This window comes from Flavobacterium sp. F52 (assembly GCF_000278705.1).
GTDB lineage: Bacteria > Bacteroidota > Bacteroidia > Flavobacteriales > Flavobacteriaceae > Flavobacterium > Flavobacterium anhuiense.
Window position 1 is genome coordinate 230686 of record NZ_AKZQ01000037.1, and the last position, 115343, is coordinate 346028.

Genomic DNA, 115343 nt, shown 5'->3' on the forward strand with positions numbered 1-115343 from the left:
TATCTGCAATGCCCAAATAATTATTTATACTCGCAGGGTAAACTCCTTTTTTTTTAATTGATGGTATTGCTTGCAATGCTTCAGTTAGAATTTCTTTGCTTCCATAATAATCACCATTAATCTGATGAATTTCTGCAATTGCAATAAGAATATATGAGATATTCGCACTATCTTTTAAGGTTTCGTAAAGTGTTTTAGATTTGTTAAATTGGTAGTAAGCGGTGTTAAAGTTTTGTTTTTCAGTGTTTTCAATTGCTTTGTTTCTAAAAGCAAGAGCCTTTTTTCGAATAGATTCTGTCTTTGGAGCAACAAACTCTTTCTTTTCGCATGAAAAAAGAAAAAGGGTTATTATAAAATAAAAAAACGGGGATCGTAACATGTAAATTTACTTTCCCCGAAAATAGTAATTAATTAGATACTACAATTTTTTTTTTATTATGGATTTGGAGGAGGAGGAGGAGGCTTAGTTCCGCTATCACCTGGACCATCATTGTAATCAGCTGACGGTGTTCCAACTTTTTCGATTTTCTTTTTTGGTGTAGTCTCATACTCATCAGGAGTACAAGAAAATATCGTGAACAATAACGCAAAAGCGATAAATAGTATTAGTTTTTTCATTTTGTTTATTTTTAAGAAATTAGACATAGGTATTGCGGTCCGGAATGATCCAGAGGCTTTTGGGACAATACCAACATTGGTTTTGGGAAGTGAAGTGTATAGAACAGTAAGACGTTATTTATACTTCCCGAATAAACTCGGTCTTACAGTTTTTTACACTCTTAATTAGAACTGGTTTTCATTATTGTTTTAGTCTGCAGACAAAACCTGAACTAATTTCTTGATGCAAAGTAAAGGAGCTTCCAGGCCTTATCTGGCAAGGGATTCCCGGAATTCCTGCGTTTTCCTGAGATTCCCAGAAATTCCCAGAAAAAAGCTTAAAAGTCTAGTTTGAATTATTTAATTTTAATACAAATATCTATTGTAATAGATGCAATTTGTCGGTCAAAAGTTGGTTGCGAATAGCTAAAAAAAATTATATAAATAATATAGATTTGGAACAAAAATTGAATTGCTGGTAAAGATTTAATTGTAGAGATCGAAAATAAAGGCATATAAAAAGTTTTGGTTAAGAGTGAAAACAAAGAGTCAAAAGAATTTTCTAAAAAAGGCAAAATGAATAATACATTAGAAGAATATAAAAAGGCGATTAAAATTAAATACGAGATCGAAAAAGAGGGAGAGTATTTTGACTTCCTACACCATCCTTCACGCGGAAAACTACGCGATTTATGCTGGCTTATCTTTGAAGATAATCCGACTCAAGATGATTTAAAAGTTTTTAGGAATTTACTGTGCGTAGATTTTGACTATACTCAAAAGAATAAGTTTAAAAATCAAAAAGATAAGTTTAGGCCTATTGAAACTTTCTTTAAGGGCGAAACAGATCCATCAAATATTGATGCCATAAATCTTGCAGCAGTAATAGTCGATTTTCAGCCACGCCCTTTTAAAAAATTCAACGAAAAATGTAGAATTGAAGAAGCCAAACAAATTAAGAATGTCGTTGAGAATGTAACTGCTGAAATTGATGGTAGTGGCATAGAAAAAACTGTTTTGTTGAAAAATGAAAATGAAGAGTCTAAAGAAGTTCCCAAAAAGAGAAATCTTATGCTGAATTTTAAAGATCTATTTTCTATAAAAGTGGCTCAGAAAATATATCCGCGCAAAATAATTACGATTGCAGTTGGAGCAGTTGCTCTGGTATCTTCTGCATGCTTATATTTTGTGCAGAAAAAAAATTGAGAAATATAATTTCAGAATGAAATTTAAATGCATTTTGAAAAATAAAATGCTTGAAGAGATAAAAAAGAAAATTTTTTGAAGTGTAATTTTGGCGTTTAGAAAGTTTGTTTTTAGGCATATATTTACTGTTTTTTACACAATAAATATAAGAAAAAAATATGGATAAACCTAATGAAATTCAATGAAATAACAGATTTTTTTACTCTTTTTTTGCTTTTTTTTGGATATTTTTTTTCGGACTTTTTTGAGTAATTCTATATCCCCAGAAAATTATAGAATTTGTTTTTTCAGCAGATTGAAATAAAATTATTTATATTTATAAAACTCTAAAAAAACGGTTTTGATTTTTTAATAACAATCAGTTTAAAATTCCTTTATGAAAAAGCTCCTCATACTATTTATTGTTTTATGCGCTGTAAGCTGCAAAAAATACGTTGTCTCGTTTGAACAGCCAACAAATATGAAATTGGATAACTTAAAGCTTGAAGTATTTCTTGATAAAGAAAAAGTGAAAGAGATTAATTTGAAAGCAACAGAAGAACTCCCTACTTATGAAACAGTAGGATTGTCGGTATCTGGTGAAGGGAAACACTTGCTTCAGGTTAAAACAAAAGATACAACCTTTAGTTTTGATGTAAAATATCCCGAAGAGAAATTTATTAGGATTATAACTAACTTAAAAACTAATGGAAAAATCCATGTTGGAATATTAAAACAGAATTATAAATATAAGTCTTAATGCTATTTGGGTCTAGCTTTTTAATCGCAAAGGCAAAAAGATAAATGCAAAGTTCGCAAAGCAATTTATACATAGCTTTGCGAACTTTGTTTTGACTGAAAGTTATTTAAAAAACTTAGCGTACTTCACGGTAAAATCAGGATAAGAAATCCTTAAACCATAATCCAGAGTTTTTTATAGTTCGTTTTTGGGTTTCAAAATCTACATGGATTAGTCCGAATCGGGCATTGTAACCTTCAGCCCACTCAAAATTGTCGGTTAAAGTCCAAACAAAATAGCCGTCAACGTTTATACCCTCATTTTTAGCTTTTAGAATTTGTTCTAAATTATCCTGAATAAAATGAGTTCGCTTTATATCATGCACTTTTCCGTTTTGAACGGTGTCTGGAAAAGCGGCTCCGTTTTCGGTAATAATTATTTTTTTGATTCCGTTATACTCATTAAATTTTTTAAGGATATGATACATAGCAGGTGGATAAACTTCCCAGCCCATTTCTGTAGAAATCACATTTCTTTTTTCAGCACTTATCAGTTCAGCGCCAATGTAGGGAGTTAAGATAGAAGATTTTACAACTTCTCGGGTGTAACACTGTAATCCGATGAAATCAAAATCGAAATTGAGATTGTTTAAATCGTCTTCAAGTATATAATTATTCAATTTTTTAAGAACCGGAAGATCTTTCTGCGGATATCCCAATCCTAAAATTGGCTCTATAAAAGTTCTGTTTAATAAAGTATCTACACGTTTTGCGGCTTCAACATCTTTTGAGCTTTCAGTTGCAGGTTCAATATGCGTGCATGAAAATGTAGTTCCGATATTAGCATTTGGAATTCGTTCACGAATTATTTTAGCTCCAGCTGAAGTGGCCAGAGTAACATGATGCATCGCTTTAAGATAATTGGTGATTCCTTTTTTTCCAGGTGCATGAATGCCTAAAAAATAGCCTGCTCCGGTAAAGACGGAAGGTTCGTTTATCACCATCCAGTTTTTGACGCGATCGCCAAAATATTGTACGCAGACTTCGACATATTCTTTAAACCAAGAAACCGATTCGCGGTTTGTCCAGCCTCCTTTTACTTCAAGTTCGTGAGGTAAGTCCCAATGATAGAGTGTTATCCAAGGTTCTATTCCAGATGATAGCAGAGAATCTATAATTTTGTTGTAATAATCGATGCCGGCTTGATTTATAGGATGAATGCCTGTCGGCATAATTCTTGGCCAGCTGATAGAAAATCTAAAATTCGGAATGTTTAGTTCTTTGATTAAACTAATATCGTCTTCATAGCAGTTGTAAAAATCACAAGCTGTTAAGGCATGATGTCCGTTTTTGATTTTTCCTTTTTGAGAAGTAAAAACATCCCAGATAGAAGAACCTTTTCCGTCGGCATCATGTGCCCCTTCAATTTGGAAAGCGGCGGTAGAAACACCCCACAAGAAATCTTCACCAAATTGGTTTCTGTTCAAAAATGAGCTTTCAATTTTATTCATTCAATAGTGCTTTCCTTTATTTATAATGGTTTATTAATGCAGGAAAGAAGATTGCATTGCTCTTAAAAAAAGCCATTCTTTGAATGATACTAGGAATTTTAGATTAAAGAATTTCATAACGATTAGTTTTATATCAAATTAAAAAAACTAATGTGAAATTATTGTAAAGTGATTATTATCAAATAATTAAAAATGAAAATGGGAAGGTGTTTAATCTTCCCATCCACATAGTGTCAAACCTAAACCTTGAGCTTGTTTAAGCGATGTTTTAACTATTTCATGACTACAAGATCTTAAACCACGGCAATTTTCGTTATAATGATATTTTTTTGCGCCAGTAGAACCGCAAATAAACACTTTTGTTTCTGGAGGTCGAAAAGAAGTTGCAAAAACAAAAAGTAAAAGTAGAGTATATTTCATTCTATATATTTTTTATTTAACAATCAAATGGTATTCATTTCCTTGTTTATCAGTAGCTTTTAATTTTCCGTATGAGATCCATTCCGTATTTATTTCAACTTCAGCAACTGAATCGCTGGTTAAAATTCCTGCGCCGTATTTTCCCTGAACGTTAATATTCCCACAAACCGAATCGCCTCTGCTGTTTATTCCTTTTACATCATAATTGTACTCTTAATTTCCAGGGTTTCCTGTTCTGTATTCGTATTGATGCGTTTTATTTACATGATACGTTCTGGCTTCTTCTGGTGTAATTGTTTTTCGGTCATCTGGTGTAATGACTGGTTTGTAAAAAGAATTTACTTGTGGCAATGGAGGCGGAGAAGCAGCTTTCTTGCACGAATAAAACGTAGATAATAAAAGTAAGATGAGGTAGTTTTTTTGCATAGGCGATGTGGTATTTGGTTAGCTGCAATAAATCTACTTAGAATTAAATTCTTTAAAATGAGTACTTATACCGGATTTAATTCTGTTTCGTAAAGCGCTACAGTCTCTAACAATTCTTTTTCGTATTGGTAAATATCATCAATTGATGAAATTGCAATTTTAGCTTCGGTTTTATTATTGTTGAAGAGACTTAAATATTTTTTACCGCCATTTAGGTGTAGCCTGCAAAGAGGTTTTCGATTATTATCATCCAGCAGTATTCCAAAGTACGATTGTGTATCGCGATATACGATTCTGGCTACTGGGAGTTTTCGTCGTAAAATGGCAACTACTATACGATAACCGTCAAGTTCTTCTTCGGTTGTAACCACTTTGCTATCATCTTCAACTGAGACAATTTCTTCGTCTTGTTGTTTGATTGTTTCTTTACTTAAAGCCGCATTTAGACGATCATTAATTTTATCATTAATAAATTGATTTACTGATTTTTGAACTAAATCTTTGAATTCTTCCACAACTTTTTCTGTAAGTCTGCCTGTGTAAACTTTGTTGGCAAAAAGTTTTGTAAATTCATTTGATGGATTTTCTAATTCTGTACTTATCTGCTTTTTTATTTCCTTAATGTACTTTAATGAACTTGCATTACTTACAATATTATTGACATCAAAATTGGCTTTATGAAATTTGGCAATTTCGTTTATCGTATTTTCTTTTAGATTACAGATATCAAATTCTAAAAAAGGCTTTTCGTCCATTTTGTTTTGATCGTCCAAATCGGTGAAAAACTGATAATGAATTCCGTTTGTTAAAAGTGCAAATCGCGTTTTAGTGACATGGAAATAGCGGAATAATTGTGAATTATGAACAGTAAGTTTTTCTTTCCAGCTTTTGCATTCTACAATAATAATTGGTTCTCCATTCTGAAAAATAGCATAATCTACTTTTTCTCCTTTTTTTAAGCCAAGATCAGCTGTAAATTCAGGAACTACTTCTAGCGGATTAAAGGCATCGTATCCTAAAACATGTATAAAAGGCAGTACAAAAGCATGTTTTGTAGATTCTTCGGTTTCGATTTTACTTTTTAGCTGATTTATTTTATCTGCTAATGATTTTAGTTGAATATTCATTTCCATTGGGTTGTAGTTTTAAATTAATATTTCAAATGTAAAACCAATAAAGATCAGCGTATTATGGAAATCCGTAATCGAATGAAAATTTTGAAGGAAGTTTTTTGGAATGGATTTAAACGGAAAAAAGAGGACAATAAAGTTCCTCTTTAAAAAGCATAAATTTGATTTTTTATTCTTTTTCGGAAATAAAATCTTTTATAATTTTATCCATGTTTGAAGGCAAGTCAGCATTTTTAATTTCGAAATGTTTTATTTTCATTTCAGAAAGCCATTTTGTCCAATACGCCTTTATAACTTTTTCTTCAAACGGATTATTTTTGCTTGGATTTATTCCTAAAACCAAAACTTCAAGATTAGACAAATCGGTATCGACTTTAATAAAACCAAAATTTTCATCATTGAATCTTTTCTGCCAGTTATTTGTATTCAAGCCATTTTGTTTAATTAGCTGAGGTGTTAAATAACTCGATAAATTTCCATCTTTAATTTGCGTTCCTTCATAAAACATATATCCGTCTGTGAGGATAATTAAGATATTTCTAAAATCTTTGTCAATGCATTGATCCTGAACTTTGCTGTCGAAAAAGTTCCAAATATCTGAACCGATATATTTATCATCTTTAATCGCTGATTCATATATTTTTGATGTTTTTGAAGAATAAGTATCATTAATGGAATTAAGGAATTTCTTGGACGCATTATCTTTATTTACCGTAATTCTCAATTCTTTAGAAATAGAATTAATTTCAGGATTTTCAGGTTCGGGATTAAAAAACAATTGCATTTTGTCATCAATCTGTCTCATTCTTTTTGATTTCAGATGATCTGTAAAAGCTTCAGAAACCGATTTGATATATCCTAAGTCCCTTTGATAAATTTCCATTGTTGGATTTGGATTTTTTTTGAGGCTAATTCGGTCTGATAAATCCACCAAAATACTAATGTTATAATTTTCTGAAACAGAACTTTTAGTTGAGGTTTCTTTGCTTTCTGTTTTGGTTTCTTCTTTACATGAAAAGAAGAAAATCAACAACAAAGACATTGAGATTTTAAGTAAAGTATTTTTCATCTTAATTGATTTTAGAATATACTAAATGTTGGAAATCAGGATCTATTAAGTTTAGTTTACTTAAATGTTCTTCTGAATAAAGTTCACAATTTTGCAAAAGTTCTTCTTTCTCTTTGTATGGTAAAGCCAATTCAGTTCCAATTGCCTGAAACCATCCTTCTTTATATTGGTGATGATAATGCAAATACTCTTTTACAGGAAAAACAAATCCATCAATTTTGGCTTGTAATTCTGATATTTTTCCATTGACAATAACAATTTGCTGTTTGAAATCATTGATTTTATTAACATAATCAGATTTCAGTTTTTCTAGATTTAATAAATTTTCTTTTCGGCCTCTTATAAAAGCTCTGATTTTATCAATGTTTTCAAATTCTTTCATTACAAAATCAAATACCAATCCCCAGATGATATATACTACGAAACCGGCAAATATGATCATCCAGAATTCTGGCTCACCCAAAGCGATATTTAAATTGTAAGGGGAAGATTCTGTTGTTTTATTAAACTCGTATATTTTTTTCTCAATGATGTACGCCAAAAGACCATCAAATAGAAATGTAATAGTAAAAAGTGCAGCAAGTCTGAAAATATTTTTGATTCCTTTTCCTTTTTGCACCATATGAATAACATAACCCAATCCCATAAAAACAAACGGAATAGTGGTAACCAAAACGCCTTCGAGCCAACTTGCCTTGAAAGCATTTGTAAATGCATCGGCATCAAAAATGGCTGCAGTTAAACTGTCATTTGAAAATTCTTTGAAAAAAGCAGAATAAGAAGCCGAAATATAAAACACCAAAACATAAAGTGTAATTGGCAATAAAAGAATCAAACCAATATAAAATTGTGCTTTTAAACCTTTTCCTTCTTCGATTCCGTATTTGTCAGGATTTCGTTTTACTTCAATAATTTCGTTTTTTATCTGATCCATATTATCATTTATATCCTGTTCTTTTTTCTCATAAATGCCAATTGCGGCTTCAGATTTTTTAAGCTCAGTTCTGTTTTTTTCCTGTTCTTCGCGATACGGCTGTTTGAGTTTGTCTTGTTCCATTTTTTGTTTTCGGCACTGATCTTCAAAACTCATATATAAATTTTGAAGACATGCTTTTAAAACAATTGGTTTTCCAGTTGCTTTAACCGATGCGGCAAAACCGCTTTGGTAATACGTAATTCTGATTTGTTCTCTATCTTCTTCATTTTCTTCCAAAATTCTAAAAGGAGAATCTTCAGATTTTTTTAAACTAAATAATTGTGCAAGTGGTTTCATAACTTAAGCGTTTAGTTGACTAATAATTTCTTCTTTACGAATGTTTTTCTGAACACAATCAATCAGATAATCAGATAAATCATTGATGTTTTCTTCAACAAAATCAAATTTTCTGCAATACTTTCTCAGCATATTTAATTCATCGTCAGTAATTTTTCCATCCGCCCAAATAATACGGGTAAGATCATACAGGTATTCGATTTTGGTATGTAAAGCTTCCGGAACAATAAAATCAGTATTAATTGGATTCAGAAAAAGTTTGTCGAGTTCTTCTTTTGGAATCCCTCTTTCGTCTGCAAAATGATACAGCATTTGAAGTTCTAATACATCAAATTGATCATCAGATAATGCCATTTGATATAATCTTAAAAAATGGCTTTTTAGTTCTAGTGTTATCATGGTTTTTATTTAGTTATTTTAAATGTTCACAAGCTTTTCCATTTCCATCTCCATCCAAATTTTTATAGCATTTTTTGTTGCTTTCAAAAGTTTTTTGAGCATCGGCTTGACTTTTGAAATCACCACAAGTTTTTGTTGGACAATTTGAATTTGAATTTGAGGACGGACTCGAAGACGAGCCTGTATTAGTTACAGTTGATTCAATTGAATCACCAGATTCTGAACATGAAACTGCAAAAGCGAAAATTGCGAGTAATGAAAGTATAACTTGAGTAATTTTTTTATGGTTCATGATATAGATAATTTAGATTTGTTTAATTAATCTTTCCGCTATTTCTTCTCGGTCAATTATGATTTGAGAAGGAAGAATCATTTGGATTTGGTCATTAATTGGATTCTTAAAAATGGAAAAATTTCCTCTGCAGTTTTTATATCGAAATTGAAATGCTTTTAAACCTTTCATAAATCCTTCTTTTTGAGTTATTTCAAAAACATAATTTGAGCAGGATTTTTTAAAAATGCATTTCCTTCTGTTAGACTGCGGAATTAAAATCCAATACAATCGAATAATTAATAAGGTTAAATATTTCATTTTTTCTGAAAAACAACCATTTGACTATTTGTTGTGTAGCCTGGTTTTGCACCGAATCCAAAACAACCATTATCAGGATGAACAAATGTGGATACACTTTCTAAGCGCACATATTCCCAACCTCGGCTTGTGTAATTTTTGATTAAACTTTCAAGTTGTTCAGCAACATGATTAGAAGTTCCTTTTTTTGGATCGATTGAAGCCACGAATGGCACTACTTTGTATTCCATAATTTTTGATTTTAATTAATTTTTAAATTGATTTACAACCCAAAAGTAAAACCAATCAAAACCAGTATTTTACGGAAATCCATAATCCGATATTATAATTCTTGAAAATAAAAAAAGCTCCCGAAGGAGCTTAAATGGGTAATAAATAGAGATTTAAATTATCCCCATATCTTTTGTAATCGAAACCAGATGAATGGTATTGTTGGCTTTGAAAAAGTCTTTTAGTTTTGCCAATCTTTTTTCCATAGCGCTTTTGCTATTTGGTTTTATATCGCTGCTTTTAAAGATTTCTATAATTTCATCCTGAGAAGTTCCAGCAGACAAATATTTTAAGATTTTAATATCTACATCGTCTATTTCATAATTGCCTTTTTCCTGAAGCGCTGAAGCAACTTCCGGCGAAATAAATCTTTGATCAGAAGACGAAATTATGGTCAACGCTTTTTTGAGTTCTTCAATACTATTTCTGCCTTTTAGCACAAAGGCATTAATTTCAGAATCTTCAAAAAGCGATTTTATTCGAACACTTTTATCTTCAATAGAGTAGGCGATGATTTTAATATCAGGCTGGAGTTCGCGGACTTTTTGAATCAGTTCATCTCCGCTGCCGATTTTTACTTCGCGATGGTCTTTTTTAAACGAAAGATCGCTAATTAATAAATCGTATGGTTCGTTATCCTGAATCGCTTTTCTAATTTTAAGAAAAGCATCATCACAATATTTAGCGTGTTGGAAATTGACAATGTTGAAATCATTCAAAGTCTGTTTGATGGCTAAATTGAATTCTTCAAAATCCTCGGCTATTATTACTTTTTTAAACATAGGCTCTTATTTAGGCATTGTTATTTTTACTTTAAAACCTTTATTCGGTTCAGTTTCAAAAGTAATAGTTCCTTTTACAGCCAGAATACGGATTTCCATATTTTGAAGACCATTTTTTATAATTTTTGATTTTTCGCAGCCTTTTCCGTTGTCACTGTAATCAATAAGCAGAGAATTTGAGTCCGTATTGAACTTTATAGACACGACAGGAGCTTCACTATGTTTTTTCATATTGACCATTAATTCGTGTAAAACTCGCTGAATGGCAATCTTTTTTAAATCATCAACCGAATCCCAATTTATTTTTTCAACACCATTTATGATAACGTTAGTCTGACTGCTATTATAAGTAGAAAGCATTGCTTTTAAATTGTTCGGAAAATTTGAACTCGTATCTATATCATTGTTTTCTCTAGAAATTCCACGAACGCGTGAGTAAATGTCATCAAGTTTCTGGAGTAAGTTTTCTTTATTGCTTTCGTTGGTTAAAGGCTGAGTTTGCGTGTAAGTAATAGCATGAAAAACATCATTTGCCAGACCGTCATGAATGTCTTTTGCAATTCGGGTTTCTGTACTGTATGCTGTTTTTATTTTCTCAATTCGATTTCGATTCTGATAAAACTTTCTCAAATAAAGCAATAGTAGAAAAAGAGATGAAATGCCTATTATGAAAAATATCTTTTGATATTTAGCTTTCTGAAGCGCAAGCAAATTCTCAGCTTTCTCTAATTTAAGTTTCTGATTTTCGTCTTTTTCTTTTTTGGAATCGTATTTAATTTTAGCGAACTTGTTTTTAAAATTGTTTCTGATTTTGATTATGCTATCATTTAAAGACACGAATTTTTTTGCGTAATAGGAGCTTTTTAGATTTGAATCATTAGAAATCAGATAAGATAAAGCTTTTAAACGTTCATCAATACTATTAGATTCTGTTGCAGTTTTGTAGGCAGTTAGTGCAAATTGATTCGAATTTTGAGAATTAGTTTTAGCATAAAACTCAGCCAGATGTAAATTGCTCTCAATGCTTCCGTAGCGATCATTTAAATTATTTCGTATTTGAAGACTTTCTTCCATGAGTGAAAGTCCCTTTTCAGACATGCCTTTTTTAAAATAAGCAAATCCTAAATTGTCTAGAATTCTGGCTTGGGTTTTTAAAAACAACTTGTCAGTTATTTGCCCTTTGAATAAAATTGATTCTAAAATTAGAATTGCTTTATCATATTTATTTTGCAATATATATATAACAGCAATATTGTTTAAAGGAGCTTTTTTGCAAATAGAATCTTTGCATTCTTTTAAAGCTTCTTTATAGTAATAGACAGCATCTTCATAAATGGAGAGTTCTTTATCTGCTATGCCGAAATAATTATTTATTGCCGCACTATAAACATCTTTTTGGTTAATATATGGTAAGGCTTCTGTAAGAGTTTCTTTGCTTCCGTAATAGTCGCCATTAATCTGTTGAATAGCCGCCATTTGGATAAGATTGTAGACAATATTGGAGCTGTCTTTAAGATTTTCAAATGCTATTTTTGATTTATTAAAATTATAGAAAGCGCTGTTATAATCTTTATTTTGGAACTTTAAAAGAGCTTTATCGCGTATTGCTATAGCCTCATCACTTGTTACGCTATTTTTTGATAAATGATTATTTGTTTCTTTTCGGCAGGAAAGAAACAAAGTTATAAAAAGCAAATAAAAAAACGGGGAACGCAGCATAAAACTTACTTTCCCCGAAAATAGTAATTAATAACTTACTAACTAGTGATGATTATCATTTTTTTGGTGGCGGAGGAACATTGATCGGTTCATCTCCAGGACCATCTGGTTCACTTGCTTGCCCTTCAGTTGGCATTTCTTTTTTTATTTCAGTCTTTTGTTCTGAAGATTCTAGTTCATCTGCAGTACAAGAAAATAATGTAGTTGACAACAGCGCGCACGCTCCCCATAAATATAAAGTTTTCATTTTTTTAAAATTTAAAAGTTGAACATGGGTATTGCTGCCTGAAATCTTTTTTCAGGTTGGTTTTTAAATGGCAATACCAAATTTTGTTTGGGAAGTGAAGTGCGTAGAACAGTAAGATTTTCATCTATACTTCCCGGATAAAATCCATCTTACGGTTTTCCGCACTTGGTACATGAACTAGTTTTGTACATTTGCTTTTGACCTGCAGATCAAAGCGATAACTAATTTTGTTGAGGCAAAGTTATGTTGGGTTTAGGGCTGTAAGGAGCGTAAAGTCAGGAAAGTCGAATATATTTTCTTAAAGTCGGGATAAGTTCCAGAAAGTCATAAAAAGTCGAGGAAAGCACTTTAGAAAAGTTTTAAAAAGTTCAAATGCCTATGCAAACCATTACTTTTGAAGATTATAAAAATGCTATTAAAGCAAAGTATGAAGAGGAAAAAAATGGAGAATATTCAAATAACTTAAATTCTCCTACAGCAGCAAATCTTAGAAATTTGTGCGTCAAAAGATTTGATACAAATAATAATCAAGATGACTTAATTGCCTTTAAATCTTTTTTTGATTTTCCATTTGATAGGAATAAGAAAAACTTATTTGGAGAAGATGAACTGAATAAATTAGAAGCTGTTAAGAGGTTTTTCTTGGGCAAAACAGAAAATCCAGCAGAAGATACTATTCAATTGGCGGCAATATTAGTTGATCTTCAGCCAAGACCTTTTAATGAATATAGAAAGCAACTTAGTGCAGAAGAAAAGAAATTAATAGATGAGTTAAGAGATACTTCGCCTCCACCTAAGAAAGATACGTCGCTTAATACTTTTATTGATAAAATAGAAGACGACGATAATCTAAAAATCGAAGAAGTAGAGCAAACTCCATCTTCAGAATCTGAAATAGCACCAATCCCTATAGCAACTTTTGTTGCGACAGGAAAACCAACAAAATCTAGGATGATAATATATGCAGTAGTTACAGCTTTCTCTGCTGGATTGGCGATAATGATTTATTTTGCTTTCTTTCAAAAACAATGCATGCAATGGTCAAATGATCACTACGAAAAAGTAAGCTGTGATTTGGAAGTAAATGGTCTGGGAAGTTTTAATGTTGTAGAACCTTTTGACAAAACTGTTTTTGACTTAAAAAAAATAAAAGTATGCGATACAACACCATTTTTTAATACAAATGGAGAAGCAATTGTCTGGTATGGCAAAACGGCAAACGGAATAGATTTCTTCAATGGACATGGAAGACATCCCGAGAATAATAGTCCTTTAAGACCTGTAACTAGATATATTTTGAATAAATATGTGAAAAAGTAAAATCTATCGAAAATGCGATTTATGTAAAATATTCGCAGAATCATGAAATTTTTTGTAAGTATATACTTTTAATTTAGCATTATTGAATTAAATTAATAAAAAACAAACAAATCATGAAAAGCAGAAAAATATTATTCGTATTAGCCTTAAGCGCGGGAATGTTCGTAACCTCTTGTAGTAACGACGATAATGAAGGAGAAACAATAGTTCCTATCCAAGGGAAGTATAATCTAAGCAAAACAGGAACAATTGTTAACGGTCAAGAAGTTTTAGTAGATGCTCCACAAAACCAAAGTGGATGCCCTGGAGATTATTTAGAGTTAAAATTAAGTAATGCTGCAGTTATTGGAGATTATGATGGAAGTAATTGTGCTTTAACAGAAACTACTGGTACTTATGTAAGATCTCATAATGATTTGACTATTACTGTTGGAAATGTAAGTTCTACTAGCGATATCATGAATCTTACCAACAAAGAGTTAAAAATTAAAGACAAAACAACAGGTATAATTACTGTTTATACTAGATAAAATTTGTTTTGAGATAATTTCAATTTCCTTTGAAATGGAAAAACGGAAACCGCTTACTTGCAGTTTCCGTTTTTTTTTATATGAATTTGGAATTTAGAATTTAGAATTTAGAAAATCTTATTCTACAGGAATATAAATATCAAAAGAAGCTCCTTGATTTTGAATACCCGAAGCGGTAATGATTCCGTTGTGGTTTTCAATAATTTTTTTTACAATAGCTAATCCTATTCCAGTTCCGTTGTATCGGTCTCTACCATGAAGGCGCTGGAAAACTTCGAATATTTTTTTGTTGTACTGAGCTTCAAAACCAATACCGTTATCTGAAACTTCAATGTGACAATATTTTTTAGCGGGAATCAGTTTTTCATTTTCTAAATCTTTTCCTAATGCAATTTTGCTTTTAATTTTTATTACAATTGGAATATCAGGATTTGAAAATTTTAATGAATTACTGATGAGGTTATAGAGCAACTGCTTGAACTGAAACGGAATGATATTAACTTCAACGCTGTCTTCAATTTCAATTACGGCACTTTTTTGCTCTAGTTCTTCGGTTAAATCTTCCTTTACTTCATTTATAATTTGGGCAAGATCTGTTTTTATGAAAATACGTTCTTGAGCATTTGTTCTTGAATAAGCCAATAAATCATTAATTAAGGTCTGCATTCGCTGTGCTGCGTTCTGCATTCTTTTGAATTTATCTTTTCCGTTTTCTGTTAAATGTTCGGCTTCTTTTTCAATAATTTGAGAAGCAAAAGTCTGTATTTTTCTGAGCGGTTCCTGTAAATCATGACTTGAGATATAAGCAAACGACTGGAGTTCTTTGTTCATTTCTTCCAGCTCATTATTTTTCTGCTCTAGTTCAAGTGCATTCATTTTTAATTTATCATCGGCTTTTTTCTTTTCGGTTAAGTCATGCGTAACTTTTGAAAAACCGATAACGTCACCTTTTTTATTATGCACAGCTGTAATAACTACGCTTGCCCAGAATAAACTTCCGTCTTTACGCGTACGCCAGCCTTCATGAATTACTTTTCCTTTTTCGCGAGCCAACTCCAAAAGTTTCTCGGGCAATTTATTCTTCTGATCTTCATTGGTATAAAAAACAGCAAAATATTTTCCGATAATTTCCTCTGCCTTGTAGCCTTTAATCTTTTCAGCTCCAACATTCCAATTCTCCACAATGCCATTTGGATTCAAGTAGAGTATTGAATATTCTTGAACTTCTTCAACCATTAAATGGTAACGTTCTTCACTTTTTCGAAGTGACTCGTTAATTTGGATTAATTCTCTTGTTCTGGCCGTAACCTGCTGTTCAAGTTCGTGCGTAAAAGCTTTTTCGGTATGAATATCGGTAAAGGCTCCCACCCATTTTACAATTTTATTGTCAGGTCCAAAAACTGGTTCGCCAATAACAGTATGCCATCTGTACGAACCATCTTTTCTTCGCATTCTTACATCACAGCGGTACATTTCTCCTGTTGCTAGCGCATGCTGCCAAATTTTTATATTTTCATCAAAATCATCTGGATGAATCATTTTCTGCCATGACCCTTCAACTCCTGGTTCAATGCCAGTATATTCAAGCCATCTTCCCGAAGTGAAAAGGGCATTTCCATCGGCATCGGTTTCCCAGATTAATTGCGGAATACTTTCGGTAAGCAGTCGGAATCTCTTCTCGCTTTCTTCGATTTTCTTTCTCGCTTCAACTTTCTCCGTGACATCAATAAGCGTCATTCTAATTCCAGAAATCGAATTATCACTTTCGCGGAGCGGTGCAAATTCAAAATCGACATAAAATGGGTTGCCGCTTTTTTCATTTTCAAAAAATAATAATGATTCTGATTCCGAATATACATTTCCAGATTCGTAAACTTTCTTTAATAAATCAGCATATTTTTGTTTTTTCAGCTCTGGAAATATTTCTAGTATTTTTTTTCCTTGAACTTCAGTTTCTTCTTTTTTCCAGATATTATTCAAAAGTACAAAATTGGCCATTTCGATTACAAAATCATTTCCTCGCAAAATGGCTTTTGGAACGGGCGACTGCATAATAAGATTGCGAAGTTTCTTTTCGCTTTCTTCAATCTTCTGCTGGTATTTTTTTTCTTCTGTAATATCTCGAATCGTTCCAATGAGTTTTTCAGGATCATGGTTTTCATCATAAAAAACTTTTCCTTTTCCTTCAATCCAGTGTATTGATTGGTCTTTCCAAATTACACGGACTTCATAATTTAAGAAACCTGTACTTAAAGCTTCCTTAAAGCCTTTATTTCTAATGTGTAAATCATCAGGATGAAGATGAGCCAATAATTCTTCGTGGGTTAATGTCACTTCTTCCTTATAACCGCCAAGAATTTCAAGATATCTCTGAGAATAAGTTGGGATTCTAGTTTTAACATTCAATTCCCATGTACCCAATTCGCTGGCTTCAACTACAATTTTGAGGCGTTCCTCATTTAATTCAATTTTTTTTCTAGCTTCTACTTTTTCAGTGACTTCAGTAGCTGTTACTAAAATTCCAGAAATGTTTCCGTTTTCTTCTTTTAATGGGTGGTAAAGAAAATCAAAATAAGAAGTTTCTATTTTTCCATATCGGTTTAAAGGAACAGGAACTTCAATTCCATGAAAAGGAATTCCGGTATTTAAAACATTGTCCAATAAAGCGCTTACGGTTTCTTTAACTTCTGGAAGAGAATCGTACAATGGTCTGCCAACAAAAGTTTGCTCTTCTTTGTCTACCAATTTTAGATAAGCCTCGTTGGCCATTTCTACAATATATTCTGATCCTCGAAGAATCGTAATTCCAACAGGAGCTTGTCTTACTGTGTCGCGGAAACGCTTGTCGCTTTCCTCGATTTTTTGTTTGGCTAAATATAAATCAGTTATTTCAACCCCAGTATTCATTACGCCATATACATTCCCGTAGTTATCATAAAGTGGCGTAAAGCTGTAGTCAAAATAAGAGGTTTTTAGAACGTTGTCTACAATAAGATTAATTTTTGAATTTTTTGAATGAAAGGGTATTCCTGTTTTGTATACCATTTCTACTTGTTCAAAAATCGGTTCATCCTTTAATTCTGGTAGAATTTCGGTGTATGTTTTTCCAATCACATCGGGACCTTTTCCCCAAATTTTAATTATGGAATCGTTTGCCAATTCAATGCGCATTTCCTTTCCGACATAAACCGCAATCGGAAAAGGGGCATTTTCAACCAGCTGTCTTATCTTTTGTTCGCTTTCTTCTACTTTTGAACGTGCCAGAACCTGAGCGGTAACTTCTGTTGCAATTGCAGCAACGCCAGAAATAGTGCCGTCTTTTTCACGCAAAGCTTCGTAAACAAAATTGATATACGTATTTTCAGTTTGTCCGTTTCGATTTAATTGGACAAAAAACTCTTCTGTAGTAACTTTTTTTCCTGTGGTAAAAACGTTATGAAGAATTTCATCAAAGCCTTGTTTTTTTAATCCTGGCAGAACTTCAAAAATAGGCTTATTTATAACATTTTCTTCTTTTGCTTCCCAAAGCTGCAGCATTTGTTCGTTGACAATTTCAACAACGTGATTTTTCCCTCTAAAAATGCACATTGCCACCGGAGCTTGCATAATATTATTGACAAATCGTGCATTGCTTTCCTGTAAAGCATCTGCGACAATTTTCTTTTCGGTAGTTTCGATAACGGTAACCAAAATTCCGCCAATAGAACCGTCTTCTATTTTTATCGGACTATACGAAAAATCAAAATAACAATCTTCTGTATAGCCATTTCGATGAAGGGAAACTTTAAAATCAGGAAAACTTACCGCTTGTCCCTGTATAACATTGGCAAACATAGGACCAATGGTGTCCCAGATTTCGGCAAATGTATCTTTAGAGCTTCCGCCCAACGCATCCGGATGTTTTGAAGCGCCAAGAATAGGACGAAAAGCATCATTATATAATTGAGTATAATTTTTCCCCCAAGCAATGTACATTCCAAACGGATTGCCTAACATCATCGCAGTCATGGTTTTAAGACTCTGAGGCCATTTTTCGGGATTACCCAAAGGAGTTTGGCTCCAATTTGCGGAACGAATTAATTCTCCCATTTCTCCTCCTTCGGAAAGGAAATAATGTTCCTTTTTTTTATGGCTCATTTCCAAAGAGAGTTAGGGTTGCAGTATGAAATTTGCTCTTTCAGGCTGTGTGAAATTGTTTTCACATGCAATGGTAAGGGCTTTATTTATAACAGATTTCAGTTTAGAAAATTCTCCAGGTTTCCTGATATAATAAGAAGCACCTTGTTGATATAGTCTATTTACTATTTCACTATCCAGTGAAGTAGAGAAAATAATGATGGGCAGATTTTTTAGTTTTTCGTCATTTTTTATTTCATCCAAACATTCCAAGCCATTTTTTCGGGGCATATTAAGATCCAAAAAAACAACTTCTGGAAGATTTACAATATTATTTTTTAAATAATCCATTAATTGTACGCCATCGTGAACCATTAAAAGATCATTGCTGACAGCTATTTCATCGAGAGCTTCTTTAAAGAAAAGGCAGTCGTCTTCGTCATCGTCAGCCAGTAAAAGATGGTAATGCTCCTTACTCATTTTGTAGTCTCCTTAATTTAGGGTTAAGTTTGTTCGGATAAATTTAACTTTTTTCGATAAGATTTCCTGATTTTTTATGAAGAATGTTTTTCAAAGACCTAAAAAAAGCTGTTTTAGAATCTATTTTCTTTCTCTCAAACAATTTTATTTTTAAAATGGCGTTTTATTAATTCTTATTAATTTTTCGCGAGAAAAAATAGTTTTGAGATTTCGTTTCTTTCTAAATACGAATAGCAAAATCGCTGAGAAACCCTTTGAAATCTCACTTTCTGTATTCATAATTTTCCAATTTTAGTGTGTACCGTATCCAAAAAGTGTGAAATAATTATACACTCTTTTTTGAACTTCTTTTTCTAAATAGCTCTTTATCAGTTTAAAATCGTATTGGCACGTCACTTGTAAAAAGTGTTTATGTCAAAATCTTTGATGAGTTTGTTTTTTTATTGTTTCTCGAATAAGAGCCATCAATAAATGAGAAAAGAAAAGATTTTACTAAAAGCCAAATAAGGAAATTAAAAAAGGAGTATAAGCATGAAAAGCGAAACAATTATCTCAGAACAATTTTATGCGAACGGCAGTTCAGCAATCAGCGAAAAAACATTAAATGGTTCTTTTTTCAGAACCAACGAAAGAACAAAAGTGCATGTAGAACGTCCAACGAGCCCTTTTGGATTAGCGGTTCTTGTTGCAACATTTTTATTATTAATTGCTGGATTAGTTTCAGTATTTCTTTTACAAGACGATTTTGAACAATTTCATTTTGAAAGAATTGCTTCGACTTGGGGATTGCCATTTTTAGTAATCACTACCATTTTGTTTTTCTATCAGGCAGGAGTTTTCTTGTACAGCTCTTTCTTGTATTTAAGATATAAAGCAATTCCTTCTGTATCAGATGATTTATTGCCAACCTGTACGATTATCGTTCCGGCATATAACGAAGGAAAATTAGTTTGGGATACTCTATTAAGTCTTGCAGACAGCGATTATCCAGCAGAAAAACTACAGCTTTTAGCAATTGATGATGGAAGTAAAGATGATACTTGGTACTGGATGCAAGAAGCAAAAGCAAAATTGGGAGATCGCGTTACAATTTTCCAGCAGCCAAAAAATCAAGGGAAACGTCAGGCATTATACAGAGGATTTAAATTAGGAACAGGAGAAATATTTGTTACCGTAGACAGCGATTCTATTGTAAAAAAAGATACTTTAAGAAACTTGGTGAGTCCGTTTGTGGTAAACAAAAAATGCGGTGCAGTTGCAGGAAACGTTCAGGTTTTGAACAACAAAAAAGCAATTTTGCCAAAAATGCTAAATGTAAGTTTCGTAATGAGTTTTGAATTTCAGCGTTCTGCAGAAAGCGAGTTGGGATCTGTGTTATGTACGCCGGGAGCTTTGGCAGCGTATAGAAGAGATGCCGTTTTCAACTGTCTCCCAGAATGGATCAATCAGACTTTTATGGGCGAACCTTCAGATATTGGAGAAGACCGTGCTTTGACTAATATGATTTTGAAGCAAGGTTTTGAAGTTAAATTTCAAAGAAATGCCGTTGTATTGACCAATGTACCTGAAGAATACAAAGGTCTGTATAAAATGTTCATAAGATGGGCAAGAAGCAACGTTCGTGAAAACCTAATGATGGCAAAATATGTTTTTACAGATTTTAGAAAAGGATCAAAATTTGGCGCGAGAATGCTATTCTTAAACCAGTTTTTTAAAATTGCAATGACGTATCCTTTTATATTATTTATGTTTTACTTTATTGCGGTTCACCCAGTATTATTTTTAAGTTCAACATTGGTAGCCATTTTAATGTTTTCAACATTTTCTATGGTATTTTATGCAAAAAGATATACGCTTTCAGAATCATTCTGGGCATATTCATATAGTGTTTTTTACACTTTCAGTTTATTCTGGATCGGGCCTTATGCTATTGCAACAGCCAACAAAAAAGGCTGGTTGACAAGAGGCTTATAAATAAGTACACTATTCATTCTATATATAAAACTCCACCCAAGAGAATTACCCGTTGTGAGCATTTGCAGCGGGTTTTTTGATTTAAAAAAAACAACCCACGTTCCGCTAGGAACGTTTCATCGGTAGAATTAAAATGTGGATTGTGGTTACACGTTCCATAGTAACGTTTGATCGGTAAAAAAAGGTAACCAGTGAACCCCGTTCCTCTAGGAACGTCTCGTCGGTAAAAAATGCATGACAATCAAACGTTCCTAAGGAACGTAAAACAATGATGTCAATCCAATTCTAGCGATGAAATGTTCCTACGGAACAAATAATTAAACGTGAAATTGTGTCGAATTTTATATGTTTTTATTTGAATCCAAAGCAGCAATAATCTGCTTTTTCATAGTAGTATTAATATAATCTAAAGCCTCAGCATACGAAATGGCATAACGTCTTTCCATGTTTTGAAAATGTTCTGGAAAACTGTTTAAAATTTTATCATAATAAACATTCAACTGTTTTTCTGACGGCATTTCATATTTCAGACGAAGCTGAAATCTTCGCAATAAAGCACTGTCAATTATCTCATAATGATTGGTAGCGCAAATCAATAAACTATCAGAAGGGAAGTAATCAAAAAGCTGAATAATGGTATTGACCAAACGCCTCATTTCGCCTACATCCTTATCATCGCTGTCTCGGCTTTTTCCGATCTGGTCAAATTCGTCTAAAAATAAAACCGCTCTTTCTCTAATGGCTTTATCAAAAATGGCTTTAAGATTTTTAGAAGTTTCACCAATTCTAGAATCGACAACAGTGCTGAGGTTTACAATAATAATGTTTTTGCCTAACGTATTGGCAATCGCTTTTGCTGTTGTCGTTTTACCACAGCCAGAACTTCCGTGCAATAAAATTTTATTATCAACTTTAAGATTGTACTTTTTTAGTTCTTCGATATATTGATGCTCTTTGATAATCTGAAGCAAAGCAGCTTTGTTTTCATCACTAAAAAATAAATCGTCTAAAGCAATTTTTTCAGTATCAATTACAGTAAGATCATTCAGGTTCATCTGCTTATTATTTGCTACAAAATTAAGTTTTATTCTGCAATGTTTTCGTTCCAGATTTCTTTTCCTAAAAAGCGGTTTCCGAATATCGAAGTGCCAATTCGAACCATATTCGAACCTTCCGCGATAGCAAGTTCCAAATCCTGAGACATTCCCATAGAAAGTTTCAGATTTTGCAAATCGTCAATTCCTTCCGAATAAATTTCATCGCGAATAGTTCTTAAAAGTCTTAGAGACGGAATCATTTTTTCTTTTTCAACATCAAGCAAACCAATAGTCATGAGACCTTTTATATTTAATGTGTCGTAAGTTTTTATTTTTTTGATGAAAGACAAAACCTCTTCTGGAGCTAGACCAAATTTGCTTTCTTCGTAGGAAGTATTGACTTGCACAAAAACATCTAATTTTCTGTTTTGGTTTTGAAGTTGTTTGTGCAATTCATCAGCCAGATTAATTCGATCTAGAGATTGAATGCAAGTCACATACTTCAAGACATCTTTTATTTTATTGGTTTGAAGATGTCCAATAAAATGACGTTCAACTGGAAGATTTTTCAAAACATCATTTTTGTCTCTCAATTCTTGCATTTTGTTTTCTCCCATTAAAGTTTCGCCAGCTTCAATTGCAATACGTATTTTTTCTGCTGGAACCGTTTTAGTTGCCAATAAAAGCTGAACATCAGCAGTGTTTCTGCCGGCAATTTTGCAGGCATTTTCGATACGCTGGCGCACTTTAGTTAAATTAAAAATAATTTCGCTTTCCATATTGCAAAACTATGCCTAAACAGCAAAATTCTGCTGGACCAGTATATTTCAAAAAATGAAAAAACTGGATGATTTTCAACTTTTAAATGGAACGTAAATTTGCATTATAAAACTTAGTCCCTTAGCGACTTAGTAGCTTATAACCTTAAAAATAAAAAAATGAAAATAGCAGTTTGGGATACTTATGTAACCCGCAAAGACGGAAAAATTATGCACTTTGATATTTTGGTAGATGAAAATGTTAATGATGCAGAACAGGTATATGAATACGGTAAAAAATATCTAAAAAGTGTAGCGCAAGAAGGACAGACTTTATCTTCTAAAGAATGCCGTTTCTGTCACATTGATAAAGCGCCGATTGAAGTTGAAAATCAGATTCGGGCAAATGGGTTTTCTATTATTGAAATGGAGAATTGCAATTAAATTAATTTGCAAGACTGATAACTAGAAAGTCTTCGACTCCGCTCAGCCAGACAATCTTCATGTCACCCTGAGCGAAGTCAAAGGGCTTTTTATAGCAATTTTGAAAGTACGCTTATTCCTTCCTCCATTTGTTTTTCTGAGAGTGAAGCATATCCTAGACGAAAACCTTTGATAGTCTCATCAAAACTAAATCGGTTTGGGCTCATAATCTGAATGCCTTGCGATTTTAGCTTTTCAAAAACTTCAAGAACATTAATTTCTTCTTTTGGAACAATCCAAAATGCAAGTCCGCCTTCAGGTTTTGTAAAGGTGATTTTATCTTTCAGATATTGATTTAGCAGACTTTCAAAATAATCTCTTTTGTTTTTGTAAACCAAATTGGCTTTTTTGAGATGACGCTTTATTTTCCCTTCATTGATGAGGTTCAAAATCGCCTCTTCCATAATATTATCGCCCTGAACATCTATTATTTTTCTATGGTTTCCGATTTTCTGAATGTTTTCATGAGAACTCGCCAGATATCCAATACGAAGCGCAGGAGCAACAATTTTGCTGAAAGTGCCAATGTAAATATAGTTTTTCAAAACCGAATAACTGGAAATCGGAAGTATTGGGCGCTGTCCAAAATGAAATTCATTATCGTAATCGTCTTCAATAATTGTAAAATTATATTGATTAGAAAGTTCAATCAGTTTCAATCTCTTTTTTAAAGAAAGCGTTACCGTGGTCGGAAATTGATGATGAGGTGTAACGTAAATTGCTTTTATGCCTGAATGTTTTTCAAGATATTTTTCTACTTGATCGATATCCAATCCGTCTGAGTTTACATTTACGGGAAGTAATGTTGCGCCTGCATTTTCAAAAGCTTCCCAAGCAGGTTTGTACCCCGGATTTTCGACCAAAACAAAATCGCCTGATTTTAAAATGCAATGCGAGGCAAGATACATCGCCATCTGGCTTCCCCGCGTAATGCAGATTTGATCGTAAGAAATACTCATACCACGTTTAAAATTCAGCATTTGAGCAATCGATTTTCTAAATTCCAAATTTCCCAATTCGCTGCTGTAACCCATAATCTGCCAACGCGATTTTCGACTAAACAATTCGCGATATGCTCTTGCCAGATCATTCATTGGTGCAAGGCGGCTATCGGGAAGTCCGTCATCAAAAACTAAAAAACTTTTAGATTCCTCTGTTTTAATTTTCAGATCTTTTTTGTTTTCTGCATGATTGATCTGTGGAAGTGACTGTGTTACAAAAGTTCCCTTTCGGTCGATTGTCACGAGCCAGCCTTCGGCAATTAAAACATCTAAAGCTTCTACAACTGTGTTTCGGTTTACTTTCAATAATTCGGCGAGCTGTCTGCTTCCTGGTAATGCATTGCCGCTTACCAATTTTCCAGTTTTTATGGCATCTATTACAGCATCGGCAATTTGCAGGTAAATGGCTTTATCTGATTTTTTATCAAGCTGAATTTCTAATGGCCACGGTCGAAGCATCTGGACTGTTTTTGTTTGGTAAATAAATATATTTTGCTAGTCCAAAAATACAATAATTATCATTAGAGTATTTTTAATAGTATAGTGGCGAAAAAAATAAGCCTCAAATTCAGTACTTTAAATAGCTTTTGTTATTTTTAAAAATGAAAATTTAAAACCATAACAATGAACGATCTGCTTCGGAAATTTTTAGGACAATTCAATAGGTTTAAGCCTTCAGATATTGATCTAATTATTGAAAACACAACAATCGAATTTTTTAAAAAAGGCGATTTTGTAGTTACAGAAGGCCAGATTAGCGATAAATGTTATTTGGTTTTAAAAGGCTGTTTAAGACAATTCAAAATGATTGATGGAGTCGAAAAAACCTCGGGTTTTTTTATAGAAGAAATGCCTTTAGTGATTTATTCCAGCTACTTAGATGGAAAACCTTCTGAATTTAACATCCAATGTCTTGAAGACACCATTTTAGTGAGTGGCAGTCGAGAAAAAGAATTAGAAATGCAGTTAAAAAGCCCAATATTGGAGCATATAACTTCGTTGATCATGGTTTCAGATTATCGAAAAGCAGAACGTTATATTGCTTTGCTAAACAATTACAATCCAGAAGAACGTTATCTGATATTCATGAAATCGAATCCTAATTTTTTAAATCGAATACCGCTCGTTCATATTGCCAGTTACTTAAGTATTACGCCCGAATCATTGAGCAGAATTAGAAAAAGGATAGTTCAGAAATGAGTTTGTTTTTATAGCTAAAACTTATTACAAGTAGCTATCGCGAATCTGTTTTACCCGAGTTCGTTTTTATATTTAAAATAAAATCCAGTGCAAATAATTCCGATTGCAATTTCGGATATCGCCGCATTTAGAATTGTTGGACTTGGAACTCCATCAACAATTGTAGCATATAAGCGAGAAAATCCGTAAGCGAAATACAGTAAAATTGCTGTTTGCAGAGAAATTTTTGTAAATGAAGATTTGAATGCTCCCGTAACAATTACAATTCCAAATGCAATCAGCGTTCCGCCCGAAGAACGGATTTCGCTCAACAGACTAAAATCATTTTCGTTAAGATAAATACCTGCTGAAGCTTCAAAAGTTATCGGAAAAAATAAAAGCGCGATCCCAATCGAAAAACCAATAAGTCCGACAATAAAAAGTAAAATTTTAAGATAGATTGATGATTTCATAAAATGTATTTTGAGTTTTAGGTTAATAATTCTCAAAAGTAATGGCTATGAAAAAGTTAAGACCTTGACTTAAGATAAGAAAATAAGGAGAGCAATTTTTTATTTAAGAAATTTTGAGTTAAAAAAAGGAAGCCTGAAAAACTCAATTTTAGATTTAAAGAAATTGGCTACGTCTTTTTTTGAAATTTAATAAAAATACAATTTTAACGTAAAAAGAAGTTGTTTTGGAGATTTTAGAAAATTCATTTTATTTTAATTGTGAATTTTATTTATGTTTAAAAAACAAGCTGATTTTGTTGGTGAAATTAGAATTTCTTTAAACTAAATCTGCTGTTAAAATTAAGATTTATCAGAAACGCAATTCTCTGAGACTAAGAACAAATTAGGATTATTAACGGAATTTATTAAGTTTGTTGCGAATTATTCAATCTCCATAAACTTCCATCATTGCCAAATTCTATCTTAAATCAGGATCAGATTTTAATCGATCGTCTTCGCGGCGGCGATGAATCGGCATTGACAGAATTGTATAATACATTTTGGCAGGCACTTTTTATGTCAGCGTATAATGTCATTAAAGACAAAGAATTGTGCGAAGATATTATTCAGGATATTTTTATGAATATCTGGCACAATCGCGAAAAAATCGAAATTCATATTTCGCTAAAAGGATATATGTACGCCTGCGCGAGATATCAGGTTTTTAATCATCTGAGAAAAAATAAAGACAAAGTTCATGTAGAACTTTTTGATGATTTAGAAAAACGTTTCTTGTCTACAACTCCAGAAACACAGTTAATGCACGACGAATTGGTGCAACAGCTGAATTTAATAATCAAATCGCTTCCAGAAAAATGCAAGGCAGTTTATAAACTAAGCCGTGAAGAACAGCTGAGTCATAAAGAAATTGCCGAACGGCTTAATATTTCTACAAAAACAGTCGAAAACCACATTACAAAAGCATTGCATACCATTCGCACTTCGATGGGCGAAAGCATGAGTATGGCGATGATTTTGTGGCTCTCAAAAAATATCTTTTAGCGGAAATAAAAAAATGCAGTGGTTGGGGTGATGATGTGTGGTTTTTTCTTCTTTTTAATTCTTTTTCAAAAAAAAATCAAAAAAAAACAATTTGGACTAGGGGGTATATTCCTTTTTGGTTACTTATCTCATATACTCCCGAAATAATACAATAAAAAATGAAAAAAGAGGATTTCTTACTGTTATTAAATAGATATCTTTCCGGTGATACCAATCTCGAGGAGAATAATAAATTATTGAATTATTACGAAAGTTTCCAAACCGATAAGGATTGGGACGAAACTTTGGGCTCTAAGGAAGAACTCGAACTTAAAATGAGAACGCGTCTTCAAAACGCCATTCAATCTGAAGAATCTAAAATCATATCAATTCAGCCATTTTATACCAAAACATCTTTCAAATTGATTGCCATGGCGGCATCATTATTATTGCTGATTTCAATTTCATTAATAATAAATAAAACAAATCCGCTTAGGATTGAAACACCGCAAGTGGCGCACAAAGAAATTTTAATTGGAAGCGATAAAGCCACTCTAACTCTAGAAGACGGTTCTGTAATTGCATTAGAAAAAGGAAAATCATACACCAAAGGAAATGCTTCTAGTAATGGAGAAAAGTTAATTTACAATTCCAACGGAAAATCTGCCGCAATTGCCAATAACCTTTTAACGATTCCAAGAGGCGGGCAATTTTTTGTGCAGCTGGCAGACAGTACTAAAGTCTGGCTGAATTCTGAATCGCAATTAAAATACCCAGTTGCTTTTGTTGACGGCCAGACCAGACAAGTTGAATTGGTTTATGGAGAAGCATATTTTGAAGTTTCGCCAAGTACCAAACATAAGGGTTCAAGATTTAAAGTTAAAACTCAAGAACAGAATGTTGAGGTTATTGGAACTGAATTTAATATTAAGGCATACAGAGACGAACCTGCCATTTATACCACTTTGGTACAAGGAGTTGTTGCTGTGAGCAATGCCGCTAAAAAGCAAATTCTGACTCCAAGCCAGCAGTCTAAAATAACGGAGTATAACGGAAATATCAGTGTTTCTGAAGTCGATGTTTACAATGAAATTTCTTGGAGAAAAGGCTTATTTGTATTCAAGGGAATGCCTTTAAAAGATATTGCAAGAGTATTGTCAAGATGGTACGATGTTGATATTGTATTTGCAGATCCAGCGCTTGGCAATGTTAAGTTTAATGGGGTTTTAAATAAGAATCAGAAATTAGAAGACATATTAACCACGATCAAGAATATCAATTTTATTAATGCCTATGAAAAGAAAGACAATAAAATTATAATCAAATAAAAAAAGAAAAGGGATTAAAGTTTAGACCTCTCACCGTACTGCGCTTTATCCCTTTCTGTGTATCAACCAGTAAGTCAGTTTTATTAACCAACCACCAATTAACATGTAAATTTATGAAATTTAAATTAACCAGTGCCTATTTCTATTTTAGAAAGCGGCTAATTATTAACATTATGAGAACTTTTATCTTCTTGTTTTGTACTACAATTTTTGGTTTTTCTCCCGTAAATCTATTTTCACAAAACACGAAAGTTGTAATTACAGCTGATAAAACAGTATCTGTTGACGAAGTTTTTGACATTATTAAAAAACAGACCAACTATACTTTTATTTATCAGGAAGATTTATTTAAAAAATTACCTAAAGTACATTTAAAAAAGGGAAAAATTAAAGTGAATGATTTATTGGAAGCCAGTTTTTCCAATAAGGATTTTGATTTTAGTTTTTCTGCTGGAAATACAATTATTGTAAAAGAGAAAAAAGCAACCGAAAAAGTTGTAGCTCCAGAATCCAAATTTATTGAAATTAAAGGAACTGTTACCAATGATAAGGGAGAGCCTATTCCAGGAGTAAATATCAAAGTAAAAGGCACAGGTGTTGCTACCCAAACCGATTTTGATGGTAAATATACCATTACAGCTCCAGATGATGGACAAATTCTCTTTACCTATATCGGACATCGTGCGCAAGTTATTGAAGTTAATAACAGAAAAATAATCAATGTAAAACTTCAGGAAGAACGAAAAGAGCTTGAAGGAGTTGTTGTAAATACAGGGGTTACTGTTCGTAAAAAAGAATTGATAACTGGTGCTGTAACTATTTTTAAAGGTGAGGAATTAAGACAGGTGTCTACGCAAAATGCGGTTCAGGCTTTAAAATCATTAGATCCGTCTTTTATTGTTGTAAATAATAATATTGCGGGTTCAAACCCAAATATTTTGCCAACTATAGAGGTGAGAGGGCAGACGAGTTTAACAGCAAATCAGGTTGATAGTCAGTTTAGAGACGATCCGAATCAGCCTCTATTTATTTTGGACGGATTTCCAACCACATTACAGCAGGTTGTCGATTTAGATATTAATAGAATTGCGAGCATCACTTTATTAAAAGATGCGGCTTCGACTGCATTGTACGGTTCTCGTTCTGCAAATGGTGTTGTGGTTATTGAAACAAACAAACCAATACCTGGAAAATTGCAGTTTAATTATGTGTATAATTCATCTTACGAATTAGCAGATTTAAGTGTTTATCATTTAATGAATGCCGAGCAAAAACTGGAGTTTGAAAGACTTTCTGGAGCATTTATTGTTAAGGATGGAACTACTGAAACAACGCCATTAACTTGGGATAAAGAATATAACAGACGTCTTGCAGCAGTGCGTAGTGGTGTAAATACGTATTGGTTAAACGAGCCAATTCAGATGGGGATTACTTCTGGCCACAGTTTGAATTTTGGCGGAGGTTCTGATGAATTTAGATTTAATATTGCTGGAAATTACAAAACGCTTACTGGAACAATGAAAGGTTCTGAGCATGATACTTGGGGCTACAACACGACTTTAACTTACAGAAAAAACAAATTAAGTCTTAACAACCAGTTTTTTGTATCTGGAGGAACGAATCAGGAATCTCCATATGGTTCATTTGAAATTTGGGCAAAAGCAAGTCCATATTATCCAAAATATAACGAGAACGGAATCATAACACGTTATATGGACGGAAGTTCATTACCTTTAACGAGTTTGCAAACTATTGTAAACCATCCTGCAAATCCGCTTTACAATGTATTTTTAGGAAGTTTTGATAAAGGAAAAAATTTTGATTTTACCAATAACTTTGCGATCAATTACGATATAACTCCGCATATTAAAGCAACTGGAGCTTTGTCTGTTTCGAGATTAGATAGCCACAATACGGTTTTTGTTTCTCCAGACGATACGCGCTTTGTAAATAATATTTCAACAGAAAAAGGATCGTACAGCAGTTACGAAGCTATTACAGATAAGTGGAATGCAAATCTTGGCGCAACTTATTCTAATGTTTTTAAAAGTGTCCACTCTTTCAACTATACCATACGAGCTCAGGCTTTAGAAACAAAAAACAACTCGTACACAACAACTTTAAGAGGGTTTCCTCTTGGCGTTGGCGGAAATCCTTCGTTTGCTTTTGGATATGAACCAAATGGAAAACCAATTGTTTTTACCGAATTGATAAGAAGTGTCGATTTAACCAATCAGATTAACTACGCTTATGACCGCAGATTTTTATTCGATTTTACTCAGACCATTTCTGGAGCAACAAACTTCGGAACAAACAAAAAATACTCGCCCTATTGGGGGATTGGTTTTGGATGGAATTTGAACAATGAGTTTAAAATGAACCAAGATATTGTCAATATTTTTAAAATACGCGCCAATATTGGTCAGACCGGAAACCAGAATTTGGTTGGTTTTGCTTCTTATGATGTATATGCTTATAATGCAAATACAAACGTTTTTGGGGCAGGATTGGGGGTTTCTCAAATTGCAAACCCAAATTTAGAGGCGCAAAGAACCAAAGATTTGTCTTTAGGATTGGATCTGGCTATGTTTAGAAACAGATTAACGATGACTTTGGGTGCGTACAAACGTAAAACGTCTCCTCAGATTGTAGCTATTGATCTTGCCGCTTCAACAGGACTTAATGGTTATCCCTTAAATGTGGGATATTTAACTACACAAGGCTTGGAGTTAAAAATGAACTACAATTTCATCTACGATTTAAGCCGAAATTTTGTTTGGGGAATTGGATTAATGGGAACTACTGGAGACAATGAATTAGGAGGTTTTGGTAATGCATTATCTTCTCTAAACTCTGAAGCGCAAAAAACAACCAGCTTAACGAGATATTATGATGGAGCAAGCAGCAATGATCTTTGGGCTGTGCCTTCATTAGGAATTGATCCTGCAACAGGTAGAGAAGTTTTCTTAAAGAAAAATGGCCAGACCACTTTTGATTTAGATAAAAAAGATGAAGTTGTAATGGGAAATTCTAGAGAAACGGCTACAGGAGTGGTTTCAACAAACTTAAATTACAAAGGATTTAGTTTCGGATTGTTTGTACGTTACAGCTTTGGGGCAGAAAGATTTAACTCTGCCTTGTACAACAAAGTAGAAAATATATCAAGAGACAATATTTTTGATAATCAAGATGTGCGAGCTTTCACAGACCGTTGGACAACTCCGGGTCAAATGGCACAATTTAAAGCAATTGGCTTAACCAATAATACGCCAATTTCATCACGTTTTATACAAAAAGACGATTATATCTCTGGAGAATCTATTCGTTTAGGCTACCGTGTTACAGATAGAGCTTGGTTAAAAAGAGCGGGTCTGACCGCATTAGGATTTAATGCTTTGGCAAACGAATTCTTCAGAGTTTCAACAATTAAAGCAGAACGTGGTATTGATTATCCTTTCTCAAGAATATATTCTTTGAGTCTTAATTTATCATTTTAATAAAGAGATTATGAACAAGTATTTATATAAAATTACCTTCCTTTTGCTTACATCTTTTACTGTGGTAAGCTGCAGTGATTTTTTGGATGTTGCACCACAAGATAAAATTTTAGAAGATCAGGCTTACAGCTCGGAAGCAGGTGTGCAGAATGTACATAACGGACTTTATCTTCAGCTTGCGACAAACAATCTTTACGGCAGACAGTTAACTATGGATGCAGTGGAGATTTTAGGGCAGCAGTATAATATGTCTGGATCACATGTTAAAAACAAAATATCGACGTATTCGTATGAAGAAACGCTTTCTAAAAATACTTTTGCTGGAATTTGGCAAAGTGCATTTACAACCGTTTTGTCTGCAAATAAATTTTTAGAGAGTATTGATGAACATCCTGAAGTTATTTCAGCCGAAAAAGCAGCTATTTTAAAAGGAGAAGCAATCGCCATTCGTGCAATGATACATTTTGACATGTTAAGAATGTATGGGCCAATTTACAAAGTAGCGCCGGCAGATCCATCAATACCTTATTATGATGCTGCCGTAACTGTAAATAAACCGCTTTTGCCAGCTCAAGATGTTATTGCCAAAATCATAGCCGATTTAGATGCTGCAATTGTACTTTTAGCAAAAGATCCCATATTGACTACAGGAAGATATATTGGTTCTACTGAATTTGATTCTAATCCGTATTATTCTGTAAATCGCGGACAAAGAATGAATATATTGGCGGTAAAATGTTTAAAAGCAAGAGTTTTGTTATACGCTGGAGATAAAACGGGAGCTTATGCTGTAGCAACTGAAGTTATAAATTTCGTAAAAGGACAGCCTGTTATTACTTGGACTCCATTCTTAGAAGCTACTAATACTTCTAATCCAGATCGTATTTTTTCTTCAGAAAACTTCTTTGCTCTTAGCGATCAGACTTTGTATATCGAGCAAAAAGCACTTTTTGATTCTAGCTTAGATGATTTTAATATTTATGCTCCAATGTTAAGTAGAATTAATGCCGTTTTTGAATCTAATGATAATGATTACAGAAGTTTGCCAAGCTGGAAAATTCCAATTTCGGGAGGAAAAACCCAGAAGACATTTTTTAAATATGAAGACGTAACAGACAAAACGAAACTTTTCCGTTTTCAGATTCCGATGTTTAAACTTTCAGAACTGTATCTTATTGCAGCAGAAACAGCGCCAGTTCCAGCAGATGGTATTGCTTTTTTAAACACGCTTCGATTTAATAGAGGTTTGACCAATTTAGCAGCTACTGCAGTGTTAGCTACAGAAATTACAAAAGAGTATAGAAAAGAATTTATTGGCGAAGGGCAATTGTTCTTCTATTACAAAAGAATCAATTCTACTGCAATTCCAAATGGTAATGCATCTTCAGGAAATGTTACCATGAATGCGGTTAAGTACGTGGTGCCATTGCCAGACAGTGAAATTAATTTTCAAAACTAAAAAAAGTAATCATGAAAAAAATATTGATTTTAGGTATCACTTTTCTATCGCTGTTAGGATTGACATCATGTGATAAAGAAGAAATTGAAGTTTATTCAGATACAGATAACATTTATTTCTCGCGTGCTATATTTCCAGAATATAAAAACGGACCGCTTATAGACAGTACAGGCTTTAGTTTTGGTTTGGATAAGGTAGCCATTGTAGAAAGAATTTATCCTCTTGCGATACGTGTGCAAGGAAAAGTAAGCAATGTAGATCGAGCTGTTAAACTTACAGTTGACCCAACAAGTACAGCCGTTTTAGGCACTCATTTTATATTGCCAGAAAATATTGTAATGCATGCAGGGAAAGAATTAGACACTGTTTTTATCAGAGTGCTTAGAACCCCTGATATGAAAGATAAAGATTTGACAATGGTATTAAATCTGGAAGAAAATGAATTTTTTACCACCAACATGCAATCAAAGGTAACGAATGTTCTTACTGGTAAAACTAGAAGCTATATTCGTTTTAAATTGTCATTTAATGACAAATTATCAACACCAATTGGATGGCAACAAGGCATGTTTGGTGTGTTTACCGCTAAAAAATTCTTTTTAATGTGTGAGCTTATGAATCTTGAACCAGAAATGTTTAATCAGACTCCAGGTTCCACAGGACTTTCAATTCCTGAAGTGCAATATTATGCAAGTTTTATGAGACGTTATCTGGCTGATCAGAAAGCCAACGGCAATACTATTTATGAGGAAGACGGAAAAGAAATGCTATTTCCATAAAAACCATTCTCTAATTTAAAATATAAAGCGATGTTTAAAAATATAAAAATACAAGCAGCTGTAATAGCGCTTCTCTTTTTAGCTTACGGTTGTGTAAGTGATGAGGGAAATTACGATTACGAAAAGATAAATGAGCTTGAAGTAACTGGAATACAAAATGAATACACTGTTTACACTGGAGACTATTTTAAGATTGCACCACAAATAAATCCGACTTTAGATGACGGCTCAGATTCTGATCGTTATGAATATAAGTGGGTCGTAGTAAATCCATTAAAATTGGCCATTGAAGCTAGAACTACTATTGCTACAACAAAAAATCTTGACGGTATTTTAAAATTACCGCCAGCAAGATACGATCTATATTATTTCGTGAAGGATAAAGTAACAGGGGTAAACTGGCAACAGCCTATTATTACATTAAATGTGGTCTCTTCTATTTATGAAGGCTGGCTGGTTGTTGGAGATGTAGATGGAAAAGCTCGCTTGGATATGGTTTCGATAATTCCAGGTGTTGCACAGCCGCGAATTATCAATGATGTTTTAGATGCGGCTGGGTCTGCACTGAAATTAAGCGGAAAAGCTGTAGATGTAGATTGTTTTAGTACTCCTTTACCAGGAACTGTTATTTATGGAGTTTATGTTACGGCTTCAGAATCAGGAACGGCAAGATTGGAACCAGATTCTTTTGAATGGAATCAGACCATGAATTTAGCTTATGAAACAGTTGGTGGAGCTTTTCCAACAAACTTTGGAATAGATTTTATGAAGTCTCCTTCTTCAGGTGAGAATTTCATTTATAAAGATGGTAATATCTATTATTTTAATAGAACACAGCAAATTAGATACGGATTGCCACAAAATAAAGTAGATCTCGAAACTAAGAATTTCTATGCAGCGCCTTTTATTGCTGAATACGGCTCAACAGGAACTCCAGTATTTTTTGATGTTGAGAAACATCGTTTTCTACGCTTTAGTTATTCAAAAGGAACTTGTTCTGCGATGCCTCCAGTTACGGCTTCAGCAACAGCATTAGATTGGAACAATACAAACTGTGATCTGGTCTACATGACTGCTTCAAATTTCAATTTGAATGAAAGTTTTGCAGTATTAAAAAACCTTTCAACAGGCAAATTCTATTTGCTTCGTTTTAATAGTACTGCTGTACAAACTTATTATAAAGAAATGTTGAATGCTCCAGATTTAGACAAAGCAACAAAATTTGCCGTAAGCCCAGATGCTGGATATTTGTTTTATACGGTTGGCAACAAAGTCTATGAGTATGACAGCGGCACACAATCTGCAAAATTAATGTTAGATAAAGGCAGTGAAGAAATTACTTATCTAGGTTTCAGCAAAAGAGGGAAAAAAGAGATTATCAGTAAATTAATTGTCGGTTCGTACAGTTCAACAGGAAAATTAGAATTGTACACCGTGCCGCCTGTAAACGGAAATTTAATTTTGGAAAGCAGTTATTCTGGCCTATGCAAAATTGTTGATGTTACATATCGCGTGAGATAATTATAAAACCTAAAAACCAAACCGAATGAAGAGTAAACTTAATTCTTCATTCGGTTTCTAAAAACCACATTTTATGAAACGATTTATTAGAATCGCAAGCGCAGTTTTGCTGCTTGCCTGTCCATCTATTGCCTTAAAAGCACAAGCGCAATCCACTCAAGAAAGTTGGGAACAAGCTAAAAAACAAGCGCAAACAGAGAAAAAATTAATTTTTGTCGATTTGTATTTTACAGGCTGTATGCCATGCGCGCAAATGGATAAAGAAGTGTTTCCTGATCCAAAAGTAACAGCACTTTTAAACGCTGATTTTGTCACTTTCAAATCAGATATTTTGAAAGAAGAAATCGGTAAAAAGCTATGCATGAAATATGGCGTTACCGGATTTCCAACTTTTTTATTGATGAATGCCGACGGAAAAATAATTGACATTGCAGGCGGTTTTCATAACGTAGAGCAATTTACAGCTTTACTTCAAAACGCAAAAGAAGCGGCTAAAAAAGGGATTTTCAAAAAGTATAGTCCTGAAATCAATGAAAATGATTATCCTGATTTTTACAAACAAGCGTATTTAAACGGAAAAAGAAATGTTCCTTTCGATGTGATCGATACATATTTAAAATCTAAAGATTCTTCTGATGAAATTTCTTTTGTAATTGTTACTGGATTGCGAGTTGGAAAACAATATGATGATGCATTTCTTTTCAATAGTAAAAAACTGGCGAAAGATTACGGAACATGGAATGTGACAACACACGTATTTTCCATTTTACAGCGCAAGAAAAAAGAATTCGAAAAAAAGAACGATTTAAAAGGATTTACAGAATTAGTAAATGAATCTAAAGAACTCTATACGCCAGAAGAATTCACAAAATATTCGGGCATTTTATTAAAAGATTTTGGAGTAGAAAAAGTGGTAGTTAATCCGTCGGCTTCACACAAGTAATCGAAATGAAAAAGATAGTATTCTTTGTGATATTGATTTTTAGCTGTACGGTTTATGCTCAAAACAGCATTCAGAAATCTATTAAAACTTTCGAAAAAGCTTTTCAGAACAAAAGTTATGCTGAAATGAAAGATCTTCTGGCGCCGCAATTTACTGTTGGCGTTGGAGATTCTTCTTCAAACGAATTTTATTTGAACGGAATTTTCAAAGCATTTCCGGCTTTAGATTCAATTCAAGTTGGAAAATCTGTGGCGATTAAAAACGAAACTTTTGTCTTGGTAGATTTTTGTTTTAAAGGAAAAGAAAAAAAGCCGTCTCAAATCGTCTTCAACTTAGAAAATAAAATGCTGTACGTGACTTTTTTCGATTCTTTATACAAAGTTGACCGACACGCGCAAGTAAAAGAAGTGGCAAGTATTCCGTTTGAAATTATCGAAAACGGAATCGCCATTAAAATAAAACTGAACAAAGCCGATCGCGAATTTTTAATGCTTTTTGACACAGGAGCAGACGGAATGGCGCTCAATCCGGACAGCGCGTACAAAGCTGGCGTTGTGGTTACCAAAAGTAAATCGGCTTCTGTAGTTGGCGGAAGTCAGCAAGTGCAGTATTCGGCAGATAATACCATTTACATTGGCGATCAAGTTCTGAAAAATCAAGGTTTAGTTATTTTTCCAAAACACGGTATTTACGACGGATTGTTTGGTGCAAACTTGTTGAGAAATTTTATCACATCGGTCAACTTTGACACGATGACGATTGACTTATATAATTTCGGAAATTTTAAGTATTGGGGAAAAGCAAAGCCTTTGGTTTTTAATTATAAATCGGGACTTCCGGTAGTAAAAATGAATCTGACTTTTGAAGATAAAAAAACAGTCGAAGGCGGTTTCACTTTTGATACCGGAGCAGGTTACGATCTTATAGCTTACGGACCTTTCAATCATAAAAATAATCTCGAAGCAAGTTTAAAAACCGAATATAAGTCAGTCAATTTCAGTTTAGGAAAACAGACGGGAATTGTCGGTGGCACTATTCCAAATGTTGGTTTAAACGGAAACAATTTTCCAAACGTAACGATTGCTTTGCAGGAATATGACGAAGCCAATAAAAACTGGGCTTTCGCCGATGGTTCTCTTGGAATTGATCTCATCAAACGATTCAATTTTACAATCAATTTATTGGACAAAACCGTTTATCTAGAACCAAACAAAAATTTCAAAAAGACATCTTCTTTCTTTTTAAGCGGACTTGATTTGGATTTTGACGAAAACCAAAACCTTCTGATAAAGAGAATTATAGATCAGGAAAATGAGGATTTGAAAAAAGTCAAAATTGGAGCAAAAGTTACACAGATTAACGATTTTGAAGCTAAAGATTTATTAAGTCCTGAAAATCTTAAAAAACTAAAAGAAACTAAAGAAAGCAAAGATTTTATCATCGAGCAAGGTGATCAATCTATGAGGATTTCAATTTAAAACTATCAACCAAAAAACAAAGAAATAATGAAAAAACACATTTTTTATTTCATTTTGACCTTCATTACGGTTCAAATGAGCTTTGCTGCCAATCTTTCAGAATACGCAGTAATCAGAGGAACAATTGCGATTCCAGATTTCAAAGCAAAAGAGGTAACACTTTACAATGTCGAAGAAGGAAAGCCAGTCGTTGCTGCTACCGCAAAAGTCAATTCACTGGGGGAATTTGGCTTTATGACACCAGTTTCAGCTGCTGGCTTTTATTATGTTGACTATGGACAATTTAAAAGCAGAAACCAATTAATTCGTTTGTATTTAGAACCAAAATTAGATATTAATCTTGTGGTCAATAAAACGAATTATGTTTTAAGCGGAAAGAATATCGGACAAAATGCTTTGGTGCAAAAAGCAAACGAAATCTACAACGAATTTGCGCCATTTGCTCGTCTAGGTGAAAATGTATCGTATGTAGAATTTTATCCGTTTATTGATAAAGGTCTAGCTAAAGCTGACGAATTTTCAAAATCAATTAAAACTAAAGATGCTAATTTCAATAAACTATTAAAATTGGCCGTTGCAACAGATGTTGAAGAACTGACGTATACTTTTTTCAGAATGCCAAGATCTGTGTTTCCAGACAAAGACGATCGTCCGGCAGTGATTAAAACTTGGATGACAGACAAGAAATTTACAGATCCAGATTTGTTGAAATTAGCAAATGGAGTTTCTTTAATGACAAATTATTTTTTCTATGTAAGCATTAATGGTGGTGAGAAACCAAAACGTTTGGACTTAACAGAATCAATTACTCATATTACAGATCCAGCTTTAAAGGATGCATATCTTCGTGAAGAAGTGGCAACTTCAAGAATGAAAATTGAAGAATACGAAAAAATTGCTCCAACCATTAAACCTTTTATGGTTTCTGACGCGAGTAAAGCATTTTTATTAGAATATGAAAAAGTACTTCATAAAAATGTGGGGCAAAAAGGATTGGATTTTACTTATAAAGACATCAACGATAAACCAGTTTCGTTTTCGGATTTTAAAGGTAAATTTGTGTACATCGATTTGTGGGCAACTTGGTGCGGACCTTGTAAAGCAGAGATTCCACACATGAAAAAAATCGAGGAAGATTATCACGGAAAAAATATCGTTTTTGTAAGTCTTTCATTGGATAAACCAAAAGACGCACAAAAATGGAAAGATTTTGTTACTAAAGAACAATTAAAAGGGATTCAATTAATGGCCGATAAAGATTTTGGTTCTGATGTGGCCAAAAATTATGACGTAAATGCGATTCCTAGATTTTTATTGTTTGACACAAAAGGAAATATTATCAATGCCGATGCGCTTCGTCCGTCAAATCCAGAGTTGAGAGTGCAGCTGGATAAATTATTGAAAGGTTAATTAATAGCTTTATGAAATACAGCAAAAAAATATCAGTTTTACTTCTTTTTATCGGAAGTTTAACTTTCGCGCAAGCGCAAAACTTTAAAGCAACAGATCCAATTGCAGTAAACCAGAAAATAAAAAAAGGAATTCTGCCAAACGGAATGACGTATTATATTTACCCGACAGATGTCAATAAAAATACAGCAAGTTATTATATCATTCAGAACGTTGGTTCGATTTTAGAAAATAACCAGCAGAAAGGTCTGGCGCATTTCCTAGAACACATGGCGTTTAACGGAACGAAACATTTTGAAGGAAAAGGAATCTTGAATACGCTTCAAAAACAAGGTGCCGTTTTCGGGAAAAATATCAACGCTTACACAAGCACAGACGAAACGGTTTACAATCTAGATAATATTCCGTCAAAAGATGGCGGAGTTGTCGATACTTGTTTATTGGTTTTGCACGATTGGTCAAATTTTTTATCTCTAACAGATGAAGAAATCGATGCCGAACGTGGCGTGATTACCGAAGAATGGCGTACAAGACAAAATGCAAGAGCTAGAATTTACAATCAGCTGGCGCCGTATTATTACAACAATTCATTGTATGCAGACCGTATGCCAATTGGTGATATGGAAATCATTAAAAACTTTAAATATCAGGTTTTAAAAGATTTTTATAAAGATTGGTATCGTCCAGATTTGCAGGCAATCGCAATTGTGGGAGATATCAATGCAGATGAAATTGAAGCAAAAATCAAGAAGCTTTTTGCAGATATTCCGACACCTGTAAACCCTAAAAAACGTTTTGAAATTGCCATTCCAGAAAGAGTAGAACCAACTTTTAAACTGGCTTTAGACAAAGAAATTTCGGCTTCAAACATAAGTTTTATGATTCGCCATACAGCCGAAAAATCGACGAATGATTATGCAGAATTAGAGAAATCGACACAAAGAAGCCTTGCTTTTTCTATCTTAAATAATCGTTTGGCAGAAATGGCGCAGAAACAAGAATGCCCTTTTAAAAGTGCATCAATCGGATATCAAAACTACACGCGTTTGAATGATATGTGGATTTTGAACGTTTCTCCGAAACCAGAAAAACAAGCTGAAGCTTTTGCGATGGTAATGAACGAATGGGTTCGTGCGTATAAATTTGGTTTTTCTAAAGGAGAAATCGAAAGAGCCATTACAGAAAATATCTCGAGTTATGAAAACTATTTAGACAAACTAAATGAGATTCCGCATAAACAAGTTATCGGAATGGTAAAAGACGATTATTTGAATCACGAAGTAATTGCCGACCCAAAAGCAGAATTTGAAATGGTAAAAAGCATTTTGAAAAATGTGGACACGAAAATTCTTCAAGAGCAAATCAGTAAATTATATACAGCGCAAAATCGTGTGGTAGCGGTTACAGGTGTAGAAAACGAAAATAATTTAACGCAAGAAAAAGCTTTTGATATTATTCAGAAAGCAGAAAACGATGCATCGTTACAGCCTTATGTGGATACTTTTGAAGGAAAAACACTTTTAGGAAACCTAAAAATTAATTCTGGAAAAATTGTTTCGGAGAAAAAAGAAGCTTCAATCGATGCAACCACTTTTGTATTGAGCAATGGTGTAAAAGTGCATTACAAATTTGCCGATAAAAACAAAAAAGAAGTGGAGCTTAAAGCTGAAAGTTTTGGAGGAACTTCATTGTACGAACCGCAAGATCTTCCGTCAATTGGGCGTACTACAACTTTAGCAATGATGTCTGGAGTTGGCGAACTTTCGAATGTTGATTTAGATAAAGTTTTAAAAGGAAAAATTGCCAATTCTTCTGTAAGCATTAGTTCGCTTAAAGAAACCGTTTCAGGTTCTGCAAACGTAAAAGATATTGAAACGATGATGCAATTGGTTCATTTGCGTTTTGTACAGCCAAGATTTGATAATCAGATGTATGCACTGTTAAAGCAAAGATTACAAAATTCGCTTAAAAATAGAGCAAATGACATCAATGCAAAAATGGACGACAGTTTAACAGCTGTGGTTTATGGAAAAAACAACCCACGAGTACAGCCATTCAATCAAAAATATATCGACGATTTATCTTTTGATAAAATGAAAGCTTTCTATCTGGATCGTTTTGCAGATGTTTCAAATTTTGAATTTTATATTGTTGGAGATGTTTCGCCAGAAGTTTTAAAACCATTATTAGAAAAATATATCGCTAGTATAAATGGAATTAAACGTAAAGAAAAATTTAAGACTGAGATTCCGAAATGGACGTCGAACAAAATTGATCATGATGTTTTTATAAAAATGGAAACTGCAAAAAGCTCGGTTCGAATTGCATTCTTGAAGGACTATGCTTATACTCAGAGAAACAAAATATTAGCTTCTTTTTTAGGAGATATTTTGACTTTGCGTTATACCGAAAGTCTTCGTGAAAAAGAAGGCGGAACTTATGGTGCAGGTGTTGATTCAAATATCGATAAATTGCCAATTTCAAAAGCTAAATTGGAAATTAATTTTGATTGTGATGCTGATAAAGTAGAACATTTACTTCCAATTGTTTATCAGGAAATTGATAAAATTAAAAAAGGAGAAATTGCTTCTGAGGATTTAGAAAAAACAAAAACAAATTATTTAAAAGAAAAAGAAGACGGTAAAAACTTTAATAGGTACAGCAGTTATTTGCTTTACAGTTATTTTGTTGATGGAATAAATATGAATGATCCTGATAACTACGAAAATATTGTAAAATCAATTACAGCAAAAGACATTCAGGATTTTGCAAATTCGTTTTTAAGCAAAGCAGATTCGTATGAAGTCGTTTTCAAACCATTAAAATAATCTGACCCAATTTTTATTTACTAGAGTTTAATTTGTATTTCCCTATCAAATAGTTATTTTGAATTAGTAAGCAATTTAGTTTGTATAGCGGATTACTTAGAGGGTTGTTTTTTGCTATTCAACCCTCTTTTTAAAGATTTTTACCCATGAAAAAGAATATTTTTTTACTGGGCTTTTTCCTGCTGTTTTCCATATTCGTAAAGGCTCAGATATACAATCCCATAAAATGGAAAACCAGTGTCGAGAAAATTTCAGATACTGAATATGAATTGCAGGCAAAAGCCATTATAGAATCGGGTTGGCATTTATACAGTCAGGAAGTTTCAGACGGAGGACCGATTCCAACTCATTTTAATTTTATAAAAAGCAAAGATTTTCAATTAACTGATGCTGTAAAAGAAGAAAAAGGAAAAACGGTTAACGATCCTGTTTTCAAGATGCAGATTAAGTTTTTTGAAAAAGAAACCACTTTTAGACAACGCGTTAAAATACTTTCATCCAAACCTTTCAAAATCAAAGCCGAAGTTGAATTTATGGTTTGTAATGATGAAAACTGCCTTCCGCCAAGTTCAGATGAATTAGAATTTTCCATTAGCCCTTCCGCGAAAGCGAAGACTTTAATAGAAGCAACAGTAAAAGAAGAAATAAAAACAGAAACAATAGATTCTTCGGTTACTGAAATAAAAGAAAAATCAGAAGAAGTTGTTCCCGCAGAAATTGTAAAAACGCCTCAAAAAGAAATCAAAAAAAGTGAACCAAAAACGCAATCTAGAAGTTTGTGGACGATTTTTTTATTGTCGTTTTTCTCTGGATTTGCGGCATTGTTAACGCCTTGCGTTTTCCCAATGATTCCGATGACGGTGAGTTTTTTTACCAAACAAAGCAAAACCAAATCGCAAGGAATTAGAAAAGCCGTTTTTTACGGAATTGCCATTATTGCGATTTATATTTTTTTGGGAGCCATTGTGACTTGGGCTTTTGGAGCAGATTCGCTCAATGCGCTTTCTACAAACGTTTGGTTTAATCTGATCTTTTTTGTGCTTTTAATGATTTTTGCGTTTTCATTTTTAGGCGCATTCGAAATTATGTTGCCTAATGCATGGGCGAACAAAGTCGATTCGCAAGCTGATAGAGGCGGAATTGTCGGAATATTATTTATGGCTTTGGCTTTGGCGATTGTTTCTTTTTCTTGTACAGGACCCATTGTAGGCACTTTATTGGTAGAAGCGGCTTCACGAGGCGGAATTGCGCCTTTTGTCGGAATGTTTGGTTTTTCTTTGGCCTTAGCTTTGCCATTTACATTATTTGCTGCTTTTCCGGGCTGGCTGAATTCACTTCCAAAATCGGGCGGCTGGCTCAATTCGGTTAAAGTATTTTTAGGATTTTTGGAAATGGCTTTGGCTTTTAAATTTCTTTCCAATGCCGATTTGGTTCTGCAATTGCATTGGCTTGAAAGAGAGGTTTTCCTAGCCATTTGGATTGCTATTTTTGGGACGCTGGCTTTTTATTTGTTCGGAAAAATTCAATTGCCGCATGATAGTCCAGTTTCGAATATAAGCGTTGGAAGATTAGGATTGGGCGTTTTAGTTTTGGCTTTTACCATTTATCTAATTCCAGGCATTTGGGGCGCTCCGCTTAAAATGATCAGTGGTTTTCCTCCGCCAATGCATTACAGCGAAATTCCGAACGGATTGAATAATGCCGCTTCAAAAGAAATAACACAAAATCTTCCAGAAGGAGCAGAGCTTGGTCCGCATAATATTATGGCTTTTACCGATTATGATTTGGGTATGCAATATGCCAAAAAAATAGGGAAACCGGTTATGATAGACTTTACTGGTCATGCTTGTGTAAACTGCCGCAAGATGGAAGATAATGTTTGGTCTGACGAAAAGGTGCAGAAAATCTTAAAAGGTGATTTGGTTTTAATTTCGCTTTATGTAGATGATAAAAGAGAACTGAATCCGCAGGAACAGATTACTTCAAAACTGACAGGCAAAAAATTAAAATATATTGGTCAAAAATGGAGTGAATTCCAAACGCTGACCTACAAAACCAACGCACAGCCATTTTATGTTCTGGTAGATCATAACGGAGAGACGCTCAACGAAACTTCAGCTTATAATCCAGATATCGAAGAATATTTGAATTGGCTTAAAAAAGGCGTTTCAAATTTTGAGAAAAGTTAAAGTTCAGGGTTTGTGCTTTATTTATAATTATGTTGTTAATCAAAAAGGGAATAGTTTACGAGCTATTCCCTTTTTTGTTCTAAGAATATTAAGAAAGTACTGTGTCTGGCAGAACACTATTTTTTTGTGTAAAATTCAAAGTTAATTGATCCAAATGGCCGTAGAAAAAAGTATCTAAAACTTCCTGAAAAACAGGATGCGCATTTTCTACCTGTACAAATAAGCTCATAGAAGAATGCAGCTTTCTGGCACCAAGTTCTCCTAAAATTCCTTCAGCAGATTTCTTTTTTAAAGTCAGAAGAAGTTTAGAAATCTCAATTAAATGTTTCGATAAAATCGGATGATTTAAAAATTCAGTTGCTTCTTTAAGGTCGGCAACGGCATAATAATCAGAAAGAGCACTTTTACCGAGTCCTTTGATCTGCGGAAAAATAAACCACATCCAATGAGTTTCTTTTTTACCTTTTTTTATTTCAGATAATGCGGTCAGATAAAGTTTATTTTGCGCATCTAAAAATCGGGTCAAATCATTTTTTGCGTAAGTCATCTCTTGATTCTGTATTAAATGGTTTGTAAATCTAATTTGTTTAATCGGTAACACTTGTAATATATTTTTAAAGAATTGTATCAAATTTTCGAATACCAAAAGTAGAATGACCATAGCCATCTGAGTTATAGAATTGTAGTTTGTCTTTACATAATTCCGATAGGCCTGTAAGAATGCCTTGTTAATGTAATTATAAACTTTTGAATGATTCTAAATTCTAATGTTATTTTAATGTTCTGCAAAAAAAATGGCTCTAACTTGCGCGCTTAAAATAATTATAGCAAACGCCTTAAATCAGTGGGATTTCAGTTCAAATTGATGTGATTTCTTAAGCTTTACGCCATTTTAGAGTATGTTGAATAAGATTAAAAATAGCTTTTTATGTAAATGCCTTCAGGCGTTACTTGTCGGCTATTTTTTAATCAGCAGTTTAAACATTGCAAATGGTGTAAGCCGAATTATTACCGATAATGCAGAAACCTATACGGTAAAAGGCATTACATGCAACTTCTTAAAAAAAATCTTTAAGTGTGACGGAATTCCAGAAGAGCTGGATGACTACAAAACAAAAGATACCAAAACAGCCAAATTAGCAAAAGGAATTCCGTTAATGGAATATTTAGTTTCATCAGAATCCTTAATGCCTAATTTTTACTTTCTAGTAGAATCAGAAGGAAAAAAATACATCGATAATACAATCTTCTCGTTTAGTTTTCATGGTAAAATAGACATACCGCCTCCTCGGATGATTTCATAAATACTTGTTTTTTAAGGATTAGGTTGAAAATCTTAATCTGTTAATGCGGTTTTTGCCGTATATTTATTCTATGTAATAATCTTGTATTTATACTTTAAATTCATGACACCATTCAAACGATTTTACAACTTATTGCAGCTAGATAAGCGCGATGTGTATCAAATTATCTTCTATGCTGCGTTTGCAGGGTTAGTAAATCTTTCTCTGCCTTTGGGAATCCAAGCCATTATTAATTTTATTCAAAGCGGACAGCTAAGCGTATCATGGATCATTCTTGTGATTCTAGTTACGGTTGGAGTTGGTTTTGGAGGCATACTAACGATTTTACAGCTGCGTATTGTAGAGAACCTGCAGCAGCGAATTTTTGTGCGTTCTTCATTTGAGTTTGCGTACAGACTGCCTTTGATTAAATTTAAAGAAATGTACTCAGAGTATGCTCCAGAAAAGGCAAATCGCTTTTTTGATACTTTAATGGTGCAGAAAGGCACGGCAAAACTTTTGCTTGATTTCTGTACAGCATTTCTTCAGGTCGGACTGGGAATTATATTATTAGTTCTTTACCATTCTTTCTTTACGGTAATTGGACTTTTATTTATTGTCATTTTATATGTCATTTTTAAGTTTTCGTACAAAGACGGTCTAGAAACCAGTTTGAACGAATCAAAATTTAAATACAAAGTAGCAGCTTGGCTTCAGGAAATTGCGAGAAACAGAGAAAGTTTTCGCAGAAAAGGAGCTTTCGAATATGCTCTGGACAGAAATGACGGCTATGTAAACAACTATGTAAATTACCGTGAAAAACACTTTCAGGTAATGAAAAAACAATACATTCAGCTTACTATTTTTAAGGTAATTGTTACTGCTGCCTTATTATCAATAGGTGGTTTTCTGGTAATTCACCACCAAATGAACATAGGGCAGTTCGTAGCAGCTGAAATCGTAATTGTATTATTAATTAACTCAGTAGAAAAAATCATCTTCGGATTGGAGTCTTTTTACGACGTTTTGACTTCTGTTGAAAAAATTGGTCAAGTGACTGATATGGAGACTTCTTGCATTCCTGAGACTTCTGACAAAACAGAAAAAGGAATCAATATTGAGACAGAGAGCATTAGTTACAATTACCCAGGACACAGCAAAAAATCGCTTAAGAATATCAATTTGAAAATCTCTCAAGGAGAAAAAATTATTCTTACGGGAACAAATGGTGCAGGAAAAAGTACATTGCTGCGATTGCTTTCAGGTGTTTTAGAGCCAGAAAGCGGAGCCATGTATGTGACTGATAACTATATGAACCGCCTTAACGAAGATACATACAGAGCACAGGCGGGAACGTATTTGCAGGGTGATACGCTTTTTGCAGGAACTATTCGCGAGAATATTGTTTTTGGAAATGAAAAATTAAATAGCGATGATTTAAAATGGGCTTTAGATAATGTTGGATTAACACCGTACATTAAAACTTTTGAGAACGGACTGGAGAATCAAATTCATCCAGGAGGTCGTGAACTTTCTGCTTCTGATGTTCAAAAAATTCTTTTGGCAAGAAGTATTGTGGGTAAACCAAATATCTTATTCTTAGAAGATCCAGTTGATAAAATGGACGAAATTACTTCGAGTAAAATCGTTGATTTTTTACTTTCTGAAGAAAATGACTGGACTGTTATTGTGACTTCTAAAAGTGATATTTGGAAAAGCAAATGCAGTCGTATGATTACGATTGATGACGGAAAAATTATTAACGACATAAAGCTTTAATCATGCTCAACATATCTAAAGATAATAACGTACTTATAACGCCGGGCAAATACAAATCGATTACAAGCGTTGCCCGCAGGCCACATTATAAAATTTTAAACAGAGTCATCATCGGATTTCTGATATTTTCAGTATTATGCCTTTTTCTGCCTTGGACACAGAATATTTCTGGTACAGGTTCTGTTACTACTTTAAAACCAGATCAAAGACCGCAAACGGTTCACAATGCTATTGCGGGCCGTATTGAAAAATGGTTTGTAAAGGAAGGGGATTATGTAAAAAAAGGTGATACAATACTTTACATTTCGGAGATTAAAGAAGATTATCTAGATCCTAATCTCGTTGGCAATACCAAACAACAGGTTGATGCCAAAAAAATGGCCGTAGAATCGTATAGCGACAAAGTAAATTCTCTTGATGTGCAGGCGCAGTCGCTTAGCACAGAAAGACAATTGAAACTGCAACAGGCACAAAACAAAATCCGCCAATCACAACTGAAAATAAAAAGTGACAGTATGGATTTGGTAGCGGTAAAAACACAGCTTCGAATTGCAAAAACACAATTTGACCGTTCGACTGCATTAAACAAAGAAGGCCTAAAACCGCTTACCGATGTCGAGCAGAAAAGATTAAAACTGCAAGAAGCTGAAGCGTATGTGATTACGCAGGAAAATAAACTGTTGAGCAGCAAAAACGAATTGATAAATGCAAAAGTAGAAATCAATAGAATTACTGCTGAATATGCTGAAAAAATATCAAAATCGAGAAGTGATAAATTTACCGCTTTGAGCACGCAATACGATACAGAAGCCCAGGTAAATAAGTTAGAAAACCAATATACCAATTATAGACTTAGAAATGGTTTATATTATATTACGGCGCCACAAAGCGGTTATGTAAACCGTGCTTTATTGGCAGGTCTTGGAGAAACGATTAAAGAAGGAACTCCTGTAGTAAGCATCATGCCATCTAAATATGATATTGCGGTAGAAACGTATGTAGACCCAATCGATTTGCCGCTGGTTCACCGAGGCGCAAAAGTTCGTGTTTGGTTTGATGGATGGCCTAGAATTGTATTTTCAGGATGGCCTGGATTATCTTACGGAACTTACGGAGGGAAAGTGGTAGCGATAGAAAACTTTATCAGTCCAAACGGAAAATACCGAATACTGATTTCGCCAGATGGAGAAGACCGTCATTGGCCAAAAGAATTAAGTATTGGAGCAGGAGCACAAAGTATTGCCTTGTTAGAAACCGTCTCGGTATGGTACGAGATTTGGCGAAACCTGAATGGTTTCCCTCCAAATTATTATAACTCAGGAGAAAAAGAAGCAAAAGGAAAGGAGAAAAAGTAAAATGAGAAATCTTGTAAAATTGTTTTCTTTCTTAATACTATTTTGTTTTTCTACACTGCATAGCCAGAATTTTAATCAAGAGGAGCTTACTTTTATCGAGTATTTGGGATATGTTAAAAAATACCACCCGCTCGTAAAACAAGCTAATCTTGAAGTGACCAACGCTCAGGCAAAATTGATGCTGGCACGTGGCGGATTTGACCCAAAAATTGAAGTAGATTACAATAAGAAAGAATTTAAAGGCACAGAATATTATTCGTTATTAAACAGCAGTTTCAAAATTCCGACCTGGTACGGAATTGAAGTAAAAGCTGGTTTTGATGATACAAGCGGGGAATATTACAATCCGCAGAATAAAACTCCAGAAGCAGGTTTAACGTCGCTCGGAATTAACGTTGCTTTAGGCCAAGGAATGTTCATTAACCAAAGAATGGCAGATGTTCGCGAAGGAAAACTTCAGGTAAAACTAAGCGATGCACAGCGAAAACTGAGAGCGATTGAAATTTTGTACCAAGCAAGTGAAGCTTATTTTGAATGGCGAAAAAGCTATAACGAAGCCGAACTGTATAAAAATTATCTAGGTTTTGCCAGCACTCGTTTTGAAGGTGTTAGGAAACTAATTGCAGCAGGTGACGCGCCAGCGATTGACAGTGTTGAAGCTAAAATTACAGTAAGAAACAGAGAACTGAATGTTGAAAACGGAAATCTGAAATTAGCGAAAGCAAAATTGAAACTAGCTAATTTTTTATGGATTGAAAATGTTCCTGTTGAGTTGGGAGATTTAGTAAAACCAGAACAAAATCTAATTCAGACCATTGAGGAAACTTTAAGAACAGATGCCATGATGGTCGATGTTGAATCGTTGGACTCGCACCCAAAAATTCAGTCTTTGGAAACGAAAATGGATATTCTGGAAGTCAATCGCCAGCTGAAAGCCAATTCGTTGCTTCCAAAAATAAACGTAGGGTATAACTATATTTCAGAGCCTAATTATTGGAATAATTTCAATGCCGATGATTATAAGTTTAATATCGATTTCAGCTTCCCAATTTTCTTAAGAAAAGAACGCGGAAGTTTGAAAATGGCAAAACTGAAAATTCAAGACATGCAATTTGACATAGGTCAGCAGCGATTAGAATTAAAAAATAAAATAAAAGCACAGCAGACCGAGATAGCTTCGTTAAGAAAACAAAAAGTCGTAATTGACAATCTCGTAAAAGATTATATGACAATGCTGGACTCAGAAGAAAAACTTTTCTCATTTGGAGAAAGTTCGATTTTCTTAATCAATTCAAGAGAGAACAATTTGGTTAGTGCAAAGTTGTCACAAATTAGTTTAGAGAATCAGTTTTATCTTTCGAATGCCGAATTGTATAAAATATTGGCAAACCCAGATTGATTTTAAAAAACAGTCAGCTTTGTACCTGTCTGCATTATATTAGTTTTCAGAATTTAAATTTTAAAGAGCTTTAGATATTTTTCTAAAGCTTTTTTGTTTAGGAATTAATTCAAACTTATTTAAATTTGGAACAAAGAAATAAACAAAATGAAACAAGCGATTATAAATGCTGTCGTACACACAGGAGAAGAAATAATAGAAAATGGAGTTGTTGTTGTAGAAAACGGAACTATTATTTCCGTGCAAAAAGAGATTCCAAATGATATCAAAACTATTGATTTAAAAGGAAATCATCTTTCGGCAGGATTTATAGATATTCAAATTAATGGTGGAGAAAAATATTATTTCAGCCAGACACCCAACGAAGAAACCATTCAGGATATTTACGATGCTAGTATGAAATATGGCACGACGCATGTTTTACCTTGTCTAATTTCTTCGTCAAGAGAAACCATTTTAGAAGGAATTGAAGCCGTTCGCAATTACATGCAGAAACATAAAAATGGTGTAATTGGAATGCATCTAGAAGGGCCTTTCTTGAATCCGCAAAGACGTGGAGCACATAGCATCGATCAGGTTCGAAAACCAACTGATGAAGAACTTGAAGAAATTATCAGTAAAGGAAATGACGTTATAAAAGTCATTACCATAGCTCCAGAATGTTTTACAGAAAAACAGTTAAATATGCTGATTGAAAGTGGTATTACTATTTCAATCGGACATTCAACAATTACGCATAAAGAAGCACAGCCTTATTTCGCAAAAGGAATTAATCTTGTAACACATTTGTTTAATGCCATGACACAGTTCGGGCATCGTGAACCAGGTTTAGTGGGAGCCGTTTTTGAAAATGAAGAAGTCTTCGCTCCAATAATTCTAGATGGTGTTCACTGCGATTATGCAGCCGCAAAAATAGCGTACAAATTAAAACAGGATAAATTTTTCTTAATCAGCGATGCTACATTTTTAGGCAGAAAAGTTGCCAATTTTAAATGGGATAACTTTGACGCGCATTTAGTTGATGGTTTTTATAGAAACGAAGACGGAAATCTTGCCGGAGCATCAATTTCAATGACAGAAGCCGTGCAAAATGCTTATAAGTATTTGCATGTTTCTTCGGACGAAGCCATAAAAATGGCAACTACAAGAGTGGCAGCGGCAATCGGTATGAAAGAAAAAGTTGGAAAAATTAAGTCGGGTTTTCCAGCGAGTTTTGTTCAATTCGATTCTGATTTGGCTGTAATAAAGACATTAAATCTGGTTGAATAGCCACTTTAAAATCTAACTTTTAAGTATAGTAGGTGTTTATAAAAACTTACTTTTAGTATATTTTATATTCATATTTTTCTTGCAAACAGCTTGTATATATAAAGTATATTTATAGTTTTGCACGAAGATTTAACCCCAAACCTACTTTACTTACTGATGAGAAAAAACACTCGCTTTTTTGTATTTGCCCTATTGGCAAGTACTATTTTTGGCTGTAGTGACGATGGAGATTCGTACAAGCCAAACTATCTGCCAACTATAGATGCCACAACTTTACCAGCAGAAAATAAACCAATGACCATGTTTGAAGATGACGAAAGTCCTTCAAAAATGTATGACAAAACCGATCGATGGTTTCGAGTAAACGAACCGCTTCAGGTTATTCAAAAAGGAAAAGATTCTGTGCAGATTTCTTTATACTCTCCAGTCGGACTTACAAATGTGAAAATCTACGCGAAACTGCCAAATTATGATAAGCGATTTGTAATCTACAGTTTTTCTAAAATACCAGCTTTTCATCGTTCATTTCATAAAATTCCATTAACTGATCAGAAAAACGATTATTTGTTAGAAACAGGAAATACAGTAACGATAGATAAAATTGAAGGATTTTCCTCCGGTGCCATTCAATTCTCAGTAGAATCAGATGACCCTTTATTTCAAAAATTCAAAAAAATAAAATCCAATCATTTAGTTCAGTTTCATGATGGATACCACATTAATGAATTAGGCAAATTTCTTCCTATGAATCCTGCTTTGGCAAAAGAGGCCATTACTATGATTATCAATTATTCGTATGCTTTGAGCCATCCATTGTATTACAGCACATTCACCAATTTTGACAAATACAAACAAGAACAGGCTGCGGCAGCTGGAACAGGAATAAACGGAGCCTTAAACTGGCACGGAAATGCAGATGATGTAGATGGTGTTTATGATTATTATTCTAAAGAAGAAATCGAAAAAATATATTGGAACTACTTAGACAAAAGAACCGTTTATATGGCAATGGTTGGAGGAGATTCTGCTTGGGGCGGAGGAAATCTGGCATCGCAATGGGAATCGGGTTATGTAACCGGACATTGGGTTGGAGATATGTCGGTTTGGTCGCATGAATATTCGCATCATATTGGTTTCAGCCACAGTAGCAACTTGGCAAACAGCGGAGAAGGCGGTGGACAACAGGGAATGCTTACTGATTTTTATAAATATTTGATTTATCTAAATGATCTTCCCTTTACAGATCCAGATGTTTTAAAAACGTATACAAAAACAAAATATGTGACTGGAACTTATAAAAAACCAGTATTTGAAATTAAACCTAACAATCCATTTTTAGTAAAATATAAAGGTGAAGGAAAATGGAATTAAAATATAAACTATACATGAAACATATTCTGCCCCTGATTCTTGCGTTTTGTCTTTTTACCAATTGCAGCAAAGACGATGCGACGTCTAAAGATTATACGTACTATTATCCAACAGATGAGGCATCTATTACCAACGAAAATATTCCAGGAAGCACAGAAGCATTTGACCCAAAAGGAATTGCATTGTCTAATGAAAAGCTATACGTTGTAAACGGAAATGTTTTAGAGATTTTTAATGCTGTGACATTAGCACACATCAAAACAATAAAAGAATATACAAAAGGCACAACGACTATTCCCCTTACAAGCCTTACTTCGGTTTCTGTTGACAACGGCCGTATTTATTTAGGCACTACAGAATCTAGATTATTTGTTTTTGATGAAACTACAAATGCAGGAATTAGTACAGTTGGAAACGGCCAATGGTGGCAGACTTTCGTGCACGTTTTTGGTGTTGCGGCTAAAGACGGATTGGTATTTGTGAAAGAAAAAGAAAAAAGCATAAAAGTTTTTGAAACTTCCCAAATAACAGAAACAAGCGACTGGAATTTAAAGCCTATTGCCAAACTAAATACTCTTAACGGATATACTGAAATATATTCAATGGATGTTTTAGACGGAAACTTGGTTGTAGGTGGGAGAGATGCAAAAAGTTATCTGCAGTATAATATTGCTAAAATTAAAGCCAATGCCGCAAATTCGCTTACAACTCCTATTGAGCCAGAAAAAGTGCAATTTGTAGACATAAAACCAATTGCAGTATCTTTCAGTAAAGATTTTGCCGTTACTTCAGAAAATGTTGGAAGCGTGTCTTATTTAAAATTGTATCCAAAAGCAGATTTTATAAAGATGAACTACAAAGCTGTTCTAAGCGTTTCTGATATTTTAGGACAAAATGCTTTTGGTACTATTGTCGGTACAGCCCAGCTTGACGACCGTATCTTCTTATCTGATAATATAAATAAGAAAATCAGAGTTATAAAACTGAATAAATCTACAATCGCAGAACAAAACAACTAGTTTTAAATACCAATATTTTAAAAATCCAAATTCCAAAACTAATTGGAGTTTGGATTTTTTTTTTGAATTGAAATAAAATTTTGGGATTTGGGGTTTTCAAAATTGGAATTTAGATTTTCAAGATTAGAATTTTAAAATAACCTATTAGATTGATAGGGAAATAAAAGTTTTAACGATTTATAGGTTAAAATTGAAAATAACTATTTAAATTTGCAGTCGCTATGAAGAAAGAGAACCAGAAAATGAATAATTATTATCGTTGCAGTATGATGTACTGTGCTGCTGTAATGGTGTTTATTGATCTGGCTTAATATATAAAATGATAAAATTTATTTCGAAAGAGCCTTTCAACTAATTTATGAAAGGCTTTCTTGTTTTTAAACCGTAAAGAATGATTGAATTAAAAAATGTAACCAAAACGTTTCATCAGAAAGACAGAATTGTTGCTGCTTTATCTGATGTCTCTTTAAAGGTTCCTGAGGGAAAAATTTTTGGTGTAATTGGAACTTCCGGAGCAGGAAAAAGTACTTTGATTCGCTGCGTGAACTTGTTGGAAAGACCAACTTCTGGCGAAATTATCGTTGATGGCAAATCTTTAATGCAATTATCAAACGCTGAATTGGCGATTGAAAGAAGACAAATCGGAATGATTTTTCAGCACTTCAATCTGCTTTCTTCAAGAACAGTTTTTGATAATGTGGCTTTTCCGTTAGAACTGGCAGGAATTTCAAAAAGCGAAATTAAAACGCGTGTTTTAGAATTATTGCAATTGGTTGGATTGGCGGAAAAAGCAAACGATTATCCGGCAAGTCTTTCTGGTGGACAAAAACAAAGAGTGGCGATTGCAAGAACTTTAGCCAATAATCCGAAAGTGCTTTTATCTGATGAAGCTACAAGTGCGCTTGATCCTGCAACAACAAGATCGATTTTGAACTTATTGAAAGACATCAACAAACGTCTGAACATTACCGTTTTGCTGATTACGCACCAAATGGAAGTGGTAAAATCGATTTGTGATGAAGTTGCGGTTATCAGTCACGGAAAATTGATAGAGCAGGGAAGTGTGGGCGAAATCTTTGCAGATCCGAAACATGAACTGACAAAAGAATTTATTTCTTCTTCGCTTCATATCGAGATTCCGTCTGTTTATCAGGAAAAATTGCAAAAAGATGACAACGGTAATTTGAATCCATTATTAAAACTGGAAATGACGGGAAAATCAGTTAACGAGCCTGTTATCTCAGAGGTTTCTAGACTTTTTGATACCGATTTCAAAATTGTCAGCGCGCAAATGGATCAGGCTGGCGAGGTTAATTTTGGCGTGATGCTGATCGAACTTTCAGGAAAACGCGAAAATTACGATGCAACGATTCAATATTTTAATTCAAAACACATTAAAACAGAAATTTTAGGTTATGTCTGATTCTCTTATAGATTTATTGTTAAAAGGAACATGGGAAACCATTGTTATGACTTTTGTATCGGGCTTTTTCGGTTTTTTATTAGGCTTGCCAACAGGAATTTTATTGTTCTTGACTCGTAAAAATCAGATTCTGGATCAACCCATTTTAAACAGAACATTATCAGTTATAGTAAATGTTTTTCGTTCCATTCCATTCATTATTTTGATCGTTTGGATGATTCCGTTTACACGAGCTATTGTTGGCACTTCAATTGGCGTTAGCGCGGCTTTGGTTCCGTTGAGCATTGGTGCAGCGCCATTTATTGCCCGTTTGGTAGAAAACAGTTTGTTGAGCCTTCCGTCTGGATTAATCGAAGCAGCAAGAGCATTGGGTGCAACTCCTTTGCAAATTGTGTACAAAGTATTATTGCCAGAAGCTCTTCCTTCTTTAATCAATGCAGCTTCTATTACTTTAATTACCCTTGTCGGATATTCTGCAATGGGTGGAGCTGTTGGAGCAGGTGGTTTAGGGCAAGTTGGATATCAATACGGATATATTGGTTATGATGCCGTGACCATGAATTCGGTTTTGGCATTATTGGTCATTTTGGTATTCGCGATTCAGTTTGCTGGAGACCGATTATCAAAGAGATTTGATCACAGATAATCAATTAAAAATTTAGAATTAAAAATTAAAAAATAGAACAATCATGAAATTAAATATTTTAAAAACTGCCGGGATATTTGCTTTGTCTTTTGTTTTGGTTAATTGCGGAAAAAGTAAAAACAATGATCTTCATTTTATAAAAGTGGGTGTGGCATCGGGACCAGAATTAAAAGTGGCTGAAGCGGCTAAAAAAGTGGCAAAAGAAAAATTCGGATTGGAAGTAGAATTGGTTTCGTTTAACGACTACGTAATTCCAAATGAAGCTTTAAGCCAGGGTGATATCGATGCAAATGCTTTTCAGCACAAACCATATTTAGACGAGCAGTCTAAACAAAGAGGCTATAAATTGGCCATTATCGGAAATACATTTGTATACCCGATTGCAGCTTATTCTAAAAAAATAAAAAGTCTTTCTGAATTGAAAAACGAAAGCACGATTATTATTCCAAATGATCCAACAAACGGCGGACGTTCTTTATTGCTTCTACAGAAAAACGGATTATTGAAACTAAGAGAAGGTGTTGGTTTATTGCCAAAAGTAACAGATATCGTAAGCAATCCTAAAAATTTAAAAATTTTAGAGTTAGAAGCGCCTCAATTGCCTCGAGCTTTAGACGACCAAAATGTTTCTATCGCCATTATCAACAATACTTTTGCGTCTGCAGCTGGATTGGTTCCTTCGCGTGACGCTTTGTTTGTTGAAGATAAAGATTCACCTTATGTAAATTTGGTCGTAAGCCGTGAAGACAATAAAAACGAAGAAAAAGTAAAACAGTTTTTACAAGCTTTTCAATCTCCAGAAGTGGAAAAAGCAGCTGAACGCGAGTTTAAAGGCGGTGCTGTAAGAGGATGGTAATTTTTTTTAGTTATGAGTTATGAATTATGAGCGTGGTCGTGCTTGTAATTCATAACTCATAATTTTTTTATTCTATGTGCATAACTATTCAAACATAGCCCGTGGTTTTAACCACGTGAACACATCAGTAAAACTCATAACTCATAACTCATAATTTTATAAAGTAATTTTTTGATTTTGTAAGGCTTACGTTTTTTGGTTGAACTAAATTAGAGTTCAATTTTTAAAGCAAAAGCCATGAGATCAATTTGGACAGGTTCGGTAAGTTTTGGATTAATTAATATTCCGATAAAAATGTTTTCGGCGGTGCAGGAAAGCAGTTTGGATATGGACATGCTTGATGCAAAAGATCACGCCAATATCAAGTTTAAGCGTGTCAATGAAGACACAGGAAAAGAAGTAGATTTTGCTAATATCGTAAAAGGGTATAATCTTGAAGGCAAATATGTTATTCTGGAAGATTCCGATTTTGAAGCTGCAGATGCCATTAAAACCAAAACAATCGATATTGAAAGTTTTGCTTTCGAAAAAGAAATTGAAAGTATTTATTACGAACAGCCATATTATCTAGAACCCGATAAAGGCGCGATGAATGCGTATGGATTGCTTCGTGATGCGCTTGAAGCTTCAGGAAAAGTTGGCGTTACGAGATTTGTTTTAAGAAACAAAGAAAGTCTGGCTATTTTAAAACCGTACAAAAATGTCATTGTTTTAAACCGAATTCGTTTTGAACAGGAAATTAGAAGTACAGATGAATTAAAGCTTCCGCCAATGTCCAAAAAGTCTACAAAAGAAATGGACATGGCCGAAAAACTAATCGATCAGCTTACCGAGAAATTTGATATTTCTGGTTTTAAAGACGAATATACCGCCAAACTTTTGGATATCATTAAAAAGAAAGCCAAAGGAAAACTCAAAAAAACGGCTCCAAAACTAAAAGTCGTACACAAACAAAGCGACGACTTAATGGAAATGCTGAAAGCCAGTTTGGAAACCAAAAAGAAAAAATCTTCTTAAACGTTTTGATTTTCTTCTAGTTTGTGAATAATCTTTTTAATATCGGCTCCTTTTGATAAAACGGGAGTCCACAAATCTCCTTTTTTCTCAAAACGTTTCAAGACATTTTTGATGGTAAATTGCGACGGATGCAGTTTTTCATTCACTTCGCTCCATTCCAAAGGCGTAGAAACTGTCGCGCCAGGTTTTGGTCGAACAGAATACGGGGCCGCTAAAGTTTGCCCACGTCGGTTTTGCAAGAAATCGATGTACAGTTTATTTTTTCTCTTTTTGATGCTTCTTTCAATTGAAGTAATATCTGGAAGTCTGGATTGCACTTCTTTTGCTATTAATTCGCCAAGAATTTTTATGGAATCATAATCATATTTCGCGCCAAGCGGAATATAAATATGCAGTCCAGAAGCACCCGAAGTCTTACATAAACATTCGGTTTCTAATTCGTCTAAAACTTCTTTCACCACCAAAGCGGTTGTCACCACAGGAGCAAAATCATTTCCTGCAGGATCCAAATCAATTACCAGCCAATCTGGATTCTGAATGTGTTTGGTTGTCGAGTTCCACGGATTCATTTCTATACAGCCCAAATTTGCCATATAAAGCAATGTTTCTTTATTATTACAGATGAGATAATCGATGTCGGCATTATTAGATTCTGAGAAGACTTTTTTGGTTTTGAGCCATTTCGGAATTTTATCTACATCAACATCTTTCTGATAGAAGCTCGGCGAATCAATTCCGTTAGGAAAACGGTTCATCGATTCTGGACGGTCTTTTAAATAAGGCAGAATCAATTCTGAAACTTCATTATAGTAATGAATAATGTCGCCTTTAGTGATGCCGTCTTTTGGGAAATAGACTTTGTTTTGATTAGTAAGATGCAAAACTGTTTTTCCGACTTTTAAATCATAATCGTTTTCTGTTTTTTCCTTTTTATTTTCTGGTGTAATTGTCATTTCATCTGAATTTAGTTGAGTTGAATCGTCTTTTGGGAATGATAAAAAAACTTCTTCTGCTTTTTTATCAATTCGAATTCCGAGGTAAACGGGATGTCTTAAATGTTGATCTTGAGTCCATTCTGAAAATTTAACCTGACACACCACTTTTGGATTTACCCACTGAATTTTATCGCGTATCGGAATTTTTTCGTCAAGCGGAGATTTGGCTGTAAATAGCGGTTTTAATTTGGTATATAAATCTTTTAACGTGCTTTCTGTAAAACCAGTGCCGCATTTGCCAATATATTGCAGTTTTTTGCCATCGTATTGTCCGAGTAAAAGAGCGCCAAAATATTTTCTGGAATTTCGCGGTTCGGTAATGCCGATTATAATTGCTTCTTCTTCATTTGCTGTTTTTATTTTTAGCCAGTTGGTGCTTCTTCGATTTATAGTGTAAGTGCTGTCTGCTCTTTTGGCAATAATGCCTTCAGTTTTATTTTTAACGGCTTTTTCAAATTGTTTAATTCCGTCGCCAACGGTATGTTCAGAATAAGAAACATTAGAAAAAGGATATTTATTAAAGAGAATTTTGAGCAGTTCTTTTCTTTCCAATAAAGAGAGTTCCGTAATGAGATTTCCGTCCAAATTCAATAAATCAAAAACATAATATTTTAGATTCCCGATTCCTGTTTTCATATAGTTTTGAAGCAGCTGAAAATCGGCTCTTCCAGCATCATTTTCTACTACAATTTCACCATCCAAAACTACAGTATGGTCAATTTGTTTTAATTCTTCGGCAATGGGTTTGAAATTAGCATTAAAAGAAAGCTCGTTTCTGCTGAACAAATCAACCTGTTGCGGATTAATAACGGCAATCGTTCTGTAGCCGTCGTATTTATTTTCAAAAATCCATTCGTCATCATCAAAAGGTTTTTCGCTTACGCTGGCAAGCATGGGCTTTAAAAATTCGGCGATGTCAGCTTGTGGGTTGGACTTTTTTTTTACTACTTTTTTCTCAGTAGTTTTCTCTTCGCTTTTTGAAGTGAGCTTTTCAGATTTTTCAACCAATTGTTCTAGACTTCTTTTAGAAATAACCGATTTATTCTTCTCTAAAATATCTTCTTCAGAGGCATATTTATCATTTTTCTTAATCAGCAGCCAAGCATTTTCTTGTTTTCCATGAAGCTTGACTAAAGAAAATTCACCTTTCAATTTTTTGCCCTTTAAAATAAAACTCAAATGTCCTTTTGCCAGATCGCTCAATAATTTTTTTTCGTCAGAAGCCGTTTTTTCATCAGAAGTATAGGTTCCGTTATCCCATACAATTACATTTCCAGCACCGTAATTTCCTTCTGGGATGGTGCCTTCAAAATCTTTATAGCTGTACGGATGATCCTCGACCATCATGGCTAAACGTTTCACTTCAGGATCCATCGACGGGCCTTTTGGCACTGCCCAGCTTTTTAAAACACCGTCCATCTCTAACCTAAAATCGTAATGAAGATGTGACGCAGCATGTTTCTGCACGACAAAAATTAGCTCGCTTGCTGATTTTTCGATTTTTCCTTTCGGTTCACGCGTTTGTTTAAAATCTCTTTTCTGATTGTATTTAGACAGTGACATAAGCTTTTAGAAGGGTTAAAATAGTTAGTATAATAGAGTAGAGCGCGGTTGCTGTGACAGCAAAAATAATATGGGCAAAGAACAGCTGAATGTAATAACCTTTAAAATCAATTGGGGGTTGATGGTCGGTCATTTTAAATATAACGATCCAGCTGAGTATTCCAATTACACCACTGATAACGCCTAATATAAGCGCACTGAGTGGCGAAATTGGCAAAATATTCTTCACCCATACCATATGATATCCCATAACAAATAGAAAACCAATAATATAATGTATCAGCCATCCCCACGTTTTCCGAGATTTTTCGGAAAGGGTGATGTTTGTTTTCTTTAGAGCAAAACTCAATAAAACAGGTTCTTTATACAATTCCCTGAAATTCTCCGACATCGCATAACTAAACCAAGTCATAGCCGATGTCGCCCCAATAGCAACTAAAATTAATTGTATAATGATGAAAAAAATCATAAGCTTTTTTTTGAATTAAACTCTATTTCAAAGGTACTTTCGGAATGGCTTTTCCTGTTATAGGATTAACAAGTTGTAATTATATAATTATAAGTAAAGTGCTGATTTTCATTTTGATTGTGATTAGAATGTTATAATCCTTAAGCTTAATTGTATAAAGTTAAACCTAAAAAGCCTCCTAAATTTGTTGACCTATTTTAGAGAAATGTCTCACAAACCAAAGTAGAAATTTATAGTTCATTGAATGATAAATGTAAAATCAACAGAAAATGAAAAATTCAAAAAAAACAAACCAAGACAACTCGGATGGCAAACAGAATGATTTAGAATTTAATAAATCTAGTGCTCAGAATGAGTTTTTAACCACTAACCAAGGCGTTAAAATTAATGACGATAACAATTCTTTAAAGTCAGGAGAAAGAGGTCCGTCTCTTTTGGAAGATTTTATACTGCGAGAAAAAATTACCCATTTTGACCACGAGAGAATTCCAGAGCGCATCGTTCATGCGCGAGGTTCGGGAGCTCATGGTTATTTTGAATTGTACAAAACAATGGAAAAATATACCAAAGCGGGCTTCTTAAACGATACCAGTATTAAAACGCCTGTTTTTGTTCGTTTTTCTACCGTAGCAGGTTCTAGAGGTTCTACAGATTTAGCTCGAGATGTTCGCGGTTTTGCAGTTAAATTTTATACTCAGGAAGGCATTTTTGATTTGGTTGGAAATAATATACCGGTATTTTTTATTCAAGATGCAATGAAGTTTCCAGATTTAATTCACGCCGTTAAACCAGAACCTCATAATGAAATTCCTCAGGCGGCTTCGGCACATGATACTTTTTGGGATTTTATTTCACTAATGCCCGAATCAATGCACATGATTATGTGGGTGATGAGTGACAGAGCGATTCCGAGAAGTTTAAGAATGATGGAAGGTTTTGGTGTCCACACTTTTAGATTTGTAAATGAGAAAAATGAATCTCATTTTGTAAAATTTCATTGGAAACCCAAATTAGGCACGCATGGAGTTGCTTGGGATGAGGCGCAAAAAATATCAGGAAAAAATCCAGATTTCCATAAGCAAGATTTGTGGGAAACCATAGAGGCGGGAAATTTTCCAGAATGGGAATTAGGCGTTCAGATTATTCCGGAAAGCGACGAGCATAAATTTGATTTTGATTTGCTTGATCCAACAAAATTAGTTCCAGAAGAATTGGTTCCGGTAACCATTATCGGAAAAATGGTCTTAAATAAAAATCCAGATAACTTTTTTGCAGAAACCGAACAGATTGCGTTTCACCCAGGACATATTGTTCCTGGAATTGATTTTACAAATGATCCGCTGTTGCAAGGAAGATTATTTTCATATACTGATACTCAATTGTCAAGATTAGGAAGCCCGAACTTTCATGAAATTCCAATTAACAGAACCATTGCTCCAATGCACAACAATCAGCGCGACGGACATATGCGTCAGGAAATTGCAGTGGGAAAAGTAAGTTACCATCCAAATTCTTTAGGTGGAGGATGCCCGTTTCAAGCCAAAATGGATCAGGGCGGATTTGTGAGTTTTAATGAACGTGTTGATGCGCATAAGGTACGAGCAAGAAGCAAAAGTTTTTCAGACCATTTTAGCCAAGCAAAACTTTTTTATAATAGCCAGACTCCTGTAGAGCAAGATCATATTGCGAGTGCTTTATCTTTTGAATTAGGAAAAGTCGAAGCGATTTCGGTAAGAGAAAGAATGCTTGGGCTTTTAAATCAAGTTGATGCCAATTTAGCTGTAACCGTTGGAAAAAATTTAGGAATTCCAGTTCCAAAAGATATAGAAAAACCGATTAATCATGGAGTTGGGGCAGACGATAAAGGTACTCAAGAACCTAGTAATGTAAATCAGAATATAACTCATTCTGATGCTTTGAGCATGCTTAAAAACCCGACTGTTTCTAATACCATCGCTACTCGACAAATTGCTTTTTTATGTACAGAAGGCGTAAGTGCCGATTCGGTTAAAGCGATGAAAACAGCTCTGCAAAACGCAGGCGCAAAAGCGATTATCATAGCTCCGCATTTAGGAACAATTGTTTCTGAAGAAGGTACAGAAATTTCAGTTGATCAAACCTATAAAATTGCGGCTTCCGTGCTTTTTGATGGTGTTTTTATTCCAGCTGGAAAAGGAATTGCCGATCTTTCAAAAATTAAAGAAGTTAAAGAGTTTTTAAATGACTCATATCATCATTGTAAATTTATTGCAGCTGAAGGAGAAGGAACTCAGATTATAAAAAGCAATAGTGATATAAAAGACAAAGATCCAGGAGTTTTAATGAGTGAAAATAGAGTCGATAAAACTTTAAGTGTTTCTTTTATAAAAGCTTTAGGAAAACACCGTTTTTGGGAAAGAGAAAAAACTTTATAATAATTGCACAATTGGCTGTCGAAAAAGACAGCCATTTTTTTTAGAATAAACAGCTGTTATGCGCATTTATATTCAAATATTGGGACATTCGGAGAGGAATTTCATTGCATTCTCATGGCTGAAACCATGGGTTATATGAAAATTATTTCGCTAAAATTATTTCCAAACTTTCACTCAAAATAGAAACTGCTTTTTCCATTTCTTCTTTTTCCAAATGTCCAAATCCTAAACGTGTAGCAGTAAGATTTTTGGTTTGGTATAAAATGGTTTTCGGCAGAAACAAGCTATTATTGGCACATTCCTTTTGAAATTGTATCAGATTAAAATGATCTAGCCACTCAACCCAAATGGCCAATCCTCGAGGCGGAATCTTAAATTTGATTTTACCTTTTAGTTTTTCGTTTAAAAGTGAAACAAAATAATCTCGGCGTTCTTTATAAGTCTTTTTATTTTTTTTGGAAAGCCGATGCACTTCGCCTTCGGTAATCCATTCGGTTAAAACTTGTTCTTTTATAACATCTATTCTTGGTTCGAGAATGTTTTGATGTTTCGCTAGTTCCTTAATAAATTCTGCTGGCGCAGCCACAAAACCATAACTAAAACCTGAAGGGAGCGATTTCCCGAATGAACCGATATAAACCACTTTTTGGTTGGAATCGAAAGCGGCCAAAGGCAAAACAGGATTATTGTCGTAATGAAAATCAAAATCGTAATCGTCTTCCAAAATCACAAATCCGTATTGATTGGCCAATTCCAAAACTTCGATTCTCTTTTTAGCGCTAAGCGAAATGGTCGTTGGATAATGATAATTGGAGGTCAGATATAAAACCCTGATTTTTGATGTTTCGCAAATTTCCTTCAAACGCTTGGTGTCAATTCCATCCTCATGTACAGGAATAGAAATAATCTGCGCTCCCGTATTAGTCAGTGTCATATTGGACATATAATAACCTGGAGAAGCTACAACAACTTTATCTTTGGGTGCTATGAGCACTTTTGTAACCAGATACAAAGCAATTTCATGACTGCTTGTCGTAAGAAGATTGGAAGTAGAAATGCGGATTCCGCGGGTTAAATTCAGATAATTAGAAAAATGAGTTTTAAAGTTCAAATGCGAACGCAATTCTATCTGTTCGTAAGTTTTGGATGTTTTTCTTCTTTTTAGTTTTGAGACATATAACCTAGCTAAAACATCAGTTTGCACCAATCGTAAATCGGGCGTTCCGTCATTAAACTGATACGGCAGATTACTATTTTCTATGGGACTTTCAAGAATAGTAGAACGCTGAAAACTGAAACCGACATTATCGGACGAATTTTGTTCTTTCGAAATGGTAAATTCGGCTTTATTTTTTTGCTTTTGCTGTGATAAAATAAAAGTTCCTTTATTCGGAAGTGTTTCAATCCAACCTTGCGATTCTAAATCCTGAAAGGCTTTGATTAAAGTATTTCGGTTAACGGAAAGCACTTTACATAAAATTCTAGTGCCTGGAAGTTTGGTGCCTTCAGGAAGAAAACCCGTTTGTATGGCTTTGATAAACTCAAAAACGAGTTGCAGATAAATGGCAGTGCTCTCTTCTGGTTTTAGCTGAATAAAGCTTTTAAAAGGAATTTCAACCGGACTATCCATAATTTATAAACTAATACTTTTTATTGGTACGGCAAGATACTGCTTTTCTCAAAATTTTTAGAAAAAAGAAAAGCGATCTTACAACAAGTATCAGAGCGATGACCAAATCAAACTATTACGTCCGGCTGAAATAGTATATATATTTTAATTTTAACACATAGAGACATAGTTTTTGTTTCGAAAAAAAGATGCCAAAAGAAACAAGTTTCCACACATCGCTAAGCTATGTTTATTTGAATTGAAACGCCTTTTTAAGTTTGCAAGACTATGTTTCTATGTGTTTTAAAAAAATAGTTAAACTTTAAAAATTAGTTTCTTTTTATAGAAGATCCACAAGATAAACGACCAGAAAACGGCATAAGACAATGCATAAGCAAGAGATGCATTTAACGGATTTTCAAAACAAGGTACAATTCCATGATTATAGATGTACGCCTGAAGGCCAATTTCTTCGCCAGTTTTTTCAGGATCTGCTACTTTTATAGCGCTTAAAACTCTCGGAATTATTCCAGAAAAGAAAAACACAATCATCGGGTTTACTCCCCAAATCAGGAATAGTTTAGTCCATTTTTTATGCCCTTTAATATCGATTATGTAATACAATAATGTTAAACATAACGTTGCAATTCCAGCTGTGTACAAAACATAAGAACTTGTCCAAAGTGATTTATTGATAGGGAAGAAGATGTTCCAAATTAATCCTCCAATTACCAAAGCAGTTCCTGCAATTGCTGTCTTTTTTACGATTTCCATTTTATCAACAGATAAGTTTAACAGTTGGCCAATGTACATTCCTAAAATTCCAGTTCCAATAGCTGGTAAAGTGCTCAAAATTCCTTCTGGATCCCAAGTTTTAGACGATGCCCATAGATGGCCGTTTAAAAGCGTATCGTCTATCCAAGCCGCAAGATTGGTTCCTTTGTCGAAATTGGCAGGACCAAATCCTGGAACGGGAACAAAAGCCATTAATAGCCAATATCCAACTAAAAGTCCAGCTAAAACTAAAAGCTGTGTTTTTAAATTTGTTTTTAGATATAAAATTGAAGTAAAGAAATACACAATCGCAATTCGTTGTAAAACGCCTGGAATTCTGGTGTCTTCAAAATGTTCAAGTCCGCTAAATGATAATGAGATAAGAATTAAAAATACACCAACGGCCAAAATGGTTTTGACTTTCATCGAAAAGTTTCCTAAAAGGGCGTAAGCTACTGCAAAAGCAACAATTAATCTCAAACCTAATAACGGAATTCCTTCTAAACCAAATAAATGGATTCTGCTGAAAACGCTTAAAAATAACCCTAAACAGAAAATTCGAAGCGAACGGACTAAAATTTTATTGAATACACTTCCATCAAAATGTTTTACAGGCATTGCAAACGGAATTGCGGTTCCCATTATGAATACAAAAAACGGGAAAACTAAGTCAGTAGGCGTACAGCCATGCCATTCGGCGTGTTCTAGGGGCGGATAAATAGATGACCAGCTTCCCGGATTATTGACAATCGTCATTAAGAAGATAGTAAATCCTCTAAAGACATCGAGTGAGGTTAAACGTTCTTTTGTCATTGGTTTTGATAGTTTAGATTTTTTTTAAAGATGAAAGATGCAAGAAGCAAGACTTTTGTCTTGAATTATTTTATTATCGCATCTTGAATGATTTGTTGAATTTCTTCTCGGATTTTTCCTTTGGCTAATTTATTTTCGTCATTTACTACTTCTGGATAGGTTCTGTTGGATAAGAATACATACACGATTTCGGTTTCTGGGTCTGCCCAAGCCATGTTTCCAGTAAATCCTGTGTGGCCAAAACTTGCTTCAGAAACACAATCGCAGGTTGGTCCGCCTTTGTGAACTCTTTTATCAAACCCTAAACCTCTTAAAACGCCTTGATTTTTATAATAACAAGTATTAAAAGCATCAAAAGTTTGAGGAGAAAAGTATTGAACGCCTCCGTAATTTCCTTTTTGCAAAAACAGCTGCATCATTTTGGCAACATCCATCGCATTAGAAAAAATTCCCGCGTGACCTGCCACCCCGCCTTCCATTGCTGCGGCCATGTCGTGCACGTAACCTTGAATTACCTGATGTCTGAAATAATTATCGATTTCAGTGGGAGCTATATTGCTTTTGTCAAATTTATCAAGTGGATTGTAAAGCGTATTCGTCATCCCTAATGTGCTAAAGAAATTTTCTTTGCTCAGATCTTCTAGCTTTTTATGTGTTTTTCTCTCTAAATATTCTTTTAAAATGATAAAAGTAAAGTCGCTGTATTTATATTCCTTTTTTAGAGCTACAGGACTTTTAGCAATGATTTTCATAATCGTGTCATGGTAATCATTTCGAATATAAAGATCGTCGGCTACTTTTGTTGTAAAACCGTTTTCGGTTACTTTTCGATAATATTTTTCAGAAGGCTGATTGTTTTTGTCTAATGTCGCTTTGTAAAACGGAATCCAAGCTTGAAGTCCTGCGTAATGGTTCAACAAATCTTTGAAAGTGATGTTTTCTTTGTTTGTTTTGGCAAAAAAAGGCAACATATCTTTCAGTTTGGTATCCAGTTCTACTTTATTTTTATCGTACAATTGCATCACATTTGGCAGTGTCGAAATCATTTTTGAAATTGAAGCAACATCATATAAATCAGAATCAGTCACTTTTTTTCCGTTATCATAAGTCTGCGCTCCGTAGGATTTCTGAAAAATTACATTTCCTTTTCTAGCAACCAAAACCTGCATTCCTGGAGCCATTTTCCTGTCAATTGCTTTTTGCGCTACGGCGTCAATTTTAGATAAAATTGCCGGATTCATATGTACATTTTCTGGAGCTGTAAAGGCCAGACGATTTAGTTTTTCTGTAGTTAAACCATCATTTACGTGGAAAGCATCATTAATTGAAACAGGCAATTTTCCTTTGGCTTCTATAGCACCAAAAATTAATTCTGCAGAAACGACTTGACTAATGTCTGAGTTTTGATACGAAACCACTAATCCCTCGATATCATCAAAATTTGAAACGGATAAAAGCGAATATGGTTTTGCAAAAATGTCTAAAATTACTTTGTTATGTTTGGCAATTTCTTTCAGCCAAAGCATTTCTTGCAACGTAAATTCTTGTTTTTCCCAAGCTTTATTTACTTTATGATAACTGATAATAACCTTGTCGAATTTCTTCAATTCCTTATTCAGACTGTCAAGATTGGTGTCTTTAACTTCTGTGATTTCAGTATATTTTTTTAAGGTCGAAACAAAAGTGCTGTTCGTATCTTCACCTAATTTGATGTACGCGATTTTTTCACTTAAATCTTTTATCGGAAGGATTTCTTTTTCGTTTTTTAGAACTGTAATTGCATTTTCATACAATTTATAATGTAAAGCATCATTTTGCGTCGGATTTAAATCATTGTATAAATTGTTTAAATCAATCGGCTTGTATTTGTTTAGTCCCGCTTTGTATTTGTAATGCAATATTTTTTTTACTGAATGTGCCAATCGCTCTTCTGTAATTACTTTTTCGTTGTAAGCTGCTTCCAATTTCTGAAACGCAACGGGTACATTTTCTGGGCAAAGTAAAATATCATTTCCAGCCAAAATAACTGCAATTTCCAAATCTCCAGGACCTTTAAAATTGGCTGCGCCTTTCATCGCCAGACCATCAGTAAAAATCAATCCGTTGAAACCCAATTCTTTTTGCAGCAGATTGGTCACCACATTATAAGAAGCCGAAGATGGGCAGTTTGGCTGTGATTCTAAACTCGGAATATTAAGATGCGCCACCATTACAGAAGCCAAACCTTCGTCGAATAATTTTTTGTATGGATATAATTCAACCAATTCTAAACGATCTTTAGAAAAATTTACGGTAGGCAAGGCGTGGTGCGAATCGGTTGAGGTGTCTCCGTGCCCCGGAAAATGTTTTCCTGTACATAAAACTCCATTTCCTTGAATTCCTTTCATTAAAGCAATCGCTTTTTCGCTCACATTAACTTTATCTTCACCAAAAGAACGGTTTCCGATAATTGGATTTTTCGGATTAGTGTTAATATCCAAAACAGGAGCAAAGTTAAAATGAACGCCGATTCGCTTGTTTTCGGCTGCCATATTTCTCCCTACTTTTTCAATTAAACTTAAATCTTGAATTGCGCCCAAAGTCATATTCCACGGATAACGATATGTTGAGTCTAAACGCATGGCCAATCCCCATTCGGCATCGATTCCGATCATCAAAGGAACTTTTGCTTTTGATTGGTATAAGTTGGTTAATTTCGCCTGACGAACTGGTCCGCCTTGGAAGAAAATAACGTTTCCTATTTTATAATCTTCAATCAGTTTGCTGATTTGGTTAACGTGTACAGAATCTTTGTTAGAATAGGCAGAAACCATAAACAGTTGCCCGATTTTTTCCTGTACGGTCATTTTGTTATAAATGCTGTCAACCCAAGCCGTTTCCTGATCAGAATCTTTGAAAAAGGTCTTTTTCTCTGAAGTATTTTTTGGCACGTAAACAACAGTGTCTTTTAAAGGAATATCCTTTTTATTATCTGTTGCGCCATTATTTTTTTTGGATGCGCAATTGGTAATTAAAAATATAAAAGCGGCGTATAAACTAATTTTTATGAATGGATTTTTCATATCATTTTTTTTAAGAATCAATTTGAATTTAATGCTCTTATACTCAAATTGATTCATCAAGAGTAATAACTGAATTAGAAACTTATTTCTTTTTCACTGCGTGAACTGGTAATAAATAATCCTAAATACGTAATTAATCCGTTTAGTATAATTAATTCATTGTCAAAAACATATCCTGCAAATAAAACTTTAGAATATTCATTGATGAAATAGGTGAACAACGGTGAAAGCAAACAGATGAATGGAACCAGTTTGTCATTTACATGTCTTGATTTTTGGAACAAACCAAAAGCGTATAATCCTAATAACGGACCATAAGTGTAGGAAGCAACCTTAAAGATCATTCCTACTACCGAACTGTCATTGATGGAGTTGAAAATTAGAATGATAAAAAAGACTAAAACTGAAAAACTGATATGCACTAAATGTCTAATTTTTACGGTGTTTTTCTTATGGCTGTTTTCTGCTTTGTCCATTCCTAAAAAGTCAACACAAAAAGAAGTTGTTAAGGCTGTTAGGGCAGAATCTGTGGTTGCAAAAGTGGCAGCAATAATTCCCAGTAAAAATACAATTGCAGGAACAAGTGCTAAGTGATTTAAGGCAATTTCAGGAAAAAGTAAATCGGTTCTTGGTTTTCCTGTAACTAAATCGGTTGGAACAGCAATTCCGTTTTTGTTTGCATAGATATATAATAAGGCTCCGACACTCAAAAAGAAAATGTTGATGATAACAAAGATTCCTGTAAAAGTAAACATGTTTTTTTGTGCTTCGCCAATGTTTTTACAGCTCAAGTTCTTTTGCATTAAATCCTGATCCAGACCTGTCATGGCAATAGTTACGAACATTCCTCCCAGAATTTGTTTAACAAAATGGAATTTACTTCCCATAAAATCATCAAAGAAAAATATCTTAGAATAATTGCTGTTTTTTACTTCTTCAAATGCACTGATGGCACTCAAATCCATTCGGTCACAAATGAAATAAATGGTAAGGAAAACAGAAGTTACTAGAAAGAAAGTCTGTAAAGTATCTGTAATAATAATCGTTTTTAATCCGCCTCTATAAGTATAAGAGAAGATTAACAGCAGCGAAATTAAAACAGTAAACGCAAAAGGAACGTGATAAAAATCGAATACAAAACGCTGTAAAACGATTACAACCAAGTACAATCTGAATGCTGAACTGATAGTTCGGCTGATTAAGAAAATTGAAGCCGCTGTTTTATAGCTAAAAACACCCATTCGCTGCTCAATATAACCATAAATCGAAGTCAAATTCATTCGATAATATAGAGGCAGTAAAAGCTTTGTAATGACAATAAATCCAAGCGCATTTCCTAATACAAACTGAAAATACTTAAATTGTTCACCGCTTGGTGCTCCAACTTCTCCAGGAACAGATATAAACGTTACTCCTGACAATGCAGTTCCGATCATTCCGAAAGCCACTAAATACCATTTTGAATTTTTATTGGCTGTAAAAAAAGCTTCATTTCCGCTGTCTTTCTTGCTTACTCGATGTGAGATATAGAATAATGTTCCGAAATAAATGATAATAAGGAGAAGGATGGTACTTGGTGTCATTTTATAGTTTTGGTGATTTTTGGTTTTTATAAATTATTTAAAGCCGTTGGCTGCAATTATTTTAACACATAGAAACATAGTTTTTTTTAAATTTTAAAAAAGGCGTTTTATTAATTTAAGTAAACATAGGCTATACTATATGTGGAAACTAGTTTCTTTTATTTTCTTTTTTTGACATAATCCTGAAATCTCAGAACTATATTTCTATGTGTTAAATATAAACTAGAAGCTGTTTTTTAATTGACCTGACGAATTTTAGTCGGTCAGGTCGGTGTTAAAAACTCCAAAAAATGAATTATTCAGCTTTTGAATTTGGATAAATCTATAAAAAGATTTTGATAGTGTGGTTTTTAGTTTTCCTGATTTTTGCTGTGAGCCAATAGAACAGCCCTTACACTTTTATGTTTATGCAATAATTCTTCAGCTACTTCATATTCAATTCCTAATTCTTCCATAATCATCTTAATGCCGCGTTTTACCAATTTTTCGTTAGAAAGCTGCATATCAACCATTTTGTTGCCTTTTACTTTTCCTAACTTGATCATTACCGAAGTAGAAATCATGTTCAAGGTTAGTTTTTGAGCTGTTCCTGCTTTCATTCTCGTACTTCCTGTTAAAAATTCAGGACCCACGATCAATTCAATCGGGTAATCAGCTTCTTGAGCAATTAATCCGTTGCTGATGCAAGAAATGCTTCCCGTTTTAATGTTGTGTTCTTTTGCTTTTTTAAGTGCTCCTAAAACATATGGCGTGTTTCCAGAAGCAGCAATTCCGATAATCATATCAAGACTTGAAATTTCAAATTTGGCTAAATCTTTCCATGCTTGTTCGGTATCATCTTCGGCATTTTCAACTGCTTTTCTGATTGCAGTGTCTCCACCAGCTATAATTCCGATAATCATATCATGCGGGACACCAAAAGTAGGAGGGCATTCTGATGCATCTAAAATCCCGATTCTCCCAGAAGTTCCGGCTCCAATATAAAATAGTCTTCCGCCCAATTGCATTTTTTTCACAATGGCTTTAACCAGTTTTTCTATTTTAGGAATTTGCTCTTCAATAATATGCGGAACTTTTTTGTCTTCTGTATTAATGTTGGTAAGAAGTTCTTTCACGCTCATTTGATCCAAGTCTTTGTACAAAGATTCTTGTTCAGTTTCAGGATTTTTATTTTTCATTTTTCTTTTTTTTGATTTTTGAAACCGAGATTTTTCTAATATCAGGCTTCTCTATTGTACATTAATAGTTTGCTGTTTTTATCTAGAATAAAATTTAATTTTTAAACATAGAAACACAGGTTTTGATTTTTGTTTAAAAAGGTAACCAATCTTTAAAAAACAAACCAAAGAGAACTACATTTTTGCATAGCAATATATATGTGTGTGTTTATGCTAATGAAACGCTTTTTTGTAAGTCTATCAAAGTTCTATGTTTCTATTGTTTAAAAAATTAAGTCTAAGTGAACTGAAGTATTATTTATAAATTAGATATTTTGTTCGCATTTTTTTGAAAGTTTCTAGGTCTTTCTGCCAAGTTTTTCTTATTTCTTTTTCAGAAACGCCACTTTCTATTTGCTGCTGTAATTTTTTTGTTCCTGCGAGTTTGGTAAAAAATGCATTAAAGAATTTTGTCTTATCGCTGGTATTCTGATATGCTTTAATAAGCCATTTCAATTCTAATTGTTTCAATTTTGGATAGGCTGTCAAATCTTCACCAAAACATTCTTTTCCGTTGTATAAAGGGTCTTTTGCACCAAAATTGGGCTTTGGAGTAAAGCTGAAATTGGTTTTGCTTAAATATGGAGAGCCGTAGATTTGAAATTGTTTTTCAGTTCCGCGTCCCATGCTCACATTTGTTCCTTCAAAAAGGCATAAACTGGCGTACAGATTTATAGATTGATCGTTAGGCAAATTTGGAGACGGTTTTACCAATAAACTGTATGGCATAGTTCTGTTGTAATCTATACAAGGAATTACGGTTAGTTTACATTGAGCGCCATCTTTCAGCCATTTTTCTCCATTTACCATTTGCGCATATTCGCCAATTGTCATTCCGTGAAGAAGCGGAATAGGGTGCATACCAACAAAACTGGTAAATTCTTTTTCTAAAAGAGGTCCGTCTACAATAGAACCATTTGGATTTGGACGATCAAAAACAATAAGCGGAACGTTGTTTTCTGCACAAGCTTCCATTACATAGTGTAAAGAAGAAATGTAGGTATAGAATCGTGCTCCAACATCTTGCAAGTCAAAAATCATAACATCAATTCCAGATAACTGCGCAGGTTTTGGCTTTTTGTTGTCGCCGTAAAGTGAAATAATCGGCAAACCTGTTTTTGGGTCTTTTCCGTCAACAATATGTTCGCCTGCATCGGCAGTTCCTCTAAATCCGTGCTCTGGAGCAAAAATAGTCTGAATAGCAATTTTTTTCTCCAAAAGGAAATCGACCACATGTGTTTTATTGGATAAAATTCCAGTTTGGTTGGTTACAATTCCGACTTTTTTATCTTTTAAAAGCGGTAAGTATTTTTCGTAGTTGTCAGCTCCCGTTTTTATAACGGCATAATTGAGTTCCTCTGAATTATGGTGCTCAATTGGCAGAATCGCTGCCGAATATAAAGGCGCGCAAAACAGAAGCGCTGCAACAAAAGCACTTTTTGCTATATATTTTATCATTTTAAATACAGTTATTAGTTAAAGACGAATTGGACTAATAAAATTAATATTTTATCGGAGTATATGAATGTTTTAGGAAGATTTGGGGAATCTAAAAACTAACAAGAATAACCTGTATGAATCAGGTGTAAATTTTTATTTGGCTTTTTTATTGGTCACAACGTGTTTAAAAAGAGTATTTTAAAATACTGCCTCTAAAATTTCTCATTTCAGAGGCAGTGTATTATATGGAGGCAATTATTCGGTTTTACTATATTACCAGCCTGGATTTTGTTTTAATTCTACACCTTCTGCGGCGTATAAACTGATATCATTTGTCGGAATTGCACTTAAGTAATTTTTAGGTGATACAAATAATCTTGTCACACCTGCAGCATAAGGAATCACATATCCTTGTGAATTTACTTTTGTTTTAGAGTTAGTTCCAATCAAAGAAGTTATTCTAGCTCCTAAAATTACATCAGGATTAGAATTCGTATCAAGATAATCTCCTTTTTTCCAACGCATAAGGTCTTCTTTTCTCATGGTAGTCCAGCTCATAAATTCAATTCTGCGCTCACGACGGATTTCCCATATAATTGGGTTGACAATTCCTGAAATTTGTTCTAATGCAGTTGTTCTTTGCGGGTCATCTATCTGTACTCCGTTAGCTGCTGCATTTGTGCCATCTGTAGTCAAAATTGCAATTCCTGCACGTGTACGAACTTTGTTAATTGATAGATTAAGATCGTTATTAGTAACTGTACCTAATTCTGCGCATGCTTCAGCATAATTCAAATAAACTTCGCTTAAGGTAAAAACTGGAGCATCAATCTGATTTTGTCCAATTGTGGTAACCTCTGTTCCTGTTGTCGCAGGATTATTATACAGTTGGAATACATAACCTGTTATAGAGGTTAAACCATTGTATGGCTTGTCTGAGTATGCGTAATCTGCTGTACTGAAAGCTTTAGCAAATCTTGGATCTCTATTGGCAAAAGTGTTGGCAATAGTGTTATCTCCTAAATATTGAGTATTTCCAGCTTGTTTAATTGGCAATCCGTTAGTTGTTACATAACTTTCTGCAGCAAATTTTGTCAATCCGTTTTGAACAGTAGAGGTATTGGTATAGGCTTGTATTCCATTTCCTAAAACACCTTTAATATACCTTTTTGCTAAAATTACTTCAGTATTTCCTAATAATTCAACAGAATTGTAAAGTGATTTCCAATCGGCATTTAATTTGTAAGAATTGTTATTCATTACAGCCAATGCAGCATCTTTTGCTTTTTGAAGATAAGTGCTTCCATTCTGTCCTAAATTGTATTTTCTGTAAGTACCTTCTGTTAAGCACACACGGCTTAATAATGCATAAGCAGTATATTTATTTACAGTAACATTATTGTCATCAACATTTAATAGCATTGGAATTGCTTCTTCCAAATCCTTAATTACATTGTCAATAACTTCTGCTCTTGATAAAGCTGGTTTGTATACGTTAGCATCACTTTGAGCCAAATATTGGTCTGTATAAGGCACATCGCCAAACTGCTGTGCTAAACGAAAATAAGTATGAGCTCTAAAAAACTTGGCAACACCTATATAGTGGCTTTTCTTCACTTGATCCATAGGTACATTTGGTACTCTTTCTAACATAAGATTGCAACGACGGATCAAAGTGTAATATTCGTTCCAGTTAGAGTTAGTTGCATTAGGAGCCGTCAGAAAGTTAGTAAAAACGTTCATCGCCAAGTTGTCATCTATCAATCCTGTAGCGGTAGCATGAAAGTAAAAATCAGCTGTAGTACCAGCATTATTTCCGTATCCATTAAAGGTATTATAGTTTAGCCAAGAATATGTTTTTACGTTATTTTCTGATGTCCAAAAATTATCATCTGTAAATACATCTTCTGGTGGTGTATCCAAAAAATCTGAACAGCTAACAGCTAGACTTGCAAAAGTAAGCAAGGCAACTGAAAGTTTTATTCTGGAGTTTATTATAAATTTTCTCATTTTGATTCATTTTTAGTTTTTAAATACATTTTTTAAAACGCAATTTGTACACCAATTGACCATGTTTTAGAATAAGGGAAAGTTCTTCCCCAAGCTGCTTCAGTTTCATTGATTTCAGGGTCTACTGGCAATTTGCTGCTTTTCCAAGTAGCTAAATTTAGAGCAGAAATATACGGTCTAATTTTATCAATTCCGACTTTTTGTGTAATGGTTTTAGGGAAAGTATACCCAACAGTAACAGACTTTAAACGTAAATAAGACATGTCTAATAAATAACGTGTTTGTGCAACAAAGTTATTTGATCCAGGAGCATAAGTTCCAAAAGCATTACCTGCATGTCCTGGGTATGGATTAGGGAAATACGCATCTGTGTTTTCTGGTGTCCAGTAGTCATTCTGGTTCTCATACATAGCATCTGTTCTGTTGTAGAATGGTAATACTAAGTCTGAAGTTGCCCAGTATTCGCGTTTTCCAACTCCTTGAAAGAAAGCATCAATATCAAATCCGTATAAGGCACTTCCCAGACGTACTCCATATTGGTAACGAGGCGTAGTGTTTCCAATAACTTTTAAATCTCCAGGATTAGTAGCTGTTCCGTCTCCTCTTGAGATTACTCCATCTCCGTTTAAGTCTTTATACATTACATCTCCAGCACCATATTTGAACGCACCTGTTCTTAAATTTTTATAATCAACACCATTTATAATTAATCCAGTTGCATCAATTTGATCTGTTGATTGAATTAATCGGTCTGTTTCTAATCCCCAGATTTCACCTATTTTTTGACCTGCATAAAAAGAAGAAGTGCTTATTAATTTAGCAGAATTATTCCATTGAGTTACTTCTGTAGTATTGTCAGAAAGCGTAAGATCTGCATAAATGTTTACGTTTTTGTTTATCTGTTTATTGAAGTTAAGTGCTAACTCCCAACCAGTTGTTCTTAAATTTCCTGAGTTTGTATTGGCAGCCGCCTGACCAAATGAACCTGGAAGTGTTTTACCCGGAGCTAACATTCCTTTAGTATCACGTTGATAGTAATCAAAAGTCAAACCTAGCATATTAAATATTCTAATATCGATACCAATGTCTTGAGTCGTAACTTTTTCCCAAGTTAAATCTGGATCAACGTTTGATGGTTGATTAACAGAAGGAGGAACAGTTGCTCCACTGCCTATCCAGAAAGGGTTAGAGTTAGTCATGGTTGGTAAAAAGGCATTGTTAGCAATATTTTGATTTCCAATTGAACCTATAGATCCGCGGATTTTCAAATCATTTAACCAACCTCTTGTACCTTCCATAAAACTTTCTTCAGAAATTCTATATCCAACAGAAGCAGAAGGGAAGAATCCCCATTGCTCATCAGTAGGGAATTTTGATGAACCGTCATAACGTCCGTTTACTTCCAAAAGATATTTTCCTTTGTAGTCATAATTGACACGTGCAAAGAATCCAGCAATAGCATATCTTGATAAACCTGGATTTAAGATATCATTAGCCACAAGAGGGGAAGTAAACTGGTCGCCAATAGCTAAATTAAATTCTGGTTTGCTTTTGTCTAAAAGTGTATTTCTACGAGCATAAGTTCTTTCAAAATCATACCATTCTGTATTCAAACCTCCCAATACTTTAAAGTTGTGATTCTCTCCTAATGTTTTCGTATAATTTCCAAAGATGTTCGCTACATTTCTTATATAAGATGATTTGGCTTGTGCCACAAAATCATTTCCAACTTCCATAGAAGTAGGTTTTCCAGCAACTAAGTCAGCTGCACTAGTCCACCAGTCCCAAAGCGGTACTTGACCACCATTCATTTTTAGACTTGAAAAATTGCTATTAAAACTATATTCCCCAACTATGTTAAAGTCTTTTGTAATTTGAGCAGTAAGTCTTCCGCTTATCCTCATATCATTTGACTTGTTTTCATTCTGAGATGCATTTGCCATGTAACCTGGGGCATGTCTAAAGTAAGTGCCATTGTAAGTACCATATGGGAAATAAGACCCCCAACGCATGTAGTATCCAAAATAACCATTACCAGCAGTATCCACACCATTATTATAATAGTTAAAAGGAGAATCGTATTCTTGGAAAGTTCCTAATACTTTAAAATCTCCAGTAAGCCAGCTTGCTAACTGTGTAGTCAAACCAAGGTTAAGATTGAATCTTTTGTTAGTTTCGTTATTGATTTTCATTACACCTTCTTGATTCGCTAAACCTAACGAAACAATAAAAGAACTTTTTTCTCCCAAAGAACCTTGTGCTGATAAGTTATGAAGCGTTTGCAACGCATTCTTTTTTAACATTTCATCATGAGGATTCCAAATTCTGTAGAAATATTCTTTTCCGCCAATCACGTCGAAATCTTCTCCTAAGATCATGTTTTTGTCATTAGGATTTCTTGTTGCAGCATATTTTTCTTTCCAGTTAATGATACCAGGCAATAACGTTTTGTAGTTCATACCGAAAGATTCTGGATTAGCATTACCAGCTCTAGCTTGAGCCTCAATCATTGCTGGAAGCTCTACAGTAGGGTCATTAAATTTAACTAAAGAGATTGGGTTACTCCAGCCCGTATTGCTGCTGTAAGAGAATCTTACTTTGCCTTTTGCATTTTTACCGCTTTTAGTAGTAATTAATATAACTCCAAACGCAGCACGAGCACCATAAATAGAAGCAGAAGCGGCGTCTTTAAGTACAGACATCGATTCTACATCTTCTGCATTTAATAATGATAAATCTCCTGGAACACCATCTACCAAAATAAGCGGGGATCCTGAAACTTCGCCATTAACAATAGTTCCGGCTCCACGAATATTAACTTTTGATCCTTTGCTTATGTTTCCTGAATTGTAAGTAATGTTAAGTCCAGGAGTAGTTCCTTGAAGACCTTTTGTAATATCTGTAATAGGAATACTTCCTAAAGCTTTCTTTACATCTACTTTAGCAACTGCGCCAGTAAGATTTGCTTTTTTCTGAGAAGCGAATCCCACGACAACTACTTCATCCAATTTTGCAGCAGTCGCCGCAAGTGAAATACTAAGTTTTTGTTGCCCTTCAACTTTCACGACTTGCGTTTCAAAGCCCATGTAGCTAAAGCTAAGGCTTCGTCCTGACGCGACGCTTATGCTGAAATTTCCATCAAAATCAGTTGTAGTTCCGTTGGAAGTCCCTTGAATCATAACACTGACTCCAGGTATCGGAAATCCATCTGCTTTGTTTTTTACTGTTCCAGTAACTGTTTTTGCTTGTCCAAATGCTGTTTGAATGCACAAAACCAACACTGTAATAAAGAGTAATTTTTTCATGATTAATCTGGTTTTTTATGGTTGTTGTTGAGCAAATATATCTATTTATTGCATACAAATGCATTTTTATGTGTTTTTTTTCTAAAAATAATTTAAAAAACGCAAAATAACGCATTTTTAAATGAAAAATAAGAATTGAATTTGTTTTTAAAATCCTACTAATGCATGATTTTGCAGTTTTTGTGGCTTTTTCTAATATCGAATAAAATATTTGATATATTTGTGATGAATTTTAACTTTTATAAAAACATGCTGAAAGCCGAAAGACATAAATATATAATGACTAAACTTATTGAAGACCAAAAAGTTGTTACAACAGATTTAGCTTTGGCTCTCGATTTGTCAGAAGATACGATTAGAAGAGATTTGAACGAATTGGACAGCAAAAAGCTGTTAGAGAAAGTATACGGAGGCGCTGTTCAGGTAAAAGAAAAGTCCGATAATGTATTTGATATTGCTATTGTTGCAGAAGAACAAAAAAAGAAGATTGTAACAAAAGCATTATCTCTTCTTCATGACGATCAGGTTATTATAATGAGTGGAGGAAGTACCAATCTGGTTTTTGCAAAGTTAATTCCGGCCGATTTAAAAGCTACCATATATACTTATAGTTTACCGATCGCTATGCAGCTGTCTCAACACCCTAATATAGATTTGATTTTTATTGGCGGAAAAATGCAAAAAAATGCAATGGTGACAATAGGGATGGATGTGATTCAGGTGGTATCTAAAATTAAGGCCGATATTTGTTTCATTGGCGCCAGCAGCATTAATATCAAACAGGGACTTACAGAAGTAGGTTATGAAATATCTATTGTTAAAAAAGCTATGATAGAAGCTTCTGATAGGGTCGTGTCGATGTTTGCTTCAAATAAGTTAAATACCAAAATGCCTCACGGCGTATGTGATCTTACGCAGTTGGATACTATTGTGACAGAATTAGATCCAGAAGATGAAAGGCTGGATGAATATAGAAAATCGGGAGTCTTTATCTTATAATTTTAAACTTATGCAATATGTTTTTTGCGTTTTGTTGCGGTATTTTAATTTTATTGTGTTAAAAAACGCAAAATAATGTATTTGTATGCTTTTTGTATCTATATTTGTTAAAACTAATTTTATTAGTCAGATATATTTATAAAAATCACTCTTCGTTTACTTGCCATTTTTCTAATGCATTTAATGAAGTTCAAGTTTCCAAATAGGAACTTTAATAAATATTGAATTCTAATAAATTTAGAATGTATTGTTTTTGCGAATAGCTTTTAGCCAAATGCAGAAATAAAACATGTATTAAAGAACCAAAAAGCAACAGAACCAATTAAATGTCCGATTCTCTCCAATTACAAGAATTAGAAGCTTCCTTAGAAGGAAACCTTTTTTATGATGATCTTCATAAAAAAATATACGCCACAGACGCCTCTGCTTACAGAATTATGCCGCTTGCCGTGGCCATTCCGAAATCAGAAAATGATATTATTAACATTATTCGTTTTGCCTCAAAAAATAAGATTTCGATAACGCCAAGAACGGCAGGAACATCTTTAGCAGGCCAAACTGTTGGAAACGGAATCATTGTAGATGTCTCAAAACACTTTACTAAAATTGTTTCTTTTGATTCTGAAAAGAAGACCATAACTGTTCAGCCGGGAGTAATTCGCGATGAACTGAATTTATATCTAAAACCACACGGACTGTTTTTTGCTCCAACAACATCAACAACCAATAGATGTATGATTGGGGGAATGGTCGGAAACAATTCATCTGGAACGACTTCAATCCGATACGGTGTTACAAGAGATAAAATAGTAGAAATAAAAGCCGTTTTAAGTGATGGCTCTACAGCAGTATTTAAGGATTTAACTTCTGAAGAATTTATTGAGAAAACTAAAGGAGATTCTTTAGAAAGTAAAATTTATAGAACGATTTACGAAGAACTTTCGAATAAGGAAAATCAGGAAGAAATCTTAAAAGAATTTCCAAAACCAGAAATTCACAGACGAAATACAGGTTACGCAATTGATGTTTTACTGAAATCGAAACTTTTTTCAGGAACAGAAGATACCATCAATTTAGGAAAACTGCTTTGCGGAAGTGAGGGAACGTTGGCTTTTACAACAGAAATTACCTTAAAAGTGGATGATTTACCGCCAACCAACAATATTATGGTTGTGGCGCATTTTCATACCATTCAAGAAAGTTTAGAAGCTGTAGTGACTGCAATGAAACATCATTTGTACACTTGCGAAATGATGGATGATACGATTTTGGACTGCACCAAAACCAATAGGGAACAGGCTAAAAACCGATTTTTTATTGTGGGTGAGCCAAAAGCAGTTATTATGCTCGAAGTTGGATCTCACATTAGTATGGAAGATGCCGAATTGCAAGCAGATGCTTTGATTAATGATCTTCAAATTAATGGCTTCGGATACGCTTTGCCAAAAATCTATGGAGCAGATATTGATAAAGTAAACGAGGTGAGAAAGGCAGGTCTTGGGCTTTTAGGAAGCATTGTTGGAGACGACAAAGCAGCCGATTCTATTGAAGATACAGCGGTTGAATTGAGTGATCTTCCAAATTATATTGCCGATTTTGCCGCCATGATGGAAAGACACGGACAAAGTGCCATTTACTACGCGCATGCCGGAGCGGGAGAGCTGCATTTGCGTCCGAAGATAAATTTGAAGACAAAAGATGGATTGCACCAATTTAGAAATTTATCTACTGAAGTTGCGCATCTGGTTAAAAAATATAGAGGTTCATTGAGCGGTGAACATGGTGACGGAATTTTGCGAGGGGAGTTCCTGCCGTTTATGATTGGCGATAAAAACTACGAACTGCTGAAGCGAATCAAAAAAGCATTTGATCCCGATACTATTTTGAATGTTGGGAAAATCGTAAATGCGTCTAAAATGGATGAAAACCTTCGTTTCGAGGCGGGAAGGGTAGAACCTGAGATAAAAACCATTCAAGATTTCTCTGATAGTTTAGGCGTTTTGCGTGCTGCAGAAAAATGCAATGGTTCGGGCGATTGCAGAAAAATGCCTTCTGCCGGAGGAACTTTATGTCCAAGTTATCGCGCGACAAGAAACGAAAAAGATACAACTCGTGCACGTGCCAACGCTTTAAGAGAATATCTAACGAATTCAGAAAAAGAAAACAAATTCGATCACGAAGAATTATATAAGGTTTTTGAGTTGTGTGTGAGCTGTAAAGCCTGCGCGAGCGAATGCCCAAGCAATGTTGATGTAGCAACTTTAAAAGCAGAATTTTTATATCAATATCAAAAAGCAAACGGATTTTCTTTCCGAAATAAAATATTTGCGTTCAATTCTAAATTGAATGAATTGGGAAGTATTGCCCCATCTATGACCAATTGGGCTTCCAATCTTTCTTTCGTTAAAAAACGTATGGGAGTTGCACCTGAAAGACAAGTGCCATTATTGGCTTCAAAGACATTTAGAAAGTGGTATCAAAAGAACAAAAAGCTTTATGAAAATAATTCTTTTGAAAACGGCAGCGTTTATCTTTTCTGTGATGAATTTACCAATTATTATGATGTCTCGGTTGGAATTGATGCTTTCGAATTGCTGACTAAATTAGGTTACAACGTAATTGTAGTTGATCACGAAGAAAGCGGCAGAGCTTTTATTTCCAAAGGTTTTTTGGAAGAAGCGCAAGAAATAGCCAATAAAAATGTCAATACATTCAAAAATATAATTTCTGAAAATACGCCTTTAATCGGAATTGAACCTTCGGCAATATTGACTTTTAGAGACGAATACATCCGATTGGCTTCGGATAAGGAAAGCGCTGAGAAATTAGCCCAAAACACTTTAACGGTTGAAGAATTTTTCAAAAAAGAAATTGCCAAGGGAAAAATTCATACGGGACAATTTTCTGAAAGAGAGAAAAATATAAAGATTCATGGGCATTGCCATCAAAAATCATTAAGCTCTGTTGAAGCTTCTTTTGCGATGCTGAATGTTCCAAGGAATAATACCGTAACCATTTACAATTCGGGCTGTTGCGGAATGGCGGGTTCATTTGGTTACGAAAAAGAGCATTATGAAATCAGTATGAAGATGGGAGAAGATACCTTGTTTCCAAAAATTAGGGCAACAGAACCATCAACCGAAATTGCAGCTGCGGGAACCAGCTGTCGTCATCAGATTTTTGATGGGACGAGTAGAAAAGCGATGCATCCTGTAACCATTTTGAAAAGTTGTTTGAAATAAGTTTTCGTATTTTACCAGTACTTTTCAAAAATATTATTTTATAAAAACATCAATTATGAAAAAAATAATTTACTCAATCGTATTACTGCTTTTAATTTTTACAGCCAGAGCAGCAAAGGTTGATACATTGCAGGTTTTTAGTGCTTCGATGCAGAAGAATATTAAAACTTGCGTAGTAGTTCCGAACCATTATAAAAAGAGTAAGAAAGCATTTCCAGTAGTTTATTTGCTTCATGGTTATAGCGGAAATTATGCTTCATGGGCAAAAGATTTTAAGGAATTAGGAAAACAAGTGGATCAATATGGTTTTATAGTGGTTGGAGTAGACGGGAATTATTCAAGCTGGTATTTTGATAGTCCGATTGATCCGAGTTTTAAATATGAAACTTATGTTGTAAAAGAATTGGTTCCGTTTATTGATAAACAGTACAGAACAATTGCAGATCGTAAAGCTAGAGCGATTTCGGGTTTGAGCATGGGTGGTCACGGCGCTTTATACTTGTCATTTAAGCATCAGGATGTATTTGGAGCGGCAGGAAGTATGAGTGGTGGAGTAGATTTTCGTCCGTTTCCTGAAAATTGGGACATCAAAAAAAGGTTGGGAACCATTACGGAGCATCCTGAAAACTGGGATAAAAATACGGTTACCAATATGCTCGATTTAGTAAAAGACAACAAACTAAAACTAATTATTGACTGTGGAGTTGATGATTTTTTCATGACCGTTAATAGAGAGCTTCATGCAAAAATGCTGGCTCAAAAAATAAATCACGATTATATAGAACGCCCAGGAGAACATAATCTGAAATACTGGGAGAATTCTTTAAAATATCAGCTTTTGTTTTTTCATGATTTCTTTGATGAAAATCTAAAAACAAAGTAATCCTAAAGTGTATTTCGGGTTCCACACATACCGGAATACATAAATTTTGGTTGGTTATCCTAACAGGTTTTTTTAACCTGTTAGGTATTTTTTTGCCAAAGAATTGTAACTAAGATACCATAAACGCCATTAGATTCTAAATAAATTACAGTTTAATTAAATAAAATTACCAATGAAAAATCTATTTTCCAGAATACTCTTAATTTTTGTAATCACAACGAGTTTTGCTCAAAATATAGAAAAATCAGAACAGATCAAATTTGTGCAGCTCACAGATTTACACGTTTCGGTAGGAAATGAAAATGATTTTTTATTGCAGGATATTGTAAAAGAGATCAATAATTCCGATTTTGAATTTGCGGTTGTAACTGGCGATTTGACCAATAGAGGTGCCGATGACGAGTTAAAACAAGTTCATTCAATTCTATCTAAATTGAAAATTCCGTATTACGTCATTTCAGGAAATCATGAAACCAACTGGAGCGAAAGCGCCGGCTTGACTTATAAAAAAATATTTGGTGAGGACCGTTTTGTATTTTCAAAAGGAGATTATCTTTTCATCGGTTTTCCTTGCGGACCTTACATGAAAATGGGGGATGGTTTTGTAAAACACGAAGATGTGCTTTGGCTTGATAAGACTCTAAAAGACCATCTTAAAAACAATAATAAAAAAGTGCTGAATTTTGCTCATTATCCGTTAGATAACAGCGTGAGCAATTACAAAGAAGTGCTTTCTGTTTTAGAAAAATACCCAACAGTCGCTACTTTTTGCGGTCACGGACACACCTTACGAAAATATGATTTCTCTGGTTTGAGCGGTATAATGGGAACATCAATAACTTCTCTGGACGGAAAAACAAAAAGTTATAATCAAGTAATTATCAGCAAAGACAGTATCAGTATCTATCAAAAAGAAATAGATAAACCTGGAGTTTTTAAATTTTCGGTTCCGTCAAAACCTTCCAAAATTGTAATTCCTAAAGATAGTTTGGCAATGCAATCTCCTTATATAAAAGATATTGCCTCAATTTACAGCCTTCCTGCATTTGACAAAAAGAGTGTTTATTTTACGAATTCTATAGGCGAAATAAAATCTGTAAACCTTAAAAACAAAGCTTTAAATTGGAAAACTGAGACAGGAAATTCAATTTATTTTTCGCCAATCATCGTAAAAAATAATTTAGTTATCGGTACAATAGAAGGAAACCTAGTAGGATTTGACACACAATCTGGCAAACAAAAATGGACAATTCCTGTTGGCGGTGTTTTGGTAGGCTCGCCAATTGCAGAAAACAATAAAATTTACACAGCCAGTTCTACAGCATTTATTTGTGCAGATGCTGTGACTGGAAAAGTAATATGGCAGAATAATTTGCCAGCGTCCTATTCGCAGGGAACGCCTTTAATTCAAGGCGATAAAATAATTTTTGGAGTTTGGGATTCGTATGTGTATTGCCTTAATAAAAACACAGGAAAATTGATCTGGAAATGGAACAATGGCAATGATAAACAAATTTTATATTCGGCTGGAAATGTAAATATGGTTTCGACAAAAAACCGACTTTATTTTGTGACTCCACAACGTTTTTTGACCATTTTGGATATTGAAACAGGAAAAACACTTTTAAGAACTCAGAAATGGAAAATTAGAGAATCGATGGGAAAAAGTCAAGATGGGAAATGGTTTTACGGTAAAACAATGGACGGTTTACTCTTAAGATTGCCTCTTAGCGATGATCTTGAACTTACAGAAGAAAATCTGGTGAACCAAAGCAAAGTGCTAGATTTAAAACTTGGATATGAACACAATCCGGCAGCAATATTAGAAAACAAAAACAAAATATATGTAGGAAGCAGAAAAGGAGAAGTTTTGATTGTAGATGCTTCTAAATTTGAGATTATAAAGCAAATTAACCTAGGAAGTTCAAGCGTAAATGGTTTTACAATTGATGATAAAGGGCAAGTCTGGGCATCACTTATTGAAGGAGGGATATTTTTGCTGGAATAATTTTTAAGTTTTTTTCCCAACGTAAATTTAAAGTCGCGAAATCCGCAAAGTATTATTAAAAGCTTTAAAAAAAAACTTTGCGACTTCGCGTCTTTGCGAGATTAAAAAAAACTTTGCGAACCTTGCGTGAATCTTAGCGAACTTAGCGGTTAAATTATTCAACAACAATTAGCTAACCAAAAAACACAACCCTATGAAAAGTCTAAAATTACTAATCCTAATATTGCTGATTCATTCCCAAATTTTCAGTCAGCAGTCTCCAAAAAGAGAAATGCGAGCAGCTTGGATTTCTACCGTAGAAAATATTGACTGGCCGTCGAAACCTGGTTTGTCAGACAAAGAAATGAAGAACGAAATGATTGCCATTTTGGATAATTTACGTTCTTATAATCTGAATACGGTCATTTTTCAAATCCGTCCAACTGCCGATGCGTATTACAAATCGACAAAAGAACCAGCATCGCATTGGATAACAGGAACTCAAGGCGTTGCTCCGGGTTTTGACCCGCTACAGATGATGATTGATGAAGCAGGAAAACGCGGCATGAATGTGCACGTTTGGCTGAATCCGTATCGTGTTCAGAAAGATACCGTTAGAGACGTACTTTCAAAAAATCATTTATATTTTAAAAGACCAGACCTTTTCCTGACGTACGGGAAAACCAGATATTTTAATCCAGGATTGCAGGAAACAAGAAATTTTGTTGCTTCTGTAGTAGGCGAAATTGTTCGTAAATATGATATTCAGGCCGTTCACATGGACGATTATTTTTATCCATATAAAATTGAAGGTCAAGAGTTTCCTGATGAAAAAGCTTTCGCTAAAGAACCACGTCAGTTTAAAGATAAAGAGGATTGGAGAAGAGACAATGTTGATTTGATTATCAAACAAATAAGAGATACCATTATTGCCAATAAACCAGAAGTTGAATTCGGAATTTCGCCTTTTGGAGTATGGCGAAATATTGCCAAAGATTCGCAAGGTTCTAATACCAGAGCAGGTGCTACCAATTATGATGATTTGTATGCTAATATCTTAAAATGGCAAAAAGAAAACTGGATTGATTATGTAACGCCTCAAATCTATTGGCACATTGGTTTTGACAGAGCAAACTTTGAAGTTCTCGCAAAATGGTGGGCTGAACATAAATATGGTGCAAATGTTTACGTGGGGCATGGCGATTATAAAATTTCAAATACTGCGAAAGAACCAGAATGGAGAAGCTCGGATCAAATTGTGAAGCAGATTGAAATGATTCGTAAAATGCCTTTAATTGATGGTTCGATGCATTTTACAGCTTCTACTTTTCTGAAAAAAGGAGATACGCTTAGAAAACCTCTCGTTGAAAAAGAATACAAGTATATCGCTTTAACTCCAGAAGCAAACAGAATTACAAGATTAAAACCAGAACCGCCAACAAATGCTGTAATTGCCAAAAAAGGCAATAATGCAATTTTAACTTGGAAAGCTGCATTTAATGACAAGAAATATGTGATTTATAGATTTCCAAAAGGGAAAATTACAGATTTCTCGAATCCTGAGAATATTTATTATGTGACAACAGCTCTAAAACTAGAAGTGCCAAATGCCAATTTGGAAAACTATGTTTACGCGCTCACTGCGTTAAGTCAGACCCAGACAGAAAGTAGTCCCATTGAATTTTCAACAAAATAAAATATATAAAAAGAAATGAGAAAAAACATTCTTCTATTAGCCATATTTCTAAGTTCGTTTAGTATTATACAAGCCCAAAAACTGGATATAATTCCAAAACCTGTATCCTTTCAACAAAGCACAGGACAATTTGTTTTGCCTTCTTCTTTAAAAATTGTCGTAGATAAGAAAGTAAAAAATAGCGCCGATTATATTGCAGCAGGTGTTTCAAAAAGTACTGGAATTAATCCGATTGTTTCCATTGGAAAAAAACACGGAAAAAATAACATTTCATTTCTAGTAGATAAGAAATTGGATCTTCCAAATGAAGGGTATCAATTGGAAATAAACCAAAGTGGCATTTTCATAAAAGGAAAAACGGATAAAGGAGTTTTAAACGGATTCCAGACTTTCCTGCAAATTTGCTCTGCAAAAGAAGTTAAAAAAGGAACTCTTCCGTTTGTAAAAATAGAAGATTATCCACGTTTTGACTGGCGAGGCATGATGCTCGATTGTTCAAGACAATTTTTTGACAAACAAACCGTAAAAAATTATATCGATTGGCTCGCGGCACATAAAATGAATGTTTTTCATTGGCATTTAACAGATGATAATGGCTGGAGAATCGAAATCAAATCGATGCCAGATTTGACTTTAAGAGGTGCTTGGAGAGGTCCTGGCGAAGTCTTATTGCCATCTTACGGTTCTGGAGACAAACGTTATGGAGGTTTTTATACGCAAGAAGACATTAAAGAAGTCGTAGCTTATGCGGCAAATCGCGGTATTTCGGTAATGCCAGAAATCGAAATTCCAGGACATTCGAGAGCAGTTACAGCGTCATATCCAGAAATTGGATGTGAAATAAGTCAGGAACTTAAAAGTGTTCAAGGAGAAGTAAAAAATGTTTGGTGTGTTGGTCGCGAGGAAAACTATGGCCTTTTAGATTCAATCATTAGAGAAGTATCTGGATTGTTTCCCTTTGAATATATTCATGTTGCAGGAGATGAAGTCAATCGTGCCAATTGGGAACAATGCCCAAAATGCAAAGCTTTGATGGCAAAAGAAGGTTTTACAGATAGTTTTCAGCTTCAGAATTATTTCTTTAGAAGGGTTCAAAAAATCGTTGATAAATACCATAAAAAAACAGATGGCTGGAATGAAATCTTAAAAGGAGGAGAAATTGATCCAAACACACTGATTTCTGCTTGGCAAGGCATTAGTTACGGAATTGAATCGGCAAAAAAAGGATATAAGACCATCATGATACCGGGACAATTTTTGTATTTTGACATGGCACAATCTGAAACGGAACGTGGTCATCGTTGGGCAGCAATTACGGATACAAAAAGAGCGTATTCGTTTGAACCAATTCCAGATACCGATTTAACTCCTGAAGAACAAAAAAATATAATTGGAGTTCAAGGTGCTTTATGGAGTGAATATTTGGATCGCCCTGCAAGAATCATGGAATACCAGAGTTATCCAAGAATAAGCGCTTTGGCTGAAATTGGCTGGTCTAAAAAAGAAGATAAAAACTGGGATGATTTTTATGGAAGATTAACCAACAGCCATTTGAAAAGATTAGCCGATATGGGAATTGCTTTTAGAGATTTTCCTCCAACAGCGATTTATAAAAATGGAACAATCACAGTAACGCCGCCTTATGAAGGTGCGGTTGTTCGCTTTGACAAAGACGGAAACGAGCCTACAAGACAGTCGCCTTTGTATACCGAACCAATTCAGACAGAAAATTATGAGCAATATAGGTTTAGAGTTTTCTTTAATGAGACTTCGGCAAGTCCAGCTGTAAAAGCTGAAAAATTGCCTGTTGCCAATTGGAATACATCGAAAGCAGAAGTTTTAACGATTTCAGAAAATATCTCAGAGCATGTTGATAAAAAAGGAATTTGGTATCTGAATTTTAATCCAGCAGATGATGGAGCAAACGGAACAATCAAAAGTGTTTCGCTTTTTGAAAATGATAAATTGATTCAGACTTATGCAGACGAAAAAGCGTTAAAAGCAAAACCTCGTTTGAGATTTATAATTGAAAATTATAACGAAAAAAATACGTATCGATTAGATTTTACTGTTGAAAATAAAGAAGAGAAAAAGTCAGCGGCAAATGTAAAATTCAATTGTTCGCCATATCAGGAACCAGAAGTTAAAGTGACTTCTTCGATGGCAGAAAATCCGAAGTTTCCAATTTCGAATCTACAAGATTACAATGAAGAATCGTACTTGCGTACCGATGTTGCGTGCAAAGATAGCGATTGGATTTTGTATACCTTTACAACTCCTGTAACATCTTCTAAAATAGATGTTTTAACTGGAATTCCACATCATCCGAGATTTATAGTAAATGACGGTTATGTTGAGTTTTCATACAACGGAACGGATTTCATAAAAGGCGATAATTTTGATTACGGAAATGCATCAATTTATCCAAAACAGCCTGTAAAAGCAGTTAGAATACAAATTAAGGGAACCAATAACGAGCCTTTGATGGCTGCGCAGGACTTAAAAATTAATCTGTAGGACTATGAAAAATATTGGTGTTAAAATTATAATGATTTCTTTGATTTTTGTGGGAACAAAAAGTCATTCCCAGAAAAATGCGAAGCAGTCTTTCGATTTAAAGCGAAATGAAGTTTATATCGACTCAATGATGACAAATGCGCTCGAAAAAGGCTTTTTTCCAGGAGCGCAAGTTATAGTTGGAACTAAAGATGAAGTTTTGATTTCAAAAAATTATGGATATCATGATTATACGAAAAAGCAATTGGTGAAATCTGACGATGTTTTCGATTTGGCTTCGATGTCTAAAGTTCTTGGAGCGACGATTGTTTCGATGCGTTTGGTTGGAGACAATAAACTAAAACTTACAGATCAAGTTGGCCAAATTGTTCCAATGTATAAAAATACAGCCATTGCAGATTTAACGCTTTTTGAACTTTTAACGCATACTTCTGGATTAACGCCAAGTATCACTTTTTATCAGGCATTGCTTTCTACGCCAGATAATTCGCCTTTGTTGAGCAATCAAAAATCGGAGCAATATGTTGAGCAGTTTGATAATATGTATGTGAACAAAAACATTGTTTACGACTCAAAGTATTTGGTTTTTGAACCGAAACAAAATTGGGTTCAGATTTATAAAAATATGTGGTTGAATCCGGAATTTTATCCATCAGTTTACGAAAGGATTGCGAAAGCAAATACCAATCCGAGAGGGAAATATTTGTACAGCGATTTAAACTTGCTTTTGGTGAAACAAATGATAGAAACTCAAACAGGAAAAAAACTCGATCAGTTTACAAATGAAATTTATACAGAATTAGGCATTTCAAAGATTGGATATAATCCGTTAAAATGGACTTCGATCGATAATGTAATGCCAACTGAAGTAGATCATTTTTTTAGAAAAGATACGGTTAAAGGTTATGTGCACGATGAAGCAGCGGCGATTTTTGGAGGCGTTTCTGGGAATGCAGGTTTGTTTGCCAATGCAGAATCGATTGCAGTAATCTGTAAAATGTTACTGAACAACGGAACTTATAATGGAAAACAGATTCTAAAAGCAAATGTTGTAAAAGAGTTTGCAGATTCTCCGCTTGCAAAAGAAGGAATTTATAGAGGTTTAGGTTTTGACAAAAGAAAACCGGATGAGTTTTTTACCAAAGACGATTTTGGACATACAGGTTTTACAGGAACTTTTTTCTTCATGAACAGAAATAAAAATCGATTTTTAATCATTCTGACGAATCGTGTAAATCCAACGAGGACAAACAGATTAATGTATAAAGACGATTTTAGTGCTAAAATCTGGAGGCAAATTAATAGATGATTTTTTTAGCCACGAATTCATGAATTTTCAATATTAGATTAGTGTAATTCAGTATGTTTTTTTAATACACAGATATAAAAAAATAATTCGTGAATTCGTGGCTAAAAATACAACGACATGAAAAACTAATCATAATCAGATTGAGGTAGGAATTTCGGAAGAAGAAATAAGGAGCAGTTGGGAAAAAGATGGAGAGTTAAACATTTGATTTATAAGTAATATCTTTCAGGTTTATTTGAATTTTAGCAAAATAGAATAGAAATTCATCCGGACTAGTTATAATTATAAAACTGGTATACTTTATTGGTACGGTAAGAAACTACTTTTGCCCAAAAAATAATAAACCAAAATGAAAAAAATCTATTTTGCTGTCTTTACAGTAATTTGTACCAATTTTTACGCACAGACAAAGCAAGATTCCATCAACCAAATGGATGAAGTTATTATTAATGAAGGCCGTTTTAATACGCCTATTTCTAAGCAAAACAGAAATGTTTACGTTATTTCTAGCGAAACCATAAAAAAACTGCCAGGAAGAACATTGCAAGAAGTATTGCAATATGCCAACGGAGTCGATATTAGACAAAGAGGACCTTTTGGAACTCAAGCAGACATCAGTGTTGACGGCGGAAGTTTTGAGCAGACTGTTGTTCTGTTAAACGGAGCAAAAGTAATCGACTCGCAAACGGCCCATAATATGCTGAATCTGCCTCTTCCGGTTGAAGCAATTGAAAGAATTGAAGTAGTTCGCGGACCAGCAGCAAGGATTTATGGGATCAACAGTTTAACTGGAGCGATTAATATCATTACCAAAAAGCCAACTGATTCTGGATTTTTAGTAAGCACTTATGCAGGTTCTAACTTCGAAAAAGATACTCAGGACACTGGCGATACATTTTACGGAACAGGCGTTCAAGCAGGAGCTGTTTTAGGCAAAGAAAAACAACAGCATTTGCTTTTTGCTTCGCACGATAAAAGTAATGGTTACCGTTATAATACAGCTTTTGAAAACAATAAAATTTTCTACCAAGGAAATGTGCAGATAAATGATAAGAACGAAATCTTAGGTTCTGCAGGTTACATCAAAAATGGATTTGGAGCAAACGGATTTTACGCTGCGCCAGGAGATAAAAATTCTACTGAGATTGTTCAGACTACGTTTGCCAACATTCAGTCCAATCATCAAATTACAGATAGCTGGAAAATCATGCCGAGAGTTACTTACCGATACAATTATGATGATTACCGTTATTTAGGAAATTCAAATCTGGCTGTGGGAAGAAGTCAGCATTATACTAATTCTATTGCGGGAGAATTGAATTCTACGATTAAATTATCAAAAGGAGAAATTGGTTTTGGAGCTGAATTCAGAAATGAAAATATTCATTCTTCAAACATTGGAGATCACGATCGCGAAAATGTGGGACTTTATGCAGAATACAGAAGAAGCTTTACTGAAAAACTGGATGTAAATATCGGAACATATTTAAATTACAATTCAGATTATAAATGGCAGATTTATCCAGGAATTGATGCAAGTTATGCCATTACAGATGCATTTAAAATCATTGGAAATGTAGGAACAAGCCAAAGAATTCCGTCGTTTACCGATTTGTATCTGAAGCAGACCGGAAATATCGGGAATCCAGATTTAGATTCAGAAAATGCTTTTCAGAGCGAAATTGGATTTAAATACAATAAAAGAGCTTTGAGCTTGAACGCTAATTATTTCTACAGAAAAATAGACAATTATATCGACTGGATGCGTAATGCTACAAATGTGCCTTGGCAGAGCCAGAACAAAGGAGATTTGAACACAAACGGAATTAATTTACGCGGAAATTACAGATTTGATTTCTCTAAAGATTCTAGATTAAGCATTTTCTTAGCCTATACTTATTTAGATTCTGAATTTAAGACGACACGTACAGAAACGTATTCAAAATATGCAATTTCTTCATTAAAACATCAAATTACCAATACAATAGATTATCAGTTTAAAAACCTGTCTGTAATGTTTGCAACTCGTTTCAACGAAAGAATTACAGGACCATCTTATTGGGTAAATGACTTTAGGGTAAGTCAAGCGATTAATAAATTCACTATTTTCTTAGATGGTCAGAATATTTTTAATGCCACTTATTATGAAGTAGGGGCGGTGCCATTGCCATCACGCTGGTTTACTTTGGGAGTAAAACTGGTAACTTTTTAAAAAGACTTTTTTTTCAGATTTTAGATTGTTAAAAAACGGCCTGTAAATATTGATTTACAGGCCGTTTGATTTTACTATTAGTCAGTTATAGAAACATTTAAGCTATCTACTTTTTTAAGTACTGCTGCTTCTTTTTTAGTGCTAGGAGAATCTTCGTCATTGCAAAGTGCGTCGCAGCTGTAATTGAAACTTACTAAAATGACGATTGCGATAATTTTAAAATATAAGTTGTTCATGTTATTGGGGTTAAGGATTAAATTTTTGCGCAAAATATAATGGCTTCCCGTTCTCTACTTATATAATTTTAGGCAAATCTTTCATTATTCCCACTTTTTTATTTAACAGATAATGGTTTAAAAATCAATTGTTTGAAGGGTTTAGTGTGGGAATTATGTAAAAATACGCTAACAATTATATAAATGAAAGATTTTTAAAATATGAACTTTGAAAATGAGAATATTCTGAATGTCTAACCCAAAAGATTATAATCATGAATATAAAAGGAAGTATAATTGTAATAGAAGAAAACAAAGAAAATCGTCTTTTGTTTCAGGAAATTATTTCAGATTTGGAACTCAGGAATACTCTGCTTTGTTTCAACACCTTTGCTGAGGCTATGTTGTATATGGGTACTCAAAAAAATATACCTTTTTTGTTATTTTCCAATGTATTGCAATTCAATGAAGATGACAGACAATCCAGTTATAAAAAAACAATATTAAGGAAGATGAAATGTCCTTGCCTTTTTTATTCTATTTTGTTTACCAGTTCTTTTGTCATAGATACTTATGCAATACCTGCAAAGAGTTATTTTATTACGCCTTACAGCGATGAAAAATTTAAAGAAACTATACAGACCATAATAGAATACTGGTCACTGAAACATTCTGCCGAACAATACAAATCAAAATGGCGAAACAAAATAAAAACACTATAATACAGAATCTTATAAATTTTCTCCAAAATGATATAACAAATACTTCGCTTAATTTATTGAATTTTACTGTTTTATGAAACGAGGTAATAATCATACTTTCAATTTCTGATGGTATAAAAACAGTAGAAAATGGATGCAAGAAATGAAAACAACGATTTATTCCAAGATGGCATTGATCGTACTCAAGAAGCAAATTGGGATCCTATTTTGGGGTATCGCATGTATTTTCCGAATGACGAGAATAAGGATGAGGAATTAAATGAAGCCAATAGCCCAATTCAAAAACCAAATACAGGAGATTGGGGAGATGATGCTGATTACGAAGAGCTCAGACATAAAGATAATTCCATCATGAACATTCGAACTTTTCGAAATGAAGAAACAAAAACAGATTAAAGAATAAAAAGAGTGGTTTTCCACTCTTTTTTTATACAGGAAGATAAATACAAATAATAGTTCCTTTTTCTGGTTTGCTTGAAACTTGAATGAAACCGTTATGATTGGAAACGATCTTATGCACGATCGTCAAACCCAATCCGCTGCCATAATGGTCTTCGTTACTATGAAGTTTATAGAAAGGATCAAAAATTAAATTTTCAAAATCTTTCGTAAACCCCATTCCATTATCTTTAATCATGATTTTAGTATAATTTCGGCTTGAATTGGCATTTACATGTTTAATTTCCTCTGGAGATGGCTGTACTGCACTTATTTTAATCTGGGGATTTACACCTTTCTTAGTATATTTAATAGAATTGATTATTAAATGAGAAAAAAGCTGTTTCATCTGGGAAGGAATACTATAAAGAACAGGAAGCAAATCGGAAATAATTTCTGCTTTGTGCTCTTGGATCATGACTTTTAGTTCGATCATAACTTTTTTTATTACAACATTAAGATCAGTCTTCTTAAAAGATTTTTCGCTAAAATTTACTTTAGAATAATCAATTAAATCTTCAATAAGCTGATTCAGATTTACAGCTGTATTCAATAGGCGATGCAAATTGTGTTTTCCTGATTCCGACAATAACTTTTCGGAGTCTAAAACCTTTTTTCCAAACATATAGATTTTTCGTCCAGGTTCAAGCAAATTATGGCTCGCTGCGTTGGTAAATGATTCTAGATGTTCACTGTAGCTTTTTAATTCAAGGTTTTTATTTTTAATAGATTCATTGCTAAACTCTAACTCTGTAATATCTTCAAGTGCAATTAAAATCATTCCTTCGGGAACAGAATGAATAATGGGAGTGGCATTTAAAATCATTGTTTTTTTTATTCCGTTTTCAAGAATAAAACTGATTTTAAAATTTTCTACCGTTTCTCCCTGATTTACTTTCTTCAAAACAGATTCTTTGAATTCTGGAATATTCCAATGGCAAGAGCCAATTTCAAAAATTGAATTTCCTTCTGTTTCTTCCTGAATGGTTTTAAAATAATTGTAAAATGAAGTATTGGCGCTTTTTATAGCAGCGTTTCGATCAATTATAAGTATTGGCTCTCGGATTGTTTTTACAATAGATTCGTAAAAGTTTCGCATAAGAGCAAGTTCATCCCTACGGTTCTGTAATTCTTCATTTAAAAAAGAAAGCTCCTTGTTATTTGACTTCAATTCTTCAGCAGAAGCCGTTAGTTTTTCGTTTATAAGCTGTAGTTCTTCAGTATTAGTCAATAATTCTACGTTGGTATTCTGCAGTTCTTCAAAATAAATCTGCTGTTCTTCGGTAACTCTTTTAAAATCGCCTCGAAGCTGATGCAATTCTTTTTCAAATTCGTTCGAAGGACTTTCGGCATTGGTAATGAGTTCTGAATGCGAAAGTGTTTTTTTGCAAAAGACAATCAATAGCAAATCAAGATTTGAAGGAAGAAAAATAACTTCGAAAGAAGTTAAAAAAGATTGCTTTTTTACAGCAATGTAGCCGCCTGAGAAGTTTTTTTTCTCGTTTCTTGCTTTTAAAATGGCATTTCTAAGTTCCAGACTAATCTCTTCTCGAACCATATTTAAGATATTAAAACTTGGTTTTCCAGATGCTGGCTGCAAAAACGGACTTGTGTCTCCGTGAAAATAGACAATTTCAAGCTGTTCGTTTATCATTACGGCCGCAGGAGAAAAATTTTCAAGAAGAATGTCAGAAGCAATTTTTTTATAATCTATTTCCGTTTCTGGGCTAACATTTTTTGTTCGATCGCTGTTTGAGCCTAAACGGATAGTTTTGGGATGTTTCGTTTCATTTTTTCGAATATAGATTTTCTCTTGTTTATCCACTATGGCGAATAAATCGGGCACATTATGGGCTGTTTCTGCTTTTCCTAAAAATAAATATCCATTATCTCTTAGAGAATAATGAAAAGAAGTCAACACTTGATTTTGTAATTCTGTATCAAAGTAGATTAAAACATTGCGGCAGGAGATAAGATCTATTTTAGAAAATGAGGCATCTTTTGTTAAATCATGAACGGCAAATACACACATGTCCTGAATAATTTTATTGACATGAAATGTATTGTTTCTTTTTGTAAAATATTTTTCGAGTCTTTCACTGCTAATATTTTTGACATCTTGCAAAGTGTATATTCCCGAGCGCGCTTTGACAATGCAATGATCAGATAAATCGGAGGCAAAAATTTGAATTTTTATATTATGCTTATTGTTCTGCTCTAAATATTCGTGCAGACAGATTGCCAGTGAATATGCTTCTTCTCCCGTCGAGCAGCCCGCAGACCAAATACGTAAAATCTCATTGTTTGCATTTTCTATTAAAGAGGGAAAAATGGCTGTGCACAAATGATCGAAAAATGAAGCATCTCTAAAAAAGTAAGTCACAGGAATAAGAATATCATTAAACAAAGCGTCTTGTTCTGCTGTACTGTTTTTTAGAATATTCAAGTATTTTTGAGTGCTTTCCTGATGTGTGACCACCATTCTTTTTGCAATACGTCTTCGAATTGTCTGATGTTTATAATGTTGAAAATTGGTTCCTGTTCTTAGTTGTAATAAAGCAGTAATTTCTTTAAGTAAATTTTCTTCCTCTTCATTGCTATTGTTTTGATTGTCTTGGTAAGCGTGATTGACTACATAACTGTTTTGTATTTCTTTTAATTTGTCTGAAACTCGATCTTGCGGACTAAAATAATCTATAAAATTTCCAGTGTCATCGTTTTTCGGAATTCCCTTTTTGTGCAGAATTGCAATAGAAGTACCGCCCATTTCTTTGACTTTTTTTAGTCCGGCAAAACCATCTACAGCGCTTCCAGAAATAACAAGACCAATGGTATAACTTTTATAAATGCTAGCAAGAGAATCAAAAAAGAAATCGAGGCAGTTGGCAGAATTACTGCTTCTTGTTCGTGATTTAAGCACCAGCGAACCATTTTCAATTTCGAGAAAATTATTAGCTGGAATAACATAAATGTGATTTGGGTGAAGATCAACTGAGCTGACAATTTCTATAACTGGCATTTCTGAATACGATTCGAGTTCTAATGCTAGATTTTCGGTTTGTGGAAAATACAAATCTTCCATAATGAGATAAGCCATTCTAGAATCTGCGGGAAATTCTGAAATTACTTTTTTTAGAATTTCAATTTCTGATGAAGCTGAACTAATGGCAACAATCGGAAAAAAAGATTCGGCTTTTTGAGTTCTATTTAAATGCACAATATTCATGGTCGTTTGGGGTTAAGTTACCTTCATATGACGAAAGCTTTATACTAAAAACGTAGACATGCAAAAACAGATGCAATTAGTAAATGCATGTATAGCAACAAAATAGAAAATAGAAAGTATGAGATTGCTTTCACCAAATAAACGATTAAAGACAGCTATTTTTAAATTTTCAGTTTGTTTAAAAATAAGAGTCCATTAAACAATAGACTTTATTAAGTGAAGATTAAAAAGATTTTGTGTATGGTAACGCTAATGTAAAAATGAAATCTGAAATTTTGTTTACATAATTTTCAGATTAAATTCTATAATTTTCAGAACAATAAAGAAAACGCCCGCACAGAAATTTGTACAGGCATTTTCAAATTAAAAAAATGAAAAAAGTGAGTATTTTATTTTTAAATGATCTGGAGATGAGGTCTTATTTGCATGCTAACAACATCGCAGCGTTTGGGCTGGCAGAGACAAAATAATACACTCATGGCAATATCTTCTGCTTCAAGCATCTTCATTTCTTTTATTTTCTCTTTTTGGACTTCTTTTGGATCAGGCTGCATATCACTTGTTACCGCACCAGGCTCTACATGCGATACTTTAATTCCAAGCGGATTAATTTCTTTGCGTAAAGCTGTGCTAAAACCTCTTATGGCAGTTTTGGTGGCTACATAAATAACTCCTGTTTTTTCTTTGACTTCGGCGCTCATAGAACCAATATTTACAATATGCCCAGATTTTTGTTCTTTCATTCTATTGACTGCTTCTTTCGCAAAAGCTATATATCCTAAGATATTGGTTTCTAAAATATACTTCCAATCCTCATACTCGCCTTCAATAATGCCGCGAGCTGGCAGAGCAGCGTTGTTAATTAAAATATCTATTCCGCCAAGGACTTTGTCAACCCTTTCCCAAATTCTGGCAATATCTTCTTTTTGGGTGATATCTGCTGTTTCTCCATAGATTTCCCCTTTAGACGATTTAGCTTTAATATCATCCATAGCGTGATAAAAGTCGGTTTCATCTCTCCCAAAAATAAAGACCTTTCCGCCAAGAGAAACTAGTAAATCGGCAATAGCTTTGCCAATTCCAGTTGTACCACCTGTTATTACAATTCGTTTCTGAGATATATTTTCAGTAAAGTAGTTTGATAAGATTTCCATGCTGCAATATTTTTATATTATTTAATGTGAAGATTGCTTAAATTGCTTTCAGCAGGACCATTCAATACTGTTCCGTCGGCTGCGAATCTGGAACCGTGGCACGGGCAATCAAAAGATTTTTCGTCTGAATTCCATTGCACAATGCAGCCCAAATGCGGACAAACAGCAGAGAAGGCGTGAAGCGTCTTGTCGTAATCTCGATAAACTGCCACTTTTCGTAATCCGAAAGAAAGAATACCGCCGTCCCCAGGTTCTAAATCGGCTGTGTTGTCAAGATCAGATCCTGTAATCCAATCTAGATATTGTGAAGCCATATTTCCAGCTTCTTTCATATAATCTCCAATTGCTTTAAAAGTGATTCGCGACGGACTGTATAAATCCTGCCATTTATTATCGATCCCTTGAATCATATCAGAAATAATCATGGCTCCAATAGTAGCGTGAGTCATTCCGTTTCCAGAGTCACCAGTAATGATAAATACATTTTGATCGCCTGGATTTCTGCCTAGAAACCCTAACGAATCAAAAGGTTCCATAACCTGTCCAGACCATTTATAGCTGATTTCATTTAACAATGGAAAATATTTTCTAGCCCAAATCTCCAATAGCTCGTAACGCGAAAATGCAGATATTCCTTCTTCATCAGCTTGTCCTGTTTTATGATCTTCACCTCCTACAATCAGCAGATCATTTTCATCATCAAAATTTTGCAATCGCACATAATGATAAGGCTGTGCAACCCATTTGGATTCTGGATCTCCAGTATCCCACCATAAAGCATGTGGCAAACTGCCTTTCGGAATTTTTCCTCCAATAACGTAGGTTCGGTAAGCGTGCTGTTTGGTATGCATGGTTAGCACATCGTTAATAGGTGTATTAGTTGCCACAACTATATATTTGCCACAAAAATTAAAACCATTTACGGTGGCGCCTTTTTCGGTTATATTTTCGGCGTGTGCTTCAGTATAAATAGTGCCGCCTAAATCGATTATAGCTTTTGAAAGTCCTTTTACATAATGTAAAATATGAAATTGCGCCTGATTTTTAAATGCGAGGCATCTTTGATTCTGAGATTCGGCCAGCGAAGGTGTATGGTTTAAAAGGACAGTTTCTAACCCTGCGTTTTGAGTAGCTTCAAATTCTTTGTCCAAATTTTTTTCCTTGTCATTCGGATGAAGAAATAAATAACCGTTTACTCTTTCAAAATCGCAATTAATCTGTAATTCATTTACAATTTTTTCTATTTCATCAATTGCGGCCGTATGGCTTTCGGCGGCAAGTCGGGCGTTTTCCTTTCCAAATGTGTTTTGAAGATAATAATATCTATCGTCTAAGGCACAAGTTAAATGTGCCGTGGTTCTTCCTGTTTCTCCGCTGCCAATAAAACCGTCTTCTACCAAAACCACTTTTTTCCCTGCTTTTAAAAGCTTATAAGCAGTTGTAAGTCCCGCAATACCGCCTCCGATAATCAGCACTTCAGTAGTAATGTCTTGAGTCGGTTTTTCGAAAGCGATTATATCGGTAGAATCGATCCAGAAAGAAACATTATCGCCTGAAGTAATACTGCCTTCATTTATATTTTGATTTGAATTTTCCATTTTTTTAAACTTTTTGTTGAGGTCTAATGCATTCATATCAAAGCTACTAAGTAAAAAATACCAATGGCTTACAGTTTTGATTCTAAAAATTTATAGGATTTCCATTGTGCTTTTATATAACAACCAATAGAAATTTTGTAAACATAAATAGTTGAATAGTAGTTTCTTAGTGCAAATTGTAAAAACGAATTATTATGAAAACATTAAAAATTTTGATTCTCATTATTCTAACAGGAATGATAGGTTCTTGTAAAAACAATAATGATGGGTACAGCGACGAAATAGAAACTAACCAAAATCCGCTAGATACTGGTGCGGCAAAAGACACTGCAAGAAGCATTAATGATAATGCCGTAAACGTCGAAGATCCGCAGAGTATGGGATCTGGCAACAGCGGATCTGCAGAACATAGCAACGCTGGAACAGGTACAGGTCCCAGTGCGAGCGCAGAAGATGGAGCAACCTACACCAGCGAATCGGGTGTACAAAAAGATAGCGTAAGATTGAAAAAAGACAGTATAAAGAAGAAAAAGAAATAACAGCATTATATAAGAAGTTTTGAAAATTGTGTAAAGAGTACATTTGTATAAAGAGCTATTTTTATAAAAATTAAAATTTGATAATGTTCATTAAAAAATATAATTATGAAAACGCAAATAATAACTAAAATGGCTTTTTTGATTCTCCTAGCAGGATTAGCATTTTCTTGTAAAAAGAATGAAGGCACTACAATAGATTCGCATGAAAATGATAGCATTCAAAACACTATGGATACTGTTGGACCAGAAGTTGATACCATAGATATGGATACGACTTCAACCGTTAAGACCGATTCTATCAAGCGATAATTGTTTTATTATGCACAAAAAACAAAAAGCTGGATCTAAAGGATTCAGCTTTTTTTGATGTTGCATCAGAAAAGACTTTCACTATGTTTTTTAGTTAAAAATCATTTTAAAGATTGCTTAAAGTGAATGCGTTTTTATTTATATTTGAGAAGGAATTTAACAAAATTCAGCGTATTTTGTAAATTAAGCAGCATTAGAAATTATTTTCACTCAGTAAGATAATGGAGTTAATAAATAATTTAGACCTTTTTAAAACTGTTTTTAATGCTGCGCCAAATGGTATTGCAGTTTTAAAACCTTTGCATAGCACTAAAAATACAATCGAAGATTTTTCAGTGCTGTTGCTAAATAACTACCTTATAAATTGGATCAATACCGAAGACTACAAGGGAAAGAGATTCAGTAAAGTTTTTTCTAAAATTGAAGGAAACACGATTCTCGAAAAGTGTATTGAAACCGCAGAAACCGGAATTACAGCCTATTTTGAGCAATGGCATAATGATGAAAGAGGAAAACAGTGCTTGAAATTTACTGTTGTTATGCAAGATGATTTATTGGTAATGACAATGGAGGATATTACCGAAAAGAAACATGCCGAAACCGAACTGAATACTGCTTTAATTGATGCGGAAAAACAAAAAAGGCTTTACAACTCTATAATAAATGGGACTCCCGATTTGGTCTATGTGTTTGATCTCGATTATAAGTTTACTTATGCCAATAAAGCCTTACTGACAATGTGGGGGAAATCGGCAGAGGATGCAATTGGGCGCGGACTTCGAGAAAATGGATATGAAGATTGGCATGCCGAAATGCACGAAAGAGAAATAGACATTGTAGTTGCTGAAAAAAAATCCATTAGAGGAACTGTTTCTTTTCCGCATGCAGAATTAGGAAGAAGGATTTACGACTATATTTTTGTTCCCGTTTTTAATGAAGACGGAAAAGTGGAACTTGTAGCAGGAACGACACGAGATATTACGGAAAGCAAACAAGCTGAAGAAAAATTGCAGCAGAGTGAAAACCGTTTTCGCAAAATGATCCATCAGACACCAGCCCCAACTTTAGTGCTACGAGGAGACGACTTGGTTATTGAGCAGATAAATAAACACATGCTTCAAATGATAGGCCGTGGTGAAGAAATTATTGGTATGCGATTGATTGATGTGCTGCCGGAACTTGAAGGGCAATATGTTTGGGAGCAGGTTTTAAAGGTTTATAATGAAGGAATTCCTTTTGACCAAAGCGAGGTTCTTGTACCGCACAATCGAACGGGAGAATTAAAAAACTACTATTATAACTTGACCTATCGCCCATTAATTGAAGAAGATCAGATAACAGGAATGATTCAAGTAGCGGTTGATGTTACCGAACAAGTTGAAGCTCGCCAGAAAATGGAAAAAAGTGAAAACCGTTTTCGAGCTTTGGTCAACGCTTCATCTGATCTGGTTTACCGAATGGATTCTGATTGGATGGTAATGCATAGCCTTGAAGGAGGAGGAAGGCTTTCTGGAACTGGAGGGCAAAGTATCAATTGGCTAGATAAATTTGTACATCCTGGCGATTTGGAACAAGCAGTTCATCTTATTTCTAAATCTATAGTGGAGAAAAGCATTTTTGAAATGGAACACAGAATTATAAAAGAAGATGATTCTGTAAGATGGGTTTTGTCTAGAGTGGTTCCGATATTAGATGAAAAAGAAAAAATCGTAGAATGGTTTGGCGCGGCGAGTGATATTACTTCACAAAAAGAACTTCAAAATGTTATAGCAGAAAGTGAAGAGAAATTTAGGCAGCTTGCCGATCTGGTGCCTCAAATTATCTGGACTGCTCGTCCTGACGGATTTATAGATTATTACAACAGCAGATGGTATGAATACACCGGTTTTAATGAATATGAATTTGGCGATTCTAGTTGGGTTCCAGCGCTCCATCCCGATGATGTTTATGATGTTTTAAGAACTTGGTATCAAAGCGTTCAAGCGGGGTCTTCTTACCAAATGGAATTTCGTTTAAAAAATGGAAGTACAGGCGAATACCGTTGGTTTTTGAGTAAAGCACTTCCTATTAGAGATAAAGAAGGCGTTATCACCAATTGGTTTGGTACCTGCACCGATATTCATGAACAGAAATCGATTACCGAAAAGCTGGAAATTTTGGTAGCGGACCGTACCAAAGAACTCCAGCGTTCTAATGATGATTTACAGCAATTTGCCCATGTGGCTTCGCATGATTTAAAAGAGCCTGTTAGGAAAATAAAAACATTTGTAAGCCGTTTGGAAGACCATCTTGAAAATAAGCTCGACGAATCGGCAACGAGATATATTGAAAGAATCCATGTAGCGGCAGACCGCATGTTTACTATGATTGACGGTGTACTTGCCTATTCTAAAATCAATGCCGACTCGCAGAAAGCAACAATAGTTGATCTTAACGAAGTCATCAAAAATATAGAAACCGATCTGGAAATTTCACTTCAAAGGACAGGGGGAAATATTTATTATCAAGGACTTCCAGTTATTGAAGGAGCTTCTGTGCTGCTTTATCAATTGTTTTATAATCTGATAAACAATTCGATTAAATTTGCTAAAGAAAATGTTCCGCCGCAGATTGCCATTAATGCAGAAGAAAAATTTGAAGACGGTAAAAGAATAGCTGTAATTACAGTACGAGACAACGGAATCGGATTTGACCCCGATCAGACGGGACGTATTTTTGAAACTTTTACCCGATTAAATTCTAAAGACCGTTATGAAGGAACTGGCTTAGGGTTGTCGCTTTGTAAAAAAATAGCGGAACGTCACGGAGGCAGCATTACAGCAAATGGAATTGTCGATAAAGGAGCTGTTTTTACAATTATGTTGCCATTTGAACAAACAGAAAAAGACATTTAAGCATGAGTAAGAAAATAATTTTATTAGCCGATGATGACAGGGACGACGCAGAAATGTTTTGCGAAGCGTTGGCTGATATAGATGAAAGTATTATTTGTCACTGTGCAGAAAATGGGGATCAAGCATTGAAAATGCTAAATAGTCAAGATAAAACACCTGAAGTTGTCTTTTTAGATTTAAATATGCCTATTATGAATGGATGGGAATGTCTGAAACGATTAAAATCGGAAGAGCGTTATAAAGATATTCCGGTAATTATGATTTCTACTTCTTCACACAAAAATGATATGGAAGCTGCTGGCGACCTTGGCGCATTCTGTTATTTTGTGAAGCCAAATAATTTCAACGATCTAAAACAAGTGCTGGGACTGATTACCTCAAATCTTGAAAACGGATTAAAAGAACCGCTTTCCAATCTGGAAAAGAACCAATACCTGCATCTTTTTCTTTAGAATTTAAAAATACTTTTCAATTCAGATTTTAAAAACGTATGAATTTCTTTTATAAATAAGAATTTCAAAACGATGTATTTGTGTTTTTTAATTATTTGATTATGAGAACTTTGTTTTCTTCTTAAAAATGCTTTTTCAATTAATTTTAAAAAAATTCAATTTAAACTTGACTAATTCGGTAGAATTAATATATATTTGTATCGAAGAAAATTTATAACATGATACTTATCCAGAAAGACTGAGGGAATAGGCCCAATGAAGTCTTAGCAACCTGTTGCCGAATAAGGTGCTAAATCCTTCCGCTACAAGCGGGCAGATAAGAAAGATTTCTCCGTAAATCTGTTTAAGATCATCTAACCAAATCTTTATTAATATGAAAGCTGAATCAATTGTATATGTCGGTTATGAGCTCTTGAATTCCATTTTTGAAGAAAACGCCTTTGCTTTTTTCTAAATGCTAAAACAATAGTCTATTCCAGATTCTCTTTGTAAAATAAAATACTGCCAATGACTTCTGACATTGGCCTGAAATTCTTTTGTCTAATCTTAAAACTAAAAAAAATGAAAAAAATACTATTAGGTTTCGCTTTATTTCTTGGAGCTCTTCAAACTCAGGCTCAGGAAAATAATTTACAATTGAAAGGAACTGTTGCTGATACTGTAGCGCAATACGTTTACTTGCAGAAGTTTCACAATAAGATGTTTACCACGATTGATTCGGCAAAAGTAAAAGACGGAAATTTTAGTTTTAAAACGAAAGTAAAAACGCCAGATTTATACGGATTAAGCGTAAATACAGAAAGTTCGCCATTGCATATTTTTCTAGAAAAAAATCCGATTACAGTAAAACTGAGTCCGAAGAAATATTACACAACATCTGTGGTTGAAGGTTCTGCTTCTCAGGATTTGTTTGAAGCCTATAAAAAGAGCAAAGATGTAGAAATCAGTAAATTCATAACAGAAAATCCAAAATCTATTGTTTCTGCTTATGTATTGTACAGAAACTGGTCTTACAGATTAACACCTGAACAGATTACACAAAATATTGCTTTGCTAGATAAAAGTCTTCAAAGTACTACTTACGTGAAAGAATTAAAAGAACTGGCTATTGTTTTAGACGGATTATCGGTAGGTAAAAAAGCCCCAGATTTTACAGCCAATGATCCTGATGGAAAGCCAGTTCGACTTTATGATAACTTAAAAGGCTATACTTTAATTGATTTTTGGGCTTCATGGTGCGGACCTTGCAGAAGAGAGAATCCAAATATTGTTGCGGCTTACAAAGAATTTCATGACAAAGGATTCAATATTGTCGCAATTTCTTTGGATAAAAAGAAAGAAAATTGGCTTAAAGGAATTAAAGACGATAATTTAACCTGGACGCATGTTTCTGATTTGCTTTTCTGGAACAGTGCAGTTGCCAAATTATATGGTGTAAGAGCCATTCCTGGAAATTATTTGGTGGATTCGAAAGGAGTAATCGTTGCGAAAAACCTGTATGGAGAAGAATTGCAATCTACATTGAAAAGACTTTTAGAAAATAAAATTTAAAAAAGAAAAGCGCAATCTTGTCTTTCAGATGAATGATAAGATTGATAAGAAATACAAATAATACAATATTAGTTAATTTTAAAATGACAAGGATATGAATGCTATTGAGCCAACAACAAAACCAACAGAACCTGAGTGTTACTTTTCTAAATTTAGAGAAAATACAGTAGGAATTGACCATACTTTCGAATCGGTTTACGGAGAACAGAATCTAGTTTATGCAGACTGGGTTGCCAGCGGAAGATTATATGCCCCGATCGAAGATATCATGCTCAATAAAATTGGTCCCATGATTGCCAATACGCATTCACTTTCAAGTCAGACAGGAAAAACTTCTACTTACGCCTATCAGCATGCGAGAGATATTATTAAAAAATCGGTAAATGCCAGCCCATCAGACGTTTTGGTTACTACTGGGAGCGGTATGACGGCTGCTTTATCAAAATTGCAGCGTATCATGGCGCTTCGAACAAAAGCTGAAGAAGATAAACCAGTGGTTTTCATCACACACATGGAGCATCATTCCAATCAGGTTTCTTGGTATGAAACGAATGCAGAAGTGGTTATTCTGCCACCTGATGAAAATAATTTAGTTGACCCAAAAGCTCTTTCGTCAGCAATAAAAAAATATGCCGACAGAAGCTTAAAAATCGGTTCGTTTACAGCTTGTTCAAATGTTACAGGAATTATTACGCCTTATCGCGAATTGGCCAAAATCATGCATCAAAACGGCGGACTTTGTTTTGTAGATTTTGCGGCTTCGGCGCCGTATGTTAAAATTGATATGCATCCAGAAGACCCAGAAGAACAATTGGATGCGATTTTCTTTTCTCCGCATAAATTTTTAGGAGGGCCAGGAACTTGCGGTATTCTGGTTTTTAATGAAAAATTATACCAATCTGATTTTCCTGATAATCCAGGTGGAGGAAATGTAAAATGGACCAATCCGTTAGGAAAATATTGTTACAGTGATGTGATAGAAGTAAGAGAAGATGGCGGAACTCCAGGATTTCTGCAGGTTATTAGAACGGCATTGGCTTTAGAATTGAAAGAGCAAATGGGAGTGGAGAACATCAAAAAAAGAGAAAAAGAATTGCTTGACCTTTGTTTTTCGAGACTTCAAAAAATACAAGGCTTGTCTATTTTAGGAGATTTGACCACCGAGCGAATTGGCTGTGTATCGTTTGTAATTGAAGATATTCACTACAATCTAATTGTAAGACTTTTAAACGACCGTTTCGGAATTCAGGTTCGCGGTGGCTGGTCGTGTGCTAGTACTTATGCTCATTATTTGTTTAATATCAACGAAAAGAAATCGGCAGAGATTACAAACGAATTATTACAGCGAAATCAGACCAATAAACCGGGTTGGGTACGTTTGTCATTGCATCCAATTACAACCAATGAAGAGCTTTTGTATATCTGCGATGCCATTGAAAAAGTGGCTCATAATTATAAAAAGTGGAAAAAAGATTATGTATATAATTCGGTTTCAAATGAATTTGAAAATCCCGAAATTAAAGATACCATCGCAAGAGAAGTAAATGAATGGTTTAAGTTAGATTAGTTAGTAGTAAACCTAACAGGTTTTGAAAACCTGTTAGGTTTATAAAAAGAAGAATTATTTAAGCGATTCAATAATTTTTTCTCGATGCGCCAATCCCCAATTGACTAAGGTTTCGGTTACGGGAAGAACCGATTTTCCGTATTCGGTAATAGCATAAATTACAGTTGCAGGTTTGGTATCTTGTTCTGTTCTGCTGATGAGTAAATTGGTTTCCAATTCTTTGAGTTCTTTACTTAGCATTTTAGCCGAAATGCCGTCAATTTCTCGCTGCATTTTTTTAAAATGAATAACTTGATGTGTTCTATTGGTTAAAAACCTTAGAATCATCAATTTCCATTTGCCTCCCAAAACATCAAGACTGTCACGCATTGCCATCAATTCTTCAGAACAATTGGCTTCGCGAAGGACTCCATTATCGTTAATTTTTGCCATACTAGTTTCTCTTTGGTAACCGGTTACCTTGGGTTAACCCATAACAAAAATAAAATATTAGGGCGATACTTTTGTAAACTAAAATCATAAAAATGAAAGCAATTGTATTACAGGGAAACCTTGAATTTAGACTGGAAACAGTAGAAATTCCAAAGCCAGAACCGCATCAGATTCAGGTAAAGATTATGGCTTCAGGATTTAATCCGATTGATTATCAAATGACCGAAAACGGCTCTGAAAGAAAGTTGATCCATTCGCCAATTTTAGGACGCGAATTTTCGGGAATCGTAACAGCAATTGGAGCTGAGGTAACCCAATTTAAAATTGGCGATGCTGTTTTCTGCGGATCAGGAAGTATGGGATCTAATGGCACTTATGCAGAATATATTTGTGTTCCAGAAGGTATTGCAGTTAAGAAACCTCAAAAGATTTCTTTTGACGAAGCAGCGGGAATTCCATCAGCAGGACTTACGGCTTTACAGTCTTTTAATCGAATGAATGCTTCTTCAACCGATTCGATATTGATTACAGGAGCTGCGGGTGGAGTAGGAAATGTATTTATTAAACTGCTTATCGCTAAAGGTTTTACCAATTTTGTCGTTACAGCTGGGAATGAAGAAAGTATAAATTCTTTAGTAAATCTTGGTGTAAAATCAGAACAGATCATCAATTATAGAAAAGAAGATATTTACGAAGCAGCTTTTTCATTAAACGGAAATCAAAAATTTGATATTGCAGTAGATTTTGTCGGAAATCAGGTTGCTGAAATTGCAGCAAAACTTTTAAAAATAAACGGAAAGTATATTGATGTAACGAATTTTTCTACTCCAGAATCGAGAAGCATACTTTTTTCTAAAGGAGCCACAATTCATAACATTTCAAATTATGCGTATGGAATTGAAAAGCAATATGATTATTATAAAAACGGATTGGCAGAATTAAGTCATTTGATAGAAAATGAAATAATCAGTCCACCAAATATTAATGTAATAGGAGGATTAAAGAAAGAAACAGTGGACACATCACTTGCAATTCTTAGAAAAAATAAAACGAATGGCCGAAAACTAATCATGCAGATTCATAAAGAATGAGAACAATACCAAGAAGAATCGTAACAGGCTTACGAAATGGAAAATCGATTATAGAACAAGATGAAATCGTTTCGAATGTATCGGAGCATTTTCCGGGACTAATTATTTCTGATATTTGGTCGACCGATTCCACGCCAGCAAAATTTGAAGAAAAAATTATAGAAAATACCGCTTTTCCAAATACGCCAAAAAACGGAAGTTATTTTCGCTATGTCCAGATTCCGCCCGATAAAGATTTGGGAGTGATAGCCTTAGAAGGAGAACCCCATCCGTTGATGCATCAGACCGATACTTTAGATTACATTATCATTATTTCGGGTGAAATTTACCTGATTGTTGATGAAGAAGAAACTTTGCTGCAAGCTGGAGATATTGTAATTCAGCGCGGAACCAATCATGCGTGGAGCAATCGATCCAATTCGCCTTGTATCCAATTGGCCGTTTTACTCGACGCAACGAAAACAGAAAAATAATATTTATACGCCGATAATTACATTTTGATTTCTTTCTAAAATTGCAATGATCATCTGATTGTTGCAATTTTTTTTGCTTCAAAGCCTTAAAAATTGTTCCAATTTATAAAATGAAACAATTTTGAGTGTTTGTACTCTAAAGTCTTGAATAATAATTGTTTAAATTTATATCAAAATAATTATTGCAAAAGAACAATTTCAGATTTTACGCCGTGACTTTTTTATAGAAAGATTTCAAGTTTTACCGAAAGGTTGTTGAAGAATATTGATTACAAATTCCCAAAAATTAAAAATTAAATCAATATAATCGGATGTGTTATTGGCAATTAAGAGTTTCAAATTTAAAACATTTGACTCTTGTCTTATTGTGCTGCTGTAACTTCAATTTTGCTCAGCAGGATACCAGCAGTCTTGCATCTGCAAAAAAAATAAGACTCGATGAAGCAATTTTATTAGGAATTAAAAATAACCGGCAATTAAAACTGGCAAATGCTGATTTGGCTATTGCTAACGAAAATGTCGGTCAGGCAAAAATTGCAAAAGCGCCAAGAATAAGTTTGAATGGCGGATACAACTACATCGGAGATCCTAAACTCTATGAAGGATTTTATGCCAGAAATGTCACCGTAGATTATTACGATCATCAGGCTTTTGCTAATATTATTTCTTCACTTCCAATTTACGCCGGAAATGCCATTAACACCAGAATCAATCAGCAGGAATTAATTAGTCAAATGCAGGAATCTGTTGTGCGAATGACAGAAGCCGATGTCAAAAATGCCATTACAGAACAATATTTCACTCTTGAAAAATTATATCGCCAAATTGAGGTTACGAAACAGAATATCATCAATACTGACATTCGAATAAATCAGCTGAAATCGCGTGTAAAAAACGGTCAGAATCTGACAAGTGACCTTTTGAGAACCGAACTGCAACAATCTAATTTTAAGGTTTCGGTTTTTAGAAGCACCAATACCATTCAGCTTATCAGCAATTATCTGGATATATTAATCGGTTTCCCCACCAATACAATTCTGAAACCTGAAGTGACAGAAAGTATGATTCCGACAGAAAATATGAACCTGCAAGAAAGTTTGGAAGAGGCTTTTCAAAACAGAGAAGAAATAAAAAGGGCAAGTATAAGAATCAAATTGTCAGAATCTTCGCTGAGTTTGACCAAAAGCGGATTTAAACCCAATTTAAATGCAAACCTCATTCTGAATACAGAATATCCGGCTCAATGGCCCAATTATGTCAATATTCTGAATTACTGGGCAGCGGGACTTTCTTTAAACTGGGATATTTCGAGTTTTTATAATCTGAAACATCGGATAAATGGTGATAAACTGGAAATTGATAAAAGCAATATTGCTCTAGAAGTAACCAAAGATCAGATTACTACAGAAGTAAAAAATGCATTTGTGAGATATGCTGAAAGTAAAGAAAACATCAAAACCTACAAAAAAGATGTCGAGCTGTCAATGAGCAATTATAAAATTGTAAAAAGCCGCTATGATAATGATTTTGCTTTAATCAGCGAGATTGTAGATGCAGAATTACAGTTAAATAACTCCAGAATTTCACTTGTAAACGCCAATTTAGATTTAATCATTCAATATTACTCACTTCAATATGCAATGGGCAAACTTTAAAATTTCTTGTTATGAGCGAAGCAGATACACAAAAAGAGGCACTTCAGAAAAGTGAAAAAAAGAGAAACAGCATTCTTACGCTACTGTCTTTTGTTTTTTTACTTGCAGGGGGGGTGTGGATTTTAAGTTTGTTCTTTGATTTCAGCTCTTACGAAACTACTAATAATGCTCAGGTAGAAGCTTACATCAATAACGTTGCGGCAAGAGCGACTGGCCATATAAAAGAAATTCGTTTTGAAGCCAATCAGCAGGTGCATAAAGGCGATACATTGGTTGTTTTAGACGATTCAGAATATATCATCAAAGTCAAACAAGCAGAAGCTGATTTGGCTATAGCCGAAGGAAATCTGCATTCGCTACAGCAAAATATAACCACTTCGATTTCTAATCAGGCTTCGGGAAAAGAAAAATTGGCGGGAGATTTGGCGAGTTTAGAAAAAGCACAAAAAGATTATCAGCGTTTCAAGAATATGTATGCCGATTCGGCTGTGACGAGAAATCAATATGATCAGGTTATTTCCAAATTAAAATCGGAAGAAGCTTATGTAAAGGCGGGCAGAAAAGGTCTAGATGCCAGCAGTTCGATTACCAAACAGAGTTCGATTAATCTTGAAGCTGCCACAGCAACCGTTGCGAGAAAGAAAGCAGATCTTGATGCAGCAAAATTACAGCTGTCTTATACGGTTATATTGGCTCCAGCAGATGGGTTTGTTGGCGAACGAAATTTGTCTATTGGCGAATTAATCAATGCCAATCAGACCATTGCTACAATTGTACTGACTGAAAAATTATGGATTTCAGCGAATTTTAAAGAAACTCAAATCGAAAAAATAAAGCAAGGACAAGAAGTGACCATTACAATTGATGCCTTAGACGGAAAAGAATTTAAAGGAAAAGTTGCTGGTTTTTCTCCAGCCACAGGAGCCAAATTCTCTATGGTTGAACCCGATAATTCGACTGGTAATTTTGTGAAAATCACACAGCGTATTCCAGTGAAAATTGAATTTGAAACTCTAACAAAAGAGCTTCAGGAAGTAAGACCAGGAATGAATGTAACAGTTGAAGTAAAAAAATAAGAGATGTTTGCAGGGAAAAAAAGGAGCGTTTTTACATTGGCAGGATTGTATATCCTGACGATTCCTTTTTTTAACGGACTCAATGTCACAACTTATGATAATTCGCAGATATTAGGACATTTCGGACCTTCTACCACGGCTTTTAGTTATGCGGTTTACATTCCCATTTTTGCAATGTTGGCTTTTTTGCCTTTAGGCTTGAAATTAGGAAAACAAATTAAAGTTCGAACCATGATTTTATCGGTTTCGTTTTTGTCTCTGCTTTTCAATACGGCATCCTTGTTTGCGCCCACTATTGTTTGGTTTGTTTTATGCCGTTCGCTTTTGGCAATTGTTTCCATTATCGGAATATTTGCTTCGATGGTGCCCATTTTGTTAAAATACAATCCAGCTTTAAATATGGCTTTGATGTATGGAATTTTTCAGTTTATTCAAAAAGGGAGCCAGCATTTGTATCAGTATTTAGGAGCACATTTTGTGAGTTTTCATAATTGGACGTTTGGAATTTATTTTCTGAATGTCAACTTTTTGATCTGTATTATTCTGGCTTGGTATTTTTACAGAGCCGATGTGGCGCCTCTCAAAATCAAATTTCAATTTGATTGGAGAGGCTGGATTATACTGATTCTATTTTTTACGATTATCCTTTTTTTATGTGCCGAAGGTCAGACCAGAAATTGGTTTAATGATCCTAAAATAACATTAGCTTCAGCAGTTTTGTTTATCGTGGCAGGAATCTATTTGCTTCATGTTCGTTTTACGGAAGAACCATTAATTAATCCGGATGTTTACAAATTTAAAAATGTGATTCCCGGTGCATTTTTAATGTTTTATATCGGAATAATGAATGGGACAGGAAGCGTTGTAACAGGTTATATGACCAATGTTTTAGGTTTTGATCCTGTCTTGGGAGCGGTAACGCATCTTTCGCTTTTAATTGGATTATGCATCTCGATTCCGCTTTCGACTTATCTTTTATACAAACGCATTTATCTGGCAACGATTTGGGTGATTGGTTTTGCTTGCTACGGAATGTATCATATTATACTTTTTTTCAGATTTTATCCAGGAATCGACGCGTCCGATTTTTATCTGCCTTTAATTTTTAAAGGGTTAGGAATGGGATTTCTTTTTCCTGTTTCGCTGCTTTACATTTCAGAGGGAATTCCTCCGTTTCTAAGCACATCGCGCATGATGACTGGAATTATTGCTCAGGCAGTTTTTGCTTCTTTGTTGGGAAGTGCTGTTTTAGGAACTTTTATTTCGAACATGAATGTGCAGCATAAAACTGGTCTGAGCCAGCAGCTGAGTCCGATAAATAAACAAGCCGAAAATCAGTTGGAAAATTCAAAAAGGCAATTTATATATATGGGTTTATCAGATGCAGAGGCGCAGAAAAAAGCAGAAAAAAGCCTTTCTAATCAAACCTCGCAAGCCTCAATATTATTGGCTTACAAAGATATTTATCTCGTCATGTCGGCAGTCTGTTTTCTGCCCATTTTCATTATACTGATTTTCAAACTTTGGCGTAGACCAATTGGAAGAGTTGAAGTAGAGCCGATTCCGATTTGAAGATGAAAGATGAAAGATGAAAGATGAAAGATGAAGGATGAAAGATGAAAGAAGCAAGATGAAAGAAGCAAGATGAAAGAAGCAAGATGAAAGAAGTGAGAACATAGATTTTTTCCGAGGTTTCGGGATTGGAATTTAATATTTGAAATTAACATTATGATAGTAAAAAAAGATCGTTTTTTATACCGCTTTTGGACTCAAGAAAAAGGGCTCAGCGGTATGTTGATATTGCTGTTTATCATGCATTTCATTATCATTCCTTTTTTCGGCAGTTTTACACGCTTTGTGGTTGCTGTTAATATATTTTGGATGCTGTTTCTCTTTGCTGGAATTTTGGCATTATCCAAACATAAAAAACAGGCTCTAATTATTTCAATAATTCCATTTTTATTCATTGTAACACAATGGATTAATTATTTTGAACATAATATTTTTATTCTCTTTGCCGACCTTATTCTTTCTATTGCCATCATGCTTCTGCTAATTACTTTGGTTTTAATAAAAGTTCTAGAACCTGGTCCAGTTACTACTTACCGCATTGTGGGTTCGATTGTAGTTTACATGCTGTTGGTTCATTTTTGGTCAACCCTTTATTTATTTCTTTTTGAACATATTGAAGGTGCTTTTCAGATAACCGAATCGAAATTTACAAGCAATAGCGATTTGGCTAGTTTTATGTATTTCAGCTATATCTGTATCACT

The 115343-nt window shown here is 34.2% G+C and carries 90 protein-coding genes and 1 riboswitch (2 of these 91 only partly in view); of the genes, 52 read left to right on the forward strand and 38 right to left on the reverse strand.

Annotated elements, in window-relative coordinates; translation table 11 throughout:
• Together FF52_RS19570 and FF52_RS19575 are read right to left on the reverse strand one after the other, a co-directional pair.
• Positions 1-379: the beginning of a tetratricopeptide repeat-containing sensor histidine kinase gene (locus tag FF52_RS19570; protein WP_008468300.1), read on the reverse strand. It extends 1385 nt beyond the left edge of the window; the window shows 379 of its 1764 coding nt (coding positions 1-379); its start codon is at positions 377-379; its stop codon lies off the left edge, out of view.
• A gap of 56 nt (positions 380-435) precedes the next feature.
• A complete protein-coding gene (locus FF52_RS19575) occupies positions 436-618 on the reverse strand; it encodes a hypothetical protein (RefSeq protein WP_008468301.1) in 183 nt (60 codons plus the stop codon).
• Positions 619-1173: 555 nt separating this feature from the next.
• Between FF52_RS19575 and FF52_RS19580 the strand changes: the two genes are divergently transcribed.
• Positions 1174-1803, forward strand: coding sequence for a hypothetical protein (locus tag FF52_RS19580; RefSeq protein WP_237718566.1), 630 nt, complete (start codon positions 1174-1176; stop codon positions 1801-1803).
• A gap of 376 nt (positions 1804-2179) precedes the next feature.
• A complete protein-coding gene (locus FF52_RS19585) occupies positions 2180-2542 on the forward strand; it encodes a hypothetical protein (RefSeq protein WP_008468305.1) in 363 nt (120 codons plus the stop codon).
• 136 nt (positions 2543-2678) lie between these two features.
• Here FF52_RS19585 and FF52_RS19590 read toward each other — a convergent pair whose 3' ends face one another.
• The 13 genes from FF52_RS19590 to FF52_RS19650 form a co-directional block, all read right to left on the reverse strand.
• Positions 2679-4031, reverse strand: coding sequence for a GH1 family beta-glucosidase (locus FF52_RS19590; RefSeq protein ID WP_008468307.1), 1353 nt, complete (start codon positions 4029-4031; stop codon positions 2679-2681).
• 210 nt (positions 4032-4241) lie between these two features.
• On the reverse strand, positions 4242-4451 hold the full coding sequence (locus tag FF52_RS19595; RefSeq protein WP_008468308.1) for a hypothetical protein: 210 nt from the start codon (positions 4449-4451) through the stop codon (positions 4242-4244).
• A gap of 213 nt (positions 4452-4664) precedes the next feature.
• Positions 4665-4877, reverse strand: coding sequence for a hypothetical protein (locus tag FF52_RS23910; protein ID WP_008468309.1), 213 nt, complete (start codon positions 4875-4877; stop codon positions 4665-4667).
• Between the two features lie 65 nt (positions 4878-4942).
• Positions 4943-6010 (reverse strand): type I restriction endonuclease, encoded by a 1068-nt coding sequence (locus tag FF52_RS19605; RefSeq protein WP_008468310.1) that lies wholly within the window; start codon positions 6008-6010, stop codon positions 4943-4945.
• Positions 6011-6176: 166 nt separating this feature from the next.
• Positions 6177-7076 carry a hypothetical protein gene (locus tag FF52_RS19610; RefSeq protein ID WP_008468311.1) on the reverse strand — a complete coding sequence of 300 codons (900 nt, stop codon included), beginning with the start codon at positions 7074-7076 and terminating at the stop codon, positions 6177-6179.
• A gap of 1 nt (position 7077) precedes the next feature.
• Complete coding sequence (locus FF52_RS19615; RefSeq protein WP_008468312.1) at positions 7078-8349, reverse strand: ABC transporter permease; 1272 nt, start codon at positions 8347-8349, stop codon at positions 7078-7080.
• Positions 8350-8352: 3 nt separating this feature from the next.
• The gene (locus FF52_RS19620) at positions 8353-8748 is read right to left on the reverse strand and encodes a TerB family tellurite resistance protein (protein WP_008468313.1); all 396 of its coding nucleotides are present in this window, start codon (positions 8746-8748) and stop codon (positions 8353-8355) included.
• Between the two features lie 13 nt (positions 8749-8761).
• Positions 8762-9040, reverse strand: coding sequence for an excalibur calcium-binding domain-containing protein (locus tag FF52_RS19625; protein WP_008468314.1), 279 nt, complete (start codon positions 9038-9040; stop codon positions 8762-8764).
• Between the two features lie 12 nt (positions 9041-9052).
• Positions 9053-9340, reverse strand: coding sequence for a membrane protein insertion efficiency factor YidD (yidD, locus tag FF52_RS19630; RefSeq protein ID WP_008468315.1), 288 nt, complete (start codon positions 9338-9340; stop codon positions 9053-9055).
• A complete protein-coding gene (locus FF52_RS19635; RefSeq protein WP_008468316.1) occupies positions 9337-9570 on the reverse strand; it encodes a hypothetical protein in 234 nt (77 codons plus the stop codon). Before FF52_RS19635 ends, yidD begins: the two co-directional genes overlap by 4 nt.
• A gap of 153 nt (positions 9571-9723) precedes the next feature.
• Positions 9724-10392, reverse strand: coding sequence for a response regulator transcription factor (locus FF52_RS19640; RefSeq protein ID WP_008468317.1), 669 nt, complete (start codon positions 10390-10392; stop codon positions 9724-9726).
• A 6-nt stretch (positions 10393-10398) separates the two neighbouring features.
• Positions 10399-12111: a tetratricopeptide repeat-containing sensor histidine kinase gene (locus tag FF52_RS19645; RefSeq protein WP_008468318.1), complete on the reverse strand. Its 1713-nt coding sequence runs from the start codon at positions 12109-12111 to the stop codon at positions 10399-10401.
• A 55-nt stretch (positions 12112-12166) separates the two neighbouring features.
• On the reverse strand, positions 12167-12358 hold the full coding sequence (locus FF52_RS19650; RefSeq protein WP_008468321.1) for a hypothetical protein: 192 nt from the start codon (positions 12356-12358) through the stop codon (positions 12167-12169).
• A 378-nt stretch (positions 12359-12736) separates the two neighbouring features.
• Here FF52_RS19650 and FF52_RS23225 point away from each other — a divergent pair, with 378 nt between their 5' ends.
• Entirely contained in the window at positions 12737-13678 is a 942-nt protein-coding gene (locus tag FF52_RS23225) for a hypothetical protein (protein WP_008468323.1), read from the forward strand.
• A 113-nt stretch (positions 13679-13791) separates the two neighbouring features.
• The gene (locus FF52_RS19660; protein WP_008468325.1) at positions 13792-14208 is read left to right on the forward strand and encodes a lipocalin family protein; all 417 of its coding nucleotides are present in this window, start codon (positions 13792-13794) and stop codon (positions 14206-14208) included.
• 117 nt (positions 14209-14325) lie between these two features.
• Here FF52_RS19660 and FF52_RS19665 read toward each other — a convergent pair whose 3' ends face one another.
• The 3 genes from FF52_RS19665 to FF52_RS23980 form a co-directional block, all read right to left on the reverse strand.
• The gene (locus FF52_RS19665; RefSeq protein ID WP_008468326.1) at positions 14326-18345 is read right to left on the reverse strand and encodes a PAS domain S-box protein; all 4020 of its coding nucleotides are present in this window, start codon (positions 18343-18345) and stop codon (positions 14326-14328) included.
• A 12-nt stretch (positions 18346-18357) separates the two neighbouring features.
• A complete protein-coding gene (locus FF52_RS19670; RefSeq protein WP_008468327.1) occupies positions 18358-18804 on the reverse strand; it encodes a response regulator in 447 nt (148 codons plus the stop codon).
• A 150-nt stretch (positions 18805-18954) separates the two neighbouring features.
• Positions 18955-19083, reverse strand: coding sequence for a hypothetical protein (locus tag FF52_RS23980; RefSeq protein WP_262486388.1), 129 nt, complete (start codon positions 19081-19083; stop codon positions 18955-18957).
• 252 nt (positions 19084-19335) lie between these two features.
• Here FF52_RS23980 and FF52_RS19675 point away from each other — a divergent pair, with 252 nt between their 5' ends.
• Entirely contained in the window at positions 19336-20778 is a 1443-nt protein-coding gene (locus tag FF52_RS19675; RefSeq protein WP_008468328.1) for a glycosyltransferase, read from the forward strand.
• Positions 20779-21119: 341 nt separating this feature from the next.
• Here FF52_RS19675 and FF52_RS19680 read toward each other — a convergent pair whose 3' ends face one another.
• Both FF52_RS19680 and FF52_RS19685 read right to left on the reverse strand, forming a co-directional pair.
• Complete coding sequence (locus FF52_RS19680) at positions 21120-21833, reverse strand: AAA family ATPase (protein WP_008468329.1); 714 nt, start codon at positions 21831-21833, stop codon at positions 21120-21122.
• A gap of 29 nt (positions 21834-21862) precedes the next feature.
• Positions 21863-22594, reverse strand: coding sequence for a YggS family pyridoxal phosphate-dependent enzyme (locus tag FF52_RS19685; RefSeq protein WP_008468330.1), 732 nt, complete (start codon positions 22592-22594; stop codon positions 21863-21865).
• Positions 22595-22753: 159 nt separating this feature from the next.
• Between FF52_RS19685 and FF52_RS19690 the strand changes: the two genes are divergently transcribed.
• Positions 22754-23017, forward strand: coding sequence for a DUF2024 family protein (locus tag FF52_RS19690; RefSeq protein WP_008468331.1), 264 nt, complete (start codon positions 22754-22756; stop codon positions 23015-23017).
• Positions 23018-23106: 89 nt separating this feature from the next.
• Here FF52_RS19690 and FF52_RS19695 read toward each other — a convergent pair whose 3' ends face one another.
• Entirely contained in the window at positions 23107-24516 is a 1410-nt protein-coding gene (locus FF52_RS19695; RefSeq protein ID WP_008468333.1) for a PLP-dependent aminotransferase family protein, read from the reverse strand.
• 165 nt (positions 24517-24681) lie between these two features.
• Here FF52_RS19695 and FF52_RS19700 point away from each other — a divergent pair, with 165 nt between their 5' ends.
• Positions 24682-25257, forward strand: coding sequence for a Crp/Fnr family transcriptional regulator (locus tag FF52_RS19700; protein ID WP_008468335.1), 576 nt, complete (start codon positions 24682-24684; stop codon positions 25255-25257).
• A gap of 50 nt (positions 25258-25307) precedes the next feature.
• On the opposite strand, the gene FF52_RS19705 is transcribed toward FF52_RS19700, so the two are convergent.
• Entirely contained in the window at positions 25308-25709 is a 402-nt protein-coding gene (locus FF52_RS19705) for a DUF4345 domain-containing protein (RefSeq protein ID WP_008468336.1), read from the reverse strand.
• Positions 25710-26156: 447 nt separating this feature from the next.
• Between FF52_RS19705 and FF52_RS19710 the strand changes: the two genes are divergently transcribed.
• The 11 genes from FF52_RS19710 (at position 26157) to FF52_RS19760 (ending at position 44161) form a co-directional block, all read left to right on the forward strand.
• On the forward strand, positions 26157-26750 hold the full coding sequence (locus FF52_RS19710; protein WP_008468337.1) for an RNA polymerase sigma factor: 594 nt from the start codon (positions 26157-26159) through the stop codon (positions 26748-26750).
• Positions 26751-26908: 158 nt separating this feature from the next.
• Positions 26909-28057 carry a FecR family protein gene (locus tag FF52_RS19715; RefSeq protein WP_008468338.1) on the forward strand — a complete coding sequence of 383 codons (1149 nt, stop codon included), beginning with the start codon at positions 26909-26911 and terminating at the stop codon, positions 28055-28057.
• 173 nt (positions 28058-28230) lie between these two features.
• Entirely contained in the window at positions 28231-31554 is a 3324-nt protein-coding gene (locus FF52_RS19720) for a SusC/RagA family TonB-linked outer membrane protein (RefSeq protein WP_008468340.1), read from the forward strand.
• Positions 31555-31564: 10 nt separating this feature from the next.
• Positions 31565-33013: a RagB/SusD family nutrient uptake outer membrane protein gene (locus FF52_RS19725; RefSeq protein WP_008468341.1), complete on the forward strand. Its 1449-nt coding sequence runs from the start codon at positions 31565-31567 to the stop codon at positions 33011-33013.
• 11 nt (positions 33014-33024) lie between these two features.
• Positions 33025-33792, forward strand: coding sequence for a DUF4843 domain-containing protein (locus tag FF52_RS19730; RefSeq protein ID WP_008468342.1), 768 nt, complete (start codon positions 33025-33027; stop codon positions 33790-33792).
• Positions 33793-33822: 30 nt separating this feature from the next.
• Positions 33823-35313, forward strand: a complete 1491-nt coding sequence (locus FF52_RS19735; RefSeq protein ID WP_008468343.1) for a PKD-like family lipoprotein — start codon at positions 33823-33825, stop codon at positions 35311-35313.
• Between the two features lie 73 nt (positions 35314-35386).
• A complete protein-coding gene (locus tag FF52_RS23230; protein WP_008468344.1) occupies positions 35387-36256 on the forward strand; it encodes a thioredoxin family protein in 870 nt (289 codons plus the stop codon).
• Between the two features lie 5 nt (positions 36257-36261).
• Positions 36262-37734: an aspartyl protease family protein gene (locus FF52_RS19745; RefSeq protein ID WP_083847517.1), complete on the forward strand. Its 1473-nt coding sequence runs from the start codon at positions 36262-36264 to the stop codon at positions 37732-37734.
• A 27-nt stretch (positions 37735-37761) separates the two neighbouring features.
• A complete protein-coding gene (locus FF52_RS23915) occupies positions 37762-39144 on the forward strand; it encodes a TlpA family protein disulfide reductase (protein ID WP_008468353.1) in 1383 nt (460 codons plus the stop codon).
• An 11-nt stretch (positions 39145-39155) separates the two neighbouring features.
• A complete protein-coding gene (locus FF52_RS19755) occupies positions 39156-41972 on the forward strand; it encodes a M16 family metallopeptidase (protein WP_008468354.1) in 2817 nt (938 codons plus the stop codon).
• Positions 41973-42118: 146 nt separating this feature from the next.
• Positions 42119-44161 carry a protein-disulfide reductase DsbD family protein gene (locus FF52_RS19760; protein WP_008468355.1) on the forward strand — a complete coding sequence of 681 codons (2043 nt, stop codon included), beginning with the start codon at positions 42119-42121 and terminating at the stop codon, positions 44159-44161.
• An 88-nt stretch (positions 44162-44249) separates the two neighbouring features.
• Here FF52_RS19760 and FF52_RS19765 read toward each other — a convergent pair whose 3' ends face one another.
• The gene (locus tag FF52_RS19765) at positions 44250-44708 is read right to left on the reverse strand and encodes a DUF1810 domain-containing protein (RefSeq protein WP_008468356.1); all 459 of its coding nucleotides are present in this window, start codon (positions 44706-44708) and stop codon (positions 44250-44252) included.
• A 352-nt stretch (positions 44709-45060) separates the two neighbouring features.
• On the opposite strand from FF52_RS19765, the gene FF52_RS19770 reads away from it, so the two are divergent.
• The 11 genes from FF52_RS19770 to FF52_RS19820 all read left to right on the forward strand — a co-directional run bounded on the left by FF52_RS19770 (position 45061) and on the right by FF52_RS19820 (position 57578).
• Positions 45061-45465 (forward strand): hypothetical protein, encoded by a 405-nt coding sequence (locus FF52_RS19770; protein WP_008468358.1) that lies wholly within the window; start codon positions 45061-45063, stop codon positions 45463-45465.
• A gap of 102 nt (positions 45466-45567) precedes the next feature.
• The gene (locus tag FF52_RS19775; protein ID WP_008468360.1) at positions 45568-47223 is read left to right on the forward strand and encodes a peptidase domain-containing ABC transporter; all 1656 of its coding nucleotides are present in this window, start codon (positions 45568-45570) and stop codon (positions 47221-47223) included.
• A 2-nt stretch (positions 47224-47225) separates the two neighbouring features.
• Positions 47226-48578, forward strand: a complete 1353-nt coding sequence (locus FF52_RS19780) for an HlyD family secretion protein (RefSeq protein ID WP_008468361.1) — start codon at positions 47226-47228, stop codon at positions 48576-48578.
• A gap of 1 nt (position 48579) precedes the next feature.
• The gene (locus tag FF52_RS19785) at positions 48580-49977 is read left to right on the forward strand and encodes a TolC family protein (RefSeq protein WP_008468363.1); all 1398 of its coding nucleotides are present in this window, start codon (positions 48580-48582) and stop codon (positions 49975-49977) included.
• Between the two features lie 147 nt (positions 49978-50124).
• Positions 50125-51246 carry an N-acetylglucosamine-6-phosphate deacetylase gene (gene nagA, locus FF52_RS19790; RefSeq protein WP_008468366.1) on the forward strand — a complete coding sequence of 374 codons (1122 nt, stop codon included), beginning with the start codon at positions 50125-50127 and terminating at the stop codon, positions 51244-51246.
• Between the two features lie 156 nt (positions 51247-51402).
• Positions 51403-52617: a hypothetical protein gene (locus FF52_RS19795; protein WP_035692004.1), complete on the forward strand. Its 1215-nt coding sequence runs from the start codon at positions 51403-51405 to the stop codon at positions 52615-52617.
• Entirely contained in the window at positions 52608-53636 is a 1029-nt protein-coding gene (locus tag FF52_RS19800) for a hypothetical protein (protein WP_035692005.1), read from the forward strand. The genes FF52_RS19795 and FF52_RS19800 overlap by 10 nt, the downstream gene beginning before the upstream one ends.
• 391 nt (positions 53637-54027) lie before the next feature.
• Positions 54028-55059, forward strand: a complete 1032-nt coding sequence (gene metN / locus FF52_RS19805; RefSeq protein WP_008468367.1) for a methionine ABC transporter ATP-binding protein MetN — start codon at positions 54028-54030, stop codon at positions 55057-55059.
• Positions 55052-55705 (forward strand): methionine ABC transporter permease MetI, encoded by a 654-nt coding sequence (locus tag FF52_RS19810; protein WP_008468368.1) that lies wholly within the window; start codon positions 55052-55054, stop codon positions 55703-55705. The genes metN and FF52_RS19810 overlap by 8 nt, the downstream gene beginning before the upstream one ends.
• A gap of 43 nt (positions 55706-55748) precedes the next feature.
• On the forward strand, positions 55749-56561 hold the full coding sequence (gene metQ, locus FF52_RS19815) for a methionine ABC transporter substrate-binding lipoprotein MetQ (RefSeq protein WP_008468369.1): 813 nt from the start codon (positions 55749-55751) through the stop codon (positions 56559-56561).
• A gap of 237 nt (positions 56562-56798) precedes the next feature.
• Entirely contained in the window at positions 56799-57578 is a 780-nt protein-coding gene (locus FF52_RS19820; RefSeq protein ID WP_008468370.1) for a Ku protein, read from the forward strand.
• Here FF52_RS19820 and ligD read toward each other — a convergent pair.
• Positions 57575-60136, reverse strand: a complete 2562-nt coding sequence (gene ligD / locus FF52_RS19825) for a DNA ligase D (protein ID WP_008468371.1) — start codon at positions 60134-60136, stop codon at positions 57575-57577. The two genes, FF52_RS19820 and ligD, sit on opposite strands and share 4 nt — an antisense overlap.
• A complete protein-coding gene (locus tag FF52_RS19830; protein WP_008468372.1) occupies positions 60123-60605 on the reverse strand; it encodes a hypothetical protein in 483 nt (160 codons plus the stop codon). Before FF52_RS19830 ends, ligD begins: the two co-directional genes overlap by 14 nt.
• Before the next feature lie 269 nt (positions 60606-60874).
• Between FF52_RS19830 and FF52_RS19835 the strand changes: the two genes are divergently transcribed.
• Entirely contained in the window at positions 60875-63019 is a 2145-nt protein-coding gene (locus tag FF52_RS19835; RefSeq protein WP_008468373.1) for a catalase, read from the forward strand.
• Positions 63020-63161: 142 nt separating this feature from the next.
• On the opposite strand, the gene FF52_RS19840 is transcribed toward FF52_RS19835, so the two are convergent.
• From FF52_RS19840 to FF52_RS19875, 8 genes are all read right to left on the reverse strand, one after another.
• Positions 63162-64649, reverse strand: a complete 1488-nt coding sequence (locus FF52_RS19840) for a PLP-dependent aminotransferase family protein (protein ID WP_008468374.1) — start codon at positions 64647-64649, stop codon at positions 63162-63164.
• 294 nt (positions 64650-64943) lie between these two features.
• A complete protein-coding gene (locus FF52_RS19845) occupies positions 64944-66215 on the reverse strand; it encodes an acyltransferase family protein (protein ID WP_008468377.1) in 1272 nt (423 codons plus the stop codon).
• A gap of 65 nt (positions 66216-66280) precedes the next feature.
• A complete protein-coding gene (locus FF52_RS19850; protein ID WP_008468379.1) occupies positions 66281-69277 on the reverse strand; it encodes a glycoside hydrolase family 3 N-terminal domain-containing protein in 2997 nt (998 codons plus the stop codon).
• 74 nt (positions 69278-69351) lie between these two features.
• Positions 69352-70860 (reverse strand): sodium:solute symporter, encoded by a 1509-nt coding sequence (locus FF52_RS19855; RefSeq protein WP_008468381.1) that lies wholly within the window; start codon positions 70858-70860, stop codon positions 69352-69354.
• Between the two features lie 350 nt (positions 70861-71210).
• Positions 71211-72038, reverse strand: coding sequence for an N-acetylmuramic acid 6-phosphate etherase (gene murQ, locus FF52_RS19860; RefSeq protein ID WP_008468383.1), 828 nt, complete (start codon positions 72036-72038; stop codon positions 71211-71213).
• 294 nt (positions 72039-72332) lie between these two features.
• Positions 72333-73535, reverse strand: coding sequence for an exo-beta-N-acetylmuramidase NamZ domain-containing protein (locus tag FF52_RS19865; protein ID WP_008468386.1), 1203 nt, complete (start codon positions 73533-73535; stop codon positions 72333-72335).
• Positions 73536-73790: 255 nt separating this feature from the next.
• On the reverse strand, positions 73791-75527 hold the full coding sequence (locus tag FF52_RS19870) for a RagB/SusD family nutrient uptake outer membrane protein (protein WP_008468388.1): 1737 nt from the start codon (positions 75525-75527) through the stop codon (positions 73791-73793).
• A 32-nt stretch (positions 75528-75559) separates the two neighbouring features.
• Complete coding sequence (locus FF52_RS19875; protein WP_008468390.1) at positions 75560-78832, reverse strand: SusC/RagA family TonB-linked outer membrane protein; 3273 nt, start codon at positions 78830-78832, stop codon at positions 75560-75562.
• A 249-nt stretch (positions 78833-79081) separates the two neighbouring features.
• Here FF52_RS19875 and FF52_RS19880 point away from each other — a divergent pair, with 249 nt between their 5' ends.
• From FF52_RS19880 to FF52_RS19915, 8 genes are all read left to right on the forward strand, one after another.
• The gene (locus FF52_RS19880; RefSeq protein ID WP_008468392.1) at positions 79082-79831 is read left to right on the forward strand and encodes a DeoR/GlpR family DNA-binding transcription regulator; all 750 of its coding nucleotides are present in this window, start codon (positions 79082-79084) and stop codon (positions 79829-79831) included.
• Between the two features lie 326 nt (positions 79832-80157).
• A complete protein-coding gene (locus FF52_RS19885) occupies positions 80158-83073 on the forward strand; it encodes an FAD-binding and (Fe-S)-binding domain-containing protein (protein ID WP_008468393.1) in 2916 nt (971 codons plus the stop codon).
• Between the two features lie 55 nt (positions 83074-83128).
• On the forward strand, positions 83129-83956 hold the full coding sequence (locus FF52_RS19890; protein ID WP_008468394.1) for an alpha/beta hydrolase: 828 nt from the start codon (positions 83129-83131) through the stop codon (positions 83954-83956).
• Between the two features lie 172 nt (positions 83957-84128).
• Positions 84129-85964, forward strand: coding sequence for a PQQ-binding-like beta-propeller repeat protein (locus FF52_RS19895; protein ID WP_008468395.1), 1836 nt, complete (start codon positions 84129-84131; stop codon positions 85962-85964).
• Between the two features lie 193 nt (positions 85965-86157).
• Complete coding sequence (locus tag FF52_RS19900; protein WP_008468396.1) at positions 86158-87639, forward strand: glycoside hydrolase family 10 protein; 1482 nt, start codon at positions 86158-86160, stop codon at positions 87637-87639.
• Positions 87640-87654: 15 nt separating this feature from the next.
• Positions 87655-90156, forward strand: a complete 2502-nt coding sequence (locus tag FF52_RS19905; RefSeq protein WP_008468397.1) for a beta-N-acetylhexosaminidase — start codon at positions 87655-87657, stop codon at positions 90154-90156.
• Positions 90157-90160: 4 nt separating this feature from the next.
• Complete coding sequence (locus tag FF52_RS19910; RefSeq protein WP_008468398.1) at positions 90161-91465, forward strand: serine hydrolase domain-containing protein; 1305 nt, start codon at positions 90161-90163, stop codon at positions 91463-91465.
• A gap of 349 nt (positions 91466-91814) precedes the next feature.
• Positions 91815-93677 (forward strand): TonB-dependent receptor plug domain-containing protein, encoded by a 1863-nt coding sequence (locus FF52_RS19915; protein ID WP_008468399.1) that lies wholly within the window; start codon positions 91815-91817, stop codon positions 93675-93677.
• Positions 93678-93754: 77 nt separating this feature from the next.
• Here the strand turns inward: FF52_RS19915 and FF52_RS23690 are convergent, their stop codons facing one another.
• Entirely contained in the window at positions 93755-93913 is a 159-nt protein-coding gene (locus FF52_RS23690) for a hypothetical protein (RefSeq protein WP_157498658.1), read from the reverse strand.
• A 254-nt stretch (positions 93914-94167) separates the two neighbouring features.
• On the opposite strand from FF52_RS23690, the gene FF52_RS19920 reads away from it, so the two are divergent.
• Positions 94168-94614, forward strand: coding sequence for a hypothetical protein (locus tag FF52_RS19920; protein ID WP_008468401.1), 447 nt, complete (start codon positions 94168-94170; stop codon positions 94612-94614).
• A 129-nt stretch (positions 94615-94743) separates the two neighbouring features.
• On the forward strand, positions 94744-95010 hold the full coding sequence (locus FF52_RS19925; protein ID WP_008468402.1) for a hypothetical protein: 267 nt from the start codon (positions 94744-94746) through the stop codon (positions 95008-95010).
• 31 nt (positions 95011-95041) lie between these two features.
• Here FF52_RS19925 and FF52_RS19930 read toward each other — a convergent pair whose 3' ends face one another.
• The 3 genes from FF52_RS19930 to FF52_RS19940 form a co-directional block, all read right to left on the reverse strand.
• Positions 95042-98278 carry a CheR family methyltransferase gene (locus tag FF52_RS19930; protein WP_008468404.1) on the reverse strand — a complete coding sequence of 1079 codons (3237 nt, stop codon included), beginning with the start codon at positions 98276-98278 and terminating at the stop codon, positions 95042-95044.
• 395 nt (positions 98279-98673) lie between these two features.
• Positions 98674-99432, reverse strand: a complete 759-nt coding sequence (locus FF52_RS19935) for an SDR family oxidoreductase (RefSeq protein WP_008468405.1) — start codon at positions 99430-99432, stop codon at positions 98674-98676.
• Between the two features lie 17 nt (positions 99433-99449).
• Positions 99450-101030: an FAD-dependent oxidoreductase gene (locus tag FF52_RS19940; protein WP_008468407.1), complete on the reverse strand. Its 1581-nt coding sequence runs from the start codon at positions 101028-101030 to the stop codon at positions 99450-99452.
• Positions 101031-101224: 194 nt separating this feature from the next.
• Between FF52_RS19940 and FF52_RS19945 the strand changes: the two genes are divergently transcribed.
• The 6 genes from FF52_RS19945 to FF52_RS19970 all read left to right on the forward strand — a co-directional run bounded on the left by FF52_RS19945 (position 101225) and on the right by FF52_RS19970 (position 108342).
• Positions 101225-101569, forward strand: coding sequence for a hypothetical protein (locus tag FF52_RS19945; protein WP_008468409.1), 345 nt, complete (start codon positions 101225-101227; stop codon positions 101567-101569).
• A 105-nt stretch (positions 101570-101674) separates the two neighbouring features.
• Positions 101675-101878 carry a hypothetical protein gene (locus tag FF52_RS19950; RefSeq protein WP_008468410.1) on the forward strand — a complete coding sequence of 68 codons (204 nt, stop codon included), beginning with the start codon at positions 101675-101677 and terminating at the stop codon, positions 101876-101878.
• Between the two features lie 221 nt (positions 101879-102099).
• The gene (locus FF52_RS19955; RefSeq protein WP_008468412.1) at positions 102100-104772 is read left to right on the forward strand and encodes a PAS domain S-box protein; all 2673 of its coding nucleotides are present in this window, start codon (positions 102100-102102) and stop codon (positions 104770-104772) included.
• Between the two features lie 2 nt (positions 104773-104774).
• Positions 104775-105224, forward strand: coding sequence for a response regulator (locus FF52_RS19960; RefSeq protein WP_008468413.1), 450 nt, complete (start codon positions 104775-104777; stop codon positions 105222-105224).
• A gap of 222 nt (positions 105225-105446) precedes the next feature.
• Positions 105447-105547, forward strand: a riboswitch (SAM riboswitch).
• 238 nt (positions 105548-105785) lie between these two features.
• Positions 105786-106775, forward strand: a complete 990-nt coding sequence (locus FF52_RS19965) for a TlpA disulfide reductase family protein (RefSeq protein ID WP_008468415.1) — start codon at positions 105786-105788, stop codon at positions 106773-106775.
• 94 nt (positions 106776-106869) lie between these two features.
• On the forward strand, positions 106870-108342 hold the full coding sequence (locus FF52_RS19970; protein WP_008468416.1) for an aminotransferase class V-fold PLP-dependent enzyme: 1473 nt from the start codon (positions 106870-106872) through the stop codon (positions 108340-108342).
• 54 nt (positions 108343-108396) lie between these two features.
• Here the strand turns inward: FF52_RS19970 and FF52_RS19975 are convergent, their stop codons facing one another.
• Positions 108397-108774 (reverse strand): winged helix-turn-helix transcriptional regulator, encoded by a 378-nt coding sequence (locus FF52_RS19975; RefSeq protein WP_008468417.1) that lies wholly within the window; start codon positions 108772-108774, stop codon positions 108397-108399.
• A 92-nt stretch (positions 108775-108866) separates the two neighbouring features.
• Between FF52_RS19975 and FF52_RS19980 the strand changes: the two genes are divergently transcribed.
• From FF52_RS19980 to FF52_RS20005, 6 genes are all read left to right on the forward strand, one after another.
• Complete coding sequence (locus FF52_RS19980) at positions 108867-109865, forward strand: NADP-dependent oxidoreductase (protein ID WP_008468418.1); 999 nt, start codon at positions 108867-108869, stop codon at positions 109863-109865.
• A complete protein-coding gene (locus FF52_RS19985) occupies positions 109862-110338 on the forward strand; it encodes a cupin domain-containing protein (protein ID WP_008468419.1) in 477 nt (158 codons plus the stop codon). Before FF52_RS19980 ends, FF52_RS19985 begins: the two co-directional genes overlap by 4 nt.
• Before the next feature lie 311 nt (positions 110339-110649).
• Entirely contained in the window at positions 110650-111993 is a 1344-nt protein-coding gene (locus FF52_RS19990) for a TolC family protein (RefSeq protein ID WP_008468420.1), read from the forward strand.
• Positions 111994-112004: 11 nt separating this feature from the next.
• On the forward strand, positions 112005-113069 hold the full coding sequence (locus FF52_RS19995) for an HlyD family secretion protein (protein WP_008468421.1): 1065 nt from the start codon (positions 112005-112007) through the stop codon (positions 113067-113069).
• Positions 113070-113072: 3 nt separating this feature from the next.
• Positions 113073-114641 (forward strand): MFS transporter, encoded by a 1569-nt coding sequence (locus tag FF52_RS20000; protein ID WP_008468427.1) that lies wholly within the window; start codon positions 113073-113075, stop codon positions 114639-114641.
• 156 nt (positions 114642-114797) lie between these two features.
• On the forward strand, positions 114798-115343 hold the 5' portion of the coding sequence (locus FF52_RS20005; protein ID WP_008468428.1) for an ion channel. The gene runs 150 nt beyond the window's last position; 546 of the gene's 696 nt are visible here — the first part of the coding sequence; it begins with the start codon at positions 114798-114800; its stop codon lies off the right edge, out of view.

Bases quoted from the DNA above. Each gene is read 5' to 3' on its own strand.
- FF52_RS19830 (WP_008468372.1), bottom strand. From the start codon at position 60,605: ATGATTTTTTTCATCATTATACAATTAATTTTAGTTGCTATTGGGGCG.
- metN (WP_008468367.1), top strand. From the start codon at position 54,028: ATGATTGAATTAAAAAATGTAACCAAAACGTTTCATCAGAAAGACAGA.
- FF52_RS19880 (WP_008468392.1), top strand. From the start codon at position 79,082: ATGCTGAAAGCCGAAAGACATAAATATATAATGACTAAACTTATTGAA.
- FF52_RS19840 (WP_008468374.1), bottom strand. From the start codon at position 64,649: ATGGATAGTCCGGTTGAAATTCCTTTTAAAAGCTTTATTCAGCTAAAA.
- FF52_RS19700 (WP_008468335.1), top strand. From the start codon at position 24,682: ATGAACGATCTGCTTCGGAAATTTTTAGGACAATTCAATAGGTTTAAG.
- nagA (WP_008468366.1), top strand. From the start codon at position 50,125: ATGAAACAAGCGATTATAAATGCTGTCGTACACACAGGAGAAGAAATA.
- FF52_RS19780 (WP_008468361.1), top strand. From the start codon at position 47,226: ATGCTCAACATATCTAAAGATAATAACGTACTTATAACGCCGGGCAAA.
- FF52_RS19705 (WP_008468336.1), bottom strand. From the start codon at position 25,709: ATGAAATCATCAATCTATCTTAAAATTTTACTTTTTATTGTCGGACTT.
- FF52_RS19965 (WP_008468415.1), top strand. From the start codon at position 105,786: ATGAAAAAAATACTATTAGGTTTCGCTTTATTTCTTGGAGCTCTTCAA.
- FF52_RS19835 (WP_008468373.1), top strand. From the start codon at position 60,875: ATGAAAAATTCAAAAAAAACAAACCAAGACAACTCGGATGGCAAACAG.
- FF52_RS19720 (WP_008468340.1), top strand. From the start codon at position 28,231: ATGAGAACTTTTATCTTCTTGTTTTGTACTACAATTTTTGGTTTTTCT.
- FF52_RS19585 (WP_008468305.1), top strand. From the start codon at position 2,180: ATGAAAAAGCTCCTCATACTATTTATTGTTTTATGCGCTGTAAGCTGC.
- FF52_RS19930 (WP_008468404.1), bottom strand. From the start codon at position 98,278: ATGAATATTGTGCATTTAAATAGAACTCAAAAAGCCGAATCTTTTTTT.
- FF52_RS19675 (WP_008468328.1), top strand. From the start codon at position 19,336: ATGAAAAGCGAAACAATTATCTCAGAACAATTTTATGCGAACGGCAGT.
- yidD (WP_008468315.1), bottom strand. From the start codon at position 9,340: ATGAAATATTTAACCTTATTAATTATTCGATTGTATTGGATTTTAATT.
- FF52_RS19605 (WP_008468310.1), bottom strand. From the start codon at position 6,010: ATGGAAATGAATATTCAACTAAAATCATTAGCAGATAAAATAAATCAG.
- FF52_RS19595 (WP_008468308.1), bottom strand. From the start codon at position 4,451: ATGAAATATACTCTACTTTTACTTTTTGTTTTTGCAACTTCTTTTCGA.
- FF52_RS19935 (WP_008468405.1), bottom strand. From the start codon at position 99,432: ATGGAAATCTTATCAAACTACTTTACTGAAAATATATCTCAGAAACGA.
- FF52_RS19580 (WP_237718566.1), top strand. From the start codon at position 1,174: ATGAATAATACATTAGAAGAATATAAAAAGGCGATTAAAATTAAATAC.
- FF52_RS19970 (WP_008468416.1), top strand. From the start codon at position 106,870: ATGAATGCTATTGAGCCAACAACAAAACCAACAGAACCTGAGTGTTAC.
- FF52_RS19995 (WP_008468421.1), top strand. From the start codon at position 112,005: ATGAGCGAAGCAGATACACAAAAAGAGGCACTTCAGAAAAGTGAAAAA.
- FF52_RS19795 (WP_035692004.1), top strand. From the start codon at position 51,403: ATGAGAAAAAACACTCGCTTTTTTGTATTTGCCCTATTGGCAAGTACT.
- FF52_RS19850 (WP_008468379.1), bottom strand. From the start codon at position 69,277: ATGAAAAATCCATTCATAAAAATTAGTTTATACGCCGCTTTTATATTT.
- FF52_RS19765 (WP_008468356.1), bottom strand. From the start codon at position 44,708: ATGACTTACGCAAAAAATGATTTGACCCGATTTTTAGATGCGCAAAAT.
- murQ (WP_008468383.1), bottom strand. From the start codon at position 72,038: ATGAAAAATAAAAATCCTGAAACTGAACAAGAATCTTTGTACAAAGAC.
- FF52_RS19715 (WP_008468338.1), top strand. From the start codon at position 26,909: ATGAAAAAAGAGGATTTCTTACTGTTATTAAATAGATATCTTTCCGGT.
- FF52_RS19940 (WP_008468407.1), bottom strand. From the start codon at position 101,030: ATGGAAAATTCAAATCAAAATATAAATGAAGGCAGTATTACTTCAGGC.
- FF52_RS19920 (WP_008468401.1), top strand. From the start codon at position 94,168: ATGAATATAAAAGGAAGTATAATTGTAATAGAAGAAAACAAAGAAAAT.
- FF52_RS19725 (WP_008468341.1), top strand. From the start codon at position 31,565: ATGAACAAGTATTTATATAAAATTACCTTCCTTTTGCTTACATCTTTT.
- FF52_RS23225 (WP_008468323.1), top strand. From the start codon at position 12,737: ATGCAAACCATTACTTTTGAAGATTATAAAAATGCTATTAAAGCAAAG.
- FF52_RS19875 (WP_008468390.1), bottom strand. From the start codon at position 78,832: ATGAAAAAATTACTCTTTATTACAGTGTTGGTTTTGTGCATTCAAACA.
- FF52_RS19575 (WP_008468301.1), bottom strand. From the start codon at position 618: ATGAAAAAACTAATACTATTTATCGCTTTTGCGTTATTGTTCACGATA.
- FF52_RS19945 (WP_008468409.1), top strand. From the start codon at position 101,225: ATGAAAACATTAAAAATTTTGATTCTCATTATTCTAACAGGAATGATA.
- FF52_RS19990 (WP_008468420.1), top strand. From the start codon at position 110,650: ATGTGTTATTGGCAATTAAGAGTTTCAAATTTAAAACATTTGACTCTT.
- FF52_RS23910 (WP_008468309.1), bottom strand. From the start codon at position 4,877: ATGCAAAAAAACTACCTCATCTTACTTTTATTATCTACGTTTTATTCG.
- FF52_RS19810 (WP_008468368.1), top strand. From the start codon at position 55,052: ATGTCTGATTCTCTTATAGATTTATTGTTAAAAGGAACATGGGAAACC.
- FF52_RS19735 (WP_008468343.1), top strand. From the start codon at position 33,823: ATGTTTAAAAATATAAAAATACAAGCAGCTGTAATAGCGCTTCTCTTT.
- FF52_RS19695 (WP_008468333.1), bottom strand. From the start codon at position 24,516: ATGCTTCGACCGTGGCCATTAGAAATTCAGCTTGATAAAAAATCAGAT.
- FF52_RS19865 (WP_008468386.1), bottom strand. From the start codon at position 73,535: ATGATAAAATATATAGCAAAAAGTGCTTTTGTTGCAGCGCTTCTGTTT.
- FF52_RS23690 (WP_157498658.1), bottom strand. From the start codon at position 93,913: ATGAACAACTTATATTTTAAAATTATCGCAATCGTCATTTTAGTAAGT.
- ligD (WP_008468371.1), bottom strand. From the start codon at position 60,136: ATGTCACTGTCTAAATACAATCAGAAAAGAGATTTTAAACAAACGCGT.
- FF52_RS19910 (WP_008468398.1), top strand. From the start codon at position 90,161: ATGAAAAATATTGGTGTTAAAATTATAATGATTTCTTTGATTTTTGTG.
- FF52_RS20000 (WP_008468427.1), top strand. From the start codon at position 113,073: ATGTTTGCAGGGAAAAAAAGGAGCGTTTTTACATTGGCAGGATTGTAT.
- FF52_RS19895 (WP_008468395.1), top strand. From the start codon at position 84,129: ATGAAAAATCTATTTTCCAGAATACTCTTAATTTTTGTAATCACAACG.
- FF52_RS19955 (WP_008468412.1), top strand. From the start codon at position 102,100: ATGGAGTTAATAAATAATTTAGACCTTTTTAAAACTGTTTTTAATGCT.
- FF52_RS19925 (WP_008468402.1), top strand. From the start codon at position 94,744: ATGGATGCAAGAAATGAAAACAACGATTTATTCCAAGATGGCATTGAT.
- FF52_RS23915 (WP_008468353.1), top strand. From the start codon at position 37,762: ATGAAAAAACACATTTTTTATTTCATTTTGACCTTCATTACGGTTCAA.
- FF52_RS19820 (WP_008468370.1), top strand. From the start codon at position 56,799: ATGAGATCAATTTGGACAGGTTCGGTAAGTTTTGGATTAATTAATATT.
- FF52_RS19670 (WP_008468327.1), bottom strand. From the start codon at position 18,804: ATGAGTAAGGAGCATTACCATCTTTTACTGGCTGACGATGACGAAGAC.
- FF52_RS19800 (WP_035692005.1), top strand. From the start codon at position 52,608: ATGGAATTAAAATATAAACTATACATGAAACATATTCTGCCCCTGATT.
- FF52_RS19900 (WP_008468396.1), top strand. From the start codon at position 86,158: ATGAAAAGTCTAAAATTACTAATCCTAATATTGCTGATTCATTCCCAA.
- FF52_RS19845 (WP_008468377.1), bottom strand. From the start codon at position 66,215: ATGACAAAAGAACGTTTAACCTCACTCGATGTCTTTAGAGGATTTACT.
- FF52_RS19980 (WP_008468418.1), top strand. From the start codon at position 108,867: ATGAAAGCAATTGTATTACAGGGAAACCTTGAATTTAGACTGGAAACA.
- FF52_RS19665 (WP_008468326.1), bottom strand. From the start codon at position 18,345: ATGAGCCATAAAAAAAAGGAACATTATTTCCTTTCCGAAGGAGGAGAA.
- FF52_RS19625 (WP_008468314.1), bottom strand. From the start codon at position 9,040: ATGAACCATAAAAAAATTACTCAAGTTATACTTTCATTACTCGCAATT.
- FF52_RS19610 (WP_008468311.1), bottom strand. From the start codon at position 7,076: ATGAAAAATACTTTACTTAAAATCTCAATGTCTTTGTTGTTGATTTTC.
- FF52_RS19640 (WP_008468317.1), bottom strand. From the start codon at position 10,392: ATGTTTAAAAAAGTAATAATAGCCGAGGATTTTGAAGAATTCAATTTA.
- FF52_RS19775 (WP_008468360.1), top strand. From the start codon at position 45,568: ATGACACCATTCAAACGATTTTACAACTTATTGCAGCTAGATAAGCGC.
- FF52_RS19730 (WP_008468342.1), top strand. From the start codon at position 33,025: ATGAAAAAAATATTGATTTTAGGTATCACTTTTCTATCGCTGTTAGGA.
- FF52_RS19770 (WP_008468358.1), top strand. From the start codon at position 45,061: ATGTTGAATAAGATTAAAAATAGCTTTTTATGTAAATGCCTTCAGGCG.
- FF52_RS19915 (WP_008468399.1), top strand. From the start codon at position 91,815: ATGAAAAAAATCTATTTTGCTGTCTTTACAGTAATTTGTACCAATTTT.
- FF52_RS19620 (WP_008468313.1), bottom strand. From the start codon at position 8,748: ATGATAACACTAGAACTAAAAAGCCATTTTTTAAGATTATATCAAATG.
- FF52_RS19650 (WP_008468321.1), bottom strand. From the start codon at position 12,358: ATGAAAACTTTATATTTATGGGGAGCGTGCGCGCTGTTGTCAACTACA.
- FF52_RS19760 (WP_008468355.1), top strand. From the start codon at position 42,119: ATGAAAAAGAATATTTTTTTACTGGGCTTTTTCCTGCTGTTTTCCATA.
- FF52_RS19985 (WP_008468419.1), top strand. From the start codon at position 109,862: ATGAGAACAATACCAAGAAGAATCGTAACAGGCTTACGAAATGGAAAA.
- FF52_RS19905 (WP_008468397.1), top strand. From the start codon at position 87,655: ATGAGAAAAAACATTCTTCTATTAGCCATATTTCTAAGTTCGTTTAGT.
- FF52_RS19855 (WP_008468381.1), bottom strand. From the start codon at position 70,860: ATGACACCAAGTACCATCCTTCTCCTTATTATCATTTATTTCGGAACA.
- FF52_RS19785 (WP_008468363.1), top strand. From the start codon at position 48,580: ATGAGAAATCTTGTAAAATTGTTTTCTTTCTTAATACTATTTTGTTTT.
- FF52_RS19660 (WP_008468325.1), top strand. From the start codon at position 13,792: ATGAAAAGCAGAAAAATATTATTCGTATTAGCCTTAAGCGCGGGAATG.
- FF52_RS19645 (WP_008468318.1), bottom strand. From the start codon at position 12,111: ATGCTGCGTTCCCCGTTTTTTTATTTGCTTTTTATAACTTTGTTTCTT.
- FF52_RS19690 (WP_008468331.1), top strand. From the start codon at position 22,754: ATGAAAATAGCAGTTTGGGATACTTATGTAACCCGCAAAGACGGAAAA.
- FF52_RS19975 (WP_008468417.1), bottom strand. From the start codon at position 108,774: ATGGCAAAAATTAACGATAATGGAGTCCTTCGCGAAGCCAATTGTTCT.
- FF52_RS19960 (WP_008468413.1), top strand. From the start codon at position 104,775: ATGAGTAAGAAAATAATTTTATTAGCCGATGATGACAGGGACGACGCA.
- FF52_RS19950 (WP_008468410.1), top strand. From the start codon at position 101,675: ATGAAAACGCAAATAATAACTAAAATGGCTTTTTTGATTCTCCTAGCA.
- FF52_RS19890 (WP_008468394.1), top strand. From the start codon at position 83,129: ATGAAAAAAATAATTTACTCAATCGTATTACTGCTTTTAATTTTTACA.
- FF52_RS23980 (WP_262486388.1), bottom strand. From the start codon at position 19,083: ATGAATACAGAAAGTGAGATTTCAAAGGGTTTCTCAGCGATTTTGCTA.
- FF52_RS19685 (WP_008468330.1), bottom strand. From the start codon at position 22,594: ATGGAAAGCGAAATTATTTTTAATTTAACTAAAGTGCGCCAGCGTATC.
- FF52_RS19885 (WP_008468393.1), top strand. From the start codon at position 80,158: ATGTCCGATTCTCTCCAATTACAAGAATTAGAAGCTTCCTTAGAAGGA.
- FF52_RS19755 (WP_008468354.1), top strand. From the start codon at position 39,156: ATGAAATACAGCAAAAAAATATCAGTTTTACTTCTTTTTATCGGAAGT.
- FF52_RS19635 (WP_008468316.1), bottom strand. From the start codon at position 9,570: ATGGAATACAAAGTAGTGCCATTCGTGGCTTCAATCGATCCAAAAAAA.
- FF52_RS19680 (WP_008468329.1), bottom strand. From the start codon at position 21,833: ATGAACCTGAATGATCTTACTGTAATTGATACTGAAAAAATTGCTTTA.
- FF52_RS23230 (WP_008468344.1), top strand. From the start codon at position 35,387: ATGAAACGATTTATTAGAATCGCAAGCGCAGTTTTGCTGCTTGCCTGT.
- FF52_RS19745 (WP_083847517.1), top strand. From the start codon at position 36,262: ATGAAAAAGATAGTATTCTTTGTGATATTGATTTTTAGCTGTACGGTT.
- FF52_RS19590 (WP_008468307.1), bottom strand. From the start codon at position 4,031: ATGAATAAAATTGAAAGCTCATTTTTGAACAGAAACCAATTTGGTGAA.
- FF52_RS19615 (WP_008468312.1), bottom strand. From the start codon at position 8,349: ATGAAACCACTTGCACAATTATTTAGTTTAAAAAAATCTGAAGATTCT.
- metQ (WP_008468369.1), top strand. From the start codon at position 55,749: ATGAAATTAAATATTTTAAAAACTGCCGGGATATTTGCTTTGTCTTTT.
- FF52_RS19870 (WP_008468388.1), bottom strand. From the start codon at position 75,527: ATGAGAAAATTTATAATAAACTCCAGAATAAAACTTTCAGTTGCCTTG.